This window comes from Citrobacter sp. 172116965 (genome assembly GCF_013458095.1).
Lineage (GTDB): Bacteria > Pseudomonadota > Gammaproteobacteria > Enterobacterales > Enterobacteriaceae > Citrobacter > Citrobacter braakii.
Window position 1 is genome coordinate 4,420,265 of the sequence record NZ_CP046673.1, and the last position, 115,343, is coordinate 4,535,607.

A 115,343-nucleotide genomic window follows, 5' to 3' on the forward strand; every position below is an offset into this window, starting at 1 on the left:
TTATGTCATCTAAAAGATTACTGTTTTCGCTTTTTAAAGCATTATTTATCCTCAGTAGTTCCTCAAAATTTTCTCGTGTCAAATCAGACTTATCAAACATTTTTTATCCTTTTAAAATCAACAAACATCTTGCAACCAAAAAAAATTACGATAAGCAATGTGAATTTAACTGGACCAAACTATCGTCAAACACCTACAATACTAGCAGCAGCCATCAGGAAATTTTTCATGAGAAAACATACATCATCTCAAGTAACTAAAGCAAAAATCCTCCGTGCCGTTGCCAGTTCAACTGCAATCGAAACGGGTGTTTCTATCCCAAAAATTGAGCAGCAACTGAAACAAAATCAGGCACAGGCGAAAGCCGTTGGCCTCGCCCGCTAGTCTGGCAAGATATCGCTCATCAGCTGCATCATAGGGCTGTAGTTCCCTGAGACACCTGCCTGTATTGCCTTGAAGTAAAACACCTTGTGCTCATCCCACAGGCTGTAGTCCAATAAGCCCTTCCCCGCCAGTACCGACAACACATCGCAAAGCAATCTCGACAGACGCCCGTTACCTTCTCTGAATGGGTGGATCAAAATAAATTCCACATGACATTCAGCCAGATAACGAACCAGCTCCGGACGAGCCAGGGATTTCAGTTCACCAGACCGAGAAAGAAACTGCTTCTCGAAACCATCAAGCAGCAGCGGAATCCTGTCGGCAGCCGCAAACTGAAAGCCGTCCTTAGTCAGGTTAGCGTTACGTAGCCTCCCTGCCCAATCGTACACATTCCCTAGCCACTGGCGATGCCACCTGCTGACGTGCTCAAAAGCCAGCGCCTCAGGCGGCTGGCCCTCAATAAATAGCTGCTCATACAACATCAGCAGCAAGCCAGACTCCAGCGCCTCCATTTCCTGCTCATCAATGATCCCCAGCTTATTGGCAAGCACTAGGTCGTTTGAGCCTGGCTGATATCGCTCTTCTGCTGAATTAAGCTCATATTTTGACAAGCCCTTACCTCCGCCCAAACAGGTTCACAACGTTGTTTTCATGCTGCCGCTGATAGTTATTAACCCGGTCTTCCCAGATCTCAAGCGCCCTACGCTTTTCAGGCAGGTAATCATAACGATCATAGTGTTTCGAGCTAACGTCGTTCAAAGCGTGATTTTGAATACGGTCACGGATCTCTTTGCTGATCCCCGCCTCCCCCATCAGCGTTTTACAGGTACGGCGTAAATCTCGCGCCGTGAAAACTTTAAACTCAGGATTAAAAGCCCGGAAATACATGATGGAACGCGCCAGACTATCGGTACGCACCGGTCGTTCGCCGTTGGTCGAGAGCGGGAAGATATAGGGGCTGTTACTTTCCTTAGTCAGTTCTTTCACTGAGGCTAATTCACTTAATGCCGATTCAGTCAGCGGGATCAGGTGCTCCCGTTTGTTTTTCGATACATCGGCAATTACCAGGAGCGTCTTTTGCTGCCAGTCAATCGCGCTCCACTGGCTGGCAATCATTTCAAACGGACGCTGCCCGCCAGCATAAACACAGAAGCGGATTAGGTGCTGCATCAGTGGCCCAACGTTAGTTGCCTGAGCGAACTGCTCCATGACAAAACGTAGCTCTTCCAGCGTTAACCATGTATCACCCACTTTTTCCGCCGAAGACTGTTTCGGTATGGCCGATACCGGATTTACTTCAAGACCGAACGTAATACCCACACTGGTATTCATCGGATCGTTATCGGCTTTTAAGCCGTAGTTAAATGCTGCCATCAGATACGAGCGAATCCGGTTAGCATGCACCACCGCATCACGCTGGATAATGCCTGAGAGGATGGTTTTGATCTGCAGAGGTGTTACATCTTTCGCTTTGGTTTCTCGAGGGATAACCGTGTAGCACTCTTTTTCAAGACGCTTCAGGACATCAGCCCAGGTCCGCTTATTGTCGAGCTTCATCTTGTTAACGTAGCCATGCACCAGCTCATCAAACGATCCTTGAGAGCGATGGATCTGCATAAGGTGCTCTTCGGCCAGGCGTTGTTGCTCAAGCTCTTGTTGGGGCTCTTTTCCTTCAACAAGCCAGGCTCCATACTTTTTCGCCAACTCATTGGCCGTCACCAGCTTCATCTCAGGCCAGATGCCCAACTGGATGAACTTCTCTTTCTTCCCTTTCTCAACGTAATAACGGAAATAAAAAACTTTGCTGCCTGAAGGCTGAACCTTAACGCCAAGCCTGCCGGTGCCACGTTGAGCACTGTTGCTCCACACGTAGTACGACGTACTTTTTGTCTTCAATCCACGTATAGCAGTCTCGGTAAGATTAGCGGCCATGAGGTTACCTTTCTGAGGATAAGCGTTACCTGACCCAATGCCCATTTTGGGTCAGGTAATGGGTCAGGTAAGGATAGTACAATGGGGAAATGAGAGAACCAATCAGAAACAAAAATAACTTCATAACTGATTGATTATAGATAATTAAAAATACAAATAGAGACAATGACGAACAATTAAAAACATACCAATTTTATGACTCATAATCGCTTGGTCGCTGGTTCAAGTCCAGCAGGGGCCACCAAGATTCAAGGACTTGCGAGAAATCGCAGGTCCTTTTTTTTGGGGGTTCTTCCGTAGCTGTTGGCGCGAGCCAAAAGGATTCCTGCTGGAACAAATCAATATCTGTTCGCACCAAAATGTGAAATAAGAGCCGGGAAGAATACGGCAGGCGGGGCCTGAAGATATATTACGGGATGCCTCTGTCCAGCAACAAGCTGGTCACTGTCCCCCCTCTGGACGTCGCCATCCAGAGATGGAAACGTCCGTTAGAGTTTGATTCGATAGTCAGCTCAAACTAGCTCTTTGAGCTGCTCCTGCATATAAGTTGAAAAATACTCTGGGTTCTTGATAAGGATGCGGTTACCGGAGGCCACTTTTTCTGCCCATCCGGCCACTTTTTTCGTGAACTCGGGATTCCATCCCTCCTGCTCACCCCGTGCCATCACAGCTTCTGGACTTGCTGGCACACCTAAGTCATGCAAATACTTTAAGATTCCCTTAGCGGTACTTTCATCCATTGAATGGGGTACTGACGCCGAAGTGTTCATACCACCAATAAAATCCAATGCTTTCTCAATTGCTGTTGGCATGCTCTTATCCTTAAAATTAACCACGTGAGAGACACATTTATACTATGTACCCAACTCCGCCGGGATATCAAAGAGAACATCACCTTTATTTGATTTACCCCGCAGCTAAACGCTTGCGGCGGCTGTTTTCTGCACGATTAATTCGCTATCCCGGCCAAAACCAGCCCGGTCGCTACCGCATTACGCGGCCCTTCGGTACCACGGATGTTGCCCTGTCCGGCAACCACGCCGTAATGCGCCAGCGCGTCGGTGATCATCTGCGGGATTTCGAAATCCAGCGAGGAGCCGCCCACCAGCACCACAAAAGTCATATCACGAATAGAGCCCCCGGGTGATACCTGGCGTAAAGCGCGCAGGCAGTTGGTCACAAAAACCTTCTCTTTGGCCTGTCGGCGCACCAACCGAATTTTTTCCAGCGAGGTCTGGTTATCTACTGGGATCAGCTCGCCGTTTTTCAGATAAACGACTTTGGCAAACACTGACGGACTGAGCGGTTCGCGAAAAAACTCCACCGCGCCGTTTTCGTGGCGAATGCTGAACAGGCTCTCCACTTTTGCCAGCGGGTATTTTTTAATTTCCTCCGCCAGATACGGATCGCTTAAGCCCAGCTCGGTTTGAATCAACAGGCTGACCATATTCCCCGCGCCAGCCAGATGGACCGCTTTCACAACGCCATCGCTATTGATAATGGCGGCATCGGTGGAGCCTGCGCCTAAATCGAGGATCGCCAGCGGTGCAGCACATCCGGGCGTTGTTAACGCACCGGCGACAGCCATGTTGGCCTCCACGCCGCCGACTTCAACCGGGATGTTTAACCGGACGCTCAGCTCACTGGCGATGGCCTGCATCTGTAAGCGATCGGATTTCACCATCGCCGCAATGCCTACGGCGTTCTCCATTGAACACTCCCCGGCAATACCGCCCTGCACCTTGCGGGGAATAAACGTATCCACCGCCAACAGATCCTGAATATACACCGCGTGCATGTCGTGACCGGTCAGCGAGGCCATCACTTTACGCACCCGCTCCAGCATGCCGCCTGCATGCGTACCTGCTTCACCACGAATATCGCACACGGGCGCACAGGTGCTCATCGCCTGCATAATGGCCTGTGCGCCTTGCGCTACGTCGGCTTCACCGCCGCGCTTTTCGCCGCGGATAAAGATCTTACCCGCCGGGATCACCCTTGAGCGCACATCACCCTGCGGGGTTTTCAGCACCACGGCGGAACGGTTGCCAATTAGCGCCCTGGCGATGGGGACGATGGTTTGCGTTTCCTCGGGCGTCAGGGTAAAAAAGGTCGCGATGCCGTAAGGATTCGACAGCACACGCACCACCTGTCCTGGGGCTGCCACTTCCACCGCCGCCAGCACACCTTCCGGCACCTTCTCCAGCAGGGTGACTTCATCTACCACCGGCATTGTTCGACGCAGGCGATTGTTCACCAGCACGCCATCATCTTTTTTGAGGATCGCCGCTACCACGTTGACGCCGCGATCCAGCGCCTCATTGATATACCAAACCGCCTCGAGGAAATCCCTCTCCTCACCGACCAGCGGGATCCAGCCCTGGGCAAACCGATCTTCGCTCAACGCCGCCAGCTTCTCCACGGCGATGGTGGTTCCCATTCCCACGCCAACGCCGCCGGGCGTTTGCGGGTTATGCCCAATCATTGTTGATTCGGTAATGATGGTTTCAGTGATGGTTTCCATCGCCACATCGCCAATCACCGGTGCCGCCTCGTTGATGCAGATTTTCGCCACATCCTGAAGCGACCACGGGGTGTTATTCAGGGCCTGTTGCAGGGAGGCCACCACCCCGGCAATATTGTCCCGTGTGCCTTTCATACCGGTCGTAGCGACAATCCCGCTGGCGATAAACCGGCCATGCTGCGCCAACGCCACTTCGGTGGTGGCGTTGCCGATATCAATCCCTGCAATTAACGGCATACAACCTCCGTCACTGGCTGCCTTTACGCAGCTTGTTTCTCTGCTGATACACCTCTGCCGACTCGCGGACAAACTCGGCGTTCACCGTGGCATGCCAGGTATGTTCTAGTTCATCGGCAATGGCCTGAAGCTCGGCGAATGAAGAACGAAACGGCCGCAGCGCGTTATAAATTTCAAGAATACGGGCATCCGGGATTGCTATAAGCTCCGCCGCACGACGGAAATTACGCGCCACGGCGTGACGCTGCATCTGTTCGGCAATCTGCGCCTGGTACTCCAGCGTTTGCTGAGAAATACGCACATCCTGCGGACCTACGCGACCCGCCAGCACATTCTCAAGGGTAATCTCGGTTAGCGGTTTGCCGGTAGGAGTCTGGATTTTCTCCGGGCAGCGAGTCGCTAATGGATAATCCTGCGCGGTCATGATGTTGTCGTTCATGGTCATTCCCTTACGAGTGCAATATGCAGCGTGACAGGCGCAGCATCCTGCACCACGTGTTTGGTCTCTTTGATATGAAACAGCGCGGCCTTGGCCATAAATTTGGGGCGTACCATCTGGTCATTAACCACTGGCACTGGCGAAGGCGACTCTTTACGTGCATAGCGCGCGGCGTTTTTACCAATCTGGCGATAGGTTTCCAGCGTCAGCAGCGGAGCCTGAGAGAACAGCTCAAGGTTGCTCAGAGGCAGCAGATCGCGCTGATGAATCACCGTGGTTCCTTTCGACTGGATACCAATCCCGATGCCAGAACCGCTGAGATTTGCCGCATCCCATGCCATAAATGAAACATCAGAAGTGCGCAGAATCCTCACCACCCGAGCATGCAGGCCCTCTTCTTCAATGCCGGCAACCAGTTCTTTCAAAATCGCTTTGTGCGGCATATCAATCAGTGTTTTGTGCTGATACTTATCAAAGGCCGGGCCGACGCCTATCACGACTTCATCCACGCGTTCGTCCGCTTTAGCCGCCTCGCCTTCGCTCACCTGCAAGGTGAAAACCGGCTTACGTTCAGTTGTGCATTCCACTGTGTACCGCCTTATTCGATCGAGCCGGGCTGAACCACGCCCGCAATATTTTTAATTTCCGCCCAACGTTCGGCAGAGATGCGATAGCCGGTGCCGGGTCCCTGATAATCGTTGATGTCATTAACGGCGCTGACGACGTCGAACTGACGATCCAGAATGGCCGACGTTTGCAGGTAATCACCAGTAACACGCTGCCTCAGCATGTTAAGGATATTGCTGGCGATGTCTTCGAAGCCGCTGGAACTCAACGCGCCGACGATATCCAGCCCGGTGATATTGCGTTTCATCATCTCTTCCACGGCAGCCAAATCTTCCACCACATTGCGCGCGGGCATATCTTTGCTGCCGTGAGCGTAAGTGGCGGCTTCCACCTCTTCATCGCTAATCAGCGGCAGGCCCAGTTCGCGGAACACCGCCTGAATGGCGCGCGCGGCCTTATTGCGGATGGCGATTGTCTCCTCTTCCGTGACCGGACGCAGGCCTCCATCAACCATCAGATCGCGTTGCAGAATGTTGTAATCATCGAAGTCTTCAGCGTCGAAGTTCGACCCGGCAAACATGTTGTCGTAGTTCGGTACCGCGCTATAGCCGGAGAAGATAAAGTCGGTGCCCGGCAGCATCTGCATCAGGGTGCGGGCAGTACGACGAATATCGGAGTGGGAAAAGGTCTGGTCATTGGCGGAGGCCACTTCAAGGTCGAGCATCGAGGCAATCAGGTTTTCCGCCAGCACCGCGCGAATCCCCGACGGCACAGCGCCGGTCATGCCGATACAGCTGACCGCGCCGTTTTGTAACCCCTGTACGCCCGCGCCTTTGGTGATAAAAATGCAACGCGACTCCAGATAAAGCATCGATTTACTTTCGGAATAGCCCATCAGCGCTTCCGAGCCGGTGCCGGAGGTGTAGCGCATCTTCAGGCCACGAGAAGCATAAGCCGAGGCAAGAAACGCTTTTGACCACGGCGTATCATCGCCATCGGTAAACACCGACTCCGTGCCATATACCGACACCGTTTCGGCGTAGCTGGTTAGCCCGCGCATTCCCAGTTCCAGTTCCGTGGCCTCTTCAACGGAGCATTGCGTCAGCACGCCGGGGCGACCGCATTGGGACCCCACCAGCAGCGCCAGGGCGTTAAACGGCGCATAGCGGGCGATCCCGACCGTTGTTTCCTGTTCGGAAAAACCACGGATCCCCGCTTCAGCAGCGTCGGCAGCAATCTGTACCGGGTTATCTTTCAGGTTGGTCACGTGGCACTGATTGGAGGGGGTGCGTCTGGCGCGCATTTTTTGCAGCGCCATCATCATCTCCACCACGTTCATTTGCGCCATCACCTCCACCGCTTTCGCCGGGGTGATGGCAGTCGTAATGGCAATGATCTCTTCCCGACTGACGTGGATATCCACCAGCATTCTGGCGATCTCCAGCGCGTCGAGCTGCATGGCGCGCTCGGCCTCGGGCACGTTAATCGCGTAATCGGCAATGAACCGGTCAATCATGTCGAACTCGGCGCGGCTCTTGCCGTCCAGCTCAACAATACGACCATTTTCCACCTTCACCGACGAAGCCGGATCGTAAGGGCTTTCCATTGCGATCAGCCCCTCTTCAGGCCATTCGCCAATTAGCCCATCCTGATTTACAGGCCGCTGGGCAAGCACTTCGAATCGTTTTGATCTTCTCATAGTTTATGGACTCAAAAGATAAAAAATAGGGACGCCGGGCCGTATTGCCGGGGACACAACACCCGGCATTCGCCTTTCATCAGCAATAGCCGAACTCTAAATGAGCAGGACAATAAAAAAATAAAATTAATTTCGTTCCAATTTGGTACGTAATAAAAAACCATCGTTTCATATTGAAACGCGGCTCAGGAATATTCGCCGTGAATTGTGACGAGGTTAAATGATCATTATCAATAAACGCCACAACAGGAAACTGAACGTAATATTTTTGAAATTCCCACCCTATTGACTTAATAACGCGGGGCGAGAAAATAAGATAAAGCCAATGATAAAAATAGCTGTTGCGCGATATTTTCGTGACCTCAGCCCTACAACCTTTTCAGGAGAGACTGTGAATAAGAGCCAACAAATCGCCACCATTACGCTGGCGGCTGCAAAGAAAATGGCGCAGGCCGTCGAGGCTAAAGCGCTTGAAATCAACGTTGCGGTGGTGTTTTCCGTGGTGGATCACGGCGGGAACACGCTGCTAATGCAACGTATGGACGACGCGTTTGTCACCAGCTGTGATATCTCTCTTAATAAAGCTTATACCGCCTTCTGCCTGCGACAGGGTACCCATGAAATTACCGATGCGGTACAACCAGGTGCCTCTCTATATGGCTTGCAGCTCACCAATCAACAACGAATTGTTATTTTTGGCGGCGGTTTACCTGTCATATTAAACGGCAAAGTAATCGGTGCCGTTGGCGTAAGTGGCGGTACCGTCGAACAAGACAGATTATTAGCAGAAACCGCATTGAATTGTTTCTCTGAATTATAATTTAAATCTAAGAAGGTATATTATGAGCTATCGTATGTTTGATTACCTGGTGCCAAATGTGAACTTCTTTGGCCCCAATGCTATTTCCGTGGTCGGCGAACGCTGTAAACTGTTGGGCGGTAAAAAAGCGCTGCTGGTCACTGATAAAGGTCTGCGGGCGATTAAAGACGGCGCGGTAGATAAAACCCTCACACATCTGCGTGAAGCCGGTATTGACGTCGTGGTTTTTGACGGCGTTGAGCCAAACCCCAAAGACACCAACGTGCGCGACGGCCTGGAGGTCTTTCGGAAAGAGCATTGCGACATCATCGTTACCGTTGGCGGCGGTAGCCCGCATGACTGCGGTAAAGGCATCGGTTTCGCCGCGACTCACGAAGGGGATCTCTACAGCTATGCCGGGATTGAAACCCTGACCAACCCGCTGCCGCCGATCGTTGCGGTGAATACCACCGCCGGGACCGCCAGCGAAGTCACCCGCCACTGCGTGCTGACCAATACCAAAACCAAAGTGAAGTTTGTGATTGTCAGCTGGCGCAACCTGCCGTCGGTCTCCATTAACGATCCGCTGCTGATGCTCGGCAAGCCAGCCCCACTGACTGCGGCCACCGGGATGGACGCCCTGACCCACGCCGTGGAAGCCTACATTTCCAAAGATGCCAACCCGGTCACCGACGCTGCCGCTATCCAGGCGATCCGCCTGATCTCCCGTAACTTGCGTCAGGCCGTGGCGCTGGGCAGCAACCTGAAAGCTCGCGAGAACATGGCCTACGCCTCCCTGCTGGCGGGTATGGCCTTCAACAACGCCAACCTCGGCTACGTTCACGCGATGGCGCATCAGCTTGGCGGTCTTTACGACATGCCGCACGGCGTGGCGAATGCCGTACTGCTGCCGCACGTGGCACGCTATAACCTGATCGCTAACCCGGAAAAATTTGCCGACATCGCAGAGTTTATGGGCGAAAACACTGACGGACTCTCCACCATGGATGCCGCCGAGCTGGCCATTCATGCTATTGCCCGCCTCTCCGCCGACATCGGTATTCCGCAGCATCTGCGCGATCTGGGCGTCAAAGAAGCCGATTTCCCGTATATGGCGGAAATGGCGCTGAAGGACGGCAACGCCTTCTCCAACCCGCGCAAAGGGAACGAGAAAGAAATTGCCGAGATCTTCCGTCAGGCATTCTGATAACGCAGGGGGCGCAATGTCACTTTCATCACCGGGTGTACATCTGTTTTATCACTCACGCTGGCAGGGTACTCGCGTGCTTGATGAGCTGTGTTGGGGGCTGGAAGAGCAAGGCGTTCCCTGCCGGGCAATCTGTTGCGACGATCATGACTGCGCGCTGGCGCTCGGCAAACTGGCGGCCAAAAGTTCGACGCTGCGCGTGGGTCTCGGTCTCAACGCCACCGGTGATATTGCCTTAACCCATGCCCAGTTGCCCGAGGATCGGGCGCTGGTCTGCGGGCATACCCGCGCCGGGACAGCACAGATCCGCACGCTCGGCGCCAATGCCGGTCAACTGGTTAAAGTTCTTCCCTTCAGCGAGATAAAATAAATGTACCGCATCTATACCCGAACCGGTGATAACGGCACGACCGCGCTGTTTGGCGGCAGCCGTATCGATAAAGACGACATCCGCGTTGAGGCCTACGGCACGGTGGATGAACTGATTTCCCAGCTTGGCGTCTGCTATGCCAGCACGCGCCAGGCTGAGCTACGCCAGGAACTGCACGCTATGCAGAAGATGCTGTTCGTACTGGGGGCGGAACTCGCCAGCGATCAGAAAGGACTCACACGCTTAAAACAGCGTATTGGCAAAGAGGATATTCAGGCGCTGGAGCAGCTTATTGACCGCAATATGGCACAAAGCGGCCCGCTCAAAGAGTTTGTTATTCCGGGGAAAAATCTGGCATCGGCACAGTTGCACGTTGCGCGCACCCTGACGCCTCGGCTGGAGCGGATCCTCATCGCGATGGGCAGAACGCTGACGTTACGCGATGAGGCCAGGCGCTATATCAACCGGCTGTCGGATGCGCTGTTCTCGATGGCCAGAATCGAAGAAACTACTCCAGATGTTTGCGCTTAAACTGGCTGGCATCAATGTCGTACTGCTTCATCTTACGCCACAAGGTGGTGCGACCAATATTCAGCAGTTGCGACATCTCCTGAACACGCCCACTGGTCACGCGGGCGGCATGGATAATCGCCTCTTTCTCGATGGCGGTAAAGGTCAGGCTGGCGGGCAGCAGTGAAGATGCCGTCTCCAGACCAGGACGCTCGGCAAACAGATAATCCGGCAGATTGCTCAGCCGAATATGGCCGTTATCGCTGCTGATGGCGATGTTTTCAATAATGCTGTTCAGCTCAAAATCATTACCCGGCCACGAATAGGCCACCAGTTGTGCCAATGCGTCGTCGTCGATCTTCAGGCTGGATGAAAAGCGTTTTTTCAGGCTATTCAACCGCGTATAAATCAGCGATGGAATACTGTTACGCCGCGCCCGCAGCGGCGGGATAACGATCTCAAAAGAGTGCAGCGCGTAATACAACTGACGGCTAAAGCGGTTTTGCTCCACCAGATTAGCGAGATCAACCGTGGTGGTGGCGATCACTTTGACATCCACCGGAATCAGCCGCCGGGCATCCAGGCGGGTTAAAACGCCCTGCTTGATCACCTGCAGCAGCGCGGATTGTAACTCCGGCGCCAGATATTCAATTTTTTCCAGAAACAGCGTGCCGCCGTTCGCCAGTTCAAGACGGCTCAGCCGCCCGTTTTCATCATCAGTGGGCGCACTGCCCATAAAATCCTGCCCCAGTACGCTGTTGGCATACAGCTGGCAGTTCACGGCGATATACGGCCCGCTGGCGCGTTCGCTTTCATTGTGAATGGCCTGACTCAGTAGCTCTTTACCGACGCCCTCTTCCCCGCACAGCAGGATCGGGAAACTTCCCCTCGCCGCCTGACGACCGAAATGGATCAAGCGTCGGGTTTCTGGATCGTCTGTCGACATCTGCTCAAAGGTATGGCTCACCTTGCCGAGCTGGCTGGTCATCAGCTGACGCATTTGCTCCACCGGATGCAGCAGCAGGATAAAGCTGTTGCCCTGCTCTTCAACAATCGGTTTCAGGGTGATGACGGCATCAACAAACTGGTGCTGGCTTTCAAAGGTGACTTCGACATGATTCAGGCCGCGGGCATGTTTGATCGCCCGACGCAGCAGCATGGGGAGATTGAGCAGGTCGTTAATATTCTTCCCCTGGCTGGCCTGCGCGTCGAGATGCAAAAGCAGCGCCGCGCGCGCATTGAGGAACTGCAATACGCCCTGTTCGTTCCAGGCCATCACGCCATCATCCATACTCTCCAGCAGCCCGTACATCTGGTTCAGATGGCGGTTGGATTCAGCCAGCAGGCTGTCAGTCAGCAATGAGTTGCCGACTTCTCTGGCAATCGCCAGCGTCAGGGATAAATCAGAAACGCACTCATGCTCTACCAGACAGCACAGCGAGATGGAGCCAAACAGTCGACCATGGTTATCGAATACTGGCGTAGAGCAGAACGACCACGGATGCAACGCCTGTTTAAAGTGTTGATCGCCAGAGGTTTTTGTCGGCTGCCCCGGCATCGTCGCCAGCGACAACGCGCAACTGCCAATAATGCTTTCTGCACAGTAGCTGCCGTCGCGAAAACCGAGCTCCGCCAGTTGCTCCACCGTCTGCGGATCGCCGCAACGGCTGAGAATACAGGCCGATTCATCCAGAATTAACAGCGCGCACGGACGGCCGTCCATAAACTCCCAGGCATCTTCCAGCGCGGCCTGAGCAATCGTCAGCAGCGCCGTTTTGCGACGACAGATCGACTCAAAGGTCAGGCCCTGCGCCTGATGCGGCGCCTGCCAGGTTTCCCGCTGCATAAACTTGCTGCAACGATGCCATGACTGGGCAATGACCGAAGAGACTTCCTTCCCAATGTCCTGAGTGTGCGTCGTCATATCCCTTTCCGCTGTTTTACCATAGACAACCCCTCCGGCAGAGACTGTCAGAGGGGGAAGAAGATGCCGGATAAAAACTTACCGACGACTGATTAACGCGCCAGCCACTGCTGTCCCAGCAGGTCTGCCGTCAGTATCGCGGCATGTACGCTCTCAGGCGTCACCGGGAACGGCATATTGTGGATGGTTTCACCTTCTGCGCAGGTCGCTTTGGCCACGGCCATGATCTTGCCGTCAATGTCGTCTTTCACGCCCATTTCCGCTAACGTTACCGGCAGGCCTACTTTCTGACAGAAATTCAGCACGGTTTCGATCTCTTCCATCGGGCTGTTTTGCAGCACCAGCTGCGCCAGCGTACCAAAGGCGACTTTTTCACCGTGGTACAAATGGTGACACTCTTCCAGAATCGTAAAACCGTTGTGGATAGCATGCGCCCCTGCAAGACCGCTGCTTTCAAAGCCGATGCCGCTGAGGTAAGTGTTCGCTTCGACAATACGCTCCAGCGCATCAGTCACCACGCCAGCCTGCGCGGCAAAGCGTGCCTTTTCGCCTTCCGCCAGCAGGGTATCATAGCACAGGCGCGCCAGGCTCAGCGCCGCTACGGTGGACTGTCCGCCCGCCATGCTGGTCGCTCTGGCGTCATAACAGGCTTTCGCTTCAAACCAGGTTGAGAGCGCATCGCCCATCCCGGCCACCAGCAGGCGTACCGGCGCTTTGGCAATGATTGCGGTGTCCATCACCACCATATCCGGGTTTTTCGGGTAGATCAGATACTCTTCAAACTCACCGGCTTCGGTATAGATGACCGACAGCGCGCTGGTTGGCGCATCGGTAGAGGCGATAGTCGGGATCACCACCACCGGTAGCTTCTGGTAGTAACCAATCGCTTTGGCGGTATCCAGCGTTTTCCCGCCGCCAATCCCAACCACGCCGCGGCAACCATGCTGTTTCAGAATGGCAATCAGGCGATTAATTTCAATATGGCTGCATTCACCGTTGAAGCGTTCCGCGTGGCAGCTAATGTCGTGGCTGTGCAGGCCATTGAGTACCTTCTCTCCCGCCAGCTTCATCACGAAGTCATCCGCAATCACGAAAAAGCTGTCCGCCAGATTTTTAGCGTATTGACCAAATAAGGTGGAAGCGTCAGGGCCCTGGAGATATTTGGCTGGAGATTGAATAACTTTTAGCATTCCTTTCATCCTCAAATAAGTACATGTTTTTACATGGTGAGCCCTGGCGTTAACCTGTTTGGCCTGTTGCTGTCGGCAAAAACAGGAGGTACCGGAGCGATGCAATAACTGTATGGCGAGGCGTGAACAAAAAAATCTTTCGTCATTTTGTTCTGATATGAAACAGATAAAAACGACGTACGTTCCATTCTGGAACGCTTATCCACAAAAATGATAAGGTTTGCGATCCCGATCCGTACATTTACCCCCAAATCTCCGGCAAACACGAAGCTCAGTTCCTCTTTTACTCATGCAGTTGTATTAAAACCGGCAAAAAAAAGGCTGGCTGCGCCGTATGAGCGGCGCTGATCGCAGGAGAAAAAAGTCGAGCGAGCTCGCATTATGATCATTCCCCGCTTTTTTAAGTTTCATTTCGGAACAAAAAACAGCATCAACGTTCCGTAATGAAACTCATTTTAGCGTTGTTTTTTTCCACGCTGACTTCGCCAGAATCTCTTCATTGCCTCCGCACCATGATCCTACATTCGGGGGTTTGTCTTTCACTCAACCTCGAGGAGCCGTTATGTCTCAATTCTTTTTTAACCAACGCACCCATCTTGTGAGCGACGTCATCGACGGGGCGATTATCGCCAGCCCATGGAATAACCTGGCGCGTCTGGAAAGCGATCCGGCCATTCGCATCGTGGTCCGTCGTGACCTTAATAAAAATAACGTAGCGGTCATTTCCGGCGGCGGTTCGGGACACGAACCCGCGCACGTTGGGTTTATCGGTAAAGGCATGCTAACCGCTGCGGTCTGCGGCGATGTTTTCGCCTCCCCGAGCGTGGATGCAGTACTGACCGCGATTCAGGCGGTGACCGGTGAGGCTGGCTGTTTGTTGATTGTGAAAAACTACACCGGTGACCGTCTTAATTTCGGTCTCGCCGCCGAGAAGGCGCGTCGCCTTGGCTATAACGTTGAAATGCTGATTGTCGGCGACGACATCTCCCTGCCGGATAACAAACACCCACGTGGCATTGCAGGAACTATCCTGGTGCATAAAATCGCAGGCTATTTTGCCGAACGCGGCTATAACCTCGCCACCGTCCTGCGTGAAGCGCAATACGCAGCCAGCAACACCTTTAGTCTGGGCGTAGCCCTTTCCAGCTGTCATTTGCCGCAAGAAACCGACGCAGCCCCTCGTCATCATCCGGGTCATGCGGAGCTGGGTATGGGCATTCACGGTGAACCAGGCGCATCGGTTATCGACACCCAAAACAGTGCGCAAGTGGTGAACCTGATGGTGGATAAACTGCTGGCCGCCCTGCCTGAAACCGGTCGTCTGGCGGTGATGATTAATAACCTTGGCGGCGTTTCCGTGGCCGAAATGGCCATCATCACCCGCGAACTCGCCAGCAGCCCGCTGCACTCGCGTATCGACTGGCTAATTGGCCCGGCCTCGCTGGTCACTGCGCTGGATATGAAAGGCTTCTCACTGACGGCCATCGTGCTGGAAGAGAGCATCGAAAAAGCACTGCTCACCGAAGTGGAAACCAGCAACTGGCCGACGCCGGTCCCACCGCGTGAAATCACCTGCGTAGCGTCATCTCAGCGTAGCGCCCGCGTGGAATTCCAGCCTTCGGCAAACGCCCTGGTGGCCGGGATTGTGGAGCTGGTCACCGCAACCCTTTCCGATCTGGAGACTCATCTGAATGCGCTGGACGCCAAAGTCGGCGATGGCGATACCGGTTCGACCTTTGCCGCCGGCGCACGTGAAATTGCCAGCCTGCTGCATCGCCAGCAGCTGCCGCTGGATAACCTTGCCACGCTGTTCGCGCTGATTGGCGAACGTCTGACCGTGGTGATGGGCGGTTCCAGCGGTGTGCTGATGTCAATCTTCTTTACCGCCGCCGGGCAGAAACTGGAACAGGGCGCTAACGTTGTCGAAGCGCTAAATACGGGGCTGGCGCAGATGAAGTTCTACGGCGGCGCAGACGAAGGCGATCGCACAATGATTGATGCGCTGCAACCGGCCCTGACCTCGCTGCTCACACAGCCGAAAAATCTGCAGGCCGCATTCGACGCCGCGCAAACGGGAGCCGAACGAACCTGTTTGTCGAGCAAAGCCAATGCGGGTCGCGCATCGTATCTGAGCAGCGAAAGCCTGCTCGGAAATATGGACCCCGGCGCGCACGCCGTAGCGATGGTGTTTAAAGCGCTGGCGGAGAGTGAGCTGGGCTAAGATGTAACAAGGAGCGCTTCTCAGGTATTTACTGCCTGATGGCGCTTCGCTTATCAGGCAGAACGTTAACGATACACGCGGATCCCGCCCTCTACGCCGCGACTAAACAGCACCTGCCAAAGTTCAATATCTCTGGCGCGGAAAGCCCCGGCGCAGGCGCATAAATAGTAGTTAAACATTCTTCTGAAGGTGGCGGAATAACGTGATGACAGCTCCGGCCACGCTTGATTAAAGCGCTCGTGCCACGCCATCAGCGTTTTATCGTAATCGCTGCCAAAGTTATGCCAGTCTTCCATCACAAACCGTGATTCGCTGGCTTCGGCAATATGGGAGATCGCCGGTAAGCAGCCGTTCGGGAAAATGTATTTATTGATCCACGGATCGACGCTCATCCCTTTTTTATTGCTACCAATGGTATGTAGCAGGAACAGTCCGTCCGGTTTTAAACAACGGTCGGCGATGCTGAAATAGGTGTCGTAGTTTTTTGGCCCGACATGTTCAAACATCCCCACCGAGACAATGCGATCGTAGTGTTTATCGAGGTCGCGATAATCCTGCAGCAGAATCTTAACGTCCAGTCCTTCACAGCGCTGCTGCGCCATTTTTTGCTGCTCTTTAGAAATGGTGACGCCTTCTACCGCCACGCCATAATGACGCGCCGCATATTCCGCCAGCCCACCCCAGCCACAACCAATATCGAGTAAACGCATGCCCGGTTTCAGTTGTAGCTTCTCACAGATCATTTTTAATTTGGCATTTTGCGCATCGTCTAGTGTGGTTGCGTCTTTCCAGTAAGCGCAGGAATATTGCATATGCGGATCAAGCATCAGTGCAAAGAGATCGTTACCAATATCATAATGTTCTTTGCCAACAATCCACGCGCGGCTCCGCGACTGCAAATTAAACAGGCGTGCGCTGGCAATACGTAAAATATCTTTCAGGTTACCCGGCATCTGCTGGTCAAGTTTTGCTTTCAGGATTTTGCAGAACAGAATATCGAGCCGCTCGCAGTCCCACCAGCCTTCCATATAGCTTTCGCCAAGCCCTAACGAGCCTTGTTGCAGTACCCGTTTAAAGAAACCGGCATGATGAAGTTGAATGTCCCAGGCACGGGAGCCATTAATCCTGATATCCGCTTGCGAAAGCAGCTCTTTTCCCATTCGGGTCCAGTTATCATTTGTTTCATTGACGATGACAGCATCTGAACAAAGCGAGTTCATGGTATTTACCAAAGGTGGGCTAAAAATTCTTACGCAAGATTATTATGGAAAAAAGAGTGTATGTATTATGATCCGCGGACAAGATCTATCGAGCAGCGGACACACCATCGGGAGCATTGACGATCTATTTATGGAAACTCTCGTGCAAAAACAGTGGAACTCCTTCCCGGATAACTCCATGACGGAACTGCCGCAGGATGTTTACTTTCGCTCTTATGTCCTGGAAGCCAATCATCATGTTCCACAGCATTCACACTCTTTTATGCAGTTTCATTTCGCCCGCAAAGGCAGTATGCGTATTGATGTTGCCGGCAAGTGCTGGATAATCCCGGCGCATTATGGCATCTGGATCCCAAATCATACGGAGCATGCGGTTTGGGCATTGGATGATGTGCATTTAGAGAATCTGGATATTAAACCGAGCTTTCTTGAAGAGAGCATCAATGAATGTAAAGTGGTGGCTATCAGTGATTTCGCCAGAGAGTTTATTCATTACGCCACGAATTTAATTTCGGGCCATTATGATAGCCAGTCAAAAGAGGGCAAGCTGGTTAGCGTCCTGGTCGACATTATTCTGCAGCTTCCGGAAGTCGCTTTTGTATTACCCTGGCCGCAGGATCGCGAATTAACTAAAGTTTGTCGAACAATACAAGAATCCCCGGCGCTGGAGCATTCGGTTGAATACTGGGCGCAGCATCTGGGTATGTCTGCCCGTACCTTTTCACGCCATTTCAAAAAAGAAACCGGATTGCCTTTCAGCGTCTGGAAGCAAAAAATGCGTATTCTGGAATCCGTATTAATGCTGAAGAAAAATAAAAGCGTGACCGCCGTGGCGCTCGACGTAGGGTATTCAAGCACCGCGGCATTTAGCTACGCATTCCGCCAGGCGTTTGGCGTGCCGCCATCTAATTACTGATTAACGACGCTGATGCCAGTAAGCCGCTGCGCGAACAAGTTGCTGATCGAACGCCTCGGTTTCAAAGCGAGCACTCAGGTTTTTGACCACCTTACCTTCGCCGGTAATCCAGATGTAATAATCATCTGCAGGTACGCTTAGCTGCGATAAGTGTTCATTCACCGCCTGTTCGTCATGGCCGATAAACCACTGAATAGTAAATCCGTCGAGATGGGCAAAATAGTCCTGGTACGCGGCATCCTGCACGCTTACCAGCGCCGTGACGTTCGGACGTACCGCTAAACGGCTGAGCGACTCCAGGCGTCGGCGCAGCGCAGGCATTCCCGATTCATCACACACGTAAACCTGATACGCATAGTCCTCTGGCACCACCAAAGAACCGCGCGGTCCGCCTACCGTCAGCTTGTCACCCTCGCGGGCATTCATCGCCCACGTACTTGCCACGCCACCGTCATGAATATAGAAATCCAGTGCCAGCTCATGGCGTGCTTCGTCATACAACGGCGTGTAATCACGGGATATCGGACGCACGCCGTCAGCCCAGACAATACCTTCATCGGTGACAACCGGCGGCACAAAGTGGCTGCCCGGTTCAGGGAAAAAGACCTTGGTATGGTCATCAAAGCCGTGTGAGCTAAAACCATCCAGAGCGTCACCGCCCAGTACAATGCGCTGAAAGCCCGCGCTAATACGTTCGACGCGCAGGACAGTAAGTTCCCGAAAACGCAGTTCATTGCGAACGCGCTGCGGGTAGCGTGAGGTGTTTTTTGTCATTTTTTCGCCTTCGGAAAGATAATACGATATATCTAAATTAATTTTTAAATGATAATGATTGCTAATCAGCAAGATTGCAAGCACTTTTTTGATATAGTCGACTTCTGATTAACTGACTAACGCACGCCTTTAAAAAAGATAAAAATCATCAAGTTAAACAAAAAATATTTTATAGCCTTGCACCAAAACAATATTTAGATATAAATTAGATATATCTAAAATACATCAGGAGACGATGATGCAAAACCATCATGAAGGTTGCTGCAAGCATACAGAGCACCAACACGAAGGCTGCTGCAAGGGTGAAGGTCATCACCACGAAGGCCGCCACAACGAACACCATGCAGGTTGCTGCAAAGGTGAAGAACATCACCACGAACAGGGTTGTGGACACCGCCACGGTCGCGGCGGCGGTCGTCGCCAGCGCTTCTTCGGTCACGGAGAATTACGCCTGGTCATTCTGGATATCCTGACCCGCGACGCCAGCCACGGCTATGAGCTGATTAAAGCGATTGAAACCCTGACTCAGGGCAACTATACCCCGAGCCCGGGCGTCGTCTATCCGACGCTGGATTTCTTGCAGGATCAAGAGCTGATCACCATCAGCGACGAGGAAGGCGGGCGTAAACAGATTGCGATCACAACCCAGGGCCAGCAGTGGCTGGATGAAAACCGTGAGCATCTGGAACATATCCACGAACGTATTAAAGCCCGCTGCGTGGGTTTTGAATTACGCAAGAACCCGCAGATGAAACGCGCGCTGGAGAACTTCAAAGCCGTGTTGGACCTACGGGTCAATCATGGTGATACCAGCGATGCGCAGATCAAAAAAATCATCGGTATTATCGATCGCGCTGCGCTGGATATTACTCAACTGGATTAATCTACAGAGCAGGCGGAACGCGTTCACCCTGCGTTCCGCCTTTATCGTTAATATTAATGCAGCACCGTAACCGCATCTTCCAGACGACCAGCGCGATGTTTCACCATCGCGGAAATCTGGGCGCTCTCTTCAACCAGCTCGGCGTTTTTCTGCGTAATATTGCTTAATTCATTCACTGCGCGAGTCAGGCTCGAAAGACCATCTGACTGTTCCAGCGTTGAGTGACTGATTTGGGCGATCAACTGCGTCACGTTTTGCACCTGCGCCACAATATCATCCATCGTGCGCCCTGCGGCGTGAACCTGGTCAGATCCGGACTGCACCTTATCGGCGCTGGCATCAATCAGCTTGCGGATATCATTGGCTGCACTGGCGCTGCGGCTGGCAAGATGACGCACTTCTCCCGCCACCACGGCGAACCCTTTCCCCTGCTCACCCGCCCGTGCGGCTTCAACAGCGGCGTTCAGGGCCAGAATATTAGTCTGGAAAGCAATATCGTTAATCAGCGTGGTAATGGTGCCGATCCGCTGGGTGCTGTTGGCGATATCATCCATAGTTTTGATGACGGTATCCATCGCCTCGCCGCCGTGCGTCGCCGCGCTGCTGGCTGCAATGGAGAGCTTGTCGGCCGCGGCGGCGGTCTCTGAGTTTTGCTTCACCGATGCCGCCATCTGATTCATAGTGGTCACCGTTTCCTGCACGTTCTCTACGGTCTGCTGCGTATGCTTGTTTAAATCATCGCTGCCTTTCGCCAGCGTTTCGCTGTCGCTGCGCACACAGCTCACCTGACTGGAGACATCATGGATGAGCCAACGGCACATTAGCCCCAGTTGCCCAACCGCTCGCAGCATCAGGCCCAGTTCATCACTGCGGTTAAGATGCGACACGCTGTTTCGTTCACCGGTCGCCACTTTTAGCGCCTGACGAGCGACATTCTCAATAGGACGCACAATCTGCCATTCGAAAATAGCCGTTCCCAACATCATCACCAGCGCGCTTATCAGCAGTAACGGCCATTCGGCGCCCATTTGCTGCAATGCGGCCGCCAGTACGATAAACATAATTGCCATTACGCTGCGCACTCGCCAGCGAATCGGCAGCGCCGGGAGTTTACCCAGCCAGCCTTTGCGTACCACCAGTCCTCTATGGATACGTCGGTTGCAACGCCCTTCATTCAGCGCTTTATATAAAGGCTCTACCGCCGCAATCTCCTCGTCAGTGGCCCGGGTACGAATCGACATATATCCGGTGACACGACCTTCCCGCACCATCGGCACCGCATTGGCCCTTACCCAGTAGTGATCGCCATTCTTACGCCGGTTTTTCACGATCCCGCTCCATGGCTCGCCCTGTTTCAGGGTGTACCACATATCCGCAAACGCCGCTTTTGGCATATCCGGATGACGAACCAGATTGTGCGGCTTATCGAGCAATTCATTCAGTTGATAGCCACTGACCTGGACAAAAGTATCGTTCGCGTGGGTGATATAGCTTTGTAAATCGGTGGTCGACATGAGGGTGATATCATCATCCAGCGGTGTATTTTGCTGACTAACGTAGGGATGAGAAGACATGATTGCGTCCTGTGCAGGTTATCTGGTTGTTAACTCTTTCGGCTTATGTTATTTCGGCGATAATTTTTTTATCTTTAGTTGTTAAATTTGATTTAGATCGCAATTTGCGATTAAACCTCAAAATCTGTACGCATTCTAATCCATTGATTTAAAATACTTTCATCCAGTAACTATTCAACTACACTTCTACCAACGCACCGTCACAGTGCAAATATTGCTCACTTTTAGCGCAGAAAAGTGCTTTTCCGATCTGTTTTCGCGGTCTTAACCTGGGCAAAATGCCAGTAAATGTTAAACATCAGCATTAAATGTTGCGTGAATGAGATGTTTCCTGGTGTTTATCCCGATTTTTGCTAAGCGCGCCGGAATGGCGCAATCACTGCAATACTTAAATCAGTATCATGTGATACGCGAGCTCCGGGAGCATATTTTGAACAGGTTACCTTCCAGCGCATCGGCCCTGGCCTGCAGCGCACACGCACTGAATCTCATCGAAAAGCGCACGCTTGATCATGAGGAAATGAAATCATTAAACCGAGAGGTGATTGAATACTTCAAGGAGCATGTCAATCCGGGGTTCTTAGAGTATCGAAAATCTGTAACTGCAGGCGGGGATTACGGAGCCGTAGAGTGGCAAGCGGGAAGCCTGAATACGCTTGTCGACACCCAGGGGCAGGAGTTCGTCGATTGCCTGGGTGGATTTGGAATTTTCAACGTGGGGCACCGTAATCCAGTCGTGGTTTCCGCCGTACAGAATCAACTCGCGAAACAACCTCTGCACAGCCAGGAGCTACTTGACCCTCTGCGGGCCATGCTGGCAAAAACCCTCGCCGCGCTGGCGCCAGGTAAACTGAAATACAGTTTTTTCTGTAACAGCGGGACCGAGTCGGTTGAAGCCGCTCTGAAGCTGGCGAAAGCGTATCAATCGCCGCGCGGTAAATTTACGTTCATTGCCACCAGCGGCGCATTCCACGGCAAATCATTGGGAGCACTATCCGCTACGGCTAAATCAACCTTCCGCAAACCGTTTATGCCGCTGCTGCCGGGTTTCCGCCATGTGCCGTTTGGCGATATTAACGCGATGCGCACCATGCTCAGCGAGTGTAAAAAGACTGGTGACGACGTTGCAGCCGTGATCCTCGAACCTATCCAGGGTGAAGGGGGCGTGATCCTGCCACCGCAAGGGTATTTGCCCGCCGTGCGTAAACTTTGCGATGAGTTTGGCGCGCTGATGATCCTTGATGAAGTGCAGACCGGCATGGGTCGTACCGGCAAAATGTTCGCCTGCGAGCACGAAAACGTGCAGCCCGACATTATGTGTCTGGCCAAAGCGCTGGGCGGCGGCGTGATGCCAATTGGCGCAACTATTGCCACTGAAGAGGTGTTTTCCGTTCTGTTCGACAATCCCTTCTTGCATACCACCACGTTTGGCGGCAACCCGCTCGCTTGTGCGGCTGCGTTAGCCACCATTAACGTCCTGCTGGAGCAAAATTTACCGGCTCAGGCGGAGCAGAAAGGCGATATGTTGCTGGATGGTTTCCGCCAGCTTGCGCGGGAGTACCCAGACCTGGTGCATGATGTACGCGGTAAAGGCATGCTGATGGCAATTGAGTTTGTCGATAATGAAATCGGCTACAACTTTGCCAGTGAGATGTTCCGCCAGCGGGTACTGGTTGCCGGCACGCTCAACAATGCAAAGACGATCCGTATCGAACCGCCGTTAACGTTAACGATCGAGCAATGCGATCTGGTATTGCGATCGACGCGCAAAGCCCTGGCAGCATTACGGGTGAGCGTGGAGCAGGTGTAATACATGTCGGATGGCGCTGCGCATCTCAGGCTTACGGGATCAAATGTAGGTCGGATAAAAGCGTAGCGGCCATCCGGCAATTAGCACAACTTAAACAATCCGCACACCCGCAGGCATAAGGCGTTCTGGCGTCAGCAGCACGCTTTCGCTGCCATCGTCCGTCTCAGCGCACAGCAACATGCATTCTGACGTTTCCCCGCGCATTTTGGCCTTTTGCAGATTACACAGCACCACCACCGTTTTCCCCATCAATTCCTCTTCGCTGTAATAAGGCACCAGGCTGGTCACGGTTTGCAGCGTACGCTCTCCCACATCCACCTGCACGATATACAGCTTATCAGCATTGTCATGGCGCTTTACCTGTGCGATTTTTCCAACACGTATTTCCATTCGGGCAAAATCAGCAAATGCGACGGTATCCATTGTGTTCTCCTTTGGTAAAATTTTACTAAATACTAGCAAAATATTTTCTTGGCATGGTTCTCAAAAGCGGGAAAATGACGTAGTCATCACACTCTGAAAGCCCAGTTTTACCCCAGGCATGTCAATTAAACGTACTTTTTTTACTGAAAACAGATGAATAGATAAGCACTTCATTTACAATGCGCAGGTAACTCAGGGAAAAGGCAAACATGGCAACACTTAAAGACATCGCAATCGAAGCTGGCGTGTCCCTGGCGACAGTGTCCCGGGTTTTAAACGATGACCCCACGCTGAATGTAAAAGAAGAGACCAAGCATCGCATTCTGGAGATCGCGGAAAAACTGGAGTACAAAACCAGCAGTGCTCGTAAAAACCAGACCAGCGCGCTCGGCCCCCAGCATATTCTGGCGCTCTACAGCTACCAGCAGGATTTGGAAATCAACGATCCTTACTATCTCGCGATCCGTCACGGAATAGAAACCCAGTGTGAGAAGCTGGGGATCGAACTGACCAACTGCTATGAGCACAGTGGGCTACCGGAGAGCAAAAACATTACCGGCATTCTTATTGTCGGCAAGCCTTCTTCGGCTTTGCGTAATGCAGCAGCAGCGCTTACCGACAACATCTGCTTTATCGATTTCCATGAACCCGGCAGCGAATATGACGCCGTCGATATCGATTTGGCCCGCATCAGTAAAGAGAGTATCGACTACTTCATCGCCCAGGGCGTCACTCGCATTGGCTTCATCGGCGGTGAAGACGAACCCGGCAAGGCAGATATCCGTGAAGCCGCGTTTGTCGAATACGGTCGTCTGCAGCAGGTCGTTTCTGAACAGGACATCTATCGCGGCGGTTTCTCCAGTTCATCAGGGTATGAACTGGCAAAAAAAATGCTGGCGAAAGCCGACTATCCCGGTGCCCTGTTTGTGGCTTCAGACTCGATTGCTATTGGCGTTCTGCGCGCCATTCACGAGCGTGGCCTGAACATTCCGCAGGACATTTCGCTGATTAGCGTTAATGATATCCCGACAGCGCGCTTCACCTTTCCTCCGCTTTCCACCGTTCGCATCCATTCAGAAATGATGGGCAGTCAGGGCGTCAACCTGCTGTTTGAGAAAGCCCGCGATGGGCGTGCGCTTCCTCTGCTGGTTTTTGTTCCCAGCAAGCTGAAACTGCGCGGCACCACCCGCTAAAATCCCCAGTAAACACGCCCGGTTTCTTCTGATGCCGGGCGCGCATTGTCATGCATTATTTTCTGCGCCCCATTATTTTCGTGATCCAGTTAAAGTAAATCACCTTACTCGCTATATTTTAGTAAAACTTTTACTAAAATCACCATCAATTACACTTACTCACCATTAAAATGAATGGTTCCGATTTTTCTCCACCGGGAGGCCTTATGAATCGCTGGGAAAACATTCAGCTCACCCACGAAAATCGACTGGCGCCACGCGCATATTTTTTCTCTTATGACTCCGTTGCGCAGGCTCGCTCGTTTGCCCGTGAAACCAGCAGCCTCTTTCAGTTGCTAAGCGGTCAGTGGAATTTTCAGTTCTTTGAGCATCCGCTGCAGGTGCCGGAAATCTTTACGTCGCAGTTTATGAATGACTGGGGCAGCATCACCGTCCCAGGCATGTGGCAGATGGAAGGACACGGCAAACTGCAGTATACCGACGAAGGTTTTCCTTTCCCGATTGATGTCCCCTACGTTCCGACCAATAACCCCACCGGAGCCTACCAGCGCATTTTCTCCCTCAGCGAAGGCTGGCAGGGCAAACAAACGCTGATTAAATTTGATGGCGTAGAAACCTACTTCGAAGTTTACGTGAATGGTCAGTACGTTGGTTTCAGCAAAGGCAGCCGCCTGACGGCTGAATTTGATATCAGCGCGGTGGTAAAGACCGGTGACAACCTGCTGTGCGTTCGCGTAATGCAATGGGCTGATTCCACTTACGTTGAAGACCAGGACATGTGGTGGTCGGCGGGAATTTTCCGCGACGTCTATCTGGTAGGCAAACAGGCGACCCATATTCAGGATTTTACCGTTCGCACCGAGTTCGATGATGACTATCGCGACGCCACCCTCACCTGCGACATTGCGCTGGAAAACCTGGCTGCCACGCCAGCGATGGCGTCGCTCGAATACACCTTGTTTGACGGTGAGCAGGCGCTGCATAGCGGTGTGATTAACAATCTGGCAGTGGATCAACACACCCGCACCGCTTTTAATTTCAAGGTTAGCGCGCCGCAGCAGTGGTCAGCGGAATCGCCGTATCTTTATCATCTGGTGATGACGCTGAAAGATGCCAACGGCAATCTCCTTGAGGTCGTGCCACAGCGGGTCGGATTCCGCGATATCAAAGTTCGCGACGGTCTGTTTTACATCAATAACCGCTACGTGATGCTGCATGGCGTTAACCGCCACGACAACGATCATCTAAAAGGCCGTGCGGTTGGCATGGATCGCGTTGAAAAAGATCTGCTGTTAATGAAGCAGCACAACATCAATTCCGTGCGTACCGCCCATTACCCGAACGATCCGCGCTTCTATGAATTGTGCGATATCTACGGTCTGTTCGTGATGGCCGAAACCGACGTTGAATCTCACGGCTTCGCCAATATCGGCGATATCAGCCGGATAACCGACGATCCGCTGTGGGAAAACGTCTACGTTGAGCGCATCGTGCGCCACATCCATGCACAAAAAAACCACCCGTCGATCGTCATCTGGTCGCTCGGCAACGAATCCGGATACGGCTGTAACATCCGCGCCATGTATCACGCCGCGAAAGCGCTGGATGACACGCGTCTGATCCATTACGAAGAAGATCGTGACGCCGAAGTGGTGGATATCATCTCCACCATGTACACCCGTGTGCCGCTAATGAATGAGTTTGGCGAATATCCACATCCTAAGCCGCGCATCATCTGCGAATATGCTCACGCCATGGGCAACGGTCCCGGCGGGCTTACGGAATATCAGAACGTCTTTTATCAGCATGACTGCATTCAGGGACACTATGTCTGGGAGTGGTGCGATCACGGGATTCAGGCCAAAGATGACGACGGCAACGTCTGGTACAAATATGGCGGCGACTACGGCGACTATCCGAACAACTACAACTTCTGCCTTGATGGCCTGATTTATTCCGATCAAACCCCGGGGCCGGGTCTGCAGGAATACAAGCAGGTGATTGCGCCAGTAAAAGTACGCGCACAGGATCTGGCTCGCGGCGAGCTACGGGTAGAAAACAAACTGTGGTTTACCACGCTTGACGACTACACCTTGCATATTGAGGTTCGCGCCGAGGGAGATACGCTTTCTGCTCAGCAGATAAAACTGCGCGACGTCCCTCCTGACAGCGATACCCTCGTGCAATGCACACTGCCGGAGCTGGATGCGCGCGAAGCGTTCCTCAACGTCATCGTGACGAAAGATTCCCGCACGTTATACAGCGAATCCGGGCACCACATCGCGACTTATCAGTTCCCGCTGAAGGCCAGAACGGCGGCTGCCGTACCGTTTAGCCTGAAAAACGCTATTCCTCTGACGCTGGAAGACAGCCGCCAGAGCTGCACCATACGCGGTTATAACTTCCATCTGACCTTCTCAAAACTGAACGGTAAGCCCATTAGCTGGACCGTTAACGGTGAGGAGCTGATTACCCGCGAGCCGAAGATTAATTTCTTCAAACCAACCATTGATAACCACAAACAAGAGTTCGAAGGCCTTTGGCAACCAAATCATTTACAGATTATGCAGGAACATCTGCGCGATTTTGCCATTGAGCAAACCGATGACGCGCTGTTGATAACCAGCCAGACGATTATCGCCCCGCCGGTATTTGATTTCGGTATGCGCTGTACCTACCGCTGGCGGATTGCCGCAGACGGTCAGTTGAACGTGGAGCTTTCCGGCCAGCCTTACGGCGAGTACCGGGACATTATTCCGTGCATCGGCTTCACGATGGGCATCAACGGCGATTTGGGGCAGGTGGCGTATTACGGACGTGGTCCCGGTGAAAACTATGCCGATAGCCAGCAGGCCAACATCATCGATATCTGGCGCAGCAGCGTGGATGAGATGTTCGAAAACTATCCGTTCCCGCAAAACAACGGCAATCGTCAGGACGTGCGCTGGGCAACGCTAACCAACCGCCACGGCAACGGTCTGCTGGTGATTCCGCAGCGCCCTGTCAACCTGAGCGCCTGGCGCTATACGCCAGAAAATATCTTTGCCGCACAGCACTGTAATGCGCTGCAGCGCAGCGATGACATCACCCTGAATCTGGACCACCAGGTGCTGGGCTTAGGCTCCAACTCCTGGGGAAGCGAGGTGCTTGATTCCTGGCGCGTCTGGTTCCGTTCGTTCAGCTACGGCTTCACGTTGTTGCCGGTTTCCGGTAGCGAATCTAGCGCTCAAACCGCCGCCAGCCGCGTCTTTGGTACCGGGTTCTTTTCCACGAATTTGCACAGTGAGAATACAAAATGAGGATCATCGACAACTTAGCGCAGTTCCAACAAATTTACGCATCCGGGAAGAAGTGGCAGCGCTGCGTCGAAGCGATTGAAAATATTGATAATATTCAACCAGGCGTCGCCCACTCTATCGGTGATTCCCTGAGCTATCGCGTGGAGACAGACTCCGCGACCGATGCACTGTTTACCGGTTATCGTCGTTATTTTGAGATCCATTACTACCTGCAAGGACAGCAAAAAATAGAGTATGCCGCCAAAGAGGATCTCCAGGTGGTTGAATATTATCGCGATGAAACCGATCGCGAATATCTGAAAGGCTGTGGAAAAACCGTAGAAGTGCGCGAAGGACAAATGGTTATTTGTGACAACCATGAAGCCTATCGTTTTATTTGTAATAACGCAGTGAAAAAAGTCGTACTCAAAGTCACCATCGAAGATGGTTATTTTCATAATAAATAAAAACACAGGCGGCGCCGACGTTGCGCCGCCAGTACCCTATAATAATCAGGAATCGGAGATGTGCTATGTCTGATACCAAACGTAATACCATCGGCAAGTTCGGCTTACTTTCACTCACCTTTGCCGCGGTTTATAGTTTTAATAACGTTATCAACAATAATATTGAGCTGGGTCTAGCATCCGCACCGATGTTTTTCCTCGCGACGATCTTCTACTTTATTCCGTTCTGCTTAATCATCGCTGAATTTGTTTCGCTGAATAAAAACTCCGAAGCCGGTGTCTAGGCATGGGTGAAAAGTTCGCTGGGCGGACGTTGGGCATTTATTACCGCCTATACCTATTGGTTCGTTAACCTGTTCTTTTTTACCTCGCTGTTACCCCGTGTTATCGCCTACGCCTCATATGCTTTTTTAGGCTACGAATACATTCTGACGCCGTTCGCAACCACTGTGTTAAGTATGGTGCTGTTTGCCTTCTCCACCTGGGTTTCGACCAACGGCGCAAAAATGTTAGGACCAATTACTTCGGTCACCTCCACATTGATGCTGCTGCTGACCCTGTCCTACATCCTGCTGGCGGGTACTGCGCTGGTTGGCGGCGTACAGCCTGCTGACCCTATCACCGTAGACGCAATGATCCCGAATTTTAACTGGGCCTTCCTCGGTATCACCACCTGGATCTTTATGGCGGCAGGCGGTGCGGAGTCGGTGGCAGTGTACGTCAACGACGTCAAGGGCGGGTCCAAATCGTTCGTGAAGGTTATTATCATTGCCGGGATTTTTATTGGCGTGCTCTATTCCATCTCCTCGGTACTGATCAACGTCTTCGTGAGCAGCAAAGAGCTGAAATTTACCGGTGGTTCGGTACAGGTATTCCACGGCCTGGCGGCATACTTTGGCCTGCCGGAACTGATCGTTAACCGCTTTGTCGGCCTGGTCTCCTTTACCGCGATGTTCGGCTCTCTGCTGATGTGGACCGCAACGCCGGTGAAAATTTTCTTCTCTGAAATTCCGGCGGGTATTTTCGGTAAAAAAACCGTCGAACTGAATGAAAACGGCGTTCCGGCCCGCGCAGCCTGGATTCAGTTCCTGATTGTTATCCCGCTGATGATTATCCCAACGCTCGGCTCCAATACCGTGCAGGATTTAATGAACACTATCATCAACATGACCGCCGCCGCATCGATGCTGCCGCCGCTGTTTATTATGCTGGCTTACCTGAATCTGCGCGCAAAACTGGACCACTTACCGCGCGACTTCCGTATGGGTTCGCAAAAAACCGGCATTATTGTGGTATCGATGCTGATTGTCCTTTTCACCATCGGGTTTATTGCCTCGACCTTCCCGACCGGCGGTAACATCATGACCATTATATTCTATAACGTCGGTGGGATTGTTATTTTCCTCGGTTTTGCCTGGTGGAAATACAGTAAATACATCAAAGGGCTAACCAAAGAAGAAAAAGCTATTGAGGCGGCTCCCGCGTCAGATATTAATTAAAATATTAATAACGATTAGAGCTGTCTGTTTTCTTGCGCACATGAAATACAATGTGAAATTAAATATACAGACTTGCAGGGCATTTATTGCCCTGCTCTTCTGTTATGTATTTTCATTATTTGCAGCAAAGATTCGTCCACCAGCGGCCGCAACGTGTGAATCGATACCCCTTGCCAGAAGGAGGTTTAGCAACCCAGGACGCTCTGCGGCATTTATTCAACCCCCAGATGCCGCCACAGTTTGTCCAGCGGCATTGTCGCCAGCGCCACACACTCATCGGCGGCGCCGTACCAGACGTGCAGCGTCTCATCGCGGATCAGCGCCCCACAGGTGAACACCACGTTGCCGAAGAAGCCTTCGCGCTCGTAGGGCGCATCTGGCTCCAGCAACGGTACCGGTGATTTCGCCAGAATGCGGGTCGGCTCGTTGAGATCCAGCAGCAGCGCGCCAAGGCAGTAGCGCTGATCGACATCCACACCGTGGTAGATCTCCAGCCAGCCGCGATCGGTTTTTAATACCGGCGCGCCGCCGCCTGATTTACGGCAGTCCCAGGCATCGCCGGACCGTCCCAGCAGGTGGCGATGGTTGCCCCAGTGCAACATATCCGGCGACTCGCAGATCCAGATTTCCGGATGACCGAAGTGGCACGGGGCCGGACGGGTCAGGGCGTGATATTTACCGGCGATCTTTTCCGGGAAAAAGCAGACGTCACGGTTGTCCGGGCAGAGGATCAACCCTTTTTTCTCCACCGTGACAAAATCTTTGGTCACCGCTAACGCGGTAGAGATCCCCAGCGACGACACCGCCGAGTAGTTGATGTACGCGGTATCATCGATGCGGGTGATCCGCGCATCTTCGCAGCCGAACTCTTCATATTGCGTATCGGCGATGATAAACGGCTGGCTGTCAATCCGGAAGTTCACCCCGTCGCGACTGCGCGCCAGACGCAGATGCGACATAGAGGTCAGCCACACCCGCGCCGGATCGCTTTTCAGCACGATCACCCGCGGATCGCTGAAATCATAGCGTTCATCGCGACGATCGAAACTCGCGGTGGCCTGTACCCAGCCCGCATCGGTTTTTTCCAACAGCGGTACGACACGCTGCTGCGGGTCGGAATTGATCACGCTTTCCGCCACCCGCAGCAGCAAAACGATCTCCCCGTCACACTCCGTTACGCCAGCATTGAAAACACAATCGACCTTCCTGCCGGGCAGTGAAGGCGTCACGTCCGCCGGGGTAATCAACGGGTTTTTACTGTGCCTGTCCATGTACTCTCCTTTTGATCAAACATTGATTCTTGCCAATCCATTGCGCGTCCTCCCCGTACAGCACTTCAGCCTCAATCTCCTGCCACGGATTGCGAACGGGCGCACCAAAGTTGATGGCGACCCAGACCTGCTCCGCCGCCGTCGAACGGGTAAACCAGACGCATTCGTCAGTGAGGTCGAGCGAGTCCTGCTGTCCCTGATGCAGCGCCGCAACGCGGCGGCGCAGGGCGATAAGCAGTCGGTACTGATGCCAGAACGATGTCTCATCCTGCTGCTGGCGCTCCGCGTTAATCAGGGCGATATCGCCGCCGACGGGCATCCACGGTGCGACGGAGGAAAATCCGCCAAAGGGGGCGTCGCGCCAGGGCAGCGGCGCGCGCGAACCATCCCGCGAATGTTCAATAGCCAGCGCCAGTGCCTGCTGTGGGCTGCTGCCTGCGGCAAGGGCGGTGCGGTAATGGGTTTTTCCCTGAATATCAAAAAGCTGCTCTGCCGTGTGCGGACGGTAGTCGGTCACCCCCAGCTCTTCTCCCTGGAAGATAAACGGCACGCCGCTCACCGTTAACTGAAGCGCCAGCACCGCCAGCGCCCGCCCGGTATCGCGCTCGTTTTCGCCAAAGCGGCTGATCATCCGCGACATATCATGGCTGGAGAAAAACAGCGTCGGTAAACCCGACTGCGCAGCCAGCGTGGTTTTTAACTGGCTGAAAAGACGGGAAACATCAAAGGTTTTCTGGCTGCCGATATTGAAATTAAACACCACGTCCATCAGCTGAGGGCTTTGATAGCGGCTGAGCACGTCAGGGTCTTCGCTGCCGATTTCGCCAATCAGGAAATAGTCACCCTGCGCCCGAACATGGGCACACAGCCGTTGCAGCGTCTCCGGGAGTCGCGGCTGATTGATGTCAAATTCATGGCGCTGCTCGCCGTTCTCTTCCGGGTTATCAGGCCCAATGCCATCGGTAGTAAGAAAGTTGATGACGTCAAAGCGAAAACCGTCCACCCCCTGCGTAACCCAGAAATCCACTACCCGGTAAATTTCCTGTTCCACCGCGGGGTTGGCCCAGTTGAGATCCACCTGGCCGGGCGCGAATTTATGGTAATAAAACTCGCCGATGTCAGGCTCCGCGGTCCACGCGCTGCCGGAAAAGAAAGAACGCCAGTTATTCGGCTGGCGGCGAAAAAGGAAATAATCACGATAGCGGCTGTCCGGATGATTCCACGCATCGCAAAACCAGGGATGTTCTGAGGAGACGTGATTGACCACCAGATCGATAATCACCCGAATGCCTCTGGCGTGGCAGCCGTCAACCACCCGGCGAAAATCGTCGAGAGTGCCAAAACGGGCGTCAACGGCGCAGTAATCGCTGATATCGTAGCCGTTATCCACCAGCGGAGAGGGATAAAACGGCGTGATCCACACCGCACCGATGCCCAGCGCCTGCAAATAATCCAGCCGGGAAATCAGGCCCGGAAAATCGCCCAGCCCGTCGTTATTGCCGTCGCAAAACGAAGGCAGATAAATTTGATAGCAGGTACACGCCTGCCACCACGGTTGTTTTTTCACCGTCACGTTCCTTATTTCAGTGATAACGACATGCCTTCGAGGAAGTATTTTCTGAACAGAATAAACAGGACAACGATTGGCAGCATCTGCACCACCGACCCCGCCAGCACCGGTCCCAGGTAGATGCCGTAGGATTTGCTGAAGGTGGCGAGCAGCACCGAAAACGGCATTTTGTCCACTTCGCGCATCACGATCAGCGGCCAGAGGAAGTTGTCCCATGAGCTGGAAAAGGTGAACAGTGCGACAATCGCCAGAATGGATTTATTCAGCGGCATCATCACATGCCGCAAGATCCCCCACAGGCTGGCGTGATCGAGCCTTGCGGCATACAGGTAATCATTCGGCGTGCCTTTAAAGCTCTGCGAAACCATAAAAATGCCCCAGGCGCTCATCGCATACGGCAGGATCATCGCCCCGTAGCTGTTGATCAGCCCCAGTTCACGCATCAGGACAAACTGTGGAATGATGAACATAAAGACCGGGAAAACCATCTGCACAATTAACAGGTTGCGAAACGCATTTTTGCCGCGAAACTCGGTTTTCGCGACGGCATATCCCACCAGCATTGAGGTCAGCGTGACGCAGACGGTAATGGTGAGCGACACGAACAGCGAGTTAACCAGGGTGCGCAAAAAAGGTTTGTCCGCCCGGTTGCTGTTATCGAACAGAAAAGCGTAATTCTCCAGCGTCAGATGACCGGAAAAAAGCCCGGTCGTGTAGATTTGCGCCGTCGGTTTCAACGAGGAGATCACCATCCAGATAAAAGGATACAGCCAGGTGAGCGCCAGCAAAAACATCACGGCGTGAATGAGCAGCGTTAAGGGAGTCAGTTTCTTCATTCACACAATCTCGATATGTTTTTCGAATACTTTGCGGAAGACCCAGATGGCGAGGAAACTGCATGCCGCAACGATAATCGACATGGTCGCCGCCCAGGTTGGCTTCATTTTCTGGAACGCCACTTCATACATCACCACCATCGGACTGGTGGTGCTATTGAGCGGACCGCCGCCGGTGATAAGATACGGCTCGGTAAAGATGCTGAACGCCACGGTAATCGCCAGCACCATCACCATCACGATTTGCGCGTTCATCATCGGCAGGGTAATCGCCCAACTTTGCTTAAACTTCCCGGTTTTATCCAACTGCGCCGCGCTGTAAATATCCGCGGGGATCGCCACCATCCCGGAATAGAGAATCAGCCCGTAATAACCGACGAATTTCCAGGTAACAATTAACGCAATGGATAACATGGCGCAGTCAGGGTTGGTAAACCAGGGCACAGAGATGCCGAAACTGGCCTGTAAAAATTGATTGACCGGCCCGTATTCGCTGAACAGTTTTGCAAAGACGATGGAATAGGCCACCCCCGAAGAGATATTCGCCAGTAAAAAGCTCAGGGCAATAAAACTTTTCCCGTACTTAATTTTTCGTAATCCCGCGGCAAACAGCAGCGAGGCAAGAAAGACAATCGGGATATACCACATTAAAAAACGGCACACGTTCCACATCGACTGCCAGAATAACGCGTCATGAAACACGCCAATGATATTCTGTAATCCGCTAAACGTCGGCGTGCCAATAAATTGCCAGTTCGTCACGCTGAGCACGACCAGCCAGCACAGCGGATAAAACCAGAACAGCAACGAATAACCGATCCACGTGGAGGCCAACAGGCCTCCGGTGCGGGATTCATATCCAGCCATTTTTTCCCCTTATTTCGCCAGCAACGTGTTAATTTCCTGCGCGGATTTATCGAGGGTGGCTGCCGGATCGGCGTGGTTGAAAATGACCTGCTCCAGCATCTGCGTCATGCTGCGCTGAATCTCCGTGGTTTGCGTAGTGGCCGCTGGCGGCAGCGCGACGTCCACGTAAGAAGCGATCGCCTTCTCCAGCGGGTTTTTCTCAAAGTAATTCACAAACAGCGGATTACTCATTAAATCACTGCGTGCTGGCGGCATACCGGTCAGCTCCAGCCAGCTCCGGTCGTGCTCGGCGTTGTTAAAGACCCACTGAATAAACGCCCACGCCTGCGCTTTGCGCTTGCTGGAACTGAAGATCACCACCCCTTTGCTGTCGCCGAACGTATACGGGTGCGCGTCGCCTTTCTCGGTGAGCATCGGCCCAATTTGCAGCGTTTTGAGGATCTCCGGATACTGCTTGTGATAGCGAGCGATATCCCACGGACCGCGCGCGGATGCCAGCACCTGTCCGGTCGCTAACGGATCGTCGGCGGCGGTGAAGTCGTAGCTGCTCCACTTGCTGTTAAAGACTTTCCCCATAAAGGTCAGTACCGCCTGTCCGGCAGGATCGGCAAACGTCGCCTGATGACCCGCGAGGTAAGGTTTACCACCGTTTTGCGCATAATAAAGCGGAATAAAATCGAACCAGCGTTCCCACCAGTTTTTCCCGGCGGTCATCTGAATAACATAGCCGTTATTATCCGCCGCCCGGCGCTCTGCCAGCTGATAAAGCTCATCATAACGAGTCGGAACATGATCAAAACCATACTGCTTGAGTAAATCGCCCCGCCACCACCAGACGATAGGATTAATATAGATTGGCAGAACGTGTTGCTCGCCGTTTAATTGCCAGGCAGGAATAATTTTGCCCATCTGTCGGTTATTAACGAGTTCATTAAAACCACTCATTTTAGACAGGTCTTCAAGCTGACCAATTTCCACCAACTGGCTGGCAAAACCGATAAAGATATTACTGGAAATATCGGGTTCCGTGCCGGAAGCCAGCGCGTTCATTATTGCCTCTTCAGAACTGCTGGCGGCAGGAATGGGCGTAAATTCGACCGGGGTATGCGCCGGGTCTTTATTCCATTCTTTAACCATAGTATTCCAGAAGGCTTCTTCATTTTCGTTTGGTGCCACCCACATTTTAATTGGCGTTTTTGCTGTCTCTGCGGATTTTTTATCATCCGGACCGCAGCCAGAAATACAAAACGCGAATAGTACACAGGCTGTTAATTTAGCTAATATTACAATTCTCACGATAATTCTCCATTTACTTTCAATAAGTATTGATTTACCGCTACCCAGCTATTGAATGGAGCGTAAATTAACACCCCCTTTTTATGTTTAACGTTAAACAAATCACAAAACGATTTTTGTTTAACGTTAAACTTTGCATCAACGTTCAACGCAATGGACGATAGAAATAAATAATTCACGCCAATATATAAACCCAGCAAATATATCAAACATGAAAATAAACGTTAATGATAATAAAGATAAGAAACGTATTACGATAAAATCATTGGCCAAGATTATGGGTATTTCCCATACCACGGTGTCGAACGCATGGAATAATCCGGAAAAATTATCTCCGGAGCTGCGCCAGCGAATTTTGCAATATGCCAGCGAGCTTGGCTTTCAGGGACCGGACAAGCTGGCGCGCGCGCTGCGTACCGGTAAATCTGACACCATCGGCGTGATATTCAACGACTCTATGAGTTACGTGTTTATCGATCCCCACGACATTGCGCTGATGCGGGGGATCGCCGTCCAGTGTGAAGAACAAAACGTCAATCTGGTCTTGATCCCTTTGCGTAAGCGGCAACAGACGCCGCTCAACACCCTGGTTGATGGCTATATTCTCAACGCCACGCATAACAATGCGGCCATGATCCAGCACGCGCTGGCTCATGGGCGTCCGGTGGTCACGCTCGATTTTCAGTTTCCCGACCACAGCAGCGTCTCCATCGATAACGCCTGCGCCATGCGCGATATTGCCCGTTATCTGGCCGATAAAGGTCATCGACATTTCGGCATCATCGCCTTTCCGTCACAGCCCTCGGCACAGGGAATGTGCGATCTGACCGCCCCCGTCACCGGCGACAACCTGCTGATGCTCTCCCGCGTGAATGCCTGCCGGGAGGTTTTCCAGCGGCGCGGCTTCGCCCTTGATACGTGCTGGCTGTATCAAACCCGACACGATGAAGAACACGGCGAACAGGCGGCCAAAGCGTTACTGGAAACCCATCCGGAGATCACTGCGCTTATCTGCCTTTCCGATCGCTTCGCCGTCGGCGCGATCCACTACTGCCAACGGCAGCAGCTGGCGGTTCCGCAGCGGGTTGCCGTTACCGGTTTCGATAATCTCGCCGTTGAGGTGGCGGGAATACGCCTGACCACCATCGCGCAAGATGCGGAAAAGAAAGGGGAAATGGCCGTCAAATTGCTGCTCACCAGAGGACCGGTGACCCACTATGAATTGCCTTACCAGCTCATCATTCGGGAGTCAGCCTGACTCATTAATTACAGAAGAGTAGATTATGGATGAACTAACCTGTTTTAAAGCCTACGACATTCGCGGTGAGGTTGGCGTCAACCTGACGCCGGATATCGCCTTTCGCATCGGTCGCGCTTACGCCGCCTGGCGCCATCCGCGCCGGGTAGTGATCGGCGCCGACATTCGCCTTAGCTCGGAATCGTTAAAATCCGCCGTGACCGACGGGCTGATTTCCAGCGGCGTGGATGTTATCGACATTGGTCTGTCAGGCACCGAAGAGATCTATTTCGCCACCCGGGAACTGCGTGCCGACGGCGGCATTCAGATTACCGCCAGCCATAACCCGGCGCAGTACAATGGTATGAAACTGGTGCGCGAAGAGGCGCGTCCGATCAGTAACGACAACGGCCTGCTGGAGATAAAAGCGCTGGCGGAGCGCAATGACTTTGCTCCGATCGTCCATCGTGGCAGCCTCATCCCTTATGATAATCGCCCCGCCTGGATTGCCTGCCTGCTGCGCTTCCTTCAGCATCCGCCGACTCGCCCGCTACGTATTGTGACCAACGCCGGACATGGCACCGTCGGGCCTGCGCTTGACGCGATCGCCGACGGACTGGCCCGTGCGGGCGTTCAGATTGAGTTTATCCGCCTGCACCATCAGCCGGACGGTCATTTCCCGGCGGGCGTGCCGAATCCGATGCTGACGGAAAACCGCCTCATCACCCAGCAGGCGGTTATCGAGAATCAGGCTGATTTCGGCATCGCCTGGGACGGCGATTTCGATCGCTGCTTCTTCTTTGATGAGTGTGGCCGCTTTATTGAGAGCTACTACCTGGTTGGCCTGTTTGCCGAGCACTTCCTGCAACGCTCCGCAGGCAGTCACATCATTCTCGACCCGCGCCTGACGTGGAATACGCTGGACGTTGTAACTCGCTGCGGCGGAATCCCGGTCATCAGCAAAACCGGGCACGCCTTTATCAAAGCGCGGATGCGCGAAGAGGACGCGGTCTACGGTGGAGAAATGAGCGGCCACCACTACTTCCGCGATTTTGGCTATTGCGACAGCGGGATGATCCCACTGGTATTGCTGCTGCAAATTATCGGCAGCGACAGCCGTCCGCTGTCGGCGTATATCAAACACGCCCAGGTGCGCTTTCCGGTTTCCGGCGAAATCAATCTGACGGTGGCCGATCCGCAATCGGTCATGCAATCCATCGCCGCTCACTATCTGCAAGCCGGCGGCCTGCGTGACGATTGCGATGGGTTGAGCATCGACTTCGTTGACTGGCGCTTCAACTTACGCGCCTCCAACACCGAGCCGCTGCTGCGCCTGAACGTGGAAACCCGCGCGGATACGGCACTGCTGGCGCGCAAAACCGATGAAATTTTAACGCTGATTGCAGCCTGGGATTCTGACAAGGAGAGGTTATGACCGCGCTAAGCCTGAGCAATATTCATAAAGCATGGGGCAAGAACACCATCATTGAAAATCTGTCGCTGGAGATCGCCTCCGGGGAGTTCATTGTGCTGGTTGGCCCTTCCGGATGCGGGAAATCCACGCTGCTGCGGATCATCGCCGGACTGGAAATCCCCGACGGCGGTAAACTGTTGATGGGGGGAAAAGAGGTCACCAGGCTTGCGGCGGGCAAACGCAACCTGTCGATGGTGTTTCAGTCCTACGCCCTCTACCCGCATATGACCGTCAGGGAAAATCTGTCATTCGGTTTACGTAATATCAACACGCCCGCCGCCGAGATTGATAAGCGGGTCGCTCACGCCGCCAGCATGCTGAAGCTGGAAGAGATGCTGGACAGGCTGCCGCAGAATCTGTCCGGCGGGCAGCGCCAACGTGTGGCGATCGGGCGTTCTATTGTCCAGCAACCGGAACTGTTTCTGTTTGATGAACCGCTGTCTAACCTGGATGCCGCGTTGCGGGTCGGGATGCGCCAGGAGATCCAGCAGCTGCATAACACCCTGAAAAACACCATGATCTATGTAACGCACGATCAGGTGGAGGCGATGACGCTGGCCGATCGCATCGTGGTGCTTTACAAGGGAAAAATTGAGCAGGTGGGCACGCCGCTGGAGCTGTATAACACCCCGGCAAACCTGTTCGTCGCTGAGTTTATCGGCACGCCGAAAATCAATGTTCTGCCAGCGGTATGGCGTGAAGGCGCACTGCATATCGCCGATAACCTCGTCTTCCGCCTCACCCGTCAGCCCGCAGGCGTTAGCGACGGGGACAAACTGTTTGTCGCCATCCGCCCGGAGCATATGCAGTACCAGCAGACCGGGGATTTCACATTGCAAGGTCGTACCCGGCTGTGTGAATTACAGGGCGACTCCACGCTGGTGTGGTTGGATTTAGCCGGCCACCCCGTGTGCCTGAAGTCTTTTCAACAGCTTAGCTTCATGCCGGATACACCGCTTACGCTCACCGTACAAGAGTCGCACCTGCACCTCTTTGACGGTCTGGGTAAACGACTGGCGTTCTGACTCACTTGCCCTTGCGTCCGCAGGGGCATTTTTTGAATCCCATCACAATCACGGCATTCCCCTTTTCCCTTTTACGCGGCGACGGCTAAATTATTAACTCATCCGACCACATAACAATAATTTTACATACTGGACACCTTTATGAGCTATCCGTCGCTGTTCGCCCCGCTCGATTTAGGCTTCACCACGCTTAAAAACCGCGTGCTGATGGGTTCAATGCATACCGGGCTGGAGGAGTATCCCGACGGTGCAGAACGGCTGGCCGCGTTCTACGCCGAACGCGCCCGTCACGGCGTAGCGTTAATTGTGAGCGGAGGTATTGCGCCTGCGCTTTCCGGCGTGGGGATGGAAGGCGGCGCGATGCTGAACGACACCAGCCAGCTTGCACATCATCGCGTCATTACCGACGCCGTGCATGACGAAGGCGGCAAAATCGCCTTGCAAATCCTGCATACCGGGCGTTACAGCTACCAGCCGCATCTGGTGGCACCTTCTGCCATTCAGGCGCCAATCAACCGCTTTACGCCGCATGAGCTGACGCACGATGAGGTGCTGCAGTTGATTGAAGATTTCGCCCACTGCGCTCAACTGGCGCGGGAAGCGGGCTATGATGGCGTCGAAGTGATGGGCTCGGAAGGCTATCTCATCAACGAATTCCTGACTCTGCGCACCAATCAGCGCAATGACGAATGGGGCGGCGAGTATGCCAACCGCATGCGTTTTGCCGTGGAAGTGGTGCGCGCGGTACGCCAGCGTGCCGGAAATGACTTTATTATTATCTTCCGCCTGTCGATGCTCGATCTGGTGGAAAACGGCGGAACCTTCGACGAAACCGTCCAGCTGGCGCAGGCGATAGAAGCCGCAGGGGCGACCATTATTAACACCGGTATTGGCTGGCATGAGGCGCGTATTCCCACTATCGCCACCCCGGTGCCGCGCGGTGCGTTTAGTTGGGTGACACGTAAGCTGAAAGGGCATGTGACGATCCCACTGGTCACCACCAACCGCATTAACGATCCTCAAGTCGCCGATGACATTCTGGCCCGTGGCGATGCCGATATGGTGTCGATGGCCCGTCCGTTCCTCGCCGATGCCGAACTGCTGTCAAAAGCGCAAACCGGGCGAGCGGATGAGATCAATACCTGTATCGGCTGTAACCAGGCCTGCCTGGATCAGATCTTCGTCGGCAAAGTCACCTCTTGCCTGGTGAATCCGCGCGCCTGCCATGAGACCAAAATGCCGATCGTTGCCGCCACTGCGCCGAAAAATCTGGCGGTTGTCGGAGCAGGTCCTGCAGGCCTCGCCTTCGCCATTAATGCCGCCGCACGCGGTCATCACGTGACGTTGTTTGACGCGCATAGCGAGATTGGCGGGCAGTTTAATATCGCTAAGCAGATCCCCGGCAAAGAAGAATTTTATGAAACCCTGCGCTACTACCGCCGGATGATCGATGTGACTGGCGTGTCGCTGAAGCTGAATCACGTTGTCAGCGCACGCGATCTGTACCCCTTCGATGAAGTGATCCTCGCCAGCGGGATCGAGCCACGTATGCCACCGATCGAGGGGATCGCGCATCCTAAAGTGCTGAGCTATCTCGACGTCCTGCGCGATAAAATGCCGGTGGGCAAACGCGTAGCGATCGTTGGCTGCGGCGGGATCGGTTTTGATACCGCCATGTATTTGAGCCAGCCCGGTGAGCCCACCAGCCAAAACATTGCGGAATTCTGCGTGGAATGGGGGATCGACACCAGCCTGCAACAGCCTGGCGGCTTACGCCTGGAAGGCCCGCACTTATCCCGCAGCCCGCGCCAGATAGTGATGTTACAGCGCAAAGCCAGCAAACCGGGACAAGGTTTAGGGAAAACGACGGGCTGGATCCATCGCGCCACCCTGCTCTCACGCGGCGTGAAAATGATCCCGGCAGTTAGCTATCAGAAAATTGATGATGATGGGTTACACGTCGTGTTGAACGGCGAACCGTTGATCTTTAACGTGGATAACGTGGTGATTTGCGCCGGACAAGAGCCGCGCCGTGAACTGGTTGATCCACTCCACGCGGCAGGTAAAACGGTGCATCTGATCGGCGGCTGCGATGTGGCGATGGAGCTGGATGCCCGACGCGCTATTGCCCAAGGGACGACGCTGGCGCTGGAAATTTAACAGTATGTATTTCGTAGGCCGGATAAGGCGGTCACGCCGCCATCCGGCACACACGATTAGCGGCGGCGACCGGTTTTGACCGCTTTTAGCACCACGAATTTATTATTGGTGGCGATGGTCACGCAGTTGCCGAAAATCTTCTTCAGCTTGTGGAAGTAGTCAAGGTGACGGTTAGCCACAATGTACAGCTCACCGTTGATTTTCAGGCAGCGGCGAGCGTGGTGGAACATCTCCCAGGCAATGTTATCCGTCAGCGCGTGCTTCTGGTGGAACGGTGGGTTACACAGCACGGCGTTAAAGCGGAACGGTTCGACACCCGACAGCGCGTTGTTGATCATAAACTCACAGCGATCCAGCGCTTCAGGCATGTTACTTTCCACGTTCAAGCGGCTTGAAGCCACCGCCATCGGCGATTCATCAACAAATACCACGCTGGCTTCCGGGTTCTTCGCCAGCAGCGTCATACCGATGACGCCGTTACCACAGCCGAGGTCAACAATCTCCCCTTCGAGGTTTTCCGGCAGATGCTCGATAAAAAAGCGCGCGCCGATATCCAGTCCGGTACGGGAGAAGACGTTGGCGTGGTTATGGATAGTCCATTCGGTACCTTCCAGCTTCCAGCTTAGCGTTTGCGAGGCAGCGGCCAGCTCAGGTTTGCTGAACGTACAGTTGATTAAACGGGCTTTTTTCCACGCCAGCGTCGTGGTGGTTGGACCCAATACTTTTTCAAACAGCTCCAGCGTCGAGGTATGCACATCACGCGCTTTTGCCCCGGCGATGATACGCGTTTGCGGCGTTACCACTTCGCGCAGTGCGCGCAGTTGCTGCTCCAGCAGCGCCATGGTTTTTGGCAGCTTAATCAGCACCACGCCCGGCGCCTGCGGGTAGTCAGCCGTACTGTCGAGGAACTTGACGCTCGACTCGGCAATTTCGTTATGACGCAGGTTCTCGCGTGTGGCAAGCTCGCTGAGATAGGAGTCGCCAATGCTGTACGGCGCATGTTGCGCCAGCGCACAGCCCAGCGCGCCAAAGGTATCATTCAGGATTAGCACCGGGCCGCTAATCTCGGTATCGTCCAACTGTTGCAGCAGATATTCATCTGCCGCTTCCCACGCCAGCAGCGGGTTAACGTCATCCGTTTCCGGGAAACGTTTAAGTGACAGCGAACGGAAACCGTTGTCTATGTGGCTCATCGGCCCTCCTGAATGGTAAAATTTCGGCGTATCCCTGAAAAGGGTGCGTGAGTATACACTTTTTATGATTGGCATGGGCAAAGATGAACCAACTAACTTACCTCCAGGGCTACCCGGAACATTTGCTTTCTCAGGTGAGAACGCTGATTGCTGAACAGCGTCTGGGCGCAGTGCTGGAGAAGCGCTATCCGGGAACGCATGATTTCGCGACCGACAAAGCGCTCTGGCAATATACTCAGGATCTGAAAAATCAGTTCCTGCGTAATGCCCCGCCGCTGAATAAAGTCATGTATGACAGCAAGATACATGTTCTGAAGAATGCGCTGGGGCTGCATACCGCCGTATCTCGCGTGCAGGGCGGTAAGTTAAAAGCCAAAGCGGAGATCCGCGTTGCCACCGTGTTTCGCAATGCCCCTGAACCTTTTTTACGCATGATCGTCGTTCATGAACTGGCGCATCTGAAAGAAAAAGAGCACGACAAAGCGTTTTACCAGCTGTGCTGTCATATGGAGCCTCAGTATCATCAACTGGAGTTCGATACCCGCCTGTGGTTAACGCAACAATCGTTAAAGCAAACTGCGTAGTCGCGCACTGGCTTTGTCTTCAGGGCATGCTAAATTGACGAAAGGATCCCTTTTCGCAGCCTGAAGGCCATTATGATACGTTTCGCAGTAATTGGCACAAACTGGATCACCCGCCAGTTTGTCGATGCCGCCCATGAAACCGGCAAATATAAGTTAACCGCGGTCTATTCCCGTAGCCTTGAACAGGCGCAGACCTTCGCCAACGATTACCCCGTCGAGCATCTGTTTACCTCACTGGAAGCGATGGCGCAAAGCGAGGCGATCGACGCCGTCTACATCGCCAGTCCAAACTCCCTGCACTTCCCGCAGACCGAGCTGTTTTTGCGGCACAAAAAGCATGTTATTTGCGAAAAGCCGCTGGCCTCAAACCTGGCGCAAGCCGAAGCCGCTATCGCCTGCGCGCGCGAAAATCAGGTCGTGCTGTTTGAAGCGTTTAAGACCGCCAGCTTGCCTAACTTCCTGCTGTTGCAGCAATCTCTACCCAAAGTCGGAAGAATCAGGAAAGCGTTTATTAATTACTGCCAGTACTCCTCGCGTTATCAGCGCTATCTGGACGGTGAAAATCCGAACACGTTTAATCCGGCGTTCTCAAATGGCTCGATCATGGATATCGGTTTTTACTGCCTGGCCTCAGCGGTTGCGCTGTGGGGTGAGCCGCAAAGCGTTCAGGCCAGCGCCAGTCTGCTGGAAAGCGGCGTAGATGCCCACGGCGTGGTGGTGATGAATTACGGTGATTTCAGCGTCACACTCCAGCACTCAAAAGTAAGCGACTCGGTGTTAGCCAGTGAAATTCAGGGTGAGCAGGGATCGCTGGTGATCGAGCATATTTCCGAGTGTCAGAAAGTGTGCTTCGTTCCTCGCGGGGGGAAAACCCAGGATCTGACGACGCCTCAGCACATCAATACTATGCTGTATGAGGCAGAGGCTTTTGCTCATTTGGTTGAATCCGGCGAAGTGGATCACCCCGCACTGGCCGTCAGCCGTATCACCGCCAAACTGCAAACAGAGATTCGCCGCCAGACCGGCGTGATTTTCCCGGCAGACGAAGCGGTAACATCGCTGACTGCGTAAAGGTATGTAAAACGAATGTTGCAGGCCATTGACTGAATGCATGGCCTGTAATATTTTGTAACCCGCAAAGGGGAGTAACTTCGTTGTCGGTTGATCGTCATTACGATGTGTGAAAAACCACATCCGGTCGCCGGGCGATAACAAAGGAATACGCCATCGTATTCCTTTGTTGTTGTAAGTGAGACCTTGCCGAATGGCAAGGTCTATGCATAAAAAGCAGCGGCTAACGTCATTCGGCGTTGGCCGTTTTTTTTATGCATGGGGAAATACAATGAATACTGTCGGCACACCGTTGTTATGGGGTGGCTTCGCTGTCGTGGTGGTAATTATGCTGGCCATCGACCTGCTGTTGCAGGGTCGTCGTGGCGCGCATACGATGTCGATGAAGCAGGCTGCGGCCTGGTCAATCGTTTGGGTAACGCTGTCGTTACTGTTTAACGCCGTCTTCTGGTGGTACCTGGCACAAACCCAGGGCCGCGCCGTTGCCGACCCACAGGCGCTGGCGTTCCTTACCGGCTATTTGATCGAAAAATCGCTGGCAGTAGATAACGTCTTTGTCTGGTTGATGCTGTTCAGCTACTTCTCCGTACCGCCTGCGTTGCAGCGTCGGGTACTGGTGTATGGCGTGCTGGGAGCCATTGTTCTGCGTACGATCATGATCTTCGCCGGCAGTTGGCTTATCACCCAATTTGAGTGGCTGTTGTACGTGTTCGGTGCATTCCTGCTGTTTACCGGCGTAAAAATGGCGCTGGCGAAAGAAGATGCTTCCGGTATTGGCGACAGGCCGTTAGTACGCTGGCTGCGCGGTCATTTGCGCATGACCGATACCATCGAAGATGAAAAATTCTTCGTGCGTAAAAACGGCCTGCTGTTTGTTACGCCGCTGATGCTGGTGTTGATTCTGGTTGAGCTGAGCGACGTCATTTTCGCCGTCGACAGTATTCCGGCTATCTTTGCCGTCACTACCGACCCGTTCATCGTGCTGACCTCAAACCTGTTTGCTATTTTGGGTCTGCGCGCAATGTACTTCCTGCTGGCGGGCGTGGCGGAGCGTTTCTCCATGCTGAAGTACGGTTTGTCGGTCATTCTGGTGTTTATCGGTATTAAGATGCTGATCGTCGATTTCTACCATATCCCGATCGCTATCTCGTTAGGCGTGGTATTTGGCATTCTGTTTGTGACGCTGATTGTGAACGCCTGGGTCAACCACCAGCACGATAAAAAGCAGCAAATACAGTAAGTTTCATCTGCTAGCTGAAAAGCCCGACAGCACACTGCGTGCGTCGGGCTTTTTGTTTATCATGTCAAAATAATGTTAACTCAAAGTTATAAAATATGATCTCAACGCGAAATCCAGGATATTTCGCTTCCAGAACCCTGTTCTTTCCTTATACTCAGCCATGCAAACATTTGCCTCATCCTGAAAGATGCGTCTACAGAACGCACAAAGGCAGGGCAACAACACAATGAAAGGATTACTACATGACTACGCAACGTTCATCGGGGCTATTCTCGCGCTTGGCGCAAGGGAGCCTGGTTAAACAAATTTTGATCGGTTTGGTTCTGGGGATTTTACTGGCACTGGTGTCAAAACCTGCGGCAGAAGCCGTTGGTTTACTGGGTACTCTGTTCGTCGGCGCGTTAAAAGCCGTCGCACCAATTCTGGTTCTGATGCTGGTAATGGCTTCTATCGCCAACCACCAGCACGGGCAAAAAACCAATATCCGCCCAATCCTGTTCCTCTACCTGCTCGGAACATTTTCCGCAGCGTTAGCGGCCGTTGTCTTCAGCTTCGCCTTCCCATCGACACTGCATCTTTCCAGCAGCGCCAGCGATATCGTACCGCCGTCCGGCATTATCGAAGTGATGCGTGGTCTGCTAATGAGCATGGTTTCTAACCCAATTGATGCACTGCTTAACGCCAACTACATCGGCATCCTGGTTTGGGCCGTCGGTCTGGGCTTTGCGCTGCGTCACGGTAATGAAACGACCAAAAATCTGGTCAACGATATGTCCAACGCTGTTACCTTTATGGTGAAGCTGGTGATTCGTTTCGCGCCGATCGGTATCTTCGGCCTGGTCTCCTCCACGCTGGCAACCACCGGTTTCGCCACGCTTTGGGGCTACGCACATCTGCTGACCGTGCTGGTAGGTTGTATGCTGCTGGTAGCGTTGGTGGTCAACCCGCTGCTGGTATTCTGGAAAATTCGCCGCAACCCATATCCGTTAGTGCTGGCCTGTCTGCGTGAAAGCGGCGTGTACGCCTTCTTTACCCGCAGCTCCGCGGCAAACATTCCGGTGAATATGGCGCTGTGTGAGAAGCTGAACCTGGATCGTGATACCTATTCGGTGTCTATCCCGCTGGGAGCTACCATCAATATGGCTGGCGCGGCGATCACCATTACCGTGTTGACGCTGGCGGCGGTCAATACGTTGGGTATTCCGGTCGATTTACCGACGGCGCTGTTACTGAGCGTGGTGGCTTCGCTGTGCGCCTGCGGCGCATCGGGCGTGGCGGGGGGGTCTCTGCTGCTGATCCCACTGGCATGTAATATGTTCGGTATCCCGAATGACATCGCCATGCAGGTCGTTGCCGTTGGCTTTATCATCGGCGTATTGCAGGATTCCTGTGAAACGGCGCTGAACTCTTCTACAGACGTCCTGTTTACCGCTGCGGCCTGCCAGGCTGAAGACGAACGTCTGGCAAATAACGCCCTGCGCGGCTAATCTCTTCCCCTCCGTCACCGGACGGAGGGGTTTTCTTCTTGTACGCTTTTTTCAATTTTGAATGGATCAATTCCGCGTTTTTGCATCCGCCGGAAGCGAATAATGTTCAGGCCGTTCATCACCAGAAAACTACCTTCGATCATCGTCCCACCAATCGATCCCAACCAGAAATTATGGATAACCCAACAGGCGGTTGCGCACCACATTACGCAGCGCACGGTCAGCCCCTGGCAGCGAAACAGCGCCCAGGTGCTGGCCAGCGTGCCAATAATCGGCAACAGCTCCATCGCATGCTGTAATTTCGCCAGCCCGAGAACCAGGGTGAGGATAATAAAAACGGTCATTACCCACAGTTTGCGGGTATGCATCGAGACGAGTGTGCGGATGGTGTTTAGCTCTGCACTCATTCCCGCAGGCCAGGCGCCCATCAGAAAAAAATGCACGCCAATGGTGGCGCTGTAGACGGCAAGTTGCAGCCGGAACCGGCGCTCATCTCGATTAAAAAAGGTGGTAATGCCGATCAAAAAGGCGATGACACCTACGCCCTAGGCCAGCCAATACGCGGTCATGGGAGATCCTTGTGAGGAAACGCAAAAACAAACGGCGCCCCATATTATGAAACGCCGTTTTTAAAATCCACTCCATTTCGATTACCCAATAGATTTCGTGCTGCCGCAAGGCGGTAAGTTCAGACATCCCCGGGAGCTTACTGGAGTAAGTGACCGAGGTGAATGGACGCAGCCAACGCGGCTGTCACGCGAAAGATGAAGGGTAATTACAATGTTACGCCGCTTTTAAAGATAGCCAGTTCCCGGAAATCGTTGCGCTCGTTGCAGGTTTGCTTGCCATTGGCGAACTCAACGATCGTATCGACAAACTCGCTCAGCAGTTGAGGCATCGCTTTACCGTGGATCAGCTGTCCAGCGTCAAAATCGATCCAGTGTTTTTTCTTGGCCGCCAACTCGCTGTTGGTCGCAATTTTCACCGTCGGCACAAAACCGCCGTACGGCGTACCGCGGCCGGTGCTGAACAGCACCATATGACAGCCCGCGCCCGCGAGGGCACTGGTAGCAACCGCATCGTTACCCGGCGCGCTCAGTAAGTTCAGGCCGTGTGTCTTCAGGCGTTCGCCGTAGCGCAGTACGTCCACCACCTGGCTGGAGCCCGCTTTTTGCGTGCAGCCCAGAGATTTATCTTCCAGCGTGGTGATCCCGCCCGCTTTGTTGCCCGGCGATGGATTCTCGTAAATCGGCTGGTCGTGAGCAATGAAGTACTGCTTAAAGTCATTGACCATGGTCACCAGCTTGCCGAAGGTTTCTTCGTCACGGCAGTGGTCCATCAGCAGCTGCTCGGCACCGAACATTTCCGGTACTTCAGTCAGCACGGTGGTGCCGCCGTTGGCAATCACGTAGTCGGAAAAACGCCCCAGCATCGGGTTGGCGGTAATACCGGACAGGCCGTCAGAGCCGCCGCATTCCAGACCAAACTTCAGCTCGCCCAGCTTACCCGGCTCACGCTTATCGTTACGCATCACGTTGTACAATTGATGGAGATGTTCAATCCCCGCTTCCACTTCGTCTTCCTGATGTTGGCAGACCATAAAGTGAACACGCTCAGGATCGTACTCACCTAAAGTTTCGCGGAAGGCATCAACCTGGTTGTTTTCACAGCCCAGGCCGACCACCAGCACCGCACCCGCATTCGGGTGGCGCACCATATTTTGCAGCATGGTACGGGTGTTGATGTGGTCGTCACCCAGTTGCGAACAGCCGTAGGTGTGACTGAAAAGATGCACGCCGTCGATACCCTCGGCGTCGTTGGTCTCTTTCAGAAAGCGGGTCTGCATCTGACGCGCCATGGCGTTGACGCAGCCGACCGTCGGCAGGATCCACAGTTCATTGCGCACGCCGACCTCGCCGTTGGCGCGACGGTAGATCTGTACATCGCGATCGGCGGGTTGAACAAGCTCTGCCTGAAAATCAGGGTGGTAGCTATACGTGTCCAGGTCGCTCAGATTCGTGCGCGTGTTGTGAGCATGAATATGCTCACCCGCCGCCACGTCCACCAACGTATGACCGATTGGCAAACCGTATTTAATGACGTTTTCGCCTTGCGCAATATCGCATAAAGCGAATTTATGGCCACGAGAAACCGCTTGGCGCAGGATTACCGCTCGCCCATCAACGGTGACTTCGGTTCCTTCAGCCAAATCAGCGAGCGCTACCGCGACGGTATCCAGCGTATGGATCTTGATGTATTGCATACCTTCACCCAGGCCTTAGTTCAGTTCAATGGCGAAATAATCACGCGCATTGTTGAAGCAAATATTTCTGACCATTTCACCCAACAGTTGGATATCTGCCGGCGCTTCACCTGCAGCAACCCAACGGCCAATCATCTGGCACAGGATGCGACGGAAGTATTCATGGCGCGTATATGAAAGGAAGCTACGGCTATCGGTCAGCATGCCGACGAAACGGCTCAGCAGACCGAGCTGGGCCAGTTGCGTCATCTGACGTTCCATACCGTCTTTCTGATCGTTGAACCACCAGCCGGAACCGAACTGCATCTTGCCCGGCATACCTTCGCCCTGGAAGTTGCCGATCATGGTGCCCAGCACTTCGTTATCGCGCGGGTTCAGGCAGTAGAGAATGGTTTTCGGCAGCAGGTTCTGTTCGTTCTGCTTGCTCAGCAGTTTGGACAGCTCTTCGGCCATCGGGCGATCGTTGATGGAGTCGAAGCCGACATCCGCACCCAACAGTTTGAACTGACGCAGGTTGTTATTACGCAGCGCGCCGATGTGGTACTGCTGTACCCATTCACGACGCGCATATTCCGCACCGAGGTACACCAGCACCGCGGTTTTAAACTGGGCAACTTCATGCTCGCTCAGCGTTTCACCCGCCAGGCGGCGTGCCAGAATGCTATCCAGTTCAGATTCGTTAGATTCAGCAAACAGCACCACGTCCAGCGCGTGGTCAGAGACTTTACAGCCGTGAGCCGCAAAGTGATCCAGACGTTTGGTCAGCGCAGCTTGCAGGTCGCTGAAGCGGCGGATATCCGTGTCAGACACCTCACCGAGCTTCGCCATATAGTCATTAAAGGTCGCCAGCTCAATGTTAAAGGCTTTATCCGGACGCCAGCTCGGCAGCACTTTCACTTCAAAGCTTGCGTCTTTAGCAACGGCCGCGTGATGCTCCAGAGAGTCGATCGGGTCATCGGTGGTACCGACCATTTTCACGTTCATCTGCTGCATGATGCCGCGTGCGGAGAATTTGTCCTGCGCCAGCAGTTCATTGCACTGGTTCCAGATTTCGTCAGCCGTTGCCGGAGACAGCAGCTTACCTGTAATACCAAACGGGCGACGTAATTCGAGGTGGGTCCAATGGTACAGCGGGTTACCGATTGTGTGCGGAACCGTGGCGGCCCAGGCGTCAAACTTCTCGCGATCGGAGGCATCGCCGGTACACAGGCGTTCAGCGACGCCGTTAGTACGCATCGCACGCCACTTGTAGTGGTCACCCTTCAGCCAGATGTCATACAGGTTATTAAAACGGTAGTTTTCCGCGATTTGTTGCGGTGGCAAATGGCAGTGGTAGTCGAAGATTGGCTGGTCTTTGGCGTAATCATGATACAGACGGCGGGCAAATTCGGTGTCCAACAGGAAATCTTCAGTCATAAACGGGGTCATTATCGTCTTCCTCTCAGCGAGTGCGTCAGATTGCTTATGTTTTGATGTTGACAAAGTTATCACACCAATTTCCATACACTGAAGATATTTTCGTGAGTTAGATCAACAAATGGCGACAAAAAAATTACTCTCAAAGAGGTAAACCGCGCGCCAAGCCGCACCAGAACTGGCTTTGCTGAATCGAAATAATGACCACACGAAGATTCACACTTTTGTGATGGCACTCACCTTTTAAAGTTGTATGACAAGTTATCTTTTTGCCGTCGCGATACATAAGCCGACGGAATGCAAATTACCGATGTATCACCATCGGATTAACCGGTACGGAAACCGAATTAGCACAAATATTGACATGGCAGAGTTCGGGGAGTACCGGCTTTTTTTCGGTTACCCCCTCGTAAAAGAACATCCTCCTCCCTGAACTGGAAGATGACCGCTCGTTCGCGGACATAACAAAACGATGAGGTTTTACATGCGTAAAATTAAAGGGTTACGTTGGTACATGATCGCACTGGTGACGCTTGGCACCGTGCTGGGTTACCTGACACGTAACACTGTGGCGGCAGCTGCGCCAACTCTGATGGAAGAGTTACACATCTCCACCCAACAGTATTCCTATATCATCGCAGCGTATTCTGCTGCTTACACCGTAATGCAACCCGTTGCCGGCTATGTGCTCGATGTGCTCGGCACAAAAATTGGTTACGCGATGTTCGCCGTTCTGTGGGCCGTCTTCTGTGGCGCGACCGCACTGGCTGGTAGCTGGGGTGGACTGGCGCTGGCGCGAGGCGCAGTCGGTGCCGCTGAAGCTGCGATGATCCCTGCGGGTCTGAAAGCCAGTTCTGAATGGTTCCCGGCAAAAGAACGTTCAATCGCAGTGGGTTACTTTAACGTCGGTTCCTCTATCGGCGCGATGATTGCTCCGCCGCTGGTCGTCTGGGCTATCGTCATGCACAGCTGGCAGATGGCATTCATTATTTCCGGTGCCCTGAGCTTTATCTGGGCCATGTGCTGGTTGGTATTTTACAAACACCCACGCGACCAGAAAAAACTGTCTGATGAAGAACGTGATTACATTCTGAATGGTCAGGAATCACAGCATAAAAACAGCACCGCCAAGAAAATGTCTCTCGGTCAGATCCTGCGTAACCGCCAGTTCTGGGGCATCGCGCTGCCGCGTTTCCTGGCAGAGCCGGCCTGGGGCACCTTCAACGCCTGGATCCCGCTGTTCATGTTTAAAGTCTACGGCTTTAACCTGAAAGAGATCGCGATGTTTGCCTGGATGCCGATGCTGTTTGCTGACCTGGGCTGTATCGTAGGGGGTTACTTACCGCCGCTGTTCCAGCGCTGGTTCGGCGTTAACCTGATCGTTTCCCGTAAAATGGTCGTCACCATGGGCGCATTGCTGATGATTGGCCCGGGGATGATCGGTCTGTTCACCAGCCCGTACATTGCTATCGCCCTGCTGTGCGTCGGCGGCTTTGCTCACCAGGCGCTGTCCGGTGCGCTGATCACGCTCTCTTCTGACGTATTTGGTCGTAATGAAGTGGCAACCGCGAACGGTCTGACCGGTATGTCCGCCTGGCTTGCAAGTACGCTGTTTGCGCTGGTCGTTGGCGCGCTGGCTGACACCATCGGCTTCAGCCCGCTGTTCGCCGTACTGGCGGTATTCGACCTGCTCGGCGCGTTAGTCATCTGGACGGTATTGCAGAACAAATCGGCCAGCGAGGTAGAGTCAGCTTCGCAAACTGGCGATCCCGCTGCGCAAAGTTAACCAGACACGATTTAACAAGGTTATGTAATGCTAAGCCGCCAGTCATCTGGCGGCTTTTTTATCGCCGCGAGTGGAGCCGGAATCGCAAAAGTGGTATAACAAATAGAGTCTGCCGTATCATGCCTGGAGCGCATATGGAAATCACCGAACCACGACGTTTGTACCAACAACTTGCCGCTGATCTGAAAGAACGCATTGAGCAGGGTGTCTACCTGGTGGGTGACAAACTCCCCGCCGAGCGCTTTATCGCCGATGAAAAAAATGTCAGCCGCACCGTGGTTCGTGAAGCGATTATCATGCTCGAGGTTGAGGGCTACGTTGAAGTGCGTAAAGGATCGGGGATCCACGTCATTTCAAACCAACCCAAACACTATGTCGCGCCAGATGAAAGTCTGGAGTTCGCCAGCTACGGTCCGTTTGAGCTGCTCCAGGCTCGCCAGCTCATAGAAAGCAATATTGCTGAGTTTGCCGCCACCCAGGTGACCAAACAGGACATCATGAAACTGATGGAAATTCAGGAGAAGTCGCGTAACGAAAAAAGCTTTCGTGACTCCGAGTGGGATCTCCTGTTCCATGTGCAGGTCGCGCTGGCAACACAGAACTCTGCCCTGGCCGCGATTGTTGAAAAAATGTGGACTCAGCGTATTCACAACCCCTACTGGAAGAAGCTGCACGACCACATCGACCTGCGTACGGTAGATAACTGGTGCGACGACCATGACCAGATCCTGCGGGCGCTGATTCGCAAAGATCCACACGCCGCCAAACTGGCGATGTGGCAGCATCTTGAGAACACAAAGCAGATGCTGTTTAACGAAACCAGCGATGATTTTGAATTCAACGCAGACCGTTATCTTTTTACCGATAATCCCGTCGTTCATCTCGATACGGCAGCTAACGGCGCAAAATAAACAATCTTAACGATGCAGGCGCGACAAAGCGCCTGTTTCTGACGCTTGGTAAGCATTAGGTATAAAGTGTCAGCCTGTGTAAATCCTCTCGCCTCCCTCCATTGCGATAAGCAAAATCACAGGGCAACACCCGTAATTTCTATAACGGACTACGTTGACCTTTGTTACAATTAGTTGTTATTTGAATTTTTGTGTTTGAGAGCTTGCTTACTTCACAACTTTACAGGGAATAGTTCAGGCCGTGAATTTGTGTCAGACCGCGATCCATGTAAAAAACACCAATAAAATTGCGGCGTTACAAACTCCAGAATACCGGCATGACGACAACCGATTCTCCAGGAATATTGAATGGAACTACTGACTCAATTACTGAATGCTTTATGGGCTCAGGATTTTGAAACGCTGGCCAATCCCTCCATGATTGGCATGCTCTATTTCGTACTGTTTACCATTTTGTTTCTGGAAAACGGACTGCTGCCAGCAGCCTTTTTACCTGGCGACAGTCTACTGGTACTGGTCGGCGTACTTATCGCTAAAGGCGCGATGGGTTTTCCGCAAACGGTACTGCTGCTCACCACCGCGGCCAGCCTGGGTTGCTGGCTCAGCTATATCCAGGGGAGATGGCTGGGAAATACCCGCACCGTTCAAAACTGGCTGTCTCATCTACCCGCGCACTACCATCAGCGCGCACATCATCTGTTCCATAAGCATGGCTTGTCTGCCCTGCTGGTCGGTCGCTTTATCGCGTTTGTCAGAACATTACTGCCGACCATCGCAGGATTGTCCGGTCTGAACAATGCGCGCTTTCAGTTCTTTAACTGGATGAGCGGACTGCTTTGGGTTCTGATTCTCACAACGCTTGGCTATCTGCTGGGCAAAACGCCAGTGTTTCTCAAATATGAAGATCAACTGATGTCTTGTCTGATGCTGCTTCCCGTGGTGTTACTGGTGTTTGGTCTGGCAGGTTCACTGGTTGTGCTTTGGAAAAAGAAATACGGGAACCGAGGGTAAATTATGCTGAAATCATGCATAACACTCCGACGACTGGCCTGGACGACTACTTTTATGCTGTTTATCGGCGCGCTGCTCCTGACCTGGTCGGTCATCCGCCAGCAGGAGTCAACGCTTGCCATTCGTGCTGTAAACCAGGGAGCCACCATGCCTGATGGCTTCTCTATCTGGCATCACCTGGACGCCAACGGCATTCGCTTTAAAAGCATTACTCCGCAAAATGACGCGCTGCTGATCACCTTTGATTCCAGCGCGCAAAGCGCAGCCGCAAAGGTCGTGCTGGACCGAACGTTACCGCACGGTTTCGTTATTGCTCAGCAGGATGATGATAATCAGGCGGTACAGTGGTTATCCCGCTTACGTGATACCCCGCACCGTTTTGGTTAATCTCCAGGAATCTGAATTAGATCACTCACTTTGGTGATTTCATCATTTAGCGCCTATGATTAATAAACTGGGTTTATGACCCATTGCTTTATTATTCTGGAGCATCGGCCAAAGCCACAAGGTCGAATCACAATGGAAGGTTCAAGAATGAAATACCGCATCGCTTTAGCAATTAGTCTTTTCGCTCTCAGTGCCGGCAGTTACGCCTCCACCCTCTGTCAGGAAAAAGAACAGGATATTCAGCGGGAGATAAGCTATGCCGAAAAGCACAACAATCAAAACCGCATCAATGGTCTGAACAAAGCGCTGAGCGAAGTTCGGGCAAATTGTACTGACAGCAAACTGCGCGCCGACCATCAGAAAAAAATCGCCGAGCAGAAAAATGAGATAGCCGAGCGTCAACGTGATTTGGCCGAGGCGAAGCAAAAAGGCGATGCGGATAAGATAGCCAAGCGCGAACATAAGCTTGCTGAAGCTCAGCAAGAGCTGAAAGAACTCGAGACACGCGATTACTAAGTACGGTAACTAGCCACTCAACTGGAGAAAACTATGTCGAAAGATAATGCTACGGAAAACCTGCGCGCTGAGCTGAAATCTCTTGCGGATACGCTTGAAGAAGTACTTAGCTCCTCTGGCGATAAGTCGAAGGAAGAGATGAGTAAAATTCGCAGCAAAGCCGAACATGCGTTACGCGAGAGCCGCCATCGTCTGAGCGAAACCAGCGATGTGATTGCCAAACAGACCCGTGAGGCCGCGGCAAAAGCCGATAACTACGTACGCGAAAACCCATGGACAGGCGTCGGCATTGGCGCAGCAGTCGGTGTGGTGCTTGGTGTACTGCTGTCGCGCCGTTAATAATGGCAGACTCTCAACACGCACAAGGTCCAGGCAAAGGCGTACTGGGTATTGGACAGCGGATCCTGACGATTCTCGTTGAGATCGTAGAGACGCGGCTGCGGCTGGCCGTCGTTGAGCTGGAAGAGGAAAAAGCCAATCTCATCCAGATCCTGCTGATGCTTGGGCTGACCATGCTGTTCGCGGCGTTTGGTCTGATGAGTCTGATGGTGCTTATCATCTGGGCCATAGACCCGCAGTATCGCCTGAACGCCATGATTGCCACCACCGTTGTGCTGTTGCTTTTAGCGCTTATCGGCGGGCTATGGACGCTGAGTAAAGCGCGTAAAACAACGCTGCTACGCCATACGCGCAATGAACTCGCTAACGACAGGCAGGCCCTGGAGGATGATGCATAATGAGCAGTAAAGTCGAACGTCAACAACGTAAGGCGCAACTGCTTGGACAGATCCAGCAGCAAAGGCTGGATCTGTCTGCCACTCGCCGCGACTGGCTGGAAGCCACCGAAGTCTACGATCGTGGCTGGAAGACGCTGCTGAACCTGCGTGGCTGGGTGTTGGTCGGAAGCAGTATTATGGCGGTTCGCACCATTCGTAACCCGAATCTGCTGGTACGCTGGGCTAAACGCGGCTTCAGCGTGTGGAGCATCTGGCGTCTGGTTAAATCGACCATCAGACAACAGCAACTGCGCGGCTAATCACCTCTCCCCCCCTAACCTCAAATTTTTTGAAAATTTCTGACAGTTTTCCTTGCTAACAATTGTCATTAGCCGCGTTTATGATTCTCTCCATCGACAGCAACGACGCACTCTGCGACGTCGTTGCACAAAAAAACACAATAAGCCGCCTGAGTGGTTTCCTGGAGAGTATGATGAAGAAATTAGAAGATGTTGGTGTACTTGTAGCGCGCATTCTGATGCCAATCCTGTTTATTACCGCAGGTTGGGGAAAAATCACCGGATATGCGGGTACCCAACAGTACATGGAAGCCATGGGCGTCCCAGGATTTATGTTACCGCTGGTTATCCTGCTTGAGTTTGGCGGCGGTCTGGCCATCCTGTTTGGTTTCCTGACCCGTACTACTGCGCTGTTCACCGCGGGCTTCACGCTGCTGACGGCGTTCCTCTTCCACAGCAACTTTGCGGAAGGTGTGAACTCTCTGATGTTTATGAAAAACCTGACCATCGCAGGCGGCTTCCTGCTGCTGGCTATCACCGGTCCGGGCGCATTCAGCATCGACCGTGTACTGAATAAAAAATGGTAAGCGAGCTATACTAAACGCATCAAAAAGCGAGGAGACATCTCCTCGCTTTTGCTATCTGAGGAGGCGAAAATCATGGGACAACTCATTGACGGCGTATGGCATGACACCTGGTATGACACCAAATCAACCGGGGGAAAATTCCAACGCTCTGCATCAGCTTTCCGTAACTGGCTCACCGCGGATGGCGCACCGGGTCCAACGGGCGAAGGGGGTTTCGCCGCCGAAAAAGACCGCTATCATCTCTACGTTTCTCTGGCCTGTCCGTGGGCACATCGCACGCTGATCTTGCGTAAACTCAAAGGGCTGGAACCGTTTATTTCCGTTTCCGTTGTGCATCCGCTGATGCTGGAAAACGGCTGGACCTTTGACGATAACTTCCCGGCGGCAACCGGCGATACCCTGTATCAGCACGAATTTCTTTATCAACTCTATTTACACGCCGATCCGCACTACAGCGGTCGGGTGACCGTTCCGGTGCTGTGGGACAAAAAGAACCACACCATTGTCAGCAACGAATCTGCAGATATCATCCGTATGTTTAACACTGCGTTTGATGCGCTGGGCGCGAAAGCCGGGGATTACTATCCACCCGCTCTGCAAACTAAAATCGACGAGCTCAACGGCTGGATTTATGACAACGTCAATAACGGCGTGTATAAAGCCGGATTTGCCACCAGTCAGGAAGCCTACGACGACGCCGTAGAAAAAGTCTTTCAATCTCTGGCGCGGCTGGAGCAGATCCTTGGGCAACATCGCTACCTGACCGGGGACCAGTTAACAGAGGCCGATATTCGCCTGTGGACCACGCTGGTGCGCTTTGATCCTGTGTATGTGACGCACTTCAAGTGCGACAAACACCGGATTAGCGACTATCTGAACCTGTACGGTTTCCTGCGCGATATCTACCAGATGCCAGGCATTGCGGAGACCGTTAATTTTGATCACATCCGCAATCACTACTTCCGTAGCCACAAAACCATTAACCCGACCGGCATTATTTCTGTCGGACCGTGGCAGGACCTCAACGAACCCCACGGGCGTGATGACCGTTTTGCCTGAATGACACGGGTCCCCTTTGGGGGCCAAATAATTAATACTGCAAATATTTACCAGTATTTCATTCACGGCTATTCTTAATTTGATTGCTTTAAAAACAAGTAATTGAATACAGAACGAGGCAAAAATGGATTGGTATTTAAACGTATTAAAGAACTACTTTGGTTTTGGGGGCCGCGCGCGTCGTAAAGAATACTGGATGTTTGTGCTGGTCAACATCATCTTTACGTTCGTGCTGGGCATTCTGGACAGAATGCTTGGCTGGGAACGCGCCGGAGGGGAAGGCATATTAACGACGATTTATGGGGTTCTGGTCTTTATCCCGTGGTGGGCGGTGCAGTTCCGGCGTTTACATGACACCGACCGCTCGGCCTGGTGGCTACTGGTGCTGCTGATCCCGATCGTAGGCTGGTTGGTAATCATCATTTTCAACTGTCAAAATGGGACTCTGGGGAGCAACCGCTTCGGCGCTGACCCTAAACAACTGTCCTGATGTAATACACCATCTTGTCGGCCGGATAAGGTGCATTTGCACCGCATCCGGCGTAACAGCCCTGCTATTTACCCGCAAACAGCTTGGGAATTTCCCGCAAACACCAGGATTTCGCTTCGCCCATGCTGTCTCGACGCCAGGCCATAATAATATCAATTTCGCTTGTCGATTCCGGGCTAACCACACGCAACCGACCCGCCGCAATGTCCTCTTCCACCAGCGGGTATGGCATCGTCGCCACGCCAAGGCCGGCCAACAGCGCCTGGCGTTTATCTTCTATCGAACTCACCGTCAGACGCGGCTGTTTATCAAGCAGTTGAACCGTCAGCACCGGGCGTTCGCGGGCCGTGTCCGCCACCGCGATTCCACGGTACTTCACGCGGGTGACTTCCGATAACGGTTCCGGCTCCTGATGAATTGGATGATCCGGGGCCGCCACATATACGTTCATCAGCGAGTACAGCTTGCGCGAGTTGATTTCCGAAGATGAGCGAAAATGCATATCCGGCGCAATCACGATATCCGCCCGCCCCTGCTCCAGACGCTCCCACGCCCCGGCCAGAACTTCGGTAATAACGGAAAGCTGGGTATTGGCCTTCCCGGCAAGTCTGTCGATCAGCGGGAAAAACGCCGCCGTCGGCACCAGCGCTTCGGTGACGATGGTCAGATGCGTTTCCCAACCGCGAGCCAGCGCTTCGGCATCGGTGGTCAGCTTATCCGCAGCTTCCAGCAGTACACGCCCACGTTCCAGCAGCATACGCCCGACGTTGGTGAATTTTGTGCGATGACCTGAACGGTCGAACAGCACGACGTCCAGCTCTTCCTCCAGCTTCTGCATGGTATAGCTGAGCGCGGAAGGAACGCGCCCCAGTTCGTCCGCTGCGGCGGCAAAGCTGCCACGCCGGTCTATTGCGTCCATGACGCGTAACGCCTCAAGCGTTAAAGCCCTTTCTTTGGCCATCTCGTTCTCATTCAGGAAATTTGAACATACCGGGCAGAATATCTGGCTAACAATGCAGCGTCTAGCCATTTAACATAAAAGGAAGTAAAGAGAGGTCAAGAACTATGATTACTACCCGTACAGCCAAACAATGCGGGCAAGCAGACTACGGCTGGCTGCAGGCCCGTTATACCTTCTCCTTTGGACACTATTTTGATCCTAAACTGCTGGGTTATGCCTCGCTGCGTGTTCTGAACCAGGAAGTTCTGGCACCGGGAGCCTCTTTCCAGCCACGTACCTATCCGAAGGTGGATATCGTCAATCTGATCCTCGAAGGGGAAGCGGAGTATCGCGACAGTGAAGGTAACCATATCCAGGCCAAGGCAGGAGAAGTTTTACTGCTCGCCACACAGCCGGGAATTAGCTACAGCGAACACAATATCAGCAAAGATAAACCGTTAACCCGAATGCAGCTCTGGCTGGATGCCTGCCCGCAGCGCGAAAACGCCTGCGTACAGAAAGCCACGCTGAGTGCCGGTAAGCATCAGTTGCTCGCCTCGCCGGATGGTGAACAAGGCAGCCTGCATCTGCGTCAACAGGTATGGGTGCACCACGTTGAACTGCAACAAGGTGAATCGCTGAGTTTTCAGTTACATGGGCCGCGGGCTTACTTACAGTCGATCCACGGCAGATTCCATGCGGTGACATCTGGCGCCGAAAAGGAAGCGCTCACCTGCGGCGATGGCGCATTTATTCGTGACGAAACTAACATAACGTTAGTCGCCGATACCGCGCTGCGCGCTTTGCTGATAGATTTGCCCGTATAGTCAGGGAAAACAATGGAGTACGACTATTGAGCAAGAAATCATCAAAAAAACGCCAGCCGCAGGTTGAGCCGAAAAAACAGGATACTGTGACCTTCGGCTATGAAGAAATGCTGACAGAGCTGGAAGCGATTGTGGCGGATGCCGAGCTACGGCTGGAAGACGAAGAAGCCGCCTGAAAAGGCGGCTTAGAGTTATGCCGGGGGCGATTCCGCCTTACCCGGCCTGCAGATTAATGTGCCTTACTGGCCATGATCTCAATGATCTGCTTGTCGGTTTCCTGCATCGAGCGACACGCCAGCGCACACAGGTTCGTGATAGATTGCTCCACGTTGTGCGCCACAATCCCTTCATTGCCGGTCACAGCGGTGTCATCCAGCGCCATCAGCACCGCTTTCCACGCCGCAGATGCGCTGGTTGAAACTTTCATCGCGCAGCTGTTTGAGGCGCCATCGCAAATCATTCCGCTCACGTCGCCAATCATGCTGCTGATTGCCATCGCGATGGTGTTGTAGCGACCATCAACAATCCACGCCATCCCCGCCGCGGCGCCCATCGCCGCCGTGGTTGCCGCACACAGTGCAGACAAACGCGGAAGCTGATGATGGATGTAGATAGCGCTCAGGTGAGACAACATCAGCGCACGCGCCAATTTCTCTTCATCCGCACCAAAGTGCTCAGCCACCACCATTACCGGAACGGTCGCGGTAATCCCCTGATTACCAGAGCCCGAGTTGCTCATTGCCGGAAGCGTCGCTCCCCCCATTCGCGCATCCGATGCCGCACTGGTGCGGATCAGAATAGAGGTGGAGAGATCGTTCGCCAGCAGGCCACGCGCGCACTGCTTCTCAAGCGTGGTTCCGATGTGCAAGCCCCAGTTACCGCGCAGCCCTTCCTGGGACAGCGCACCGTTCAGTTTCGCCGCATCGAGAATAAAGCGGATTGACTCAAACGGTACCGCGTTCACGAACGCCAGAATCTCTTCCAGCGACGTGTGGGACAATACCGCCAGCGGTGACTCTTGCTCCTCTTCCTGAGCGTTCTGTTCTGTCGTGAACACCACGCCCTTATTGGTCTCAATGTGCACAATGTTGGTATGACCACCAACAATCGTCACGCACGCCCATCCCTCAGCGCTATAAACCTTCGCACGGGAGAAGAGAATGTCCTCGCATGGCTCCTGCAGCATCACCGCGACCTTCCCGGCGGTAAGCATCGCTTTCGCATCGGCAATCGCTTGAGGCGAGGCGTCTTTCAGTACCTCTAAACCGGCGTGGGCATTTCCCCCCAGCGCACCCAGTGCCGCCGCGACAGGCAGCCCAACCATTCCGGTACCCGGCACGGTAACGCCCATGCCGTTTTTCATCAGGTTCGGTGAGACCCACGCATCAATGCGTTCAACCGCGCCGTCCAGCTCAGAGGAGGCGACCGCTGCCGCCAGAGCCAGAGAGATAGGTTCCGTGCAGCCCAGCGCAGGCTTAACTTCTTCCTGCACCGCGCGGATAAAACTATCCCATAATGGATTCAATGTAGTCTCAAACATAACAACAACCTTTGCTCAGATATCTCAGGAAAATGCCAGGAACGGAGAAACGCACAGCAGCAGGCCCGTGACAATAATCAGATACAGGGAAGCGCCTTTGTATTTGTGCAGTGCAGGAACTTTGTAGACCAACCAGGCCGGGATCAGACATCCCACCATGCCGAAGATAGGGCTACAAATAGAAGTGAAGCTCAGTACCGGCGCATTGAGCACAATGGCTCCCCACGCCAGCAGGATAGCGAAAACCATAATGCCGCGCTGAACCAGGGTCTCATTGATTTTCTCGGCTGGCATTTTGCGGCGCAGCACGTTCATCACGATCCCTTGAGTGGCTTCACGGAACCCTAAGTAAACGCCGAAGAAAGCGGTCATTACGGCAAAGATGTTCAGAATAACGCTAACGATTTTCACCCAGCCAGCACCCGCGCCGCTGATAAACTGCGCGGCAATCGCCAGAGCGGAAATGTTCTGCTCATAAGCTTTAACCGCTTCGTCATGGCCCATCGCCAGCGTGAAGGAAACGGCGTAGAAAAAGACGGTCACAAACAGAATACCGAACGCAATATTCATGGCTCGCAGGGCTTTATGGCGTGCCACTTCAATGGATTTATTGCGAGAACGATAGGAGATAACCATCGGGCTTAAAGTCTGAATAAACAGAATCGATGTCAGGGTAAACGGCAGCGTGATAATCGCGTTTTTGATCAGCAGCGCCATCGGCGGCAGTGAACCTACGTTATATAAATGCCACATCCCAACCATCGACACGCCAAGCGCCGCCACCACCAGCAGCTTGGTCAGTACCATACCGGTGGAGATTTTAAAAAGCAGTTTTTGGGGTCTGACGCTCAGTGGAACGAAAACTCACGTTAAGGGATTTTGGTCATGAGATTATCAAAAAGGATCTTCACCTAGATCCTTTTAAATTAAAAATGAAGTTTTAAATCAATCTAAAGTATATATGAGTAAACTTGGTCTGACAGTTACCAATGCTTAATCAGTGAGGCACCTATCTCAGCGATCTGTCTATTTCGTTCATCCATAGTTGCCTGACTCCCCGTCGTGTAGATAACTACGATACGGGAGGGCTTACCATCTGGCCCCAGTGCTGCAATGATACCGCGAGACCCACGCTCACCGGCTCCAGATTTATCAGCAATAAACCAGCCAGCCGGAAGGGCCGAGCGCAGAAGTGGTCCTGCAACTTTATCCGCCTCCATCCAGTCTATTAATTGTTGCCGGGAAGCTAGAGTAAGTAGTTCGCCAGTTAATAGTTTGCGCAACGTTGTTGCCATTGCTGCAGGCATCGTGGTGTCACGCTCGTCGTTTGGTATGGCTTCATTCAGCTCCGGTTCCCAACGATCAAGGCGAGTTACATGATCCCCCATGTTGTGCAAAAAAGCGGTTAGCTCCTTCGGTCCTCCGATCGTTGTCAGAAGTAAGTTGGCAGCAGTGTTATCACTCATGGTTATGGCAGCACTGCATAATTCTCTTACTGTCATGCCATCCGTAAGATGCTTTTCTGTGACTGGTGAGTACTCAACCAAGTCATTCTGAGAATAGTGTATGCGGCGACCGAGTTGCTCTTGCCCGGCGTCAACACGGGATAATACCGCACCACATAGCAGAACTTTAAAAGTGCTCATCATTGGAAAACGTTCTTCGGGGCGAAAACTCTCAAGGATCTTACCGCTGTTGAGATCCAGTTCGATGTAACCCACTCGTGCACCCAACTGATCTTCAGCATCTTTTACTTTCACCAGCGTTTCTGGGTGAGCAAAAACAGGAAGGCAAAATGCCGCAAAAAAGGGAATAAGGGCGACACGAAAATGTTGAATACTCATACTCTTCCTTTTTCAATATTATTGAAGCATTTACCAGGGTTATTGTCTCATGAGCGGATACATATTTGAATGTATTTAGAAAAATAAACAAATAGGGGTTCCGCGCACATTTCCCCGAAAAGTGCCACCTGACGTCTAAGAAACCATTATTATCATGACATTAACCTATAAAAATAGGCGTATCACGAGGCCTGTGGGAGGAAAATAAAGTGTCATCCTAACTACAGGACCCTGCAACGTAGCAATTCCTGCAAAAATCCATTTAAAACAATGACTTATTTCAATTCTGCCATCTGCAAGCGTTTTGTGGGGATGGAGGCCGGAATCATTAAAGTATCATCCTAATTTTCGCTCAACCTTGGAAAATGCTGAGAATCGTAAAAATAAAGTTTCATCCTTTCCGCTACTAGTTCAAGGCTTTCTTCCGGCCGCCGGCAACAACGCTGCTTGGCTGAGGCGATCCACTTGCGCTACCGCTCACTGATCAGATCGAACTTGAACTCGACGAGCAGCCAACCATCAGGCCGAGCGTGATCGCCAAAAAAAACGGATCATGCGAAATCCTTCGTTGAGTTTGGCGCGGGTTTTAGCAAATCAGCTGGCCCGCGATCCGGTTGAGAGTGATCCGAAGCGGTCCTTGACGACCGGCACAAATCGGCCGATTCTGTTGAAAAAGTAGCTTTAGCGGCAGCCTGCCGATCAGGTGTGCCTGCTGTCGAAGTGGCTGCAAGCCACTTCAAGTTGCCTTCCGGCGTTTCACTGAGCGTCCTTGCTCAGGTTTAAGGGTTAATTTGAGGGTTTCTGCTCGTAGCAGGCATACCTATCCCGTCAGCGGTGGCCCTTGAGGCAAAAGCTTGGCCATGCGGCGCAGGTTCTGCACCATCGCAGCCAAGGTGAATTCGTCAGTGGCACCCGTTAGGCCACGCAGTCGTAAACGGTCGAGTTTCATGATCCGTTTGAGGTGGGCGAAAAGCATCTCCACCTTCTTTCGTTCGCAGCGAGAGACGAGGTACTCCGGTGTCTTGGCGATGCGTCGAGCCACGTCGCGGGCAGCCTCATGGATGCTGCGGACGATCTTCCGATTCGGCGTGTTGGGGCAGCATTTCGCTTTCAACGGGCAGGTGGCGCAGTCGGTTTGGCTGGAGCGGTAAATGACGGTTTTGGCCTTAGTTACCCGCGACCTTTGCTGGGTGAAGGCGCGCCATTCACTGCGTAGCGGTTTGCCGGCTGGGCAGCGATATTCATTGGCGTCCTGACTCCAGTGAAAGTCGTTACTGGAGAGGCTGTCGTCCTTGCGCTCGGTCTTGTCCCACACCGGCACATGCGGTTCGATGTCCTTTTCTTCGACCATCCAGGCCAGCATCGGGGCGGTGCCATAAGCGGTATCGCCGATAAGGCGTTCCGGTGTGAGATCGAACTGCGCCTCGACACGCTCGACCATCGTCCTAGTCGAATCGACTTCGGCGGTACGGTGCGCCGGGGTAGCTTCCACGTCCATGATCACACCGTGCTCAGTGTCGATCAGGTAATTCGTGGAGTAGGCAAAAAAGGCCGGGCCACCTGGCGCTGCTGTCCAACGGGACTGAGGATCAGTGAGCGAAATTTTCTTGGGAAGAGCCTCAGCCAGCGCCTCTTCATCAAGGGCTTCGAGGTACTCGCGCACTGCGCGGCTGCTGAGCTTTGGATCGTTCCAATCGACCTCATCTCCCGCCACCCCACGTTGCCGGCTGGCATCCGCCTTAATGATGCTGGCGTCGACGGCGAAACCTTCACCCTTGACTAGGCCGGCTGCCATGCAGCGCCGCAGCACCTCATTGAATAACCAGCGGAATAGATCGCTGTCACGAAAACGCCCATGGCGATTCTTCGAGAAGGTCGAGTGATTGGGGACTTCGTCTTCCAGACCCAACCGGCAGAACCAGCGATAGGCCAGGTTCAGGTGCACCTCTTCGCACAATCGCCGCTCGGAACGAATGCCATAGCAGTAGCCGACGACCAGCATGCGCACCATCAACTCCGGGTCAATCGAGGGACGCCCGATGGGGCTATAGAAATCTGCCAGGTAGGCACGTAGATCACTGAGATCCAAGCACTGGTCGATGCTGCGCAGGAGATGTTGGGCCGGGACGTGATCTTCCAGATTGAACGAGTAGAACAGGCGCTGCTGTCCTCCCGGTAACTGTCCCATCATGCTGTTCGCCCCCACGCTCGCTGACAAAGCAATTTTGCCAACGGCATGGGGAGGCCGCTACTTTTTCAACAGAATCGGCCGCACACAGCCATTCGGCTCAACAGAACCCTGCCTTTACCCCACCAAACTCCGGAAACTCGCCCGGTAGTCCGTCGGCTTGAGATGCACATGTTGGCTGAGGTCGCCGGGTAGCGTGAACAGGCGCGGACCGTCCCGAAACTGGAACACGCGATACAGATGGAATTGATCGCCCGCCTCCTTGGAGAATTCGAGTTCGTTGTGGCTGACCAAGAAAGACGAGCCTACCCCGCCATTGGTGGTTTTCACCTCGATGAAGCGCTCATGGGCGTCCTCTTCGAACGACAGGATGTCGAACCCCGCACCGTCTCCCTGGGTGTCGGACACCCAATCCAGCCGCTGAAAAAGCTCTGGGTGGCCGAGCTCGGTCAGGCGTTGCTGTTCGTAGCCAATCACCCACTGCTCCCCTGCCCGGCCCAGCTTGCGGTTGGCTTCATCGCGAGCGGCATAATCGAACTTTCGCGGTAGGCGTTGCCGTAGAGATGCCGGGGTACGCACAAGCACTTCACGGGCGGGTGGTTCTACCAAAGCCGCTCGGTAGGTTTTGTCACCCGGAAGTTTTACCTCCTCCAGGGCATCGACAAGAGCGCCGACCGTCTGCTGATGTTCCAGAACGTAGGCGTGTACGGATTTACGCAGCAGCAGTTGGCTGTTGCCGCGTGGCTTGTAGCCGTTGATATAGGGCAGGCCCAGGGCATCGAGTACGGCGCTAATGTTCTGGTGCTTGAGCTCGACTGAAGACTTGCTGCGACCGTTCAGCAGTTGGCGCAGTGCCTGGTTGTGCTCGGACTTGTGGTACGGCTCCCCAGCCGCCTCGGCACGCAGCATGTCGAAATAGTCTTCGACCGTGGCCAGGACCTCTTCTTCGGACCAGTCTTCGCCGATGCGAATGATGCGAAACCCGAGCCGCGTCAGCGCCGGAACGACGGTCGTCTCGCCACCGGAGAAGCTGTCAGCAGTGAGCGGGCCCTGCTCGGGAAATTGCTTGCCGAAGGCCACACCGGCGATGGCCTTGGAATCGCAATCGGTGCCGGTCTTCGGATCACGTACCAGGAAGTCGCGGGACTTGCCGTAGCCGTGGCGCGCCAGGAATTTCGTGCGGCCCAGTTGCACGAACTCATCGATGGCAGCCTGCACGGCGGCGGGGCTTCGAAGCTGGGAGAGTTGAGACACAGGGTCCTTCCTTACTGTCATGGTGTGCCGGGAACCGCCGAGCCACGAGATTATGAGTAGCCCCTGAACAGAAACGTCACGATAAAAGCCGTGAACGCCACCAGGCCCATTAAATCCCTTGCGTATTTGCAGCCCGTGCTGTCCAAACCTGTACCAGGTCCGATCAACACGCTCCAACCATTGAGGTACGAAAACACCGCCTGACCGAACAAAAAATGCGTGATAGCCGCCGCAGCCATGACGCCGGAATCGTCAGACAGGCTGTAGCTGTTGACCATTGCCCTGTACGCCTGCATCTGAAATGGCTATTGCCCTGATGGGAGCCGGCTTTTCAGCCACCGACACCAGCGATGCCGTCAATATTCTTTACCCGATAACCATGACCGTACAAGCTAACAAGGCCTGGCAAGCCAGCGGACTTAAAAAGTCTTTTTTTCTACCATCCCACAAAAAAGTTCGTGGTGGAGAAAAGATAAGCTATGCAAGGCTTTAGGAGACGTGGTTTTTCAGGATGACGAAGAACGATTCGGCGCTAGGTGCAACATAGGTGCATCGCACGAGCGCTAGGAACGGCGAAAAAAGGCGGACGTGGCGAAATCGGTAGACGCAGCAGACTTTAAAATTGGAGTGCCCGCGGGGAAATCCGCGGAGTAGAACCGCTCAAAGTCGGGGAACGCTAACGGGCAATACCCTAAGCCAATCCCGAGCCAAGCCCCTTCGGGGGAAGGTGTAGAGACTGGACGGGCGGCGCCTAAAGCCTTCGGGCAATGGCGAAGGGACAGTCCAGACCACGAACGTCATCAGACGGCGGCGAAAGTCGAGGTGGTACGAAAATCTGCTTCTCTGTGAGAGTACGGGTTCGAGTCCCGTCGTCCGCACCACAAAGCCAAACATCCCTGCGATGATCGACCTCTGGGCGTTTGGTCGTGAGCCCGCCACCCTCGCGCTACGCTTTGCGCAGGCGTCGAAGGCGATCAGGTGCGCCCATCGATTCCGTCGAGCACCATCGCTGCGAGTTCATCGCTGGTGTGTGCACCACTATCGAGAACACGGGTTGTGCATGGAAGCCGTTCCCTTGCGGCCAAGCATCGGGCGACATTCGCTAATCGCCACTCTCGAATCTCCGCATTTCGATTCGGGTCAGGATGCATGGTCTGGTTCGCGATCCGGTGACGCAATAGGTCCTCGTTGAGCGTCAGAAAGATGTGCAGCAGCTGATCGTCGATCCGCCTTACCCCGTCGAGTATCTCAGTCAGATAGTCCGGGTGCACGAGCGTCATTGGGATGATGATGTCCTGCGAGTAATTCCTTCGAATCTCCCTGACCGCCGCGATCGTAAGTCCCCTCCACAAGGGGAGATCCTGATAGTCTCCGCTCGCTGGCATGGGGACCGTTTCTTTCACCACGAACCCGATTTCCTCGGGGTCAAAGATCAGCGATTTGGAACGCCGATCGCGCAGCCGCTTAGCGAGCGTCGTCTTTCCGGCGCCGAAAGGTCCGTTGATCCAGATTATCATTGTCGACGGCCTCTAACCTGAAGGCTCGCAAGAGCGCTCGACGGCCTCGTGCGGAGGCACGATCGGAGTGGTTCCGAAATGCTTCTCAAGATAGGTGACGCCGAACGTCACGATGTCCTGCGCGTCGAACAGGTAGCACTGAGCAAAGCCCACGACACCTTCTCGATGGCGACCGAGCTTCACGTAAGCATTTGCTATAGTTTCAACCGCATCCGGCTTTCCTTCGATAGCAAAGCAATCGAGAATGCCGTTTGAATCGTAATCCGATGCCGTTTTCCAGGCGACTTCACCGTCTCTTCCAAGCATCGGCATCTCATACGTCACCCACCGTTTGTTGGGGATATCGGCAACCGCCTCGGCGTAGTGCAATGCGGTAACGGAGTTTAGCGGCGCACCCAACAGCAGGGCCTTCCCGCCAAGGCGAACGAACCGCTCGACGGGCGATCCTTCCCCCAAGGCGTGACCGAGTTCGTGAGGCTCCGTCAGCGTTTCAGCCAGCGGACCAACCGCGACCATCGATGCATCGGGGTGCGCGCTGCGCCGCGCGCCGGGGGCTTGAACCAGAAATTGATTCAGCAGGCCGAACCCACGGTAAGTCCCGGCTGTTGCGGGATCGAACGGCAGCCAGGTACGGCGGGCTTCGTCATCCAGCCGAGCGCCATTCAGAGTCTCCTCGTAGGGTGATCGGTCCCACGACGCGTATCCCATCACAGTGCCAGTCGGCCCAACCGCGGAGCGTAACGCGGCAACGACCGTCTCCGCTCCTCCTTCGACCGGACCAATCGCTTTAAGTGAGGCATGCACCATCAAGAGGTCACCGGTTTGGACTCCGAGTTTTTGAAGCGCCTCCGTTATTGCCTTCCGCGTATGCATCGCGATATCTCCTCTAAACTGCAAAACACTATACGGGGTCTGACGCTCAGTGGAACGAAAACTCACGTTAAGGGATTTTGGTCATGAGATTATCAAAAAGGATCTTCACCTAGATCCTTTTAAATTAAAAATGAAGTTTTAAATCAATCTAAAGTATATATGAGTAAACGGCACTGTTGCAAATAGTCGGTGGTGATAAACTTATCATCCCCTTTTGCTGATGGAGCTGCACATGAACCCATTCAAAGGCCGGCATTTTCAGCGTGACATCATTCTGTGGGCCGTACGCTGGTACTGCAAATACGGCATCAGTTACCGTGAGCTGCAGGAGATGCTGGCTGAACGCGGAGTGAATGTCGATCACTCCACGATTTACCGCTGGGTTCAGCGTTATGCGCCTGAAATGGAAAAACGGCTGCGCTGGTACTGGCGTAACCCTTCCGATCTTTGCCCGTGGCACATGGATGAAACCTACGTGAAGGTCAATGGCCGCTGGGCGTATCTGTACCGGGCCGTCGACAGCCGGGGCCGCACTGTCGATTTTTATCTCTCCTCCCGTCGTAACAGCAAAGCTGCATACCGGTTTCTGGGTAAAATCCTCAACAACGTGAAGAAGTGGCAGATCCCGCGATTCATCAACACGGATAAAGCGCCCGCCTATGGTCGCGCGCTTGCTCTGCTCAAACGCGAAGGCCGGTGCCCGTCTGACGTTGAACACCGACAGATTAAGTACCGGAACAACGTGATTGAATGCGATCATGGCAAACTGAAACGGATAATCGGCGCCACGCTGGGATTTAAATCCATGAAGACGGCTTACGCCACCATCAAAGGTATTGAGGTGATGCGTGCACTACGCAAAGGCCAGGCCTCAGCATTTTATTATGGTGATCCCCTGGGCGAAATGCGCCTGGTAAGCAGAGTTTTTGAAATGTAAGGCCTTTGAATAAGACAAAAGGCTGCCTCATCGCTAACTTTGCAACAGTGCCCCCTCGGCTACCACCTCCATTGTCGTTTTCAGAAGACGGCTGCACTGAACGTCAGAAGCCGACTGCACTATAGCAGCGGAGGGGTTGGATCCATCAGGCAACGACGGGCTGCTGCCGGCCATCAGCGGACGCAGGGAGGACTTTCCGCAACCGGCCGTTCGATGCGGCACCGATGGCCTTCGCGCAGGGGTAGTGAATCCGCCAGGATTGACTTGCGCTGCCCTACCTCTCACTAGTGAGGGGCGGCAGCGCATCAAGCGGTGAGCGCACTCCGGCACCGCCAACTTTCAGCACATGCGTGTAAATCATCGTCGTAGAGACGTCGGAATGGCCGAGCAGATCCTGCACGGTTCGAATGTCGTAACCGCTGCGGAGCAAGGCCGTCGCGAACGAGTGGCGGAGGGTGTGCGGTGTGGCGGGCTTCGTGATGCCTGCTTGTTCTACGGCACGTTTGAAGGCGCGCTGAAAGGTCTGGTCATACATGTGATGGCGACGCACGACACCGCTCCGTGGATCGGTCGAATGCGTGTGCTGCGCAAAAACCCAGAACCACGGCCAGGAATGCCCGGCGCGCGGATACTTCCGCTCAAGGGCGTCGGGAAGCGCAACGCCGCTGCGGCCCTCGGCCTGGTCCTTCAGCCACCATGCCCGTGCACGCGACAGCTGCTCGCGCAGGCTGGGTGCCAAGCTCTCGGGTAACATCAAGGCCCGATCCTTGGAGCCCTTGCCCTCCCGCACGATGATCGTGCCGTGATCGAAATCCAGATCCTTGACCCGCAGTTGCAAACCCTCACTGATCCGCATGCCCGTTCCATACAGAAGCTGGGCGAACAAACGATGCTCGCCTTCCAGAAAACCGAGGATGCGAACCACTTCATCCGGGGTCAGCACCACCGGCAAGCGCCGCGACGGCCGAGGTCTTCCGATCTCCTGAAGCCAGGGCAGATCCGTGCACAGCACCTTGCCGTAGAAGAACAGCAAGGCCGCCAATGCCTGACGATGCGTGGAGACCGAAACCTTGCGCTCGTTCGCCAGCCAGGACAGAAATGCCTCGACTTCGCTGCTGCCCAAGGTTGCCGGGTGACGCACACCGTGGAAACGGATGAAGGCACGAACCCAGTGGACATAAGCCTGTTCGGTTGGTAAGCTGTAATGCAAGTAGCGTATGCGCTCACGCAACTGGTCCAGAACCTTGACCGAACGCAGCGGTGGTAACGGCGCAGTGGCGGTTTTCATGGCTTGTTATGACTGTTTTTTTGTACAGTCTATGCCTCGGGCATCCAAGCAGCAAGCGCGTTACGCCGTGGGTCGATGTTTGATGTTATGGAGCAGCAACGATGTTACGCAGCAGGGCAGTCGCCCTAAAACAAAGTTAGCCATATGAACTCGGAATCAGTACGCATTTATCTCGTTGCTGCGATGGGAGCCAATCGGGTTATTGGCAATGGTCCTAATATCCCCTGGAAAATTCCGGGTGAGCAGAAGATTTTTCGCAGACTCACTGAGGGAAAAGTCGTTGTCATGGGGCGAAAGACCTTTGAGTCTATCGGCAAGCCTCTACCGAACCGTCACACATTGGTAATCTCACGCCAAGCTAACTACCGCGCCACTGGCTGCGTAGTTGTTTCAACGCTGTCGCACGCTATCGCTTTGGCATCCGAACTCGGCAATGAACTCTACGTCGCGGGCGGAGCTGAGATATACACTCTGGCACTACCTCACGCCCACGGCGTGTTTCTATCTGAGGTACATCAAACCTTCGAGGGTGACGCCTTCTTCCCAATGCTCAACGAAACAGAATTCGAGCTTGTCTCAACCGAAACCATTCAAGCTGTAATTCCGTACACCCACTCCGTTTATGCGCGTCGAAACGGCTAACCATTCCGTCAACGGGACGCCAAAATGCTGCGCATTTTGGTTCCCTCCGCTGCGCTCCGGCTCTCGTTACGTCCAACGTTAGCACCACTGAAACCCAGCTTTATTTAGCTCATGTTTATTCAAACGGCATTTAGCTTTTCAGGCGTTATTCAGTGCCTGTTTTGCCTTTTTTCCGGGCTTCGCCTGCATGGGCTGCGCAGGTTTTCAGTCTTTTTGGCCTCTAGCCCTTGCGTAGCAAGCGCAAGCAGCTATCGTTTTTGCAGTGCTGTGCCGCCTCGGTGGCGCAGCGTTTTTTCACGGTTAGCGCCCGTCGCCAAATTCAAGTTATCCGTTTTGGCTTCTGGTTCTAACATTTCGGTCAAGCCGACCCGCATTCTGCGGTCGGCTTACCTCGCCCGTTAGACATCATGAGGGAAGCGGTGACCATCGAAATTTCGAACCAACTATCAGAGGTGCTAAGCGTCATTGAGCGCCATCTGGAATCAACGTTGCTGGCCGTGCATTTGTACGGCTCCGCAGTGGATGGCGGCCTGAAGCCATACAGCGATATTGATTTGTTGGTTACTGTGGCCGTAAAGCTTGATGAAACGACGCGGCGAGCATTGCTCAATGATCTTATGGAGGCTTCGGCTTTCCCTGGCGAGAGCGAGACGCTCCGCGCTATAGAAGTCACCCTTGTCGTGCATGACGACATCATCCCGTGGCGTTATCCGGCTAAGCGCGAGCTGCAATTTGGAGAATGGCAGCGCAATGACATTCTTGCGGGTATCTTCGAGCCAGCCATGATCGACATTGATCTAGCTATCCTGCTTACAAAAGCAAGAGAACATAGCGTTGCCTTGGTAGGTCCGGCAGCGGAGGAATTCTTTGACCCGGTTCCTGAACAGGATCTATTCGAGGCGCTGAGGGAAACCTTGAAGCTATGGAACTCGCAGCCCGACTGGGCCGGCGATGAGCGAAATGTAGTGCTTACGTTGTCCCGCATTTGGTACAGCGCAATAACCGGCAAAATCGCGCCGAAGGATGTCGCTGCCGACTGGGCAATAAAACGCCTACCTGCCCAGTATCAGCCCGTCTTACTTGAAGCTAAGCAAGCTTATCTGGGACAAAAAGAAGATCACTTGGCCTCACGCGCAGATCACTTGGAAGAATTTATTCGCTTTGTGAAAGGCGAGATCATCAAGTCAGTTGGTAAATGATGTCTAACAATTCGTTCAAGCCGACCGCGCTACGCGCGGCGGCTTAACTCCGGCGTTAGATGCACTAAGCACATAATTGCTCACAGCCAAACTATCAGGTCAAGTCTGCTTTTATTATTTTTAAGCGTGCATAATAAGCCCTACACAAATTGGGAGATATATCATGAAAGGCTGGCTTTTTCTTGTTATCGCAATAGTTGGCGAAGTAATCGCAACATCCGCATTAAAATCTAGCGAGGGCTTTACTAAGCTTGCCCCTTCCGCCGTTGTCATAATCGGTTATGGCATCGCATTTTATTTTCTTTCTCTGGTTCTGAAATCCATCCCTGTCGGTGTTGCTTATGCAGTCTGGTCGGGACTCGGCGTCGTCATAATTACAGCCATTGCCTGGTTGCTTCATGGGCAAAAGCTTGATGCGTGGGGCTTTGTAGGTATGGGGCTCATAATTGCTGCCTTTTTGCTCGCCCGATCCCCATCGTGGAAGTCGCTGCGGAGGCCGACGCCATGGTGACGGTGTTCGGCATTCTGAATCTCACCGAGGACTCCTTCTTCGATGAGAGCCGGCGGCTAGACCCCGCCGGCGCTGTCACCGCGGCGATCGAAATGCTGCGAGTCGGATCAGACGTCGTGGATGTCGGACCGGCCGCCAGCCATCCGGACGCGAGGCCTGTATCGCCGGCCGATGAGATCAGACGTATTGCGCCGCTCTTAGACGCCCTGTCCGATCAGATGCACCGTGTTTCAATCGACAGCTTCCAACCGGAAACCCAGCGCTATGCGCTCAAGCGCGGCGTGGGCTACCTGAACGATATCCAAGGATTTCCTGACCCTGCGCTCTATCCCGATATTGCTGAGGCGGACTGCAGGCTGGTGGTTATGCACTCAGCGCAGCGGGATGGCATCGCCACCCGCACCGGTCACCTTCGACCCGAAGACGCGCTCGACGAGATTGTGCGGTTCTTCGAGGCGCGGGTTTCCGCCTTGCGACGGAGCGGGGTCGCTGCCGACCGGCTCATCCTCGATCCGGGGATGGGATTTTTCTTGAGCCCCGCACCGGAAACATCGCTGCACGTGCTGTCGAACCTTCAAAAGCTGAAGTCGGCGTTGGGGCTTCCGCTATTGGTCTCGGTGTCGCGGAAATCCTTCTTGGGCGCCACCGTTGGCCTTCCTGTAAAGGATCTGGGTCCAGCGAGCCTTGCGGCGGAACTTCACGCGATCGGCAATGGCGCTGACTACGTCCGCACCCACGCGCCTGGAGATCTGCGAAGCGCAATCACCTTCTCGGAAACCCTCGCGAAATTTCGCAGTCGCGACGCCAGAGACCGAGGGTTAGATCATGCCTAGCATTCACCTTCCGGCCGCCCGCTAAATATCTCCTTTTGGGTTGTTAATAAAACATCCAATAAGTTGACTGTGCGTGAAAAAGAAAGTTTTGTGTGATGGCGTTGAAGATCGCACCGTTAAGCTCTTATGTGGGATGGTGCAGAGCTCGACGACTACCGATAAAACGCAACCGCCGCAAACAGACAAGAAAAAGCCCCAACTGATAACAGTTGGGGCTTCAGTATTGTGATTGGTGGAGCAATAGCACCCTGAACCCAAAACCTTCTCGCTCAACCGGTAGTGGCTGATAACAACTCGTGAGGGCTATTGCGGGTTAAGCATTTAGCGATGTCTAGGGCCAGACTGGACGTCTGAACGCAAGCCGCTGATACTGTACATAACCACAGTATCAGCGGAGGATACCCATGTCGCTGGCAAGGAACGCCACGGCGAGTCAATCGCCCACTCAAACAAACGGTTACGAACGCCACCAACCCGACCAGACGCTGCTCTACCAGCTGGTTGAGCAGCACTACCCAGCCTTCAAAGCCTCACTCGAAGCCCAAGGTCAACACCTGCCTCGCTACATCCAACAAGAATTCAACGACCTCCTCCAATGTGGCCGTCTGGAGTATGGTTTCATGCGGGTTCGCTGCGAGGATTGTCATCACGAGCGTCTGGTCGCCTTCAGCTGTAAACGACGCGGCTTTTGCCCTAGCTGCGGTGCCCGCCGGATGGCCGAGAGTGCGGCGCTGCTGATAGACGAAGTCTTCCCCAAGGAGCCCATTCGCCAGTGGGTGCTCAGCTTTCCTTTCCAGCTACGCTTTTTGCTGGCTCGCCATCCCCAGCTGATGGGCCAGGTCTTGAGTATCGTCTATCGTACACTCTCAACTCATCTGATCAAAAAAGCCGGTTACACCAAAGCCTCTGCACAAACTGGCTCAGTGACTCTTATCCAACGCTTTGGCTCCGCGCTAAATCTCAATGTCCACTACCACATGCTGTTTCTCGATGGTGTCTATGCCGAAGATGACTATGGCAAGCAACGCTTCCATCGTGTCAAGGCACCCACTTACGATGAGCTGAATACGCTCGCTCACACCCTCAGCCATCGCATCGCTCGCTGCATGGAAAAGCGTGGGATTTTGGAGCGTGATGCCGAGAATACGTGGTTGACACTGGAAGAGGGCGAAGACGATACGCTGACTCAATTACATGGTGCTTCGGTTACGTATCGCATTGCCGTCGGCCCCCAGCAAGGGCGCAAAGTCTTCACCCTGCAAACCTTGCCAGGGCGTGAGGATAAAGCCGACTCAAGCAGTCGAGTAGCCAACCATGCTGGTTTCTCGCTACACGCCGGTGTGATGGCCGAAGCGCATCAGCGGGATAAGCTTGAGCGCTTGTGTCGCTACATTAGTCGGCCAGCGGTTTCAGAAAAACGTCTGGCATTAACCGCCAATGGGCAGGTGCGTTACGAGCTCAAAACTCCGTACCGCAATGGCACCACCCATGTGATCTTCGAGCCGCTGGACTTCATCGCCAAACTCGCTGCGTTGGTACCTAAGCCGCGAGTCAACCTCACACGCTTCCACGGCGTCTTTGCACCGAACAGCAAACACCGAGTTCAAGTAACACCCGCCAAGCGGGGCAAGAAGCCCGACAAATCGGAAGGTCTCGATACTAACTGGCGTGACAAGAGTCCTGCAGAGCGCCACCGCGCCATGACCTGGATGCAACGCCTCAAGCGAGTCTTCAATATTGATATTGAAGTCTGCGAACACTGCGGCGGTCACGTCAAAGTGATTGCCAGCATCGAAGATCCGAAGGTCATTGAGCAGATTCTCAAGCATCTGAAACAGAAAACAGCCAAGGCGAATGCCGCCAAGCAGCGTGAGCTGCCACCAGAACGAGCGCCGCCACTGACTCCCAGCCTGTTCGATCCATCACAGAGTCGTCTCTTTGACTGACGACCCCAAATCCAACACTGCTCAACACTGCCAACTTTTAAACGGGGCGGTGGGGCAGTTTGTATCTCTCGAGCTATCAGGCTAGAGATTTTACCGCCAAATCGAACCTTATTAGAGCGGTTTAGGCTGGACCGGCAGTTAAAATTGGGGCTTGAGCGGTAAACGAGTGAGGGAATTTCAGGTAAGATACTTCGGATGAGGAGCAAAAAGGTGGTTTATACTTCCTATACCCCTGGATGGACGAACAAGCCATTAAGCAGTGGCATTGCCTGGTCCACCATGGCCGCCGAGGGAGAGGTTTCCACTACAGTGACACCGCCATTGAGACGGCCCTGATGCTAAAAGGCTTGTTCAAGTTGCCGCTGCGGGCGCTAGAAGGCTTCATTAACTCGTTGTTCCAACTGATGGCGGTGCCTTTGCAGTCGCCGGACTATAGCTGTATCAGCAAGCGCGCCAAGACCGTCGACATCAAGTACCGCCTCCCCAGCCAAGGCCCGGTGGCTCACTTGGTCATTGATGCCACCGGCCTCAAGGTCTATGGCGAAGGCGAATGGAAAATTCGCAAACACGGCAAGGAGAAGCGACGAGTGTGGCGCAAGCTCCACTTGGCGGTGGATGCCACAACCCATGCGGTCATCGCTGCCGAAGTCAGCCTGGAGACGGTGGCGGATAACGAGGTGTTACCGACGTTGCTCAACCCCTTACGACGCAAGATAAAACAGGTCAGCGCCGATGGTGCGTATGACACCAAGGCCTGTCATGCGCTACTGAAGAAAAAGGGGGCGAAAGCCACCATACCGCCGAGAAAAAATGCGGCACCGTGGGAGGAAGGCCATCCCCGCAACGAGGCGGTGACGGCGCTCAAGGCCGGTGAACTGAAGCAATGGAAGAAAGACTCCGGCTATCACCAGCGCTCGATAGCCGAGACCGCCATGTACCGGTTCAAGCAACTCATCGGGCCAACGCTGAGCCTGCGGAACTACAACGCCCAGGTGGGCGAAATCCTGGCTGGCGTGAAGGTGATGAACAAGCTGATAGGGCTTGGTATGCCTGTTCGCCAGCCAGTGAATTGAGTGGTATCAACGGGTTGGGGAACGGCCATCCAGCGACGGATTTGGTCAACAACGCCGATAACACCTCGAAATCGGAGTTTATATGGCTTCGTGGGGGAGTTATGTGTTTGAGCTTTGTCGCATTAACGCGAATCAGGGGTTGACGGCAGAAATGGACTGGAATTACACTTCTTAGAGTCGGCGTTGCCGGAAAATTCTGATTGGATTAGTTGTTCGGGGTGCGAAAACAGTCGTAGTTCGGGGGAAAAACCGAATTTTGACCCGAAACCGCAAAAAACCCGAAATGACAGTTCCTATCAAATACTTAACTTGTAGGTTCTTTCAAATGGATAAGAATGATGTTGTTAAGAAGATACTTGAATCAAAAAAGTACGAAAACCTTGATTCAGATATTGTTGAAAAGGTTGTTTCCATTTCTGAGAAGAAATATAAATTAAAGGAAGTTGAGAATTATTCTAAAAAGAAATTGCATCAAATATGGGGGTCTTACTATTCTGCCTATCCTAATTGGGATAAATTATTAAAAAAGTACAATCAGGGGCAGTTATCAATAGAAGATTTACTAAAGATTCATTCTTCGACGAATGAAAGAGTCGCAACATTAAATGACTTTTACACTTATGTATTTGGAAATATCAAACATGTCTCATCTATTTTAGATTTTGGTTGTGGCTTCAATCCATTAGCTTTATACCAATGGAATGAAAATGAAAAAATAATATATCATGCATACGATATTGATAGAGCTGAGATAGCTTTTTTGAGTAGCATTATTGGGAAGTTAAAGACGACGATAAAGTATAGGTTTTTGAATAAAGAGAGTGATGTCTACAAAGGTACTTATGATGTAGTATTCCTTTTAAAGATGCTTCCTGTGCTAAAACAGCAAGATGTAAATATCTTGGATTTCCTACAGCTTTTTCATACTCAAAACTTTGTAATATCTTTTCCAATAAAGTCTTTATCTGGAAAGGAGAAGGGAATGGAAGAGAATTACCAGCTATGGTTTGAATCTTTTACAAAAGGTTGGATAAAAATCCTTGATTCGAAGGTTATAGGGAATGAGTTAGTATATATTACTAGTGGATTTCAGAAATAACTCCGCCTCCAAGGCACTCATTTTCTTGGAAAAGTACTAAACTCTGTCCAACGGCTGGAGCCCATTGTGGTGCAGAAAATTCAAATATATATCCATTTTCATTCTGGGTTACTTTTACTGGTGTATCCTGACTTCTATAACGGATAGATGCTGTATAGTTATTATTAAGTAATGAAGTTTCGTTTATCAAGTGCAATTCTGAAACACTTACTATGTTTTTCCAAAGTTTTGGATTATCTTTTCCTTGGACAACATAGAGGATATTTTGAGGAAAAGATAGGTTTCAACTACAGTTTAGAAGGTTAAAAACAAATGCATGCATGGCTCAAAAGCAATCTAGGGAAGGTGCGAATAAGCGGGGAAATTCTTCTCGGCTGACTCAGTCATTTCATTTTTTCCTGTTTGAGCCGTTTTTTCTCCCGTAAATGCACTGTATACCGATATGGGCAGGGCGAAGCGCTAAAGTACAACAATCTTATTGTTAGCTATTGTCTTGGCGTTCCAGAAAATCTTTAAACTCAATAGTATAAAGCCGTAACAGCACCATGGTTAACGCAAAAATAATTGGCCCATAAATCAAACCAATTAAACCAAAGAGTTGCAAACCACCTGAGGTATCCCCAGAAATTCTGTAGTTAAAATAAAATGTTAGTTGATTGGGGAACATTCATGGCGGTTCCTGATCTGATCATTCGCCAAAACTCCCACACCGCGGATGCTCACCATGAATGTAAAAGCTATGCTCGCTGATTTCCTCACCTTTGTCACGCCAAAATCAATGCATAAAGCCCGATTTTCGGTTTTGCTAGATGCGGTAACCGCCCTGGCAAAGGATGCGTGTTGCACCGTTACTGCGATTGGCCGGGCGATGCCTGGCTCTTCAGATAAGGTCAGTATCAAACGGGCAGATCGTCTACTCAATAATCCTAACCTGCAACGAGAGCTGCCATTGATTTATGCTGCGCTGACGGCTTCTATTGTTGGCCATAAAACTAAGCCGATGATTTTGGTTGACTGGAGCAATGCCGATACTGCCAAGCGACACTTTATCCTGCGTGCCAGCATTGCCGCTGACGGTAGAGCGTTGACTCTGCTACAGAAGATTGCCGCCGCAGAAGATTATACCTGCCCACACCTACACGGGGCGTTTTTAAAGCAGCTTAAAGCCATGCTACCCAAGGACTGTAAGCCCGTAATTGTCACTGACGCGGGGTTTAAAGTTCCATGGCTGAAACAAGTGCGTAAGCTGGGATGGCATTATGTAGCTAGAGTTCGAGGCAATGTGAAGCTTAAATTGGCAGAGCAGGACAAGTTTATCAGTGTTAATCAGCTTTATCGGCAAGCGAAGAAGGATCCAAAAAGTGTAGGAAAAATCATGCTTGCCCAAACACAACACTATGAAACGCAGGCCGTCCTGGTTGGCAAAGGTTATAAGCTATTGAAACGCGATAAAAATAAGACGTATAAGGAACCATGGTTGTTGGTGTCATCCTTAGCTGACTGCCATGGGTATGCGGATAAAATTGCTAAGTGCTACAGTAGCCGAATGCAAATTGAAGAAAGCTTCCGTGATCAGAAAAGTCACCGCTATGGCCTGGGTAGCGATTTGCATGGTACCAAGAAGAAATCTCGCTTAGAGATACTGCTACTACTGGCCGCATTGGTTAATTGGTTTCATTACCTGCTAGGTAGCGCAGCGGAGAAAGCGGGTTTGCACCTGCGTTATCAAGCTAACACCGTTAAAAATAGGCGGGTATTGGCCCTGAATTTCCTTGGGATATTACTTTGCAAAGAACCCAAACAGCGAATACGCAGGCAATATTATCAGCAGGGACTTAAACAAATACTACAGTGGGTGGTTCAGTGGGACTGGGCAGTAATCAAACAGGCTGATAGCTGATTGTATGAATGGAAATTTTGTGGGGATCCCTCAGGTTGTCTAGACTTCTTTTAACAGTAAAGTTATCATAAAACTGAATTTTATTTTTTAGGTAAGTTTATGCATTCTATCCGCATTCGTTAAGACACAACTATTTGCATAGTGACACTATTTTATAATGGTGGGCTTTTGTTGTGTCTTTAAGAATATATGCGGATATATAAAGTAAAAGTATGCTTAATTTATAAGTATGCTTTTAGTGCATAGTTTCCAGTTATAACTTAATTGACTAGCTATTTGTCCACCCTGTGGATGAATAGCTTTTTTTTTGGGAGGACACTGTGATGCTAGCTTTTGTTTTCACCTAAATCCTGTTTGCTGCATAAAAAATTTCAAGAGCTAAACAGGAGTAAATAAAAATGAGTTTAATTATTAAAGCGAGAAACATACGCTTGGATTATGCTGGGCGTGATGTTTTGGATATTGATGAATTGGAAATTCACTCTTATGACCGTATTGGTCTTGTGGGTGATAACGGAGCAGGAAAGAGTAGTTTACTCAAAGTACTTAATGGCGAAATTGTTTTAGCCGAAGCGACATTACAGCGTTTTGGTGATTTTGCACATATCAGCCAACTGGGCGGAATCGAAATAGAAACGGTCGAAGACCGGGCAATGTTATCTCGCCTTGGTGTTTCCAATGTACAAAACGACACAATGAGTGGCGGAGAGGAAACTCGTGCAAAAATTGCTGCCGCATTTTCCCAACAAGTACATGGCATTCTAGCGGATGAACCAACCAGCCACCTTGATCTCAATGGAATAGATCTACTTATTGGTCAACTTAAAGCATTTGATGGAGCATTACTTGTTATCAGTCATGACCGATATTTTCTTGATATGGTTGTAGACAAGATATGGGAGTTAAAAGACGGTAAAATTACGGAATATTGGGGTGGTTACTCGGATTACTTGCGTCAAAAAGAAGAAGAGCGACAACACCAAGCCGTAGAATATGAGCTGATGATGAAGGAACGGGAGCGATTAGAATCTGCTGTGCAAGAAAAACGCCAGCAAGCTAATCGATTAGACAATAAGAAAAAAGGAGAAAAATCCAAAAACTCTACCGAAAGTGCTGGACGACTTGGGCATGCAAAAATGACTGGCACCAAGCAAAGAAAACTGTATCAGGCAGCTAAGAGTATGGAAAAGCGTTTGGCTGCATTAGAAGATATTCAAGCACCAGAGCATTTGCGTTCTATTCGTTTTCGTCAAAGTTCAGCCCTAGAACTGCACAATAAGTTCCCGATTACGGCAGATGGTCTGAGCTTAAAATTTGGTAGCCGTACTATCTTTGATGACGCTAACTTTATAATACCGCTTGGCGCTAAAGTCGCTATAACTGGATCGAATGGAACAGGGAAAACGTCCTTGTTAAAAATGATATCAGAACGTGCTGATGGATTAACCATATCTCCAAAAGCTGAAATTGGCTACTTTACACAAACAGGATATAAATTTAACACGCATAAATCTGTGCTCTCCTTTATGCAGGAAGAGTGCGAGTACACAGTTGCGGAAATTCGTGCAGTATTGGCTTCAATGGGGATCGGAGCGAATGATATTCAAAAAAACTTATCCGACTTATCGGGAGGTGAAATCATCAAACTGCTTTTATCCAAAATGCTTTTAGGAAAATATAATATTTTGCTTATGGATGAACCAGGAAACTATCTTGACCTAAAAAGTATTGCCGCATTAGAAACAATGATGAAGTCCTATGCAGGAACTATTATCTTCGTATCTCATGACAAGCAATTGGTCGATAATATTGCTGACATTATCTACGAGATCAAAGACCACAAAATCATCAAGACTTTTGAGAGAGATTGTTAATGATAGCCAATCTAATCCGAACATTAATTATTGAACTCTTTAAAGGAAATTAAAAATGACAATTCAAGATATTCAATCACTTGCTGAAGCACACGGCTTGTTGCTTACGGACAAAATGAATTTCAATGAAATGGGCATTGATTTTAAGGTCGTTTTTGCTCTTGATACAAAGGGGCAACAATGGTTGCTGCGTATTCCTCGTCGTGATGGCATGAGGGAACAAATCAAGAAAGAAAAACGCATTTTAGAATTGGTAAAAAAACATCTTTCTGTAGAGGTTCCTGATTGGAGAATTTCATCTACAGAATTAGTGGCTTATCCCATACTTAAAGATAATCCTGTTTTAAATTTGGATGCTGAAACCTATGAAATAATTTGGAATATGGACAAAGATAGCCCGAAATACATAACATCTTTGGCAAAAACCTTATTTGAAATCCATAGTATTCCTGAAAAAGAAGTTCGGGAAAATGATTTGAAAATTATGAAACCTTCAGATTTAAGACCTGAAATAGCAAACAATTTGCAGTTAGTAAAATCTGAAATTGGTATAAGTGAGCAATTGGAAACCCGCTACAGAAAATGGTTGGATAATGATGTTCTATGGGCAGATTTCACCCAATTTATACATGGCGATTTATATGCTGGGCATGTACTAGCTTCAAAGGATGGAGCTGTTTCAGGCGTTATTGATTGGTCAACAGCCCATATAGATGACCCAGCGATTGATTTTGCTGGGCATGTAACTTTGTTTGGAGAAGAAAGCCTCAAAACTCTAATCATCGAGTATGAAAAACTAGGGGGTAAAGTTTGGAATAAACTATATGAACAGACTTTAGAAAGAGCAGCGGCCTCTCCTTTGATGTATGGTTTATTTGCCTTAGAAACTCAAAATGAAAGCCTTATCGTTGGAGCAAAAGCTCAGTTGGGAGTTATATAATTTAAAAATATGATTGCTGAGAACTGCCTTGTTTTGAAACTTGGTTGGCTTTAATTAGTTTTTAGTATTCTTTATAGAAAATGCCTCGATCAAGGGGCATTTCTAACAATCATTTAACATAAAATTTCTTATACGAAATGCTTGATATTTCTCTTTAAATATCATTATATTAACGTAAGCCGTTCTGGAGTATAGGGCACCAGAACGGCTTTTTATTGATTATTCATGTTCCACGATCACTAATTGAGCGATGTTCCACGGTTTTATTCAGTTTTAATAAACATCATCCGGTTTTTTGAGGAGTCATTATTTCAAGTGCTTGCACTGAAATTGGCTCTTCAAAAAACTGGAGTCTTGGCTAACCATATGGAAGGAAAAAGCGGCTTAGGAAGCCTCTCTTCTTCTGTTCTGGTTCAACATGCTCCGGGATAGGAATACGCTTATTGTCTTGCTGAGGAGTAGTCAATTCGTCATAGTTCGTTGCTAGTTCCGACCGAGGATCCGTTGCTATATCCTGTTTAAAGCTCTGATCGGTAAAGGTAGTCATATTGGCTTTTGGTGCTTCTAGTAAGCGCTGCATAGCTTCAATCTGTTCTTGATAAAACGATTCACGTTCTAAAGATTGATTTTCTCTCTGTATTGCCTGATTTAATTGTTTTTCCAGTATGTCAACTTGACGTTTTAGTAAGTCAACTTCTGTCAAGTTTTGACTGTTAATTGATTGACTTTGATTGACTGTATCCTCTTTTTTTTGTGGTTCCCCAAAAACTCTTAGGGCCTCTGAAAAGTCAATTAATCCATCAGATCCTTTAGATAAATTTCCTTTGTTTATATGTGCATATATGGCTTGTCTTGAATATCCATAAAGCTTAGCTAACTCTGAAACTGACAGTTTTTTCATTATGTAAACCAGTTTTCAACTTGTGTTAATACCTGACTGTTAACTTAACAATTTCAATTAACAATGTCATTGAAATCCTAATTTTCTGAGTAAAGGAAGTAATTCCTTAAATTTCTCTGCATCTTGCAGCATGGCAGCTATACGTACAGCAAACTGCTGATAGCTTTCTGTGCCTTGTGAATATTTACTCATCTCAGGAAGCTCTGAGAGCTTGTTGGCGAATAGATGGCGTTGTTTATCTGTTATTTTTGAAAAGAGGTCTAATGTATTCGGATCTCTTTTAGATTCGACTGAATGCGTGGCTGATTTTTTCTGTTTAAAGCTAAATGAAAAACCAGTAATAGATCTACCTGTTTTATGCTGTTCAACTTTGACAATAATATCGGTATGTTCATTTACTTGTTTTAATGCAATGTCTAAAACATATTTTTTAAAATCATACATTCGTTTGTATTCAGTCTCGAGTACACCTATTTTTTGTCTAAAATCATACATAGTTATGAGAGGCGTTTTTCCAGTACTACGCCATGCAATCAATATTTCATATAAACGAACAGCATAAGCACTTGTTAAATTACTTATTTGTTGTATTTCATACTTTGTAAATTGTTCTTCTAACCTAGTAATTAAAGGCACAATAGCAGGGGCAAAAATAAGTCTAACGACAGCTTCATTATCAATATAAGCCACCTCGCTCACCCATCTTGATTTGTGATTAATAGTGTTACCTTTTTCACTAAGACTCTGATAACTGAATTGTCTTGCAAACAAGTCATCGCAAGCATCTTTTAACGCCTGATAAGCCGTATTTCGATGTACACGGCACTGTTGCAAATAGTCGGTGGTGATAAACTTATCATCCCCTTTTGCTGATGGAGCTGCACATGAACCCATTCAAAGGCCGGCATTTTCAGCGTGACATCATTCTGTGGGCCGTACGCTGGTACTGCAAATACGGCATCAGTTACCGTGAGCTGCAGGAGATGCTGGCTGAACGCGGAGTGAATGTCGATCACTCCACGATTTACCGCTGGGTTCAGCGTTATGCGCCTGAAATGGAAAAACGGCTGCGCTGGTACTGGCGTAACCCTTCCGATCTTTGCCCGTGGCACATGGATGAAACCTACGTGAAGGTCAATGGCCGCTGGCGTATCGTATCTGTACCGGGCCGTCGACAGCCGGGGCCGCACTGTCGATTTTTATCTCTCCTCCCGTCGTAACAGCAAAGCTGCATACCGGTTTCTGGGTAAAATCCTCAACAACGTGAAGAAGTGGCAGATCCCGCGATTCATCAACACGGATAAAGCGCCCGCCTATGGTCGCGCGCTTGCTCTGCTCAAACGCGAAGGCCGGTGCCCGTCTGACGTTGAACACCGACAGATTAAGTACCGGAACAACGTGATTGAATGCGATCATGGCAAACTGAAACGGATAATCAACGCCACGCTGGGATTTAAATCCATGAAGACGGCTTACGCCACCATCAAAGGTATTGAGGTGATGCGTGCACTACGCAAAGGCCAGGCCTCAGCATTTTATTATGGTGATCCCCTGGGCGAAATGCGCCTGGTAAGCAGAGTTTTTGAAATGTAAGGCCTTTGAATAAGACAAAAGGCTGCCTCATCGCTAACTTTGCAACAGTGCCCTTTTATATACCCGGAGCTGGATAAGCAACGAACGTCCTGGCCTGCTTTTCGATCTGGCGACAGGGTGGCTTATGCAACATCGTATTATTCTCCCCGGAGCCACTACGCTGACCCGGTTGATTTCAGAGGTAAGGGAAAAGGCGACGTTGCGCCTGTGGAACAAACTGGCACTGATACCGTCAGCCGAACAGCGTTCACAGCTGGAGATGCTGCTGGGGCCAACTGATTGCAGCCGCCTGTCTTTACTGGAATCACTGAAAAAGGGCCCTGTGACCATCAGTGGTCCGGCGTTTAATGAAGCAATTGAACGCTGGAAAACTCTGAACGATTTTGGCCTGCATGCTGACAACCTGAGTACACTCCCGGCTGTGCGCCTGAAAAATCTCGCACGTTATGCTGGTATGACTTCGGTGTTCAATATTGCCAGGATGTCACCGCAGAAAAGGATGGCGGTTCTGGTTGCCTTTGTCCTTGCATGGGAAACGCTGGCGTTGGATGATGCACTGGACGTTCTGGACGCCATGCTGGCCGTTATCATCCGTGACGCCAGAAAGATTGGGCAGAAAAAACGGCTCCGCTCGCTGAAGGATCTGGATAAATCTGCATTGGCGCTCGCCAGCGCATGTTCGTACCTGCTGAAAGAAGAAACACCGGACGAATCGATTCGTGCTGAGGTGTTCAGCTACATCCCCAGGCAAAAGCTGGCTGAAATCATCACGCTTGTCCGTGAAATTTCCCGGCCCTCAGACGATAATTTTCATGAAGAAATGGTGGAGCAGTACGGGCGCGTTCGTCGTTTCCTGCCCCATCTGCTGAATACCGTTAAATTTTCATCCGCACCTGCCGGGGTTACCACTCTGAATGCCTGTGACTACCTCAGCCGGGAGTTCAGCTCACGGCGGCAGTTTTTTGACGACGCACCAACGGAAATTATCAGTCGGTCATGGAAACGGCTGGTGATTAACAAGGAAAAACATATCACCCGCAGGGGATACACGCTCTGCTTTCTCAGTAAACTGCAGGATAGTCTGAGGCGGAGGGATGTCTACGTTACCGGCAGTAACCGGTGGGGAGATCCCCGAGCAAGATTACTACAGGGTGCTGACTGGCAGGCAAACCGGATTAAGGTTTATCGTTCTCTGGGACACCCGACAGACCCGCAGGAAGCAATAAAATCTCTGGGTCATCAGCTTGATAGTCGTTACAGACAGGTTGCTGCACGTCTTGGCGAAAATGAGGCTGTCGAACTCGATGTTTCTGGCCCGAAGCCCCGGTTGACAATTTCTCCCCTCGCCAGTCTTGATGAGCCGGACAGTCTGAAACGACTGAGCAAAATGATCAGTGATCTGCTCCCTCCGGTGGATTTAACAGAGTTGCTGCTCGAAATTAACGCCCATACCGGATTTGCTGATGAGTTTTTCCATGCTAGTGAAGCCAGTGCCAGAGTTGATGATCTGCCCGTCAGCATCAGCGCCGTGCTGATGGCTGAAGCCTGCAATATCGGTCTGGAACCACTGATCAGATCAAATGTTCCTGCACTGACCCGACACCGGCTGAACTGGACAAAAGCGAACTATCTGCGGGCTGAAACTATCACCAGCGCTAATGCCAGACTGGTTGATTTTCAGGCAACGCTGCCACTGGCACAGATATGGGGTGGCGGAGAAGTGGCATCTGCAGATGGAATGCGCTTTGTTACGCCAGTCAGAACAATCAATGCCGGACCGAACCGCAAATACTTTGGTAATAACAGAGGGATCACCTGGTACAACTTTGTGTCCGATCAGTATTCCGGCTTTCATGGCATCGTTATACCGGGGACGCTGAGGGACTCTATCTTTGTGCTGGAAGGCCTTCTGGAACAGGAGACCGGGCTGAATCCAACCGAAATTATGACCGATACAGCAGGTACCAGCGAACTTGTCTTTGGCCTTTTCTGGCTGCTGGGATACCAGTTTTCTCCACGCCTGGCTGATGCCGGTGCTTCGGTTTTCTGGCGAATGGGCCATGATGCCAACTATGGCGTGCTGAATGATATTGCCAGAGGGCAATCAGATCCCCGAAAAATAGTCCTTCAGTGGGACGAAATGATCCGGACCGCTGGCTCCCTGAAACTGGGCAAAGTACAGGCTTCAGTGCTGGTCCGTTCATTGCTGAAAAGTGAACGTCCTTCCGGACTGACTCAGGCAATCATTGAAGTGGGGCGCATCAACAAAACGCTGTATCTGCTTAATTATATTGATGATGAAGATTACCGCCGGCGCATTCTGACCCAGCTTAATCGGGGAGAAAGCCGCCATGCCGTTGCCAGAGCCATCTGTCACGGTCAAAAAGGTGAGATAAGAAAACGATATACCGACGGTCAGGAAGATCAACTGGGCACACTGGGGCTGGTCACTAACGCCGTCGTGTTATGGAACACTATTTATATGCAGGCAGCCCTGGATCATCTCCGGGCGCAGGGTGAAACACTGAATGATGAAGATATCGCACGCCTCTCCCCGCTTTGCCACGGACATATCAATATGCTCGGCCATTATTCCTTCACGCTGGCAGAACTGGTGACCAAAGGACATCTGAGACCATTAAAAGAGGCGTCAGAGGCAGAAAACGTTGCTTAACGTGAGTTTTCGTTCCACTGAGCGTCAGACCCCTTTTTCCCCGCGGGACGAGATAGCCACCAGGATGCAAATCAGCACCAGGCCATAGAACGGGCTGTCGGACAGTAACCCTTCAGTAACACCAAAAGTATGCAGGTAGGAGGCGCTATCGTTGGTGATGGCGGTGGAATAGACGAACATCCAGATAACCAGCATCACAAAATACAACGCACCTAACAGGATGCCCCAGTTCTTACCCAGATAGCCGCTGATCACGCTCGGGTAGTCTTTACACTCTGGGGACTCAGCCAGCGTATTAATAAACAGACGCTGGAACAGATACATGGCTGGGTAGCCGATGATAGAGGAGAGCAAAAACACCCACAGCCCCATCAAACCCACCTGGACGGGAAGAAAAACAATCCCCGCACCAATTGCCATACCGATACTCATAATGACCCAGCCGGTGTCCATGCTGTCGAATTTAATGGCTTCACGCCATTCACTTTCGGTCATTCCCGCCCGACGTGCCGGAGCAGATGCGTCGAGTATTACGCTGTTATTCGTTGCCGTTTCCATAATTTTCCGCTCAATGTGTAGGTAGAGGTTTTTATATTTTTTTCGTACTGCCTCAATGCGATACGCAGTACTACGGTGCAGGTGAGCTATTGGAGTAATGAGGAAATCATACGCGCAGGATCAGAGAAAAACTTCACAAACAAACCCCTGTAATTTCTAAAAGTTAAGAAATATTTTCTCTTTTATTTCCATATAAAGAATTGAATTTCTATATTTGAAGCAGATCACAACAAAAAAGGCGCACTAACATGTAATGCCAGTCAGTTAAGCATTATGGAGAACATGTGATTTCGGCTCAGGGTTCCGTTCACCTCAGTAGTATCACTTTTCTGAAGCGCTGATACCCGTGAACGTGCACGGTGCACTGACTTCCAGTTAACTCTGTTTTGCTGTTCAGATAAAAAACGCAGGTGGTCAGGTGTGGGCTGGTCCGGCTGAAAATTGCCGACGTGTTTCCGTAAGGCCGGGAGAACCCGCAGGGATGCGGGTTCAGGGCGCGTTTTGCAGGGACGCTACCTCGCGCCCGGCCCGGTAGCCTGGAGGAATAAACGGAGGGGACCGCGGAGCGGCAATTTTCCCGCCGGGAGCCGGGATTGTTAAGGGTACGGCGATAGCACCCTTAACACGTTCACAGGTCGTATTATCTCAGAGAAGTGATATCACTAAGGTGAACGTAGCAATACGCCGGAGGCAACAGATTCATTACCTCCGTATGTGCCACTTTCCATTATCGCTACGGCCATTCATCCTCGTTAACTGACAAGCATTACGCACTAACGTGCACCTTTTTTATCATGCCATATTGAATAATTTATTGCTGGATAGCGCTGCGCTGACCAGGCACGGCTTTACACCTCAGGTACAAACCACTTTAATTGCCAACCCACCGCGTGAGGTTTCACGGTATTTGTCGTTCATATCTTTGCCCGTTTCATACATGGTCTCGATCACTTTATCGAGCGAAACGCGTGGTTCTGACGTTCGACGTAGCGCCATGCGCGCGGCGTTGACGGCTTTTACTGCGTTGATCGCATTACGTTCAATGCACGGTATTTGCACCTGTCCGGCTACCGGATCGCAGGTCAGCCCCAGGTTATGCTCCATGGCGATTTCCGCTGCGATACAGACCTGCGAAGGGCTACCGCCCAGCAGTTCCGTCAGCCCGGCAGCCGCCATTGAACAGGCTACGCCAATCTCACCCTGGCAGCCCACCTCAGCACCAGAAATAGAGGCGTTCATCTTATACAACGCGCCTATCGCCCCCGCGGCCAGCAAATAGCGGGCAATGGAGTTCGCATTCACCGGACGGCGGAACTTGTCGTAATAGGCCAATACGGCGGGAATAATCCCACATGCACCGTTGGTCGGCGCCGTCACAACCCGGCACCCGGCGGCGTTTTCTTCGCTCACGGCCAGCGCGAACATGTTGATCCAGTCAATAACGTTCATCGGGTCGCTGGACAGATTATCGCTGGAAACCAGCAACCGGCGTAATGCCACGGCGCGACGCGGAACGTTAAGCGGCCCCGGCAGGACGCCTTCGGTGTTCATGCCGCGCTCAATCCCGGCGTGCATGACGTCCCAAATGGCGGCAAAGCCAGCATCGATTTCCTCTTTGCTGCGCATCGCCAGCTCGTTTTGCATCATCAAGCCGGAAACAGACAGCCCATTGCGCTCGCACAGTTTCAGCAGTTCGCTGGCGGAATGAAAATTGTAGGGCACGTGTGCTTCAACATCATGCACCTGCCCAAATTGCTCCTCTTCAATGATAAAACCACCGCCGACGGAGTAATAGGTTTTGCTTAATAGCCTCTCGGTGCCGTTCCACGCGGTGATACGCATGCCATTTTCATGGCGTGGCAGCGTTTCGGTATGAAAGAGAATATTTTCATCTGGAGAGAAATCGACAACATGCGTGCCCTCAGCAACCGGCAAACGTCCGGTACGGGCCACTTCCTGAGTAAAACCAGCGATTGAGTCTATATTAACGTTTTGCGGACTGTTACCGGCCAGCCCCATCATGATCGCGACATCTGTCGCATGACCTTTCCCGGTCAGGGAAAGCGATCCGTAAAGATCGACCACAATATGTGTGGTTCTGGGGAGTTCGCCGCTGCTGACCAACAGATCGATAAAGCTTTTACCTGCGTTCATTGGCCCCACGGTATGGGAGCTGGAAGGCCCAATGCCAATCTTGAAAATATCGAATGCGCTAATCATATCCACACCCTCGGATTGCCGTTCAGTGAAGACCAGGTTTCACACTCATTAAGGATTGGGGCGCTCCTGAGATCGCCCCGCAAGGGATTACAGCGTGTCGCCACGTACGGCGATGGCTTCAATCTCCAGCTTCACATCCTTTGGTAAGCGGGCGACCTGTACGCAACTGCGCGTGGGGTAGATAGCCTGATGCTCATCAAAGAACTGCTGGTACACCTGGTTAATGGTGGCGAAGTCGTTCAGGTCGGATACGAAAACGGTAGTCTTCACGATATCGCTCACTTTCAAACCTGCGGACTCGACGATCGCTTTCACGTTTTCCAGGCTTTGACGTGCCTGATCGGCCACGTTTTCTGCCACTTCACCGGTCTGTGGACACACCGGGATTTGACCTGACGTCAACACCATGCTGCCCAGGTCCACGCCCTGAACGTAAGGCCCAATCGCCCCTGGCGCACATTCGGTTGCAATAACTTTTCTCATAATCCCTCCGGCGTCAGAGCGCCTGGGTGAAAGTACGTGAAATAACATCCTGCTGCTGTTCACGGGTCAACGCGTTGAAGCGCACCGCATAGCCAGACACGCGGATCGTCAGGTTCGGATAGTTTTCCGGGTGCTCAATGGCATCCATCAACATTTCACGGTTCATAACGTTAACGTTCAGATGCTGCCCACCTTCCACATGCGCTTCGTGGTGGAAGTAACCATCCAGCAGACCAACCAGGTTGGTTTTACGCACCCCATCTTCTTTGCCCAGTGCAGCCGGCACAATGGAGAAGGTGTACGAGATACCGTCTTTGGCATAGGTAAACGGCAGTTTGGCCACTGAGGTTAACGACGCAACCGCGCCTTTACGATCGCGGCCGTGCATCGGGTTAGCCCCCGGCGCAAACGGCGTACCTGCGCGACGTCCGTCCGGTGTGTTACCGGTTTTCTGTCCGTACACCACGTTGGAGGTGATGGTCAGGATGGACTGCGTCGGCACCGCGTTACGGTAGGTTGGCAACACTTTAATTTTCTTCATGAAGCGTTCGACCAGGTCGCAGGCAATGCTGTCTACTCGCTCGTCGTTGTTGCCGTATTGCGGATAGTCGCCTTCGATTTCGAAATCGACAGCCAGACCGTTTTCATCACGAATCGGTTTCACGCGGGCGTATTTGATAGCCGACAGAGAATCCGCCGCCACGGACAGACCCGCCATACCACAAGCCATCGTGCGATAGACATCACGATCGTGCAGCGCCATCAACGAAGCTTCATAGCTGTACTTGTCGTGCATATAGTGGATGATGTTCAGCGCGCTGATGTACTGCACAGCCAACCAGTCCATAAAGTGGTCCAGGCTCTCCATCACCGTATCGTAATCCAGCACGTCATCCATCAGCGGTGCCGTTTTCGGCCCAACCTGAATTTTCAGCTTCTCATCCACGCCGCCGTTGATTGCGTACAGCAACGTTTTGGCGAGGTTGGCACGCGCACCGAAGAACTGCATTTGTTTGCCGATAACCATCGGGCTTACGCAGCAGGCAATGGCATAGTCATCGCTGTCAAAGTCGGCACGCATCAAATCGTCGTTTTCATACTGCAAAGACGAGGTGATGATAGACACCTGGGCGGCGTACTTTTTGAAGGCAATCGGCAGTGCTTCAGACCACAGCACCGTCAGGTTCGGCTCAGGCGCCGGTCCCATGGTGTGCAGCGTATGCAGGTAGCGGAACGAGTTTTTCGTCACCAGCGTGCGACCATCCAGCCCCATGCCGCCGATAACTTCAGTCGCCCAGATAGGGTCGCCTGAGAACAGGGTGTCGAATTCCGGCGTGCGCAGGAAGCGCACCATACGGATCTTCATAATGAAGTGGTCGATCAGCTCCTGCGCCTGCTGCTCGTTTAAAATTCCCGCTTTGAAATCGCGCTCAATGTAGATGTCGAGGAACGATGCGGTACGGCCCAGCGACATTGCGCCGCCGTTCTGAGATTTCACCGCAGCCAGGTAAGCAAAGTAAACCCACTGCACCGCTTCCTGCGCATTACGCGCCGGGCGGGAGATATCGCAGCCGTACTTCGCTGCCATTTCCTGCATCTGCAGCAGGGCGCGACGGTGCTCAGACAGTTCTTCGCGCAGGCGAATCGTGGCTTCAAGATTCTGGCCCCACTCCAGGTTCGACTGGAGATCGGCAAACTGCAGTTCACGCTCGCGTACCAGGTAGCGGATACCGTACAGCGCGACTCGGCGATAGTCGCCGATGATACGACCACGGCCATAGCCGTCCGGCAGACCGGTCAGCACGCCGGATTTACGGCAGCGCAGCATATCCGGAGAGTAGGCGTCGAATACGCCCTGGTTATGGGTTTTACGCAGTTCAGTAAACTGGTATTCAAAATCAGCATCCATCTCACGACCATAAGCATCAAAAGAGCTTTTGATCATGTTGATGCCGCCAAACGGATGCAGAGCGCGCTTGAGCGGCTTATCCGTTTGCAGACCAACGATTTTTTCCAGTTCTTGTTCAATATAACCCGCATCATGTGCGGTTATCGTGGTGGCAATATTGGTATCGAAATCAACCGGCGCGTGCGTCGAGTTTTCAATACGGATGCCCGCCATGACTTTTTCCCACAATGCAGTGGTCGCTGGCGTTGCTTCGGCGAGGAAAGATTCATCCCCTTCATAAGGCGTATAGTTGTGCTGAATAAAATCACGGACATTAATTTCTTCTTTCCAGTCCGTACCTTTAAAGCCATTCCAGGCTTCGGCATACAGCATATCGCTGGTATCGATATTTACCTTCATGAAAAATAATCTCTCTGCTGAAAATTAATTATGCAAATTCTACTGGTATATTAATTTTGCCTAACGCAATGGCATCACGCGCAATCATTTTCTCTTCATTTGTGGGAATAACCGCACAAATAACACGAGCATCTTTATTAGAGATAATTCTTTCGCCATGGGAATTTGGCAGGCTATTCATCTCGCTGTCGATATTCACCCCTAAAACGGCGAGATGTTCAATAACCAGACGACGAATTAATACCGAGTTCTCACCTATTCCACCGGTGAAAATAATCCCATCAAGACGATGCAGCGAAGCGGCATGTCCGGCGATATGGCGCGCGATACGATGCACAAACGTTTTAATCGCCAACTGCGCACGCTCATGTCCCTCGTGCCAGGCTTTTTCTAACGTACGTAAGTCAGAGGACAAACCGGAAATACCCAGTAAACCGGACTCTTTATTCACAACGCGCTCAAGGTCGCTCAGCGTCTGGTTGGTTTCGCTGGCAATCCACGCCATGGCGCCGAAATCGACGTCACCGCTGCGTGTGCCCATCATCAGTCCTTCCAACGGCGTCATGCCCATTGAGGTATCAACGCTCTGCCCGTTACGCACCGCGCAGATTGACGCGCCGTTCCCCAGGTGAGCCACAACCAGACCGGAGTCATCACTCTGCAGCTCAAGAAGCTCATGCGCTCGCTGAGATACATAGCGGTGCGACGTGCCGTGGAAGCCATAACGACGAACGCCTAACTCCTCAAAATATTTCCACGGTAGACCGTAAAGATAGGCCTCAGGGGCCATCGTCTGGTGGAAGCTGGTGTCAAATACCGCAACCTGCTGCACGCCTGGGAAAAGGTGCTGTGCGGATTCAATCCCACTGAGGTTCGCATAATTATGTAACGGTGCTAAAGGCGATACCCGGCGAATATTATCGATAACGTCGTCAGTAATAATTGCTGATTCGGTAAAGATATTTCCACCGTGGGCAATGCGGTGGCCAATTAAGGCCACGCTGTCCATTAAATTACGTTTTTCCAGTTCAACGGCGATTGCTTTTAATGCGTCTTCGTAGCTGTGGTGAGCCAGCTTAGCTGGCTCTCCTCCATTAATTGCTATGAACGCATTTTCAGAGTTAATACCGTCCGCGATTCCCGCCATTAAAACTTCACAGTTCGCTGCATCCAGCACTGAGAATTTAATGGAAGACGAACCACAGTTAATAACCAGTACTACCGGAAACTCATTCATTTCACTACTCCGCTCATCCTGAGCTTAAGGATTAAAACAGTTTGTAGACAATGTTCAGGATAGTCAGCAGACCAATCACGGTAACAAACACGTTATCCAGACGGCCACGGTATTTCGCCAGTGACGGTGCTTTACGGATGGCATACATCGGCAGCAGGCAGAGCAGAGAGGCAATAATCGGCGCGCCCATTGCTTCAATCAGGTCCAGGATGTTCGGGTTGGCGTAAGCCACAACCCAGGTGGAGCCCATGATGAAGATCATGCTGATGGTATTAAGTTTGCCAGCGGAAACCTTAGTTTTATCGCCTTTGTAACCAAACTTCAGCACCAGACCGTTCAGACCTTCCAGCGTGCCCAGGTAGTGGCCGAAGAAAGATTTGAAGATAGCAACCAGTGCGATGATTGAAGCGCCGTACTCCAGAACGGTCGCGAAGGTGGACTTCGAACCGGACAGTGAAGCGAAGTGGTTCGCTAGGTAAGACAGTACTGGAATGTTCTGCGCTTTCGCATCCGCCATGTTTGCCGGAGAGAGCGTGAACAGGCAGCTAAAGGCAAAGAACATCACCACGGCAACCATCAGCATACTGGCGCGGGAGATGATTTTTGAACATTTCTGCTCGGTAAATTCGCGACCGTAATCTTTCTCATACTCTTCACGTTTAGAGACCACGAAGGAAGAAACGATTGGTGAAAAGTTGAAAGAGAACACCATGATGGAAATACCCAGCCACACGGTAACCAGGATGCCGTCATGGCCAGTCAGAGCGATATTGCTGAGATCAACCTGATCGATAACCGCAGAGTTCCAGTAAGGAATCAGAGACAGAGAGATCAGCACCAGGCTGGCAATAAACGGCCATACCAGGTAGCTCATCACTTTAACCATCAGATCCTTACCAAACCAGATAACGAATGCCATCAGCAGCAGCAGGAACAGTGCCACGAAGCCACGGTTTAACGCTGGCATCTGCAACTGGTTTTCCCAAAAGGTCATAAAGGTGTTGGTAATGGTGACGCCATAAATCCACAGCAGCGGACAAATCGCAAAGAAGTAGAGGAACGTGATAACCACGCCGCCCGTTTTACCAAAGTGCTCTTCAACCGTTTCTGTGATATTACCGGAAGGGTTAGAACCGGAAAGACACAGGCGTGCCAGCGCACGGTGGCAATAGAAGGCGATGGGGTATGCTAACACCAGCATTATCAGAATGGGGATCAGTCCGCCAAAACCTGCGCGGATAGGGAAGAACAGCACCCCGGCGCCGATGGCTGTACCAAATAAACCCAGTGTCCAGGTGGTGTCCGATTTGCGCCAGGACGACTGTTTTGTCTGGCTGGATACAATGCTATCAGTAGTACTCATATCCTATCCTCAACGAAGTATATTAAGCGTCAACTAAACCAGTAATTTGAGATACACGAGAAAGGTCGATATTACCGCCAGAAATAATGCTGACTGTTTTTCTGTTCTGGATATAGCTATCTAATTTCCCGCTTAATAATGCTGCGCAAGCCAGCGCGCCGGCACCTTCAGTCACAACTTTATTTCGCTGAATTAATGCCACCATGCTGTTGCGAATTTCATCTTCGCTGACCAGGACAATGTCATCCACCAACTCACGAACAATTTCATACGTTAAAGTACCCGGGCGGGAAACGTCACAACCATCCGCCAGGGTGCCGGTCGTTCGGTGCGTGGTTATTTCTCCAGCGTGGAAAGAAGCCGCCATGCCATGAACATTTTCAGACTGTACGCCAATAATTTTAATAGTCGGGTTAATAGATTTAATTGCCACCGCAATACCAGCAATCAGTCCGCCACCGCCAATTGGCACAATCACGTTATCGACATCGTACAGATCTTCCAGAATTTCCAGACCAATAGTGCCCTGACCAGCAATCACTTTCGGGTCATCATATGGCGGAATAAAGATACGGCCTTCAGTTTCCACAATCTCGCTAACCTTAGCGATGGTGTCGTTGAAGTTGTCGCCGTGCAGCACAACCTCTGCGGAATAATCGCAGGTTGCAGCAACTTTAGACTTCGGCGCGCCTTTCGGCATGACCACTTTGCCGTCGATTCCGAGCATGGCGCAGGAGAGAGAAACCCCTTGCGCATGGTTACCTGCAGAGCAAGCCACCACGCCCTTACATCTTTCAGCTTCGGTTAATGAACTGAGCTTGTTAAACGCACCACGGATTTTAAATGAACCGGTACGCTGCATATTTTCAAACTTGAGGAAAATTTCCCCTTTGCAACGTTCACTAAAATAGTTAGAGCGAGGCATTCCCGTTTTATAAATTTTCCCCGCCAGTCTTTTTTTCGCTTCGAGGATATCTTCAATTGCAACTGGGAGATCGTATGTAATGTGCATTAGAACCTCTTACTAGGGTATTAAAGTAAATAGATAGCCGTGACCATTGTCAGATATAGACAGATGGCGTTGATTTCGTGTTAAAACAAATTCAATCTTTAATCAATTTCAATTAATTGCCTTCGTCTCCGACAATTATATGATGAATACTCTTTGGCTAATTCCACCAAAATAGATGCTGCTTTTTTAATTCGATAATTTTTCGACCATACGGCGGCATAACGCGCGACGGGTAAGGTTTCTTCTACCGGGATAGTAATAAACTGGTTTGAGCCAAATGGTGTGGTCATATCGCAGGGAATTACTGTTAAGAAATCAGCATTGAGAACAAGATTATAAATCGTAACGACGGAGTCTGTTTTAACGATGTTTTCACTGCTGATGCCATTATTTTGTAACGTGGTTAGAAGTTCACTGTAGTACCCCATATTCGTTTGTGGCAACACCCACTGTTCGTTTTTCAACGCGCTCAGCGAGGTGATGCCGGTGCATGTTCGGGACTTGCTGGCAACCAGGATGAAGTCTGACTCAAAGAGCGGTTCAACATGCAGATCGTGCAGTTTCATCTCATCACTCAGCGTACCGATCGCGAAATCCAGACGCCCGTCACGAATCGCAGGTAAGAACGAGGAGAGCTGAGCTTCATACATGGAAACCTGCGCTTTCGGGAACACTTCTTTGAATTTTTTAATCATGCCGGACATGATGGTGAAGGCAATCAGTGAAGGAAAGCCAAACGACACATCAACGACCGCATTGCTCGTCATGCTGTTCATCTCATCAACCATGTTCTTCATTTCACGGGTAATAGATTCAGACCATGAGAGCATAACCTGACCTGCCTGAGTTAAAGTCACACCAGTATTTTTGCGTACGACTAACTCAATACCGAAATAAGCTTCTACATCATTAATGATTTTGCTGACAGCCGGTTGAGTTAAACCTAATTCTTTTGCAGCTGAGCCGATAGAACCACTTCTAATGACTTCCTGAAAGACCACTAAGTGCTGTGTTTTAGGGAGTGTAATAGTATTCATATCGACCTGCGCTAATTACTTTGTTGACGGCAGGAAGTGTACCAAATTAAGCGAACGAGGATATGTGCTACCACTCACAAATCCCCTTGACTTACATTTTGTAAGACTATTATTTAAATTGAAATCACTTAATAATCATATAGATATGAAATATCGATCTCACTTTATCCTGACTTTAATCAAAAAAAGATGGGGGGATAACGATTTTTTATGGCTATAACAACACCATTTTCCCTGCTATTTCTTAAAACCACGAAAGGCTATATTTCAATCAATTACAGAGTAATTACCAGGCAAAACAGCGCTTAAATTTAATAAGCAACTTATCAAATATAATTATATTTTATCGTTTATAGTGGTCAAATAACGTTATGCATCACGTTTTTTAGCCTTATTTGTTTGTAAAGAAACATTGCATTTATTAATATTTAAACCAAAACATACAAATAATCATCACATGCAACATTGCATTAACAGTAGTTTTGTACAATTTATCAGCCAGTAATTTTGTGATGGCGATCGATTGCGTTCGATTATTCTCGATAAAAACGTATCGCGCAGCGTTTTGTGCTATTCATCACAAAAAAGGAAATATCCCGCAAGACATTCCCTTAGATAAAAGAAGTTCAGCGCGTAAATAAAGGTCAAATAACGATGAGATGAATGGGAAATAAAGGCCTGATTCGTGGTGAACCAACTACAACACGACAGGAAAAACGTCTGCCGGATGGCAGTGTAAACGTCTTATCCGGTCTATAAAGCAAAAACCCCGCCAAAGCGGGGTTTTATAAAGAGTGAATTTGACCGATAAGCCGCGTTCTTTTGAGTATAGCGTCGTGGACAGTCATTCATCTCACTTGCCTACAAAGCAAAAACCCCGCCGAAGCGGGGTTTTATAAAGAGGTGAAGCTGACCGATAAGGCGGCTTCGTTCAACCATACGTCTGGCATCTGCGGCGCTGGAGTTGTCGTGTGTAGCAGACTGTATCTCACTATGTATCACAACGATAGCCCTGAAATTTACTCACTATCATTTGTATCGAAAGTCTTGGTGTGAATCGCCACAGGTTTAACAGACACCTCAGAGTCATTTAAGATGACTTAAAGAGAGGTGCCCATGAGCGGTAAGCGTTATCCCGAAGAGTTTAAAATTGAAGCAGTCAAACAGGTTGTTGATCGCGGTTATTCTGTTGCCAGCGTTGCAACACGTCTCGATATCACCACCCACAGCCTTTACTCCTGGATAAAGAAGTACGGTCCGGATTCTTCCACTAATAAAGAACAGTCAGATGCTCAGGCCGAGATCCGCCGTCTCCAGAAAGAGCTGAAGCGGGTTACCGACGAACGGGACATATTAAAAAAAGCCGCTGTAGATTCAATTGGTCAACGCAACAGTCATGTGAAAACATGTAGTTGCGGAGGATTGTTGAATGAGACGAACATTTACAGCAAAGGAAAAAACATCTGTTTTTGAACTGTGGAAGAACGGAAAAGGCTTCAGTGAGATAGCTAATATCCTGGGTTCGAAACCAGGGACCATCTTCACGATGTTAAGAGATACTGGCGGCATAAAACCCAATGAGCGCAAGCGAGCTGTTGCTCACCTGACGCTGTCTGAGCGCGAGGAAATACGAGCCGGTCTGTCAGCTAAAATGAGCATTCGAGCCATCGCTACAATGCTGAATCGTAGCCCTTCAACAATCTCACGTGAAGTTCAGCGTAATCGTGGTAGGCGCTATTACAAAGCCGTTGATGCGAATAACCGGGCCAACAGGATGGCTAAAAGACCAAAACCGTGCTTACTGGATCAGAATATGCCGTTGCGAGAGCTTGTTCTGGAAAAGCTTGAGATGAAGTGGTCCCCAGAGCAAATATCAGGATGGTTAAGGCGAACGAAGCCGCGTCAAAAAACACTACGAATATCACCTGAGACAATTTATAAGACGCTTTACTTTCGTAGTCGTGAAGCGCTACACCACCTGAACGTACAGCACCTGCGCCGATCGCACAGCCTCCGTCATGGCAGGCGCCATACTCGCAAAGGTGAAAGAGGCACTATCAACATAGTGAACGGAACGCCAATCCACGAACGTTCCCGGCATATCGATAACAGACGCTCTCTGGGACACTGGGAAGGCGATTTAGTCTCGGGTACAAAAAACTCCCATATAGCCACACTTGTAGACCGAAAATCACGTTATACGATCATCCTGAGACTCAGGGGCAAAGACGCTTTATCAGTGAATCAGGCTCTTACCGATAAATTCCTGAGCTTACCACCTGAACTCCGGCGATCACTGACATGGGACAGAGGAATGGAGCTGGCCAGACATCTGGAATTTACTGGCAGCACAGGAGTTAAAGTTTACTTCTGCGATCCTCAGAGCCCCTGGCAGCGGGGAACAAACGAAAACACTAATGGGCTAATCCGACAGTACTTTCCCAAAAAGACATGCCTTGCCCAATATACTCAATATGAGCTGGATCAGGTTGCAGCTCAGCTAAACAACAGACCGAGAAAGACACTGAAGTTCAAAACACCTAAAGAGATAATTGAAAGGGGTGTTGCGTTGACAGATTGAATCTACAGCGGCGTACTTCGCAAAGCTGTCCGACTGAGGTACGCCTTTATCCGTGACAACACCTGTTGCTGGCCTGTTCGCCTGCTCTGTCGGGTGCTGGATGTTCATCCCAGTGGTTTTTACGCCTGGCTTCAGCAGCCGCATTCACAACGCCATCAGGCAGACCTGAGACTGACAGGACAGATTAAACAGTTCTGGCTGGAATCGGGATGCGTCTATGGTTATCGCAAAATCCATCTGGATCTGCGTGACAGCGGGCAACAGTGCGGAGTGAACAGAGTCTGGCGACTGATGAAACGTGTCGGGATAAAGGCTCAGGTCGGATACCGGAGCCCGCGGGCTCGTAAAGGCGAGGCCAGTATCGTGTCGCCCAACAGGCTTCAGCGACAGTTCAATCCGGATGCTCCGGATGAACGTTGGGTAACGGACATAACCTACATCAGGACCCACGAAGGCTGGCTGTATCTTGCCGTGGTTGTTGATCTGTTCTCACGCAAAATTATCGGCTGGTCCATGCAATCCCGGATGACAAAAGACATTGTCCTGAACGCACTGCTGATGGCTGTATGGCGGCGTAATCCCCAAAAACAGGTGCTGGTTCATTCGGATCAGGGCAGTCAGTACACAAGCCATGAGTGGCAGTCGTTCCTGAAATCACACGGCCTGGAGGGCAGCATGAGCCGTCGCGGTAACTGCCATGATAATGCGGTTGCAGAAAGCTTTTTCCAGTTGCTGAAACGCGAACGGATAAAGAAAAAGATCTACGGAACGCGGGAAGAAGCCCGCAGCGATATTTTTGATTACATCGAAATGTTTTATAACAGTAAGCGTCGGCATGGTTCCAGCGATCAGATGTCACCGACAGAATATGAAAACCAGTATTATCAACGGCTCGGAAGTGTCTAGATTATCCGTGGCGATTCAAATATCCTTTTGAAAATATTGATAACCAACTGATAATATGAAGGTTTAATCAGAGTAATCTGAGGAGGTTATTCTGCTAACCCAGTCAAACATGATCTGCATATGGTTGCCATTAGGTCTAATCATTCCGACTTGACAAGCATTAACGCCAGTTGTTTCCCCTATCAGAATACGCCCATCTAGCATATGTACTTTTATACCCACCCCTTGTTTAAAGCACTTATTGCAGATAGAGAAAAAGTCTTTCCTTGTTGGGTCACATGGCTGAACATTAAAAACATCAGCAGCAATAAGTCTTGCGGTTAAACTTTCGCCAATCGGCAATTCTTCGAGTGATGCGAGAAACTCAAGTTTTACCTCAATCCTATTGCTTCCCTTAGCTTCATCAGATGCCAAGATCATATTTTCTTTCTGATTAAACTTTGAAATATAACCGATTATTGATTGCCCGTTGCCGCTTACCAACTTTACAGGATAATCATTGAAGCGTAGAAATTGTATCCTGCGAGCAAGCATAGAATATTCCCGAGGCCATTTTTCCGCTTCTCGACCATATGAGATGTCATTCATAACTGTTGTACCTTAGAACCAGTTTTAGCACATTAAACAAAAAAGCCCCGCAATCACGGGGCTTAGTACTATAAACTATATTAACGCAGCAGAGAAAGTACGTTCTGGGTCGTCTGGTTTGCTTGTGCCAGAACAGAAGTACCCGCTTGTTGCAGGATCTGTGCACGAGACATGTTAGATACTTCGGTCGCGTAGTCGGAATCTTCGATACGGCTACGTGCAGAGGACAGATTGTTTACAGTATTGCCAAGGTTTGTAACAGCCGATTCAAAACGGTTTTGAATTGCACCCAGTGAACTACGTTGCTGGTCAATCTGAGATAATGCTTTATCAATAGCATCCAAAGGATTTTTAGTTGCGGTAACAACTGCTTTGAGGTCACTAGCAGATAATTTAGATGTATCCAACTTGAAAGCAGCAGTACCCGCATTTGTTGTAGTATCCGCATCACTAGCTTTCAGCGCCACATAGAAAGATGTGTCCGCGGTTGTCGTTACATCTAATCCTTTTTGTTTTAACTTTGCAACCTCATCTGCATCCTTGGCTTTAATATCAACTTTTGCGAAAAGATTTCCGTTGCTATCTTTTGTAATACTAGTACCACTAAATTTAACGCTTGCCGCATCAACACCGAGTTTGGTAGCGAAATCACCCCCTGCTTTTTCTGCAAATGTCGCAGCTGTAACAGCAGCATCTTTTCCAAATGCCTTATCGAAATCATCACCTGCAAGCGCTTTTGGAGCGAAAGGTGCGACATTAAAGCCTTTTAAACCTAATTTGTCGGCTGTGACTTCTTTCAAATCAATTGTAATCGTTTCATTATCATTTGCACCAACCTGAATTTTCAAACTCTGGTCTTCACTGAGTACTTTTTTCCCGTTGAATTGAGTCTGATCAGACACGCGATCGATTTCAGCCAAACGAGCTGTAATTTCGTCTTGAATGGAAGACAAATCAGAAGCTGAGTTAGTATCATTTCCAGCTTGGACAGTCAGCTCACGTACACGTTGTAAGTTATTATTAATCTCATTAAGTGCACCTTCAGTGGTTTGTGCAATGGAGATACCATCGTTAGCGTTACGTGAAGCCTGTGTCAAGCCTCTAATATTGGAAGTAAAGCGGTTAGCGATCGCCTGACCTGCTGCATCGTCTTTAGCGCTGTTGATACGCAGACCGGAGGACAGACGCTCGATAGCGGAACTCAGAGAAGACTGAGATTTGTTCAGGTTATTTTGTGTCAACAGCGACAGGCTGTTAGTATTGATAACTTGTGCCATAAAATTTTCCTTTTGGGTATATAAGCCAGGCTTACCTGTGTCATTCAAGTTATCGACCACTTTGGCCTAAACTTTATCTTTTTTTTATTTTTATCAATCTATTGTTTTTATTTGGTTTTTAGCAGACTAGGAACCACTAACAGCACACGACCAATTATGTGAATTTTTTCATCAAGTCTTGCTCTCTTTTGCTACTTCACAAAAAATTGCTAAGCGATTGCCAGATCGATCAGGCAGGTTCTCTCCGCTCGTAAAGGTAACTCCTGATGTTTCCCAAATATCATACGGATGTCACCGCTGGTAGCGATCAGACTGGTATCAACAATCGAACGTTTTATGACACCAGTAAACCCTACCTTAAATTGGTGTCATTAAATTAGCATATTGACATTATGATACCATTAGTTAATTATGATACCGTTTTTGATACCAATCAGGGGAGCGATTATGAGCCGTACATTTGCATATTGCCGTGTGTCCACCAGCGAACAGTCAACAGAAAACCAGATTATGGCGATTCGTCAGGCTGGCTATGCAGTGAATGATAGCAGGGTGATATCAGAAACCGTGTCAGGGGGAGTACAGGCAATGCAGCGCAAAGGCTTTGCTGATATGGTGACTCATAAACTGGAGGCTGGGGATCAGCTTGTAGTATTGAAACTGGACCGCCTGGGAAGGGACAACATCGACGTGCAGCAAACCATTACGATGCTGGTAGATAAAGGGATTGATGTTGTTTCACTGGATCTGCCTGTGCGTAACCTTTCCAGCGCGGAAGGGAAGTTGATGCTGCAAATGTTTTCTGCGTTTGCAGAGTTCGAAAAATCCCGCATCATTGAACGCACAAAAGAGGGTTTAGTAAGAGCCAGGAAGGAAGGGAAGAAGTTAGGCCGTCCGGTTGCGTCAGATACCCTTCAGCGTGTACAGGAAGCCAGAGCTAAGGGGCTGAGCCAGTCCAAAGCGGCGTTAGCATTGAATTTAAGTCTCCCGACTATCAAACGAAACTGGAACATCAAAGAGGCGTAAGATTTAACCTGTCTTCACTCAGATTCAGATGCTGCCCTGCCAGCGCGTGAGGCTTAATTATGGCTATTTTCGGGTCAATTAATCCGAAATATTCCGGCGACAGTAAATCCAGCGGAGCCGCACACCAGCTTAAATCCACCTGGAAAAGATAGTGATGGAGTGCTATATTTAAAAGTTAAGCCGTAGTATATGAGAGAAGGCATTGTTAAACGCAATGAGCGCTATCGTGAGCGTTTTTTGTAGTGTGGGTAATGCGTAGGTACTACTTCCTAACTTGAAGGCCGTAGAGAGCGTTACACGAAGGATTTAGCAATTATGGTTTTTATTGCTCAATTTTGATGTTGAGTGGACCCGATCCCCATTTCCGGTCTGATACTTTCCACGCTCTTTCGCCAGATACGATACCCACAGAAAAGGCCCCTCGAGCGTTTTCGGCTTATTTCTTTCGATAATGTAATAATTCGGATATCTTTCCGTTGCCTTTGGCAGCTCCACCAGCGCGGCTTTACCGCCCGTCAGACCCATCCAGATTTCAACAATGCTTCCGGCAATGCCACTTGTGGGTGTCCCAAGGCGTCTGACCTGTCGATGCGGGAGGGCAATCCAGCAATGGTAATGCACCTGTTTTGCTTTCTCTTGCTCCCGTACCCAGCCATAAGCAAAGTTGAGGATCGGTTCTGCCAATCCCTCAGGCCTGATTAATTTAGCCCTCAGGCGTTCACGTAGTTTTTTAAACAGGTCGCTTACCCACCTGTTGCCTGTGTCTATTGGGGTATTCTCAGGTAAGCGTAAATCGAAGCGAGAGAAGTAAACCCGGCTGTAGATGGACAGTATTGCATCAAGCTGTTCTGCTATAGGGGTAAGGATATCAATGCGAACACCAGATTGGTCGGTGGCGTTGATCGGGTAGGCGTAACCATGATGAATGAAAACATCACCTGTGATGACCCTGTAACGCCCGTGTGTATGAACTTTGGTTGTGTAAGGCGTAGCCTGTGTGAGCATTGACTGAATAGATCCTCCTTCTGACACAATACCCCCATAAGTTATTTATATAAACAAACCCTCGCGTATATGCACACACGTATAAGTTATTACCATCTGACCACCGTAAAACGAAGCAATTACGGGTAGCACAAACCCCATCAGACAAAGGCTAATGGTAAAAAAGATGGATAAATTTTTTTCGAAGAAAGTTTACATGGGATATAGAAACCCAAAATAACAATAACTCAAAACAAATAGCAGTGCAAAGATTATTTTAATCTGCGGTATTTTTCAGGTTTGCTTCTGCAATTTTTCCGCTTTTGCGATACCCCGACATTGTGCTTTCCTGTCGATAAGCGCTTAGCTACGGCTCAGCAAACCCATTGAATTAGAATGACTATCACTAAAACCAGTCAACACTATCAACAACTGGAAGCAAATCCGAAACTTTCATCTTGCCCGTGTAAACCTTGGTTTGTCCTTGGTTTGAATGTTCGTGACCTATCGTTTGCTGAACAAGTGTGAGGGTGTGCTTTGCCTGAATCTCAGTTACGAAAGTGTGACGTAAGCTATGCACAATACGTCTATTTTTATAATCATCAAGATAATCAATACCCAATTGTTCACGTATCGCATGAAAAAGCCGCGTTACCTGACTTGTATTAGTGATTTCGGGGAACAAATTGGTATCTGCCTTTTTGCTATCTAAATAATCCAAAAAACCCATATTGATCAAACGTTGTGAGATAGGAACCTGCCGAATCCCCGCCTCAGTTTTACTATCCCCAATCATTATGTAATGTCTCTGACTGTCCTCGTCCAACCGCACATCAGAAACTTTCAGTTTTGCGATTTCAGAGCGACGAGCGCCAGTATATGCCAGTAGCAAAAAAACCCATTTTTTCCAACCATCCAAAGTCGCGAAGTGACATACCAATTTTCGCATTTCTGCTCCGGTGTAATAACCATAGCTGCGGCTTTTAGCTTGGAACGAGACATTAAGTGTCGGTGATGATTCAAGAATATCCACTTCTTTAGTCAGGTAGGTCGAAAACAGTCCCTGACACAACTTCAGATAATCTCTGACCGTTTTGGTTGAAACCAGATCTGCTTCTGGAACTTCATCCAAGTCCAAACATTGCTCAATAGTCATTCGGTTATAAGGCTTCTTATTCTGACGAGGTAAACCTTCAACTACCTCAAGCAGGCTTTTAATATCGCGTCGAGCAATGTCAGAAACTTGAGTGTCAGCCCCCAAAACTGCCTCTATCACTTCATAGTATTTTTCATTCCCCTGCCGAATTTTAGGAGTCCAGCCCGACTTAAATTTTACAAAACCTTTCCATGCCTCAGATAGGGTCAGTTTAGAGGGCAATGGTTTTTCAGGCTTATCCTCTGAGATGGAAGCGTTATAATTGTCAGGTCGCATAGAGTTAACGATCTGGCGATAATCAGAATGCCGTTGCTCCATAAAGGCTATATGTGCATCGCAGTAATGTCTCAAGAGAAGGTCGTACTCTGAGGCCAAATAATCGATTTCATCCTCCATGCCCGTAAGATCAAACTGGCTACCAAGTTGCTCTATGACTGAATCTGTCGACAGCGGTTCAACATCTTGTTTAAAGGTTCCATCAAGTAGTAATCCAAAATCACACGCATTACGTTTTTCACGAGCCAATGAACCGGATTCTCGCAGGGTACTACGTACAGTTGTGGGAATTTTTTTTGCTGCGGCGTAAAAACCTGCCTGAATTTTAAGCAAATAACGATCAATATCGTCTTGTTCTAACTTTTTCATTTTCTGCACTATGTCCAATAGTTGGGCTGGATCCATCTTGGACGATTTTACAAAAGAAATGAACATCGAGAGACGGGAAGATATAAATCTTGCTCTACTGGCTGAATCGCAGCCCAGCGACACACGAAAGAAACCGCCTGAAGGCAGTCTAAAATGAAGGCTGTAACGGTTGCCACGCTTTAGGATATTCGGGATGGAACAGCCGTTGGTGTGCCTCGTCTGTATCACAGTCTGTGTCACATTTTCACCTATTAAGGCCTGAGACACACCAACGTATTGTTTTTGAATGAGTTGAAGCTGACCGATAAGCCGGGTTCTGTCGTGGACAGTCATTCATCTAGGCCAGCAATCGCTCACTGGCTCAAGCAGCCTACCCGGGTTCAGTACGGGCCGTACCTTGTGAACCCCTATTTGGCCTTGCTCCGGGTGGAGTTTACCGTGCCACGGACTGTTACCAGCCGCGCGGTGCGCTCTTACCGCACCCTTTCACCCTTACCTGATCCCACTTGCGTGGGCCATCGGCGGTTTGCTCTCTGTTGCACTGGTCGTGGGTTTCCCCCCCAGGCGTTACCTGGCACCCTGCCCTATGGAGCCCGGACTTTCCTCCCCTCCGCCCGTCTCCCCCGAAGAGGACGACGACGAAGCGGCGACTGTCTGGTCAGCTTCGGCGCGCAGTATAGAGGGTTTGCGGGGCATTGTCACCCCGCACTGCGCATTCCTATCGCCAACGTGGCGGCGATGTTTCTTGAAGCGCGATAAATATTATCAAATGCCCCACGAAAGGCCTCTTCCAGCGTGCTGATGGTGGTTAATACGCTAAACACCGCATCGATACCATATTGATGCACCACCTCCACATCGCGCGTCAGGCTGCCGCCAATACCAATTACCGGCTTGTGGTACTTCTTCGCGACATTCGCCACACCCACCGGCACTTTGCCGTGAATGCTCTGGCTGTCAATCCGCCCTTCTCCGGTCACCACCAGCGTACAGTCATGAATATGCTCTTCCAGATTGAGCGCCTGGGTCACAATCTCAATACCACTGCGCAACTCCGCACCTAAAAAAGCCATTAACGCGGCGCCCATTCCGCCTGCCGCACCAGAGCCAGGAACGTCTTTCACATCAACCCGCAGCGATTTTTTAATGATGTCGGCATAGTGAGACAGATTGCGGTCCAGTTCGATAATGCGTTCTTCCGTCGCCCCTTTCTGCGGGCCAAAAATGCGCGAAGCGCCAGTATCACCGGTGAGTGGATTAGTCACATCGCAGGCCACGCGAATTGAGCAGGTTTTTAAGCGCGGATCCAGGCCCGTTATATCGATGGTGTTCAGACTCTCCAGGCTTCCACCACCGTTGCCAATCTCTGTCCCGTTGGCGTCGCAGAGTTTCGCCCCCAGCGCCTGCACCATACCCGCGCCGCCGTCATTGGTCGCACTACCGCCAATACCAATAATGATGCTCTGCGCACCGCTATCCAGCGCCTGCAAAATCAACTCCCCGGTGCCACGCGACGTGGTGACTAACGGGTTACGCTTTTCAGGTGGAACTAACGCCAGACCGCTGGCTGCCGCCATTTCGATAAACGCGGTTTTACCATCTCCAGACATGCCCCAGCAGGCATTCACTTTTTCGCCCAGCGGCCCTGTCACCCACGCTGAATGTTCACTCCCCTGCGTAGCGGCAATCATGGCTTCGACCGTTCCTTCACCGCCATCGGCAACCGGGACAGAAACATATTGCGCATCGGGGAAAATTTCCCGAAATCCTTTTTCTATTGCCTGAGCTACCTCGGTGGCAGAAAGGCTTTCTTTATAAGAGTCTGGGGCAATTACGATTTTCATAGTTATGTAGCCTGACAGTGCCGCGCAAGGCAAGAAATACAGGGCGCGCATCCACGCCCTTCTTGTTAGCGAGTGACTTCCACTTTCGCCAGTTTTTCGTAGTAGCATGCGAGTGCGCTATGATCGGCGGTGCCCAGCCCATCAGCGCGTAGCGCCTGCATCATCTCCATGACTGCAGCAGTCAGCGGTAACTGAGCGCCAACGCCATGAGAGGTATCCAGCGCGTTCGCCAGATCTTTAATATGCAGGTCGATACGGAAACCCGGCTTAAAGTTTCTGTCCATAACCATTGGCGCTTTCGCATCCAGTACGGTGCTTCCCGCCAGCCCACCACGGATCGCCTGATACACCAGATCCGGGTTTACGCCCGCTTTGGTCGCCAGCGTCAGCGCTTCCGACATTGCCGCAATGTTCAGCGCCACAATCACCTGATTCGCCAGCTTGGTGACGTTACCTGCGCCGATATCACCGGTATGTACCACGGAACCTGCCATCGCCTTCATCAGATCGTAATATTTGTCAAAAATCGCTTTATCACCGCCAACCATCACCGACAGAGTACCGTCGATGGCTTTCGGTTCGCCGCCGCTTACCGGCGCGTCCAGCATATCCACGCCTTTCGCTTTCAGCGCGTCGCTGATTTCACGGCTGGCTAACGGCGCGATGGAGCTCATGTCGATCAGCACTGTCCCCGGTTTCGCCCCTTCAATAATGCCACCCTCTCCCAGCGCCACTTCTTTCACATGCGGAGAATTCGGCAGCATGGTGATGATCACATCGCACTGCTCGGCAATATCTTTCGCCGTAGCGGCGGTTTCTGCGCCTGCGGCAATTACTTCCGCAATGGATTCCGGGTTACGGTCAGCAACCACCAGCGAGTAACCTGCCTTGAGGAGGTTTTTACTCATTGGTTTACCCATAATACCGAGGCCAATAAAACCAACTTTCATTGTCATGTCTTTATCTCTCTCTACTGTCGAGGGGGGTTATTTCTTAAAAGAATCAGCCAATTTTTGCGTGGCTGAACGGAACACGCCAAGATCGCTGCCAACGGCAACAAACGTCGCGCCCCACTCCAGATAACGACGCGCATCCGCCTCTACCGGGGCCAGAATGCCGCTTGGTTTGCCGTGTGCTTTCGCGCGGGCAAAAATGTGCTGGATAGCTTTCTGCACATCAGGGTGTGACGCATTGCCGAGGTGGCCTAACGCCGCAGCCAGATCGCTTGGGCCGACGAAGACCCCGTCGACGCCTTCTGTCGCCGCGATTGCGTCAACGTTATCGACGCCCTGCTGACTTTCGATCTGCACGATGATGGTGATGTTCTTATTCGACTGCGCAAAATAGTCCGGTACGGTGCCAAACATATTGGCGCGATGGGATACGGACACGCCGCGAATACCTTCCGGCGGATAGCGGGTCGACGCCACGGCGTTCACCGCCTCTTCTTCCGTCTCCACGAACGGGATCAGGAAGTTGTAAAATCCGATATCCAGCAGGCGTTTGATAATTACCGGCTCGTTGGTCGGTACACGCACTACCGGCGCGCTGGCGCTGCCTTTCAGCGCCATCAATTGCGGGATAAACGTCGATATGTCGTTCGGTGCGTGTTCGCCGTCCAGCACCAGCCAGTCAAAACCCGCCAGGCCTAAAACTTCGGTACTGATTGGGCTGGCTAATGCAGACCAGCAGCCGATCTGAATCTGTTGCGCCGCGAGAGCCGCTTTAAACTTATTCGGAAAAATCGTGTTATTCATCGCTTACACCTTTGTTTATTTCTGCAATTCCATACGTTTAATGTCACCGACAATAAACAGGTAGCAAACCATTGCCATCAGCGCCGAGCACCCTACAAACATCAGCGCAGCATTAAATGAGTGCAGCTCGCTCACCAGATACCCAATCACCAGCGGGGTGACGATGGAAGCCACATTGCCAAATACGTTAAATACCCCACCGCACAGACCGACAATCTCTTTCGGCGCAGTATCGGAAATCACCGGCCATCCCAGCGCCCCGAAGCCTTTACCGAAGAACGCCAGCGCCATCAGCGCCACCACCAGGGTGGTGTTATCGGTGTAGTTACACAGAATAATGGTCGAGGCGAGCAGCATTCCGAGCACAATCGGCAGCTTACGTGCCAGAGTGATGCTGAAGCCACGTTTAATCAGATAATCAGAGAACACGCCGCCGAGTACGCCACCGGCAAATCCGCACAGCGCAGGAATCGAAGCCACCAGGCCCACTTTCAGGATCGACATGCCTTTTTCCTGTACCAGGTAAATCGGGAACCAGGTGAGGAAAAACCAGGTAATTGTGTTGATAAAATACTGTCCGAAGAACACGCCGAGCATCATACGGTTAGTGAGCAACTGCTTGATATAATGCAATTTAGGACCGCCTGACTTCACATCACCCGACTTTTTATGGTCCATATCCACGACCGCGCCGTTTTCAGAGATAAACTTCAGCTCTTCTTGCGACATACGCGGGTGATCGGTTGGGTTATGAATAAACTTTACCCACAGTCCGGTGAGCACAAAACCAATCACGCCCATCACGGTAAAGACGTGTTCCCAGCCCCAGGCGAAGGTCAGCCAGCCCAGCAGCGGCGAAAACAGCGCCAGAGAGAAATACTGTGCGGAGTTAAAAATTGCGGACGCCGTACCGCGCTCTTTCGTCGGGAACCAGGCTGCCACAATACGGGCATTCGCCGGGAAGGACGGCGCTTCCGAGAAGCCCAGCATAAAGCGCATGATGAACATTGAAATACCCGCCCAGGCCAGCGGGAACATGTCGACAAAGCCCTGCAGGAAGGTAAACAGCGACCAGAAGAACAGGCTGTAGGTGTAGACTTTCTTAGAACCGAACTTATCCAGCAGCCAGCCGCCGGGGATTTGCATTAACAGGTAAGCCCAGCCGAAAGCGGAGAAAATGTACCCCATTGAGATGGCACTGAGCTGTAACTCTTTCGCCACTTCCGTGCCGGCAATTGACAGCGTTGCACGGTCCGCATAGTTAACGGCTGTAACGATAAATATTATCAACAATATTAAGTAACGGGTGTGCGTGCCTTTCTTTTTCTCGACAACTGTATCCAGAATCATTCTAATTACCTCGGGTACATTAAATTTTTATTATTATTGGGTAGATATTCCTGGTGATAAATTACTGATAATAAGAACGCATAATAATTTATCAGACGTTATGAAACCGTGATTTAGTATAATCAGCAGCGCCACGTTAATCATTGTGCAAGCGCTCATTAAACATGCGTTATTAAAATAATGTTTTGGGCAGATGCACACATGCATGGGCGCTAATGCACACATTTACGTATTGCTACCCCTGGTGGGGCGGCCTTGCTGAGTTTAAGTGATCATCATCACATTCTTGGCGATAAACTCCTGACATTCTTATTTCACGATACTGAATCTTTATTACTTATAATTAGATTCAAAATATAAATATCCACACTATTATCACCACCTTGTTGGAGAATACTGGACAATGGCCGACATCGAAATCAGACAAGAATCGCCAACGGCGTTTTATATTAAAGTTCACGAAACAGATAATGTGGCGATAATTGTCAATGACAATGGTCTGAAAGCTGGGACGCGTTTTCCAGACGGACTGGAACTCATTGAACATATTCCCCAGGGACATAAAGTGGCGCTCTTGGATATTCCTGTTCGCGGCGAAATCGTGCGTTATGGCGAAGTGATAGGCTATGCCGTTCGCGATATCCCTCGCGGCAGTTGGATTGATGAATCAATGGTTGAGCTACCCAAGGCCCCGCCGCTGGAGACGCTGCCGCTGGCAACCAAAGTGCCAGAGCCGCTGCCGCCTCTTGAAGGTTACACCTTCGAAGGTTATCGCAATGCGGACGGTAGTGTCGGCACCAAGAATCTGCTCGGTATTTCCACCAGCGTGCACTGCGTGGCGGGCGTGGTGGATTATGTGGTGAAAATCATTGAGCGCGATCTGCTGCCCAAATACCCGAACGTTGACGGCGTGGTCGGACTCAATCATCTGTACGGCTGCGGCGTGGCGATTAATGCCCCAGCCGCCATCGTGCCGATTCGTACCATTCACAATATTGCGCTAAACCCGAACTTTGGCGGTGAAGTGATGGTCATTGGCCTCGGCTGCGAAAAACTGCAGCCAGAGCGCCTGCTGGAAGGCACGCACGACGTGAAAAGTATTCCGGTCGAAAGCGCGAGCATCGTCAGCCTGCAGGATGAAAAACACGTTGGCTTTCAATCGATGGTTGCCGATATTTTGCAGGTGGCCGAACACCATCTGGCAAAACTCAATCAACGCCAGCGTGAAACCTGCCCGGCGTCAGAACTGGTGGTCGGCATGCAGTGCGGCGGCAGCGATGCGTTTTCAGGCGTGACGGCCAACCCGGCGGTCGGTTATGCCTCCGACCTGTTAGTACGCTGCGGCGCCACCGTAATGTTCTCTGAGGTTACCGAAGTGCGCGATGCCATCCATCTTCTGACCCCACGTGCGATTAACGAAGAAGTAGGTAAACGCCTGCTTGAAGAGATGGCCTGGTACGATAACTACCTTGATATGGGCAAAACGGATCGCAGCGCCAACCCTTCTCCAGGCAACAAGAAAGGCGGTCTGGCAAACGTGGTGGAAAAAGCGCTGGGTTCTATTGCCAAGTCTGGCAAGAGCGCGATTGTCGAAGTCTTGTCGCCGGGCCAACGCCCAACCAAACGCGGCCTGATTTACGCGGCTACACCCGCCAGTGATTTTGTCTGCGGTACGCAGCAGGTCGCTTCCGGGATCACCGTGCAGGTGTTCACCACCGGACGCGGTACGCCGTACGGCCTGATGGCCGTGCCGGTGATAAAAATGGCGACCCGTACCGAGCTGGCCAACCGTTGGTTTGACCTGATGGACATCAACGCAGGCACCA

98 protein-coding genes, 1 other RNA gene and 9 pseudogenes (2 of these 108 running past the window's edge) are annotated in these 115,343 nt (G+C 51.5%); 54 read left to right on the plus strand and 54 right to left on the minus strand.

Features of this window, described 5'->3' with window-relative positions; all coding sequences use genetic code 11:
• A protein-coding gene (locus GPJ68_RS21480; protein ID WP_000459847.1) for a hypothetical protein crosses the window boundary here: on the minus strand, positions 1–100 show its 5' end (the start). Its footprint begins 341 nt before the window's first position; the window shows 100 of its 441 coding nt (coding positions 1–100); its start codon is at positions 98–100; its stop codon lies beyond the left edge, outside the window.
• Between the two features lie 128 nt (positions 101–228).
• On the opposite strand from GPJ68_RS21480, the gene GPJ68_RS21485 reads away from it, so the two are divergent.
• On the plus strand, positions 229–384 hold the full coding sequence (locus GPJ68_RS21485; protein ID WP_001225594.1) for a hypothetical protein: 156 nt from the start codon (positions 229–231) through the stop codon (positions 382–384).
• Here GPJ68_RS21485 and GPJ68_RS21490 read toward each other — a convergent pair.
• From GPJ68_RS21490 to GPJ68_RS21520, 7 genes are all read right to left on the minus strand, one after another.
• The gene (locus GPJ68_RS21490; protein ID WP_000049639.1) at positions 381–995 is read right to left on the minus strand and encodes a Fic family protein; all 615 of its coding nucleotides are present in this window, start codon (positions 993–995) and stop codon (positions 381–383) included. The genes GPJ68_RS21485 and GPJ68_RS21490 overlap by 4 nt on opposite strands.
• Before the next feature lie 4 nt (positions 996–999).
• The gene (locus GPJ68_RS21495; RefSeq protein WP_126287406.1) at positions 1,000–2,316 is read right to left on the minus strand and encodes a site-specific integrase; all 1,317 of its coding nucleotides are present in this window, start codon (positions 2,314–2,316) and stop codon (positions 1,000–1,002) included.
• 512 nt (positions 2,317–2,828) lie between these two features.
• Positions 2,829–3,152: a DUF1889 family protein gene (locus GPJ68_RS21500; protein ID WP_071524484.1), complete on the minus strand. Its 324-nt coding sequence runs from the start codon at positions 3,150–3,152 to the stop codon at positions 2,829–2,831.
• 113 nt (positions 3,153–3,265) lie between these two features.
• Positions 3,266–5,077, minus strand: a complete 1,812-nt coding sequence (locus GPJ68_RS21505; protein WP_104651991.1) for a diol dehydratase reactivase subunit alpha — start codon at positions 5,075–5,077, stop codon at positions 3,266–3,268.
• Between the two features lie 10 nt (positions 5,078–5,087).
• On the minus strand, positions 5,088–5,516 hold the full coding sequence (locus GPJ68_RS21510) for a diol dehydratase small subunit (RefSeq protein WP_053389289.1): 429 nt from the start codon (positions 5,514–5,516) through the stop codon (positions 5,088–5,090).
• A gap of 2 nt (positions 5,517–5,518) precedes the next feature.
• On the minus strand, positions 5,519–6,103 hold the full coding sequence (locus tag GPJ68_RS21515) for a propanediol/glycerol family dehydratase medium subunit (RefSeq protein WP_016154579.1): 585 nt from the start codon (positions 6,101–6,103) through the stop codon (positions 5,519–5,521).
• Between the two features lie 11 nt (positions 6,104–6,114).
• Positions 6,115–7,782, minus strand: a complete 1,668-nt coding sequence (locus GPJ68_RS21520; RefSeq protein ID WP_016154580.1) for a propanediol/glycerol family dehydratase large subunit — start codon at positions 7,780–7,782, stop codon at positions 6,115–6,117.
• A 391-nt stretch (positions 7,783–8,173) separates the two neighbouring features.
• Between GPJ68_RS21520 and GPJ68_RS21525 the strand changes: the two genes are divergently transcribed.
• The 4 genes from GPJ68_RS21525 to GPJ68_RS21540 are packed head-to-tail and all read left to right on the plus strand — an operon-like array spanning position 8,174 to position 10,689.
• Positions 8,174–8,602: a heme-binding protein gene (locus tag GPJ68_RS21525; RefSeq protein WP_104651990.1), complete on the plus strand. Its 429-nt coding sequence runs from the start codon at positions 8,174–8,176 to the stop codon at positions 8,600–8,602.
• A 22-nt stretch (positions 8,603–8,624) separates the two neighbouring features.
• Positions 8,625–9,788 (plus strand): 1,3-propanediol dehydrogenase, encoded by a 1,164-nt coding sequence (dhaT, locus tag GPJ68_RS21530; RefSeq protein ID WP_180836986.1) that lies wholly within the window; start codon positions 8,625–8,627, stop codon positions 9,786–9,788.
• Between the two features lie 16 nt (positions 9,789–9,804).
• Positions 9,805–10,158, plus strand: a complete 354-nt coding sequence (locus GPJ68_RS21535) for a glycerol dehydratase reactivase beta/small subunit family protein (protein WP_049040240.1) — start codon at positions 9,805–9,807, stop codon at positions 10,156–10,158.
• Entirely contained in the window at positions 10,159–10,689 is a 531-nt protein-coding gene (locus GPJ68_RS21540; protein ID WP_180836988.1) for a cob(I)yrinic acid a,c-diamide adenosyltransferase, read from the plus strand.
• On the opposite strand, the gene dhaR is transcribed toward GPJ68_RS21540, so the two are convergent.
• The gene (gene dhaR / locus GPJ68_RS21545) at positions 10,667–12,592 is read right to left on the minus strand and encodes a dihydroxyacetone kinase operon transcriptional regulator DhaR (protein WP_016154585.1); all 1,926 of its coding nucleotides are present in this window, start codon (positions 12,590–12,592) and stop codon (positions 10,667–10,669) included. The genes GPJ68_RS21540 and dhaR overlap by 23 nt on opposite strands.
• A 92-nt stretch (positions 12,593–12,684) precedes the next feature.
• Positions 12,685–13,782: a glycerol dehydrogenase gene (locus GPJ68_RS21550; protein ID WP_016154586.1), complete on the minus strand. Its 1,098-nt coding sequence runs from the start codon at positions 13,780–13,782 to the stop codon at positions 12,685–12,687.
• A gap of 562 nt (positions 13,783–14,344) precedes the next feature.
• Here GPJ68_RS21550 and GPJ68_RS21555 point away from each other — a divergent pair.
• Positions 14,345–16,003 carry a glycerone kinase gene (locus tag GPJ68_RS21555; protein ID WP_104651989.1) on the plus strand — a complete coding sequence of 553 codons (1,659 nt, stop codon included), beginning with the start codon at positions 14,345–14,347 and terminating at the stop codon, positions 16,001–16,003.
• Between the two features lie 65 nt (positions 16,004–16,068).
• On the opposite strand, the gene cfa is transcribed toward GPJ68_RS21555, so the two are convergent.
• Positions 16,069–17,223, minus strand: coding sequence for a cyclopropane fatty acyl phospholipid synthase (gene cfa / locus GPJ68_RS21560; protein ID WP_019077741.1), 1,155 nt, complete (start codon positions 17,221–17,223; stop codon positions 16,069–16,071).
• Between the two features lie 67 nt (positions 17,224–17,290).
• Between cfa and GPJ68_RS21565 the strand changes: the two genes are divergently transcribed.
• Positions 17,291–18,139, plus strand: a complete 849-nt coding sequence (locus GPJ68_RS21565; RefSeq protein WP_016154589.1) for an AraC family transcriptional regulator — start codon at positions 17,291–17,293, stop codon at positions 18,137–18,139.
• Here the strand turns inward: GPJ68_RS21565 and GPJ68_RS21570 are convergent, their stop codons facing one another.
• Positions 18,140–18,913: a siderophore-interacting protein gene (locus GPJ68_RS21570; protein WP_049040510.1), complete on the minus strand. Its 774-nt coding sequence runs from the start codon at positions 18,911–18,913 to the stop codon at positions 18,140–18,142.
• Positions 18,914–19,148: 235 nt separating this feature from the next.
• Here GPJ68_RS21570 and GPJ68_RS21575 point away from each other — a divergent pair, with 235 nt between their 5' ends.
• Positions 19,149–19,796, plus strand: coding sequence for a PadR family transcriptional regulator (locus GPJ68_RS21575; protein ID WP_170973919.1), 648 nt, complete (start codon positions 19,149–19,151; stop codon positions 19,794–19,796).
• A gap of 53 nt (positions 19,797–19,849) precedes the next feature.
• Here GPJ68_RS21575 and GPJ68_RS21580 read toward each other — a convergent pair whose 3' ends face one another.
• Positions 19,850–21,370, minus strand: coding sequence for a PAS domain-containing methyl-accepting chemotaxis protein (locus tag GPJ68_RS21580; protein WP_180836990.1), 1,521 nt, complete (start codon positions 21,368–21,370; stop codon positions 19,850–19,852).
• 430 nt (positions 21,371–21,800) lie between these two features.
• Here GPJ68_RS21580 and ygjG point away from each other — a divergent pair, with 430 nt between their 5' ends.
• Entirely contained in the window at positions 21,801–23,180 is a 1,380-nt protein-coding gene (gene ygjG, locus GPJ68_RS21585; protein WP_049259762.1) for a putrescine aminotransferase, read from the plus strand.
• A 90-nt stretch (positions 23,181–23,270) separates the two neighbouring features.
• On the opposite strand, the gene GPJ68_RS21590 is transcribed toward ygjG, so the two are convergent.
• A complete protein-coding gene (locus GPJ68_RS21590; protein ID WP_016157522.1) occupies positions 23,271–23,603 on the minus strand; it encodes a tRNA-binding protein in 333 nt (110 codons plus the stop codon).
• A 209-nt stretch (positions 23,604–23,812) separates the two neighbouring features.
• On the opposite strand from GPJ68_RS21590, the gene ebgR reads away from it, so the two are divergent.
• The 4 genes and pseudogenes from ebgR (at position 23,813) to GPJ68_RS21610 (ending at position 30,040) form a co-directional block, all read left to right on the plus strand.
• Entirely contained in the window at positions 23,813–24,796 is a 984-nt protein-coding gene (ebgR, locus tag GPJ68_RS21595; RefSeq protein WP_016157523.1) for a transcriptional regulator EbgR, read from the plus strand.
• Between the two features lie 206 nt (positions 24,797–25,002).
• Positions 25,003–28,095 carry a beta-galactosidase subunit alpha gene (gene ebgA, locus GPJ68_RS21600; RefSeq protein WP_104651988.1) on the plus strand — a complete coding sequence of 1,031 codons (3,093 nt, stop codon included), beginning with the start codon at positions 25,003–25,005 and terminating at the stop codon, positions 28,093–28,095.
• On the plus strand, positions 28,092–28,541 hold the full coding sequence (locus tag GPJ68_RS21605; protein WP_047358669.1) for a beta-galactosidase subunit beta: 450 nt from the start codon (positions 28,092–28,094) through the stop codon (positions 28,539–28,541). The genes ebgA and GPJ68_RS21605 overlap by 4 nt, the downstream gene beginning before the upstream one ends.
• 65 nt (positions 28,542–28,606) lie before the next feature.
• Positions 28,607–30,040: pseudogene (locus GPJ68_RS21610) on the plus strand (amino acid permease).
• Between the two features lie 212 nt (positions 30,041–30,252).
• Here GPJ68_RS21610 and GPJ68_RS21615 read toward each other — a convergent pair.
• From GPJ68_RS21615 to GPJ68_RS21635, 5 genes are read right to left on the minus strand one after another with little or no spacing between them, the layout of a single operon-like run.
• Entirely contained in the window at positions 30,253–31,311 is a 1,059-nt protein-coding gene (locus GPJ68_RS21615; RefSeq protein WP_180836992.1) for a glycoside hydrolase family 130 protein, read from the minus strand.
• The gene (locus GPJ68_RS21620) at positions 31,295–32,878 is read right to left on the minus strand and encodes an alpha-glucosidase (protein WP_172860704.1); all 1,584 of its coding nucleotides are present in this window, start codon (positions 32,876–32,878) and stop codon (positions 31,295–31,297) included. The genes GPJ68_RS21615 and GPJ68_RS21620 overlap by 17 nt, the downstream gene beginning before the upstream one ends.
• 11 nt (positions 32,879–32,889) lie before the next feature.
• The gene (locus tag GPJ68_RS21625) at positions 32,890–33,717 is read right to left on the minus strand and encodes a carbohydrate ABC transporter permease (protein WP_016154601.1); all 828 of its coding nucleotides are present in this window, start codon (positions 33,715–33,717) and stop codon (positions 32,890–32,892) included.
• Positions 33,718–34,584, minus strand: coding sequence for a carbohydrate ABC transporter permease (locus GPJ68_RS21630; RefSeq protein WP_016154602.1), 867 nt, complete (start codon positions 34,582–34,584; stop codon positions 33,718–33,720).
• A gap of 9 nt (positions 34,585–34,593) precedes the next feature.
• Entirely contained in the window at positions 34,594–35,880 is a 1,287-nt protein-coding gene (locus GPJ68_RS21635) for an ABC transporter substrate-binding protein (RefSeq protein ID WP_047358956.1), read from the minus strand.
• 211 nt (positions 35,881–36,091) lie between these two features.
• Between GPJ68_RS21635 and GPJ68_RS21640 the strand changes: the two genes are divergently transcribed.
• From GPJ68_RS21640 to GPJ68_RS21655, 4 genes are all read left to right on the plus strand, one after another.
• A complete protein-coding gene (locus GPJ68_RS21640) occupies positions 36,092–37,138 on the plus strand; it encodes a LacI family DNA-binding transcriptional regulator (protein ID WP_049040407.1) in 1,047 nt (348 codons plus the stop codon).
• Between the two features lie 25 nt (positions 37,139–37,163).
• Positions 37,164–38,552 carry a phosphomannomutase/phosphoglucomutase gene (locus GPJ68_RS21645; protein WP_049040408.1) on the plus strand — a complete coding sequence of 463 codons (1,389 nt, stop codon included), beginning with the start codon at positions 37,164–37,166 and terminating at the stop codon, positions 38,550–38,552.
• Complete coding sequence (locus GPJ68_RS21650) at positions 38,549–39,616, plus strand: ABC transporter ATP-binding protein (protein ID WP_104651985.1); 1,068 nt, start codon at positions 38,549–38,551, stop codon at positions 39,614–39,616. Before GPJ68_RS21645 ends, GPJ68_RS21650 begins: the two co-directional genes overlap by 4 nt.
• A 141-nt stretch (positions 39,617–39,757) precedes the next feature.
• Positions 39,758–41,776 (plus strand): FAD-dependent oxidoreductase, encoded by a 2,019-nt coding sequence (locus GPJ68_RS21655; RefSeq protein ID WP_049268718.1) that lies wholly within the window; start codon positions 39,758–39,760, stop codon positions 41,774–41,776.
• 56 nt (positions 41,777–41,832) lie between these two features.
• Here GPJ68_RS21655 and rlmG read toward each other — a convergent pair whose 3' ends face one another.
• A complete protein-coding gene (gene rlmG / locus GPJ68_RS21660; RefSeq protein ID WP_065554284.1) occupies positions 41,833–42,969 on the minus strand; it encodes a 23S rRNA (guanine(1835)-N(2))-methyltransferase RlmG in 1,137 nt (378 codons plus the stop codon).
• 83 nt (positions 42,970–43,052) lie between these two features.
• Between rlmG and GPJ68_RS21665 the strand changes: the two genes are divergently transcribed.
• The 4 genes from GPJ68_RS21665 to sstT all read left to right on the plus strand — a co-directional run bounded on the left by GPJ68_RS21665 (position 43,053) and on the right by sstT (position 47,351).
• Positions 43,053–43,553, plus strand: coding sequence for a M48 family metallopeptidase (locus GPJ68_RS21665; protein WP_016154609.1), 501 nt, complete (start codon positions 43,053–43,055; stop codon positions 43,551–43,553).
• Between the two features lie 72 nt (positions 43,554–43,625).
• Positions 43,626–44,624, plus strand: a complete 999-nt coding sequence (locus tag GPJ68_RS21670; RefSeq protein WP_016154610.1) for a Gfo/Idh/MocA family protein — start codon at positions 43,626–43,628, stop codon at positions 44,622–44,624.
• Positions 44,625–44,895: 271 nt separating this feature from the next.
• The gene (locus GPJ68_RS21675) at positions 44,896–45,864 is read left to right on the plus strand and encodes a TerC family protein (protein WP_016154611.1); all 969 of its coding nucleotides are present in this window, start codon (positions 44,896–44,898) and stop codon (positions 45,862–45,864) included.
• Positions 45,865–46,106: 242 nt separating this feature from the next.
• Entirely contained in the window at positions 46,107–47,351 is a 1,245-nt protein-coding gene (gene sstT / locus GPJ68_RS21680) for a serine/threonine transporter SstT (protein WP_016154612.1), read from the plus strand.
• Positions 47,352–47,365: 14 nt separating this feature from the next.
• On the opposite strand, the gene GPJ68_RS21685 is transcribed toward sstT, so the two are convergent.
• The 3 genes from GPJ68_RS21685 to uxaC all read right to left on the minus strand — a co-directional run bounded on the left by GPJ68_RS21685 (position 47,366) and on the right by uxaC (position 51,042).
• Complete coding sequence (locus GPJ68_RS21685; protein WP_230330247.1) at positions 47,366–47,884, minus strand: YgjV family protein; 519 nt, start codon at positions 47,882–47,884, stop codon at positions 47,366–47,368.
• 242 nt (positions 47,885–48,126) lie between these two features.
• A complete protein-coding gene (locus GPJ68_RS21690; RefSeq protein WP_104651983.1) occupies positions 48,127–49,614 on the minus strand; it encodes a UxaA family hydrolase in 1,488 nt (495 codons plus the stop codon).
• A gap of 15 nt (positions 49,615–49,629) precedes the next feature.
• Positions 49,630–51,042 carry a glucuronate isomerase gene (gene uxaC, locus GPJ68_RS21695; protein ID WP_104651982.1) on the minus strand — a complete coding sequence of 471 codons (1,413 nt, stop codon included), beginning with the start codon at positions 51,040–51,042 and terminating at the stop codon, positions 49,630–49,632.
• 472 nt (positions 51,043–51,514) lie between these two features.
• On the opposite strand from uxaC, the gene GPJ68_RS21700 reads away from it, so the two are divergent.
• The 11 genes from GPJ68_RS21700 to GPJ68_RS21750 all read left to right on the plus strand — a co-directional run bounded on the left by GPJ68_RS21700 (position 51,515) and on the right by GPJ68_RS21750 (position 58,792).
• On the plus strand, positions 51,515–52,816 hold the full coding sequence (locus GPJ68_RS21700; RefSeq protein ID WP_016154616.1) for an MFS transporter: 1,302 nt from the start codon (positions 51,515–51,517) through the stop codon (positions 52,814–52,816).
• 134 nt (positions 52,817–52,950) lie between these two features.
• On the plus strand, positions 52,951–53,727 hold the full coding sequence (gene exuR, locus GPJ68_RS21705; protein WP_016154617.1) for a transcriptional regulator ExuR: 777 nt from the start codon (positions 52,951–52,953) through the stop codon (positions 53,725–53,727).
• A 348-nt stretch (positions 53,728–54,075) separates the two neighbouring features.
• A complete protein-coding gene (gene yqjA, locus GPJ68_RS21710) occupies positions 54,076–54,738 on the plus strand; it encodes a DedA family general envelope maintenance protein YqjA (RefSeq protein WP_003024820.1) in 663 nt (220 codons plus the stop codon).
• A gap of 18 nt (positions 54,739–54,756) precedes the next feature.
• A complete protein-coding gene (gene mzrA / locus GPJ68_RS21715; protein ID WP_029139667.1) occupies positions 54,757–55,125 on the plus strand; it encodes an EnvZ/OmpR regulon moderator MzrA in 369 nt (122 codons plus the stop codon).
• A gap of 147 nt (positions 55,126–55,272) precedes the next feature.
• Positions 55,273–55,641, plus strand: coding sequence for a DUF1090 domain-containing protein (locus GPJ68_RS21720; protein ID WP_016154619.1), 369 nt, complete (start codon positions 55,273–55,275; stop codon positions 55,639–55,641).
• A 33-nt stretch (positions 55,642–55,674) separates the two neighbouring features.
• Positions 55,675–55,980 carry a YqjD family protein gene (locus GPJ68_RS21725; RefSeq protein ID WP_003024832.1) on the plus strand — a complete coding sequence of 102 codons (306 nt, stop codon included), beginning with the start codon at positions 55,675–55,677 and terminating at the stop codon, positions 55,978–55,980.
• 2 nt (positions 55,981–55,982) lie between these two features.
• Positions 55,983–56,378: a phage holin family protein gene (locus tag GPJ68_RS21730; protein ID WP_016157537.1), complete on the plus strand. Its 396-nt coding sequence runs from the start codon at positions 55,983–55,985 to the stop codon at positions 56,376–56,378.
• On the plus strand, positions 56,378–56,677 hold the full coding sequence (locus GPJ68_RS21735) for a YqjK-like family protein (protein WP_003024845.1): 300 nt from the start codon (positions 56,378–56,380) through the stop codon (positions 56,675–56,677). Before GPJ68_RS21730 ends, GPJ68_RS21735 begins: the two co-directional genes overlap by 1 nt.
• A 173-nt stretch (positions 56,678–56,850) precedes the next feature.
• Positions 56,851–57,243 (plus strand): DoxX family protein, encoded by a 393-nt coding sequence (locus tag GPJ68_RS21740; protein ID WP_003024847.1) that lies wholly within the window; start codon positions 56,851–56,853, stop codon positions 57,241–57,243.
• 72 nt (positions 57,244–57,315) lie between these two features.
• Positions 57,316–58,302 carry a glutathionyl-hydroquinone reductase YqjG gene (gene yqjG, locus GPJ68_RS21745; RefSeq protein WP_016154622.1) on the plus strand — a complete coding sequence of 329 codons (987 nt, stop codon included), beginning with the start codon at positions 57,316–57,318 and terminating at the stop codon, positions 58,300–58,302.
• Positions 58,303–58,426: 124 nt separating this feature from the next.
• Positions 58,427–58,792 (plus strand): DUF805 domain-containing protein, encoded by a 366-nt coding sequence (locus GPJ68_RS21750; protein ID WP_047414099.1) that lies wholly within the window; start codon positions 58,427–58,429, stop codon positions 58,790–58,792.
• Positions 58,793–58,856: 64 nt separating this feature from the next.
• Here GPJ68_RS21750 and yhaJ read toward each other — a convergent pair whose 3' ends face one another.
• Complete coding sequence (gene yhaJ / locus GPJ68_RS21755) at positions 58,857–59,753, minus strand: DNA-binding transcriptional regulator YhaJ (RefSeq protein ID WP_016154624.1); 897 nt, start codon at positions 59,751–59,753, stop codon at positions 58,857–58,859.
• Between the two features lie 104 nt (positions 59,754–59,857).
• Here yhaJ and GPJ68_RS21760 point away from each other — a divergent pair, with 104 nt between their 5' ends.
• Entirely contained in the window at positions 59,858–60,559 is a 702-nt protein-coding gene (locus GPJ68_RS21760; protein WP_016157539.1) for a pirin family protein, read from the plus strand.
• Between the two features lie 26 nt (positions 60,560–60,585).
• Entirely contained in the window at positions 60,586–60,735 is a 150-nt protein-coding gene (locus tag GPJ68_RS21765) for a hypothetical protein (protein ID WP_016157540.1), read from the plus strand.
• 53 nt (positions 60,736–60,788) lie between these two features.
• On the opposite strand, the gene GPJ68_RS21770 is transcribed toward GPJ68_RS21765, so the two are convergent.
• The 6 genes and pseudogenes from GPJ68_RS21770 to GPJ68_RS21795 all read right to left on the minus strand — a co-directional run bounded on the left by GPJ68_RS21770 (position 60,789) and on the right by GPJ68_RS21795 (position 67,663).
• Positions 60,789–62,099, minus strand: coding sequence for a serine dehydratase subunit alpha family protein (locus GPJ68_RS21770; RefSeq protein ID WP_016154627.1), 1,311 nt, complete (start codon positions 62,097–62,099; stop codon positions 60,789–60,791).
• Between the two features lie 24 nt (positions 62,100–62,123).
• A pseudogene (locus tag GPJ68_RS21775) lies at positions 62,124–62,942 on the minus strand (hypothetical protein); the annotation flags it as partial.
• Between the two features lie 140 nt (positions 62,943–63,082).
• Positions 63,083–63,943 carry a broad-spectrum class A beta-lactamase TEM-1 gene (locus GPJ68_RS21780; protein ID WP_000027057.1) on the minus strand — a complete coding sequence of 287 codons (861 nt, stop codon included), beginning with the start codon at positions 63,941–63,943 and terminating at the stop codon, positions 63,083–63,085.
• Between the two features lie 820 nt (positions 63,944–64,763).
• Positions 64,764–66,134: an IS1182-like element ISCfr1 family transposase gene (locus GPJ68_RS21785; RefSeq protein WP_000971921.1), complete on the minus strand. Its 1,371-nt coding sequence runs from the start codon at positions 66,132–66,134 to the stop codon at positions 64,764–64,766.
• Between the two features lie 114 nt (positions 66,135–66,248).
• A complete protein-coding gene (locus GPJ68_RS21790) occupies positions 66,249–67,385 on the minus strand; it encodes a DUF3883 domain-containing protein (RefSeq protein WP_000080861.1) in 1,137 nt (378 codons plus the stop codon).
• A gap of 50 nt (positions 67,386–67,435) precedes the next feature.
• Positions 67,436–67,663, minus strand: coding sequence for a hypothetical protein (locus GPJ68_RS21795; RefSeq protein ID WP_000248278.1), 228 nt, complete (start codon positions 67,661–67,663; stop codon positions 67,436–67,438).
• Positions 67,664–67,686: 23 nt separating this feature from the next.
• Between GPJ68_RS21795 and GPJ68_RS21800 the strand changes: the two genes are divergently transcribed.
• Positions 67,687–67,878 carry a hypothetical protein gene (locus tag GPJ68_RS21800; RefSeq protein ID WP_000951934.1) on the plus strand — a complete coding sequence of 64 codons (192 nt, stop codon included), beginning with the start codon at positions 67,687–67,689 and terminating at the stop codon, positions 67,876–67,878.
• A gap of 481 nt (positions 67,879–68,359) precedes the next feature.
• On the opposite strand, the gene GPJ68_RS21805 is transcribed toward GPJ68_RS21800, so the two are convergent.
• Positions 68,360–68,902, minus strand: coding sequence for an AAA family ATPase (locus tag GPJ68_RS21805; RefSeq protein ID WP_000587837.1), 543 nt, complete (start codon positions 68,900–68,902; stop codon positions 68,360–68,362).
• Between the two features lie 12 nt (positions 68,903–68,914).
• A complete protein-coding gene (aac(3)-IId, locus tag GPJ68_RS21810) occupies positions 68,915–69,775 on the minus strand; it encodes an aminoglycoside N-acetyltransferase AAC(3)-IId (RefSeq protein ID WP_000557454.1) in 861 nt (286 codons plus the stop codon).
• A gap of 232 nt (positions 69,776–70,007) precedes the next feature.
• Between aac(3)-IId and GPJ68_RS21815 the strand changes: the two genes are divergently transcribed.
• Complete coding sequence (locus GPJ68_RS21815; protein ID WP_001067855.1) at positions 70,008–70,712, plus strand: IS6-like element IS26 family transposase; 705 nt, start codon at positions 70,008–70,010, stop codon at positions 70,710–70,712.
• Positions 70,713–70,986: 274 nt separating this feature from the next.
• Here GPJ68_RS21815 and intI1 read toward each other — a convergent pair whose 3' ends face one another.
• Positions 70,987–72,000 carry a class 1 integron integrase IntI1 gene (intI1, locus tag GPJ68_RS21820; RefSeq protein ID WP_000845039.1) on the minus strand — a complete coding sequence of 338 codons (1,014 nt, stop codon included), beginning with the start codon at positions 71,998–72,000 and terminating at the stop codon, positions 70,987–70,989.
• Positions 72,001–72,144: 144 nt separating this feature from the next.
• Between intI1 and dfrA12 the strand changes: the two genes are divergently transcribed.
• The 8 genes and pseudogenes from dfrA12 (at position 72,145) to armA (ending at position 79,303) form a co-directional block, all read left to right on the plus strand.
• Positions 72,145–72,642, plus strand: a complete 498-nt coding sequence (dfrA12, locus tag GPJ68_RS21825; RefSeq protein ID WP_001083725.1) for a trimethoprim-resistant dihydrofolate reductase DfrA12 — start codon at positions 72,145–72,147, stop codon at positions 72,640–72,642.
• A gap of 111 nt (positions 72,643–72,753) precedes the next feature.
• Complete coding sequence (locus GPJ68_RS21830; protein WP_001336345.1) at positions 72,754–73,044, plus strand: DUF1010 domain-containing protein; 291 nt, start codon at positions 72,754–72,756, stop codon at positions 73,042–73,044.
• Positions 73,045–73,049: 5 nt separating this feature from the next.
• Positions 73,050–73,888 (plus strand): annotated as a pseudogene (locus GPJ68_RS21835) (AadA family aminoglycoside 3''-O-nucleotidyltransferase).
• 116 nt (positions 73,889–74,004) lie between these two features.
• Positions 74,005–74,352 (plus strand): quaternary ammonium compound efflux SMR transporter QacE delta 1, encoded by a 348-nt coding sequence (locus GPJ68_RS21840; protein ID WP_000679427.1) that lies wholly within the window; start codon positions 74,005–74,007, stop codon positions 74,350–74,352.
• Positions 74,346–75,185 carry a sulfonamide-resistant dihydropteroate synthase Sul1 gene (sul1, locus tag GPJ68_RS21845; RefSeq protein WP_000259031.1) on the plus strand — a complete coding sequence of 280 codons (840 nt, stop codon included), beginning with the start codon at positions 74,346–74,348 and terminating at the stop codon, positions 75,183–75,185. Before GPJ68_RS21840 ends, sul1 begins: the two co-directional genes overlap by 7 nt.
• 404 nt (positions 75,186–75,589) lie before the next feature.
• On the plus strand, positions 75,590–77,131 hold the full coding sequence (locus GPJ68_RS21850; protein WP_000050481.1) for an IS91-like element ISCR1 family transposase: 1,542 nt from the start codon (positions 75,590–75,592) through the stop codon (positions 77,129–77,131).
• A 233-nt stretch (positions 77,132–77,364) separates the two neighbouring features.
• Positions 77,365–78,204, plus strand: a pseudogene (locus tag GPJ68_RS21855) (IS5 family transposase); the annotation flags it as partial.
• Between the two features lie 325 nt (positions 78,205–78,529).
• Positions 78,530–79,303 carry a 16S rRNA (guanine(1405)-N(7))-methyltransferase ArmA gene (armA, locus tag GPJ68_RS21860; protein WP_000359986.1) on the plus strand — a complete coding sequence of 258 codons (774 nt, stop codon included), beginning with the start codon at positions 78,530–78,532 and terminating at the stop codon, positions 79,301–79,303.
• Here armA and GPJ68_RS25425 read toward each other — a convergent pair.
• The gene (locus GPJ68_RS25425; protein WP_071547994.1) at positions 79,284–79,499 is read right to left on the minus strand and encodes an aminomethyltransferase beta-barrel domain-containing protein; all 216 of its coding nucleotides are present in this window, start codon (positions 79,497–79,499) and stop codon (positions 79,284–79,286) included. The genes armA and GPJ68_RS25425 overlap by 20 nt on opposite strands.
• Before the next feature lie 285 nt (positions 79,500–79,784).
• Entirely contained in the window at positions 79,785–79,970 is a 186-nt protein-coding gene (locus tag GPJ68_RS21870; protein WP_002026779.1) for a hypothetical protein, read from the minus strand.
• Between the two features lie 48 nt (positions 79,971–80,018).
• Here GPJ68_RS21870 and GPJ68_RS21875 point away from each other — a divergent pair, with 48 nt between their 5' ends.
• From GPJ68_RS21875 to GPJ68_RS21885, 3 genes are all read left to right on the plus strand, one after another.
• A complete protein-coding gene (locus GPJ68_RS21875) occupies positions 80,019–81,203 on the plus strand; it encodes an IS4-like element ISEc29 family transposase (protein ID WP_002001451.1) in 1,185 nt (394 codons plus the stop codon).
• Between the two features lie 398 nt (positions 81,204–81,601).
• Positions 81,602–83,077 (plus strand): ABC-F type ribosomal protection protein Msr(E), encoded by a 1,476-nt coding sequence (gene msr(E), locus GPJ68_RS21880; protein WP_000052512.1) that lies wholly within the window; start codon positions 81,602–81,604, stop codon positions 83,075–83,077.
• A gap of 55 nt (positions 83,078–83,132) precedes the next feature.
• Entirely contained in the window at positions 83,133–84,017 is an 885-nt protein-coding gene (locus tag GPJ68_RS21885) for an Mph(E) family macrolide 2'-phosphotransferase (protein WP_000155092.1), read from the plus strand.
• A gap of 358 nt (positions 84,018–84,375) precedes the next feature.
• On the opposite strand, the gene GPJ68_RS21890 is transcribed toward GPJ68_RS21885, so the two are convergent.
• Both GPJ68_RS21890 and repM read right to left on the minus strand, forming a co-directional pair.
• A complete protein-coding gene (locus tag GPJ68_RS21890; protein ID WP_004896925.1) occupies positions 84,376–84,918 on the minus strand; it encodes a plasmid replication DNA-binding protein in 543 nt (180 codons plus the stop codon).
• 66 nt (positions 84,919–84,984) lie between these two features.
• Complete coding sequence (repM, locus tag GPJ68_RS21895; protein WP_000534216.1) at positions 84,985–85,812, minus strand: replication initiation protein RepM; 828 nt, start codon at positions 85,810–85,812, stop codon at positions 84,985–84,987.
• On the opposite strand from repM, the pseudogene GPJ68_RS21900 reads away from it, so the two are divergent.
• Both GPJ68_RS21900 and GPJ68_RS21905 read left to right on the plus strand, forming a co-directional pair.
• Positions 85,803–86,511, plus strand: a pseudogene (locus GPJ68_RS21900) (IS6-like element IS26 family transposase). The gene repM and the pseudogene GPJ68_RS21900 sit on opposite strands and share 10 nt — an antisense overlap.
• Positions 86,512–86,563: 52 nt before the next feature.
• A pseudogene (locus GPJ68_RS21905) lies at positions 86,564–89,152 on the plus strand (Tn3-like element Tn3 family transposase); the annotation flags it as partial.
• Between the two features lie 66 nt (positions 89,153–89,218).
• On the opposite strand, the pseudogene GPJ68_RS21910 reads toward GPJ68_RS21905, so the two are convergent.
• The 8 genes and pseudogenes from GPJ68_RS21910 to tdcA all read right to left on the minus strand — a co-directional run.
• Positions 89,219–89,743 (minus strand): annotated as a pseudogene (locus tag GPJ68_RS21910) (hypothetical protein); the annotation flags it as partial.
• A gap of 855 nt (positions 89,744–90,598) precedes the next feature.
• Complete coding sequence (tdcG, locus tag GPJ68_RS21915; RefSeq protein WP_019077758.1) at positions 90,599–91,963, minus strand: L-serine ammonia-lyase; 1,365 nt, start codon at positions 91,961–91,963, stop codon at positions 90,599–90,601.
• An 87-nt stretch (positions 91,964–92,050) separates the two neighbouring features.
• Entirely contained in the window at positions 92,051–92,446 is a 396-nt protein-coding gene (locus GPJ68_RS21920) for an enamine/imine deaminase (protein ID WP_016157544.1), read from the minus strand.
• Between the two features lie 13 nt (positions 92,447–92,459).
• On the minus strand, positions 92,460–94,754 hold the full coding sequence (gene pflB / locus GPJ68_RS21925; protein ID WP_016154631.1) for a formate C-acetyltransferase: 2,295 nt from the start codon (positions 94,752–94,754) through the stop codon (positions 92,460–92,462).
• 28 nt (positions 94,755–94,782) lie between these two features.
• Complete coding sequence (gene tdcD, locus GPJ68_RS21930; protein WP_016154632.1) at positions 94,783–95,991, minus strand: propionate kinase; 1,209 nt, start codon at positions 95,989–95,991, stop codon at positions 94,783–94,785.
• Between the two features lie 31 nt (positions 95,992–96,022).
• On the minus strand, positions 96,023–97,354 hold the full coding sequence (gene tdcC / locus GPJ68_RS21935; RefSeq protein ID WP_016154633.1) for a threonine/serine transporter TdcC: 1,332 nt from the start codon (positions 97,352–97,354) through the stop codon (positions 96,023–96,025).
• Positions 97,355–97,376: 22 nt separating this feature from the next.
• The gene (gene tdcB, locus GPJ68_RS21940) at positions 97,377–98,366 is read right to left on the minus strand and encodes a bifunctional threonine ammonia-lyase/L-serine ammonia-lyase TdcB (RefSeq protein WP_003828594.1); all 990 of its coding nucleotides are present in this window, start codon (positions 98,364–98,366) and stop codon (positions 97,377–97,379) included.
• A gap of 98 nt (positions 98,367–98,464) precedes the next feature.
• On the minus strand, positions 98,465–99,403 hold the full coding sequence (tdcA, locus tag GPJ68_RS21945; RefSeq protein WP_003828596.1) for a transcriptional regulator TdcA: 939 nt from the start codon (positions 99,401–99,403) through the stop codon (positions 98,465–98,467).
• Between the two features lie 1,116 nt (positions 99,404–100,519).
• Between tdcA and GPJ68_RS21950 the strand changes: the two are divergent.
• The 3 genes and pseudogenes from GPJ68_RS21950 to GPJ68_RS21960 form a co-directional block, all read left to right on the plus strand.
• Positions 100,520–100,768, plus strand: a pseudogene (locus GPJ68_RS21950) (transposase); the annotation flags it as partial.
• A gap of 64 nt (positions 100,769–100,832) precedes the next feature.
• Entirely contained in the window at positions 100,833–101,984 is a 1,152-nt protein-coding gene (locus tag GPJ68_RS21955) for an IS30-like element IS30H family transposase (RefSeq protein WP_001254955.1), read from the plus strand.
• Positions 101,985–101,996: 12 nt separating this feature from the next.
• A pseudogene (locus tag GPJ68_RS21960) lies at positions 101,997–102,890 on the plus strand (IS3 family transposase); the annotation flags it as partial.
• 63 nt (positions 102,891–102,953) lie between these two features.
• Here GPJ68_RS21960 and GPJ68_RS21965 read toward each other — a convergent pair.
• Both GPJ68_RS21965 and GPJ68_RS21970 read right to left on the minus strand, forming a co-directional pair.
• On the minus strand, positions 102,954–103,478 hold the full coding sequence (locus tag GPJ68_RS21965) for a phase 1 flagellin transcriptional repressor (RefSeq protein WP_096282489.1): 525 nt from the start codon (positions 103,476–103,478) through the stop codon (positions 102,954–102,956).
• Between the two features lie 80 nt (positions 103,479–103,558).
• Complete coding sequence (locus GPJ68_RS21970; protein ID WP_180836994.1) at positions 103,559–104,755, minus strand: FliC/FljB family flagellin; 1,197 nt, start codon at positions 104,753–104,755, stop codon at positions 103,559–103,561.
• Between the two features lie 447 nt (positions 104,756–105,202).
• Here GPJ68_RS21970 and GPJ68_RS21975 point away from each other — a divergent pair, with 447 nt between their 5' ends.
• Entirely contained in the window at positions 105,203–105,781 is a 579-nt protein-coding gene (locus tag GPJ68_RS21975; RefSeq protein ID WP_044701290.1) for a recombinase family protein, read from the plus strand.
• Between the two features lie 306 nt (positions 105,782–106,087).
• On the opposite strand, the gene GPJ68_RS21980 is transcribed toward GPJ68_RS21975, so the two are convergent.
• The 7 genes from GPJ68_RS21980 to garP all read right to left on the minus strand — a co-directional run bounded on the left by GPJ68_RS21980 (position 106,088) and on the right by garP (position 113,517).
• Positions 106,088–106,786, minus strand: a complete 699-nt coding sequence (locus GPJ68_RS21980) for an inovirus-type Gp2 protein (protein WP_180836996.1) — start codon at positions 106,784–106,786, stop codon at positions 106,088–106,090.
• A 385-nt stretch (positions 106,787–107,171) separates the two neighbouring features.
• On the minus strand, positions 107,172–108,566 hold the full coding sequence (locus GPJ68_RS21985) for a tyrosine-type recombinase/integrase (RefSeq protein ID WP_249932360.1): 1,395 nt from the start codon (positions 108,564–108,566) through the stop codon (positions 107,172–107,174).
• A gap of 289 nt (positions 108,567–108,855) precedes the next feature.
• An RNA gene (gene rnpB, locus GPJ68_RS21990) (RNase P RNA component class A) lies at positions 108,856–109,232 on the minus strand.
• 32 nt (positions 109,233–109,264) lie between these two features.
• Entirely contained in the window at positions 109,265–110,410 is a 1,146-nt protein-coding gene (garK, locus tag GPJ68_RS21995) for a glycerate 2-kinase (RefSeq protein ID WP_047358544.1), read from the minus strand.
• 65 nt (positions 110,411–110,475) lie between these two features.
• Complete coding sequence (garR, locus tag GPJ68_RS22000) at positions 110,476–111,366, minus strand: 2-hydroxy-3-oxopropionate reductase (protein ID WP_016154635.1); 891 nt, start codon at positions 111,364–111,366, stop codon at positions 110,476–110,478.
• 30 nt (positions 111,367–111,396) lie between these two features.
• Positions 111,397–112,167 carry a 2-dehydro-3-deoxyglucarate aldolase gene (gene garL / locus GPJ68_RS22005; protein ID WP_005131731.1) on the minus strand — a complete coding sequence of 257 codons (771 nt, stop codon included), beginning with the start codon at positions 112,165–112,167 and terminating at the stop codon, positions 111,397–111,399.
• Between the two features lie 15 nt (positions 112,168–112,182).
• Positions 112,183–113,517 (minus strand): galactarate/glucarate/glycerate transporter GarP, encoded by a 1,335-nt coding sequence (garP, locus tag GPJ68_RS22010; protein WP_180836999.1) that lies wholly within the window; start codon positions 113,515–113,517, stop codon positions 112,183–112,185.
• A 403-nt stretch (positions 113,518–113,920) separates the two neighbouring features.
• Here garP and garD point away from each other — a divergent pair, with 403 nt between their 5' ends.
• Positions 113,921–115,343 carry the 5' portion of a galactarate dehydratase gene (gene garD / locus GPJ68_RS22015; RefSeq protein ID WP_049042721.1) on the plus strand. It continues 149 nt past the right edge of the window, so only the first 1,423 of its 1,572 coding nucleotides appear in the window; the start codon lies at positions 113,921–113,923; the stop codon falls past the right edge of the window.

What these genes read in the sequence shown, in the direction of transcription:
- GPJ68_RS21485 (WP_001225594.1), top strand. Translation starts at nt 229, where the DNA reads ATGAGAAAACATACATCATCTCAAGTAACTAAAGCAAAAATCCTCCGT.
- GPJ68_RS21495 (WP_126287406.1), bottom strand. Translation starts at nt 2,316, where the DNA reads ATGGCCGCTAATCTTACCGAGACTGCTATACGTGGATTGAAGACAAAA.
- GPJ68_RS21505 (WP_104651991.1), bottom strand. Translation starts at nt 5,077, where the DNA reads ATGCCGTTAATTGCAGGGATTGATATCGGCAACGCCACCACCGAAGTG.
- GPJ68_RS21510 (WP_053389289.1), bottom strand. Translation starts at nt 5,516, where the DNA reads ATGAACGACAACATCATGACCGCGCAGGATTATCCATTAGCGACTCGC.
- GPJ68_RS21520 (WP_016154580.1), bottom strand. Translation starts at nt 7,782, where the DNA reads ATGAGAAGATCAAAACGATTCGAAGTGCTTGCCCAGCGGCCTGTAAAT.
- dhaT (WP_180836986.1), top strand. Translation starts at nt 8,625, where the DNA reads ATGAGCTATCGTATGTTTGATTACCTGGTGCCAAATGTGAACTTCTTT.
- GPJ68_RS21535 (WP_049040240.1), top strand. Translation starts at nt 9,805, where the DNA reads ATGTCACTTTCATCACCGGGTGTACATCTGTTTTATCACTCACGCTGG.
- GPJ68_RS21540 (WP_180836988.1), top strand. Translation starts at nt 10,159, where the DNA reads ATGTACCGCATCTATACCCGAACCGGTGATAACGGCACGACCGCGCTG.
- dhaR (WP_016154585.1), bottom strand. Translation starts at nt 12,592, where the DNA reads ATGACGACGCACACTCAGGACATTGGGAAGGAAGTCTCTTCGGTCATT.
- GPJ68_RS21550 (WP_016154586.1), bottom strand. Translation starts at nt 13,782, where the DNA reads ATGCTAAAAGTTATTCAATCTCCAGCCAAATATCTCCAGGGCCCTGAC.
- GPJ68_RS21555 (WP_104651989.1), top strand. Translation starts at nt 14,345, where the DNA reads ATGTCTCAATTCTTTTTTAACCAACGCACCCATCTTGTGAGCGACGTC.
- cfa (WP_019077741.1), bottom strand. Translation starts at nt 17,223, where the DNA reads ATGAACTCGCTTTGTTCAGATGCTGTCATCGTCAATGAAACAAATGAT.
- GPJ68_RS21565 (WP_016154589.1), top strand. Translation starts at nt 17,291, where the DNA reads ATGATCCGCGGACAAGATCTATCGAGCAGCGGACACACCATCGGGAGC.
- GPJ68_RS21570 (WP_049040510.1), bottom strand. Translation starts at nt 18,913, where the DNA reads ATGACAAAAAACACCTCACGCTACCCGCAGCGCGTTCGCAATGAACTG.
- GPJ68_RS21575 (WP_170973919.1), top strand. Translation starts at nt 19,149, where the DNA reads ATGATGCAAAACCATCATGAAGGTTGCTGCAAGCATACAGAGCACCAA.
- GPJ68_RS21580 (WP_180836990.1), bottom strand. Translation starts at nt 21,370, where the DNA reads ATGTCTTCTCATCCCTACGTTAGTCAGCAAAATACACCGCTGGATGAT.
- GPJ68_RS21590 (WP_016157522.1), bottom strand. Translation starts at nt 23,603, where the DNA reads ATGGATACCGTCGCATTTGCTGATTTTGCCCGAATGGAAATACGTGTT.
- ebgR (WP_016157523.1), top strand. Translation starts at nt 23,813, where the DNA reads ATGGCAACACTTAAAGACATCGCAATCGAAGCTGGCGTGTCCCTGGCG.
- ebgA (WP_104651988.1), top strand. Translation starts at nt 25,003, where the DNA reads ATGAATCGCTGGGAAAACATTCAGCTCACCCACGAAAATCGACTGGCG.
- GPJ68_RS21605 (WP_047358669.1), top strand. Translation starts at nt 28,092, where the DNA reads ATGAGGATCATCGACAACTTAGCGCAGTTCCAACAAATTTACGCATCC.
- GPJ68_RS21615 (WP_180836992.1), bottom strand. Translation starts at nt 31,311, where the DNA reads ATGGACAGGCACAGTAAAAACCCGTTGATTACCCCGGCGGACGTGACG.
- GPJ68_RS21625 (WP_016154601.1), bottom strand. Translation starts at nt 33,717, where the DNA reads ATGAAGAAACTGACTCCCTTAACGCTGCTCATTCACGCCGTGATGTTT.
- GPJ68_RS21630 (WP_016154602.1), bottom strand. Translation starts at nt 34,584, where the DNA reads ATGGCTGGATATGAATCCCGCACCGGAGGCCTGTTGGCCTCCACGTGG.
- GPJ68_RS21640 (WP_049040407.1), top strand. Translation starts at nt 36,092, where the DNA reads ATGAAAATAAACGTTAATGATAATAAAGATAAGAAACGTATTACGATA.
- GPJ68_RS21645 (WP_049040408.1), top strand. Translation starts at nt 37,164, where the DNA reads ATGGATGAACTAACCTGTTTTAAAGCCTACGACATTCGCGGTGAGGTT.
- GPJ68_RS21650 (WP_104651985.1), top strand. Translation starts at nt 38,549, where the DNA reads ATGACCGCGCTAAGCCTGAGCAATATTCATAAAGCATGGGGCAAGAAC.
- GPJ68_RS21655 (WP_049268718.1), top strand. Translation starts at nt 39,758, where the DNA reads ATGAGCTATCCGTCGCTGTTCGCCCCGCTCGATTTAGGCTTCACCACG.
- rlmG (WP_065554284.1), bottom strand. Translation starts at nt 42,969, where the DNA reads ATGAGCCACATAGACAACGGTTTCCGTTCGCTGTCACTTAAACGTTTC.
- GPJ68_RS21665 (WP_016154609.1), top strand. Translation starts at nt 43,053, where the DNA reads ATGAACCAACTAACTTACCTCCAGGGCTACCCGGAACATTTGCTTTCT.
- GPJ68_RS21670 (WP_016154610.1), top strand. Translation starts at nt 43,626, where the DNA reads ATGATACGTTTCGCAGTAATTGGCACAAACTGGATCACCCGCCAGTTT.
- GPJ68_RS21675 (WP_016154611.1), top strand. Translation starts at nt 44,896, where the DNA reads ATGAATACTGTCGGCACACCGTTGTTATGGGGTGGCTTCGCTGTCGTG.
- sstT (WP_016154612.1), top strand. Translation starts at nt 46,107, where the DNA reads ATGACTACGCAACGTTCATCGGGGCTATTCTCGCGCTTGGCGCAAGGG.
- GPJ68_RS21690 (WP_104651983.1), bottom strand. Translation starts at nt 49,614, where the DNA reads ATGCAATACATCAAGATCCATACGCTGGATACCGTCGCGGTAGCGCTC.
- uxaC (WP_104651982.1), bottom strand. Translation starts at nt 51,042, where the DNA reads ATGACCCCGTTTATGACTGAAGATTTCCTGTTGGACACCGAATTTGCC.
- GPJ68_RS21700 (WP_016154616.1), top strand. Translation starts at nt 51,515, where the DNA reads ATGCGTAAAATTAAAGGGTTACGTTGGTACATGATCGCACTGGTGACG.
- exuR (WP_016154617.1), top strand. Translation starts at nt 52,951, where the DNA reads ATGGAAATCACCGAACCACGACGTTTGTACCAACAACTTGCCGCTGAT.
- yqjA (WP_003024820.1), top strand. Translation starts at nt 54,076, where the DNA reads ATGGAACTACTGACTCAATTACTGAATGCTTTATGGGCTCAGGATTTT.
- GPJ68_RS21720 (WP_016154619.1), top strand. Translation starts at nt 55,273, where the DNA reads ATGAAATACCGCATCGCTTTAGCAATTAGTCTTTTCGCTCTCAGTGCC.
- GPJ68_RS21725 (WP_003024832.1), top strand. Translation starts at nt 55,675, where the DNA reads ATGTCGAAAGATAATGCTACGGAAAACCTGCGCGCTGAGCTGAAATCT.
- GPJ68_RS21730 (WP_016157537.1), top strand. Translation starts at nt 55,983, where the DNA reads ATGGCAGACTCTCAACACGCACAAGGTCCAGGCAAAGGCGTACTGGGT.
- GPJ68_RS21735 (WP_003024845.1), top strand. Translation starts at nt 56,378, where the DNA reads ATGAGCAGTAAAGTCGAACGTCAACAACGTAAGGCGCAACTGCTTGGA.
- GPJ68_RS21740 (WP_003024847.1), top strand. Translation starts at nt 56,851, where the DNA reads ATGAAGAAATTAGAAGATGTTGGTGTACTTGTAGCGCGCATTCTGATG.
- yqjG (WP_016154622.1), top strand. Translation starts at nt 57,316, where the DNA reads ATGGGACAACTCATTGACGGCGTATGGCATGACACCTGGTATGACACC.
- GPJ68_RS21750 (WP_047414099.1), top strand. Translation starts at nt 58,427, where the DNA reads ATGGATTGGTATTTAAACGTATTAAAGAACTACTTTGGTTTTGGGGGC.
- yhaJ (WP_016154624.1), bottom strand. Translation starts at nt 59,753, where the DNA reads ATGGCCAAAGAAAGGGCTTTAACGCTTGAGGCGTTACGCGTCATGGAC.
- GPJ68_RS21760 (WP_016157539.1), top strand. Translation starts at nt 59,858, where the DNA reads ATGATTACTACCCGTACAGCCAAACAATGCGGGCAAGCAGACTACGGC.
- GPJ68_RS21770 (WP_016154627.1), bottom strand. Translation starts at nt 62,099, where the DNA reads ATGTTTGAGACTACATTGAATCCATTATGGGATAGTTTTATCCGCGCG.
- GPJ68_RS21780 (WP_000027057.1), bottom strand. Translation starts at nt 63,943, where the DNA reads ATGAGTATTCAACATTTTCGTGTCGCCCTTATTCCCTTTTTTGCGGCA.
- GPJ68_RS21785 (WP_000971921.1), bottom strand. Translation starts at nt 66,134, where the DNA reads ATGATGGGACAGTTACCGGGAGGACAGCAGCGCCTGTTCTACTCGTTC.
- GPJ68_RS21795 (WP_000248278.1), bottom strand. Translation starts at nt 67,663, where the DNA reads ATGGTCAACAGCTACAGCCTGTCTGACGATTCCGGCGTCATGGCTGCG.
- GPJ68_RS21800 (WP_000951934.1), top strand. Translation starts at nt 67,687, where the DNA reads ATGGCTATTGCCCTGATGGGAGCCGGCTTTTCAGCCACCGACACCAGC.
- GPJ68_RS21805 (WP_000587837.1), bottom strand. Translation starts at nt 68,902, where the DNA reads ATGATAATCTGGATCAACGGACCTTTCGGCGCCGGAAAGACGACGCTC.
- GPJ68_RS21815 (WP_001067855.1), top strand. Translation starts at nt 70,008, where the DNA reads ATGAACCCATTCAAAGGCCGGCATTTTCAGCGTGACATCATTCTGTGG.
- intI1 (WP_000845039.1), bottom strand. Translation starts at nt 72,000, where the DNA reads ATGAAAACCGCCACTGCGCCGTTACCACCGCTGCGTTCGGTCAAGGTT.
- dfrA12 (WP_001083725.1), top strand. Translation starts at nt 72,145, where the DNA reads ATGAACTCGGAATCAGTACGCATTTATCTCGTTGCTGCGATGGGAGCC.
- GPJ68_RS21830 (WP_001336345.1), top strand. Translation starts at nt 72,754, where the DNA reads ATGTTTATTCAAACGGCATTTAGCTTTTCAGGCGTTATTCAGTGCCTG.
- GPJ68_RS21840 (WP_000679427.1), top strand. Translation starts at nt 74,005, where the DNA reads ATGAAAGGCTGGCTTTTTCTTGTTATCGCAATAGTTGGCGAAGTAATC.
- sul1 (WP_000259031.1), top strand. Translation starts at nt 74,346, where the DNA reads ATGGTGACGGTGTTCGGCATTCTGAATCTCACCGAGGACTCCTTCTTC.
- GPJ68_RS21850 (WP_000050481.1), top strand. Translation starts at nt 75,590, where the DNA reads ATGTCGCTGGCAAGGAACGCCACGGCGAGTCAATCGCCCACTCAAACA.
- armA (WP_000359986.1), top strand. Translation starts at nt 78,530, where the DNA reads ATGGATAAGAATGATGTTGTTAAGAAGATACTTGAATCAAAAAAGTAC.
- GPJ68_RS21870 (WP_002026779.1), bottom strand. Translation starts at nt 79,970, where the DNA reads ATGTTCCCCAATCAACTAACATTTTATTTTAACTACAGAATTTCTGGG.
- GPJ68_RS21875 (WP_002001451.1), top strand. Translation starts at nt 80,019, where the DNA reads ATGCTCACCATGAATGTAAAAGCTATGCTCGCTGATTTCCTCACCTTT.
- GPJ68_RS21885 (WP_000155092.1), top strand. Translation starts at nt 83,133, where the DNA reads ATGACAATTCAAGATATTCAATCACTTGCTGAAGCACACGGCTTGTTG.
- GPJ68_RS21890 (WP_004896925.1), bottom strand. Translation starts at nt 84,918, where the DNA reads ATGAAAAAACTGTCAGTTTCAGAGTTAGCTAAGCTTTATGGATATTCA.
- repM (WP_000534216.1), bottom strand. Translation starts at nt 85,812, where the DNA reads ATGGGTTCATGTGCAGCTCCATCAGCAAAAGGGGATGATAAGTTTATC.
- tdcG (WP_019077758.1), bottom strand. Translation starts at nt 91,963, where the DNA reads ATGATTAGCGCATTCGATATTTTCAAGATTGGCATTGGGCCTTCCAGC.
- GPJ68_RS21920 (WP_016157544.1), bottom strand. Translation starts at nt 92,446, where the DNA reads ATGAGAAAAGTTATTGCAACCGAATGTGCGCCAGGGGCGATTGGGCCT.
- pflB (WP_016154631.1), bottom strand. Translation starts at nt 94,754, where the DNA reads ATGAAGGTAAATATCGATACCAGCGATATGCTGTATGCCGAAGCCTGG.
- tdcD (WP_016154632.1), bottom strand. Translation starts at nt 95,991, where the DNA reads ATGAATGAGTTTCCGGTAGTACTGGTTATTAACTGTGGTTCGTCTTCC.
- tdcC (WP_016154633.1), bottom strand. Translation starts at nt 97,354, where the DNA reads ATGAGTACTACTGATAGCATTGTATCCAGCCAGACAAAACAGTCGTCC.
- tdcB (WP_003828594.1), bottom strand. Translation starts at nt 98,366, where the DNA reads ATGCACATTACATACGATCTCCCAGTTGCAATTGAAGATATCCTCGAA.
- tdcA (WP_003828596.1), bottom strand. Translation starts at nt 99,403, where the DNA reads ATGAATACTATTACACTCCCTAAAACACAGCACTTAGTGGTCTTTCAG.
- GPJ68_RS21955 (WP_001254955.1), top strand. Translation starts at nt 100,833, where the DNA reads ATGAGACGAACATTTACAGCAAAGGAAAAAACATCTGTTTTTGAACTG.
- GPJ68_RS21965 (WP_096282489.1), bottom strand. Translation starts at nt 103,478, where the DNA reads ATGAATGACATCTCATATGGTCGAGAAGCGGAAAAATGGCCTCGGGAA.
- GPJ68_RS21970 (WP_180836994.1), bottom strand. Translation starts at nt 104,755, where the DNA reads ATGGCACAAGTTATCAATACTAACAGCCTGTCGCTGTTGACACAAAAT.
- GPJ68_RS21975 (WP_044701290.1), top strand. Translation starts at nt 105,203, where the DNA reads ATGAGCCGTACATTTGCATATTGCCGTGTGTCCACCAGCGAACAGTCA.
- GPJ68_RS21980 (WP_180836996.1), bottom strand. Translation starts at nt 106,786, where the DNA reads ATGCTCACACAGGCTACGCCTTACACAACCAAAGTTCATACACACGGG.
- GPJ68_RS21985 (WP_249932360.1), bottom strand. Translation starts at nt 108,566, where the DNA reads ATGAAAAAGTTAGAACAAGACGATATTGATCGTTATTTGCTTAAAATT.
- garK (WP_047358544.1), bottom strand. Translation starts at nt 110,410, where the DNA reads ATGAAAATCGTAATTGCCCCAGACTCTTATAAAGAAAGCCTTTCTGCC.
- garR (WP_016154635.1), bottom strand. Translation starts at nt 111,366, where the DNA reads ATGACAATGAAAGTTGGTTTTATTGGCCTCGGTATTATGGGTAAACCA.
- garL (WP_005131731.1), bottom strand. Translation starts at nt 112,167, where the DNA reads ATGAATAACACGATTTTTCCGAATAAGTTTAAAGCGGCTCTCGCGGCG.
- garP (WP_180836999.1), bottom strand. Translation starts at nt 113,517, where the DNA reads ATGATTCTGGATACAGTTGTCGAGAAAAAGAAAGGCACGCACACCCGT.